This is a genomic window from Paenibacillus jepli (assembly GCF_047238105.1).
Classification (GTDB): Bacteria; Bacillota; Bacilli; order Paenibacillales; family Paenibacillaceae; genus Paenibacillus_D.
Genome location: NZ_JBDFMD010000001.1, coordinates 2,957,672 through 3,073,014, shown reverse-complemented (window position 1 = coordinate 3,073,014; position 115,343 = coordinate 2,957,672). Strand labels below are relative to the sequence as shown.

The 115,343-nt window shown below is 57.6% G+C and carries 84 protein-coding genes (2 of these 84 running past the window's edge); 52 read left to right on the top strand and 32 right to left on the bottom strand.

The window, feature by feature from the left end:
* From ABC336_RS13530 to ABC336_RS13515, 4 genes are all read left to right on the top strand, one after another.
* Window positions 1-1,283: the 3' portion of a glycine betaine uptake BCCT transporter gene (locus ABC336_RS13530; protein ID WP_413239138.1), read on the top strand. The gene continues 274 nt to the left of window position 1, outside the view; only the last 1,283 of its 1,557 coding nucleotides appear in the window; its start codon lies beyond the left edge, outside the window; it ends in the stop codon at window positions 1,281-1,283.
* Window positions 1,284-1,308: 25 nt separating this feature from the next.
* On the top strand, window positions 1,309-1,701 hold the full coding sequence (locus tag ABC336_RS13525; RefSeq protein ID WP_413239137.1) for a hypothetical protein: 393 nt from the start codon (window positions 1,309-1,311) through the stop codon (window positions 1,699-1,701).
* A gap of 287 nt (window positions 1,702-1,988) precedes the next feature.
* Window positions 1,989-2,510 carry a TetR/AcrR family transcriptional regulator gene (locus tag ABC336_RS13520; protein WP_413239136.1) on the top strand — a complete coding sequence of 174 codons (522 nt, stop codon included), beginning with the start codon at window positions 1,989-1,991 and terminating at the stop codon, window positions 2,508-2,510.
* A gap of 100 nt (window positions 2,511-2,610) precedes the next feature.
* Window positions 2,611-3,528 carry a multicopper oxidase family protein gene (locus tag ABC336_RS13515; RefSeq protein ID WP_413239135.1) on the top strand — a complete coding sequence of 306 codons (918 nt, stop codon included), beginning with the start codon at window positions 2,611-2,613 and terminating at the stop codon, window positions 3,526-3,528.
* Window positions 3,529-3,589: 61 nt separating this feature from the next.
* On the opposite strand, the gene ABC336_RS13510 is transcribed toward ABC336_RS13515, so the two are convergent.
* The 3 genes from ABC336_RS13510 to ABC336_RS13500 form a co-directional block, all read right to left on the bottom strand.
* Window positions 3,590-4,345: a LysM peptidoglycan-binding domain-containing protein gene (locus tag ABC336_RS13510; protein WP_413239134.1), complete on the bottom strand. Its 756-nt coding sequence runs from the start codon at window positions 4,343-4,345 to the stop codon at window positions 3,590-3,592.
* Window positions 4,346-4,528: 183 nt separating this feature from the next.
* The gene (locus ABC336_RS13505) at window positions 4,529-6,157 is read right to left on the bottom strand and encodes a response regulator transcription factor (RefSeq protein WP_413239133.1); all 1,629 of its coding nucleotides are present in this window, start codon (window positions 6,155-6,157) and stop codon (window positions 4,529-4,531) included.
* A gap of 54 nt (window positions 6,158-6,211) precedes the next feature.
* Entirely contained in the window at window positions 6,212-8,116 is a 1,905-nt protein-coding gene (locus ABC336_RS13500) for a sensor histidine kinase (RefSeq protein WP_413239132.1), read from the bottom strand.
* Between the two features lie 224 nt (window positions 8,117-8,340).
* On the opposite strand from ABC336_RS13500, the gene ABC336_RS13495 reads away from it, so the two are divergent.
* The 5 genes from ABC336_RS13495 to ABC336_RS13475 all read left to right on the top strand — a co-directional run bounded on the left by ABC336_RS13495 (window position 8,341) and on the right by ABC336_RS13475 (window position 14,573).
* Window positions 8,341-9,144: a carbohydrate ABC transporter permease gene (locus tag ABC336_RS13495; RefSeq protein WP_413242511.1), complete on the top strand. Its 804-nt coding sequence runs from the start codon at window positions 8,341-8,343 to the stop codon at window positions 9,142-9,144.
* Window positions 9,144-9,977, top strand: a complete 834-nt coding sequence (locus ABC336_RS13490; RefSeq protein ID WP_413239131.1) for a carbohydrate ABC transporter permease — start codon at window positions 9,144-9,146, stop codon at window positions 9,975-9,977. The genes ABC336_RS13495 and ABC336_RS13490 overlap by 1 nt, the downstream gene beginning before the upstream one ends.
* A 68-nt stretch (window positions 9,978-10,045) precedes the next feature.
* Complete coding sequence (locus ABC336_RS13485; protein WP_413239130.1) at window positions 10,046-11,347, top strand: ABC transporter substrate-binding protein; 1,302 nt, start codon at window positions 10,046-10,048, stop codon at window positions 11,345-11,347.
* Window positions 11,348-11,521: 174 nt separating this feature from the next.
* Complete coding sequence (locus ABC336_RS13480; RefSeq protein ID WP_413239129.1) at window positions 11,522-13,525, top strand: beta-galactosidase; 2,004 nt, start codon at window positions 11,522-11,524, stop codon at window positions 13,523-13,525.
* Between the two features lie 241 nt (window positions 13,526-13,766).
* Window positions 13,767-14,573 carry a VOC family protein gene (locus tag ABC336_RS13475; RefSeq protein WP_413239128.1) on the top strand — a complete coding sequence of 269 codons (807 nt, stop codon included), beginning with the start codon at window positions 13,767-13,769 and terminating at the stop codon, window positions 14,571-14,573.
* Window positions 14,574-14,579: 6 nt separating this feature from the next.
* Here ABC336_RS13475 and ABC336_RS13470 read toward each other — a convergent pair whose 3' ends face one another.
* On the bottom strand, window positions 14,580-15,461 hold the full coding sequence (locus ABC336_RS13470) for an SDR family oxidoreductase (RefSeq protein ID WP_413239127.1): 882 nt from the start codon (window positions 15,459-15,461) through the stop codon (window positions 14,580-14,582).
* A gap of 202 nt (window positions 15,462-15,663) precedes the next feature.
* Here ABC336_RS13470 and ABC336_RS13465 point away from each other — a divergent pair, with 202 nt between their 5' ends.
* From ABC336_RS13465 to ABC336_RS13400, 14 genes are all read left to right on the top strand, one after another.
* Complete coding sequence (locus ABC336_RS13465) at window positions 15,664-16,299, top strand: TetR/AcrR family transcriptional regulator (RefSeq protein WP_413239126.1); 636 nt, start codon at window positions 15,664-15,666, stop codon at window positions 16,297-16,299.
* Entirely contained in the window at window positions 16,296-16,967 is a 672-nt protein-coding gene (locus tag ABC336_RS13460; protein WP_413239125.1) for an MBL fold metallo-hydrolase, read from the top strand. Before ABC336_RS13465 ends, ABC336_RS13460 begins: the two co-directional genes overlap by 4 nt.
* A gap of 77 nt (window positions 16,968-17,044) precedes the next feature.
* Window positions 17,045-17,911: an AraC family transcriptional regulator gene (locus ABC336_RS13455; protein ID WP_413239124.1), complete on the top strand. Its 867-nt coding sequence runs from the start codon at window positions 17,045-17,047 to the stop codon at window positions 17,909-17,911.
* A 581-nt stretch (window positions 17,912-18,492) separates the two neighbouring features.
* Entirely contained in the window at window positions 18,493-19,413 is a 921-nt protein-coding gene (locus ABC336_RS13450) for an ABC transporter permease (protein WP_413239123.1), read from the top strand.
* A gap of 23 nt (window positions 19,414-19,436) precedes the next feature.
* Window positions 19,437-20,330, top strand: coding sequence for a carbohydrate ABC transporter permease (locus tag ABC336_RS13445; RefSeq protein ID WP_413239122.1), 894 nt, complete (start codon window positions 19,437-19,439; stop codon window positions 20,328-20,330).
* An 82-nt stretch (window positions 20,331-20,412) separates the two neighbouring features.
* A complete protein-coding gene (locus tag ABC336_RS13440; protein WP_413239121.1) occupies window positions 20,413-22,059 on the top strand; it encodes an extracellular solute-binding protein in 1,647 nt (548 codons plus the stop codon).
* 311 nt (window positions 22,060-22,370) lie between these two features.
* Window positions 22,371-23,354 carry an N-acetylglucosamine kinase gene (locus ABC336_RS13435; protein ID WP_413239120.1) on the top strand — a complete coding sequence of 328 codons (984 nt, stop codon included), beginning with the start codon at window positions 22,371-22,373 and terminating at the stop codon, window positions 23,352-23,354.
* Window positions 23,351-24,664: a 6-phospho-beta-glucosidase gene (locus tag ABC336_RS13430; RefSeq protein WP_413239119.1), complete on the top strand. Its 1,314-nt coding sequence runs from the start codon at window positions 23,351-23,353 to the stop codon at window positions 24,662-24,664. Before ABC336_RS13435 ends, ABC336_RS13430 begins: the two co-directional genes overlap by 4 nt.
* 271 nt (window positions 24,665-24,935) lie before the next feature.
* The gene (locus ABC336_RS13425; protein WP_413242510.1) at window positions 24,936-29,711 is read left to right on the top strand and encodes an S-layer homology domain-containing protein; all 4,776 of its coding nucleotides are present in this window, start codon (window positions 24,936-24,938) and stop codon (window positions 29,709-29,711) included.
* A 109-nt stretch (window positions 29,712-29,820) separates the two neighbouring features.
* Window positions 29,821-30,168, top strand: coding sequence for a DUF6597 domain-containing transcriptional factor (locus tag ABC336_RS13420; protein ID WP_413239118.1), 348 nt, complete (start codon window positions 29,821-29,823; stop codon window positions 30,166-30,168).
* 110 nt (window positions 30,169-30,278) lie between these two features.
* Window positions 30,279-30,674 (top strand): VOC family protein, encoded by a 396-nt coding sequence (locus ABC336_RS13415; protein WP_413239117.1) that lies wholly within the window; start codon window positions 30,279-30,281, stop codon window positions 30,672-30,674.
* Between the two features lie 191 nt (window positions 30,675-30,865).
* Complete coding sequence (locus ABC336_RS13410; protein WP_413239116.1) at window positions 30,866-34,135, top strand: S-layer homology domain-containing protein; 3,270 nt, start codon at window positions 30,866-30,868, stop codon at window positions 34,133-34,135.
* A gap of 166 nt (window positions 34,136-34,301) precedes the next feature.
* Window positions 34,302-35,723, top strand: coding sequence for a sodium/glutamate symporter (locus ABC336_RS13405; RefSeq protein ID WP_413239115.1), 1,422 nt, complete (start codon window positions 34,302-34,304; stop codon window positions 35,721-35,723).
* Between the two features lie 82 nt (window positions 35,724-35,805).
* The gene (locus tag ABC336_RS13400) at window positions 35,806-36,516 is read left to right on the top strand and encodes an AAA family ATPase (RefSeq protein ID WP_413239114.1); all 711 of its coding nucleotides are present in this window, start codon (window positions 35,806-35,808) and stop codon (window positions 36,514-36,516) included.
* A 24-nt stretch (window positions 36,517-36,540) separates the two neighbouring features.
* Here ABC336_RS13400 and ABC336_RS13395 read toward each other — a convergent pair whose 3' ends face one another.
* The 6 genes from ABC336_RS13395 to ABC336_RS13370 all read right to left on the bottom strand — a co-directional run bounded on the left by ABC336_RS13395 (window position 36,541) and on the right by ABC336_RS13370 (window position 43,209).
* The gene (locus ABC336_RS13395) at window positions 36,541-36,990 is read right to left on the bottom strand and encodes a DUF1569 domain-containing protein (RefSeq protein WP_413239113.1); all 450 of its coding nucleotides are present in this window, start codon (window positions 36,988-36,990) and stop codon (window positions 36,541-36,543) included.
* Window positions 36,991-37,015: 25 nt separating this feature from the next.
* Window positions 37,016-37,483 carry a MarR family winged helix-turn-helix transcriptional regulator gene (locus ABC336_RS13390; RefSeq protein WP_413239112.1) on the bottom strand — a complete coding sequence of 156 codons (468 nt, stop codon included), beginning with the start codon at window positions 37,481-37,483 and terminating at the stop codon, window positions 37,016-37,018.
* Window positions 37,484-37,845: 362 nt separating this feature from the next.
* Complete coding sequence (locus tag ABC336_RS13385; RefSeq protein WP_413239111.1) at window positions 37,846-38,877, bottom strand: zinc-binding alcohol dehydrogenase family protein; 1,032 nt, start codon at window positions 38,875-38,877, stop codon at window positions 37,846-37,848.
* A 125-nt stretch (window positions 38,878-39,002) separates the two neighbouring features.
* Entirely contained in the window at window positions 39,003-39,995 is a 993-nt protein-coding gene (locus tag ABC336_RS13380) for a LacI family DNA-binding transcriptional regulator (protein ID WP_413239110.1), read from the bottom strand.
* Between the two features lie 168 nt (window positions 39,996-40,163).
* Window positions 40,164-42,230: a beta-galactosidase gene (locus ABC336_RS13375; RefSeq protein WP_413239109.1), complete on the bottom strand. Its 2,067-nt coding sequence runs from the start codon at window positions 42,228-42,230 to the stop codon at window positions 40,164-40,166.
* A gap of 187 nt (window positions 42,231-42,417) precedes the next feature.
* Complete coding sequence (locus tag ABC336_RS13370; RefSeq protein ID WP_413239108.1) at window positions 42,418-43,209, bottom strand: exodeoxyribonuclease III; 792 nt, start codon at window positions 43,207-43,209, stop codon at window positions 42,418-42,420.
* 154 nt (window positions 43,210-43,363) lie between these two features.
* Between ABC336_RS13370 and ABC336_RS13365 the strand changes: the two genes are divergently transcribed.
* Together ABC336_RS13365 and ABC336_RS13360 are read left to right on the top strand one after the other, a co-directional pair.
* Window positions 43,364-45,334 (top strand): PrsW family glutamic-type intramembrane protease, encoded by a 1,971-nt coding sequence (locus tag ABC336_RS13365; RefSeq protein ID WP_413239107.1) that lies wholly within the window; start codon window positions 43,364-43,366, stop codon window positions 45,332-45,334.
* Between the two features lie 70 nt (window positions 45,335-45,404).
* On the top strand, window positions 45,405-46,112 hold the full coding sequence (locus ABC336_RS13360) for a hypothetical protein (protein ID WP_413239106.1): 708 nt from the start codon (window positions 45,405-45,407) through the stop codon (window positions 46,110-46,112).
* Between the two features lie 149 nt (window positions 46,113-46,261).
* Here the strand turns inward: ABC336_RS13360 and ABC336_RS13355 are convergent, their stop codons facing one another.
* Together ABC336_RS13355 and ABC336_RS13350 are read right to left on the bottom strand one after the other, a co-directional pair.
* Window positions 46,262-46,399: a hypothetical protein gene (locus tag ABC336_RS13355; RefSeq protein WP_413239105.1), complete on the bottom strand. Its 138-nt coding sequence runs from the start codon at window positions 46,397-46,399 to the stop codon at window positions 46,262-46,264.
* Between the two features lie 273 nt (window positions 46,400-46,672).
* Window positions 46,673-48,043, bottom strand: a complete 1,371-nt coding sequence (locus ABC336_RS13350) for a dicarboxylate/amino acid:cation symporter (protein WP_413239104.1) — start codon at window positions 48,041-48,043, stop codon at window positions 46,673-46,675.
* Between the two features lie 274 nt (window positions 48,044-48,317).
* On the opposite strand from ABC336_RS13350, the gene ABC336_RS13345 reads away from it, so the two are divergent.
* The 5 genes from ABC336_RS13345 to ABC336_RS13325 all read left to right on the top strand — a co-directional run bounded on the left by ABC336_RS13345 (window position 48,318) and on the right by ABC336_RS13325 (window position 55,213).
* The gene (locus ABC336_RS13345; RefSeq protein ID WP_413239103.1) at window positions 48,318-49,412 is read left to right on the top strand and encodes a GtrA family protein; all 1,095 of its coding nucleotides are present in this window, start codon (window positions 48,318-48,320) and stop codon (window positions 49,410-49,412) included.
* Window positions 49,412-51,694, top strand: coding sequence for a glycosyltransferase family 2 protein (locus ABC336_RS13340; protein WP_413239102.1), 2,283 nt, complete (start codon window positions 49,412-49,414; stop codon window positions 51,692-51,694). Before ABC336_RS13345 ends, ABC336_RS13340 begins: the two co-directional genes overlap by 1 nt.
* A gap of 19 nt (window positions 51,695-51,713) precedes the next feature.
* Window positions 51,714-53,666: a hypothetical protein gene (locus ABC336_RS13335; protein ID WP_413239101.1), complete on the top strand. Its 1,953-nt coding sequence runs from the start codon at window positions 51,714-51,716 to the stop codon at window positions 53,664-53,666.
* 125 nt (window positions 53,667-53,791) lie between these two features.
* Window positions 53,792-54,580, top strand: a complete 789-nt coding sequence (locus ABC336_RS13330) for a VLRF1 family aeRF1-type release factor (protein WP_413239100.1) — start codon at window positions 53,792-53,794, stop codon at window positions 54,578-54,580.
* Window positions 54,581-54,793: 213 nt separating this feature from the next.
* Window positions 54,794-55,213 carry a VOC family protein gene (locus ABC336_RS13325; RefSeq protein WP_413239099.1) on the top strand — a complete coding sequence of 140 codons (420 nt, stop codon included), beginning with the start codon at window positions 54,794-54,796 and terminating at the stop codon, window positions 55,211-55,213.
* Between the two features lie 181 nt (window positions 55,214-55,394).
* On the opposite strand, the gene ABC336_RS13320 is transcribed toward ABC336_RS13325, so the two are convergent.
* Complete coding sequence (locus ABC336_RS13320) at window positions 55,395-56,426, bottom strand: dienelactone hydrolase family protein (protein ID WP_413239098.1); 1,032 nt, start codon at window positions 56,424-56,426, stop codon at window positions 55,395-55,397.
* A gap of 77 nt (window positions 56,427-56,503) precedes the next feature.
* On the bottom strand, window positions 56,504-57,364 hold the full coding sequence (locus ABC336_RS13315) for an AraC family transcriptional regulator (RefSeq protein WP_413239097.1): 861 nt from the start codon (window positions 57,362-57,364) through the stop codon (window positions 56,504-56,506).
* A gap of 144 nt (window positions 57,365-57,508) precedes the next feature.
* Here ABC336_RS13315 and ABC336_RS13310 point away from each other — a divergent pair, with 144 nt between their 5' ends.
* Window positions 57,509-58,000, top strand: a complete 492-nt coding sequence (locus ABC336_RS13310; protein WP_413239096.1) for a MarR family winged helix-turn-helix transcriptional regulator — start codon at window positions 57,509-57,511, stop codon at window positions 57,998-58,000.
* The gene (locus tag ABC336_RS13305; protein ID WP_413239095.1) at window positions 57,990-59,507 is read left to right on the top strand and encodes an MDR family MFS transporter; all 1,518 of its coding nucleotides are present in this window, start codon (window positions 57,990-57,992) and stop codon (window positions 59,505-59,507) included. Before ABC336_RS13310 ends, ABC336_RS13305 begins: the two co-directional genes overlap by 11 nt.
* A gap of 396 nt (window positions 59,508-59,903) precedes the next feature.
* Here ABC336_RS13305 and ABC336_RS13300 read toward each other — a convergent pair whose 3' ends face one another.
* Both ABC336_RS13300 and ABC336_RS13295 read right to left on the bottom strand, forming a co-directional pair.
* A complete protein-coding gene (locus ABC336_RS13300) occupies window positions 59,904-60,740 on the bottom strand; it encodes a hypothetical protein (protein ID WP_413239094.1) in 837 nt (278 codons plus the stop codon).
* A gap of 93 nt (window positions 60,741-60,833) precedes the next feature.
* Window positions 60,834-61,799: a mechanosensitive ion channel family protein gene (locus ABC336_RS13295; RefSeq protein WP_413239093.1), complete on the bottom strand. Its 966-nt coding sequence runs from the start codon at window positions 61,797-61,799 to the stop codon at window positions 60,834-60,836.
* A gap of 192 nt (window positions 61,800-61,991) precedes the next feature.
* On the opposite strand from ABC336_RS13295, the gene ABC336_RS13290 reads away from it, so the two are divergent.
* Both ABC336_RS13290 and ABC336_RS13285 read left to right on the top strand, forming a co-directional pair.
* The gene (locus ABC336_RS13290) at window positions 61,992-63,779 is read left to right on the top strand and encodes an ABC transporter ATP-binding protein (RefSeq protein WP_413239092.1); all 1,788 of its coding nucleotides are present in this window, start codon (window positions 61,992-61,994) and stop codon (window positions 63,777-63,779) included.
* On the top strand, window positions 63,776-65,707 hold the full coding sequence (locus ABC336_RS13285; RefSeq protein ID WP_413239091.1) for an ABC transporter ATP-binding protein: 1,932 nt from the start codon (window positions 63,776-63,778) through the stop codon (window positions 65,705-65,707). The genes ABC336_RS13290 and ABC336_RS13285 overlap by 4 nt, the downstream gene beginning before the upstream one ends.
* 199 nt (window positions 65,708-65,906) lie before the next feature.
* On the opposite strand, the gene ABC336_RS13280 is transcribed toward ABC336_RS13285, so the two are convergent.
* Window positions 65,907-66,218 (bottom strand): Dabb family protein, encoded by a 312-nt coding sequence (locus ABC336_RS13280; RefSeq protein WP_413239090.1) that lies wholly within the window; start codon window positions 66,216-66,218, stop codon window positions 65,907-65,909.
* 64 nt (window positions 66,219-66,282) lie between these two features.
* On the bottom strand, window positions 66,283-67,989 hold the full coding sequence (locus tag ABC336_RS13275) for a DUF4127 family protein (RefSeq protein WP_413239089.1): 1,707 nt from the start codon (window positions 67,987-67,989) through the stop codon (window positions 66,283-66,285).
* A 233-nt stretch (window positions 67,990-68,222) separates the two neighbouring features.
* Here ABC336_RS13275 and ABC336_RS13270 point away from each other — a divergent pair, with 233 nt between their 5' ends.
* The 13 genes from ABC336_RS13270 to ABC336_RS13210 all read left to right on the top strand — a co-directional run bounded on the left by ABC336_RS13270 (window position 68,223) and on the right by ABC336_RS13210 (window position 86,648).
* Complete coding sequence (locus ABC336_RS13270) at window positions 68,223-68,561, top strand: sigma-70 RNA polymerase sigma factor region 4 domain-containing protein (protein WP_413239088.1); 339 nt, start codon at window positions 68,223-68,225, stop codon at window positions 68,559-68,561.
* Window positions 68,507-68,752 carry a helix-turn-helix domain-containing protein gene (locus ABC336_RS13265; RefSeq protein ID WP_413239087.1) on the top strand — a complete coding sequence of 82 codons (246 nt, stop codon included), beginning with the start codon at window positions 68,507-68,509 and terminating at the stop codon, window positions 68,750-68,752. The genes ABC336_RS13270 and ABC336_RS13265 overlap by 55 nt, the downstream gene beginning before the upstream one ends.
* Before the next feature lie 428 nt (window positions 68,753-69,180).
* Window positions 69,181-70,464, top strand: a complete 1,284-nt coding sequence (gene hflX / locus ABC336_RS13260) for a GTPase HflX (protein WP_413239086.1) — start codon at window positions 69,181-69,183, stop codon at window positions 70,462-70,464.
* A gap of 113 nt (window positions 70,465-70,577) precedes the next feature.
* Window positions 70,578-71,606 (top strand): zinc-dependent alcohol dehydrogenase, encoded by a 1,029-nt coding sequence (locus tag ABC336_RS13255; RefSeq protein WP_413239085.1) that lies wholly within the window; start codon window positions 70,578-70,580, stop codon window positions 71,604-71,606.
* Between the two features lie 3 nt (window positions 71,607-71,609).
* A complete protein-coding gene (locus tag ABC336_RS13250; protein ID WP_413239084.1) occupies window positions 71,610-73,085 on the top strand; it encodes a sulfatase-like hydrolase/transferase in 1,476 nt (491 codons plus the stop codon).
* A 147-nt stretch (window positions 73,086-73,232) separates the two neighbouring features.
* Window positions 73,233-74,087, top strand: coding sequence for a helix-turn-helix transcriptional regulator (locus tag ABC336_RS13245; protein WP_413239083.1), 855 nt, complete (start codon window positions 73,233-73,235; stop codon window positions 74,085-74,087).
* The gene (locus ABC336_RS13240; protein WP_413239082.1) at window positions 74,084-76,321 is read left to right on the top strand and encodes a helix-turn-helix domain-containing protein; all 2,238 of its coding nucleotides are present in this window, start codon (window positions 74,084-74,086) and stop codon (window positions 76,319-76,321) included. The genes ABC336_RS13245 and ABC336_RS13240 overlap by 4 nt, the downstream gene beginning before the upstream one ends.
* Before the next feature lie 271 nt (window positions 76,322-76,592).
* A complete protein-coding gene (locus ABC336_RS13235) occupies window positions 76,593-77,447 on the top strand; it encodes an ABC transporter permease (protein ID WP_413242509.1) in 855 nt (284 codons plus the stop codon).
* A gap of 12 nt (window positions 77,448-77,459) precedes the next feature.
* The gene (locus ABC336_RS13230) at window positions 77,460-78,344 is read left to right on the top strand and encodes a carbohydrate ABC transporter permease (protein ID WP_413239081.1); all 885 of its coding nucleotides are present in this window, start codon (window positions 77,460-77,462) and stop codon (window positions 78,342-78,344) included.
* 67 nt (window positions 78,345-78,411) lie between these two features.
* On the top strand, window positions 78,412-80,064 hold the full coding sequence (locus ABC336_RS13225; RefSeq protein WP_413239080.1) for an extracellular solute-binding protein: 1,653 nt from the start codon (window positions 78,412-78,414) through the stop codon (window positions 80,062-80,064).
* 159 nt (window positions 80,065-80,223) lie between these two features.
* Window positions 80,224-83,103, top strand: coding sequence for a polysaccharide lyase 8 family protein (locus tag ABC336_RS13220; RefSeq protein ID WP_413239079.1), 2,880 nt, complete (start codon window positions 80,224-80,226; stop codon window positions 83,101-83,103).
* A 245-nt stretch (window positions 83,104-83,348) separates the two neighbouring features.
* Window positions 83,349-83,792 (top strand): hypothetical protein, encoded by a 444-nt coding sequence (locus ABC336_RS13215; RefSeq protein ID WP_413239078.1) that lies wholly within the window; start codon window positions 83,349-83,351, stop codon window positions 83,790-83,792.
* Between the two features lie 93 nt (window positions 83,793-83,885).
* Window positions 83,886-86,648 carry a TPM domain-containing protein gene (locus tag ABC336_RS13210; RefSeq protein WP_413239077.1) on the top strand — a complete coding sequence of 921 codons (2,763 nt, stop codon included), beginning with the start codon at window positions 83,886-83,888 and terminating at the stop codon, window positions 86,646-86,648.
* 78 nt (window positions 86,649-86,726) lie between these two features.
* On the opposite strand, the gene ABC336_RS13205 is transcribed toward ABC336_RS13210, so the two are convergent.
* Both ABC336_RS13205 and ABC336_RS13200 read right to left on the bottom strand, forming a co-directional pair.
* Complete coding sequence (locus tag ABC336_RS13205; protein WP_413239076.1) at window positions 86,727-87,989, bottom strand: hypothetical protein; 1,263 nt, start codon at window positions 87,987-87,989, stop codon at window positions 86,727-86,729.
* A complete protein-coding gene (locus ABC336_RS13200; protein ID WP_413239075.1) occupies window positions 87,979-88,536 on the bottom strand; it encodes an RNA polymerase sigma factor in 558 nt (185 codons plus the stop codon). Before ABC336_RS13200 ends, ABC336_RS13205 begins: the two co-directional genes overlap by 11 nt.
* A gap of 600 nt (window positions 88,537-89,136) precedes the next feature.
* Between ABC336_RS13200 and ABC336_RS13195 the strand changes: the two genes are divergently transcribed.
* Window positions 89,137-93,456 (top strand): carbohydrate binding domain-containing protein, encoded by a 4,320-nt coding sequence (locus tag ABC336_RS13195; RefSeq protein ID WP_413239074.1) that lies wholly within the window; start codon window positions 89,137-89,139, stop codon window positions 93,454-93,456.
* 151 nt (window positions 93,457-93,607) lie between these two features.
* Here ABC336_RS13195 and ABC336_RS13190 read toward each other — a convergent pair whose 3' ends face one another.
* The 3 genes from ABC336_RS13190 to ABC336_RS13180 all read right to left on the bottom strand — a co-directional run bounded on the left by ABC336_RS13190 (window position 93,608) and on the right by ABC336_RS13180 (window position 97,773).
* Window positions 93,608-94,087: a hypothetical protein gene (locus ABC336_RS13190; protein ID WP_413239073.1), complete on the bottom strand. Its 480-nt coding sequence runs from the start codon at window positions 94,085-94,087 to the stop codon at window positions 93,608-93,610.
* A 220-nt stretch (window positions 94,088-94,307) separates the two neighbouring features.
* On the bottom strand, window positions 94,308-95,921 hold the full coding sequence (locus ABC336_RS13185) for a response regulator (protein WP_413239072.1): 1,614 nt from the start codon (window positions 95,919-95,921) through the stop codon (window positions 94,308-94,310).
* A 100-nt stretch (window positions 95,922-96,021) separates the two neighbouring features.
* The gene (locus tag ABC336_RS13180; RefSeq protein ID WP_413239071.1) at window positions 96,022-97,773 is read right to left on the bottom strand and encodes a histidine kinase; all 1,752 of its coding nucleotides are present in this window, start codon (window positions 97,771-97,773) and stop codon (window positions 96,022-96,024) included.
* 494 nt (window positions 97,774-98,267) lie between these two features.
* Here ABC336_RS13180 and ABC336_RS13175 point away from each other — a divergent pair, with 494 nt between their 5' ends.
* The 3 genes from ABC336_RS13175 (at window position 98,268) to ABC336_RS13165 (ending at window position 101,980) form a co-directional block, all read left to right on the top strand.
* Window positions 98,268-99,122, top strand: a complete 855-nt coding sequence (locus ABC336_RS13175) for an ABC transporter permease (protein ID WP_413242508.1) — start codon at window positions 98,268-98,270, stop codon at window positions 99,120-99,122.
* An 82-nt stretch (window positions 99,123-99,204) separates the two neighbouring features.
* On the top strand, window positions 99,205-100,083 hold the full coding sequence (locus ABC336_RS13170) for a carbohydrate ABC transporter permease (protein WP_413239070.1): 879 nt from the start codon (window positions 99,205-99,207) through the stop codon (window positions 100,081-100,083).
* 136 nt (window positions 100,084-100,219) lie between these two features.
* On the top strand, window positions 100,220-101,980 hold the full coding sequence (locus ABC336_RS13165) for an extracellular solute-binding protein (RefSeq protein WP_413239069.1): 1,761 nt from the start codon (window positions 100,220-100,222) through the stop codon (window positions 101,978-101,980).
* Between the two features lie 60 nt (window positions 101,981-102,040).
* Here the strand turns inward: ABC336_RS13165 and ABC336_RS13160 are convergent, their stop codons facing one another.
* From ABC336_RS13160 to ABC336_RS13125, 8 genes are all read right to left on the bottom strand, one after another.
* Window positions 102,041-103,159: a polysaccharide deacetylase family protein gene (locus ABC336_RS13160; RefSeq protein WP_413239068.1), complete on the bottom strand. Its 1,119-nt coding sequence runs from the start codon at window positions 103,157-103,159 to the stop codon at window positions 102,041-102,043.
* 152 nt (window positions 103,160-103,311) lie between these two features.
* Window positions 103,312-105,552 carry a stalk domain-containing protein gene (locus ABC336_RS13155; RefSeq protein WP_413239067.1) on the bottom strand — a complete coding sequence of 747 codons (2,241 nt, stop codon included), beginning with the start codon at window positions 105,550-105,552 and terminating at the stop codon, window positions 103,312-103,314.
* A gap of 48 nt (window positions 105,553-105,600) precedes the next feature.
* Complete coding sequence (locus ABC336_RS13150) at window positions 105,601-105,945, bottom strand: EamA family transporter (RefSeq protein WP_413239066.1); 345 nt, start codon at window positions 105,943-105,945, stop codon at window positions 105,601-105,603.
* Window positions 105,942-106,316: a DUF2304 domain-containing protein gene (locus ABC336_RS13145; protein WP_413239065.1), complete on the bottom strand. Its 375-nt coding sequence runs from the start codon at window positions 106,314-106,316 to the stop codon at window positions 105,942-105,944. The genes ABC336_RS13150 and ABC336_RS13145 overlap by 4 nt, the downstream gene beginning before the upstream one ends.
* Window positions 106,306-107,028, bottom strand: coding sequence for a glycosyltransferase family 2 protein (locus tag ABC336_RS13140; protein WP_413239064.1), 723 nt, complete (start codon window positions 107,026-107,028; stop codon window positions 106,306-106,308). The genes ABC336_RS13145 and ABC336_RS13140 overlap by 11 nt, the downstream gene beginning before the upstream one ends.
* Window positions 107,021-108,271 carry an ArnT family glycosyltransferase gene (locus ABC336_RS13135; RefSeq protein ID WP_413239063.1) on the bottom strand — a complete coding sequence of 417 codons (1,251 nt, stop codon included), beginning with the start codon at window positions 108,269-108,271 and terminating at the stop codon, window positions 107,021-107,023. The genes ABC336_RS13140 and ABC336_RS13135 overlap by 8 nt, the downstream gene beginning before the upstream one ends.
* 131 nt (window positions 108,272-108,402) lie before the next feature.
* Window positions 108,403-109,626: a sensor histidine kinase gene (locus ABC336_RS13130; RefSeq protein ID WP_413239062.1), complete on the bottom strand. Its 1,224-nt coding sequence runs from the start codon at window positions 109,624-109,626 to the stop codon at window positions 108,403-108,405.
* A 26-nt stretch (window positions 109,627-109,652) separates the two neighbouring features.
* Window positions 109,653-110,354, bottom strand: a complete 702-nt coding sequence (locus ABC336_RS13125) for a response regulator transcription factor (RefSeq protein WP_413239061.1) — start codon at window positions 110,352-110,354, stop codon at window positions 109,653-109,655.
* A 219-nt stretch (window positions 110,355-110,573) separates the two neighbouring features.
* On the opposite strand from ABC336_RS13125, the gene ABC336_RS13120 reads away from it, so the two are divergent.
* Window positions 110,574-113,384: a hypothetical protein gene (locus ABC336_RS13120; RefSeq protein WP_413239060.1), complete on the top strand. Its 2,811-nt coding sequence runs from the start codon at window positions 110,574-110,576 to the stop codon at window positions 113,382-113,384.
* A 379-nt stretch (window positions 113,385-113,763) separates the two neighbouring features.
* Here the strand turns inward: ABC336_RS13120 and ABC336_RS13115 are convergent, their stop codons facing one another.
* Window positions 113,764-115,343, bottom strand: the 3' portion of a protein-coding gene (locus tag ABC336_RS13115; protein WP_413239059.1) for a DEAD/DEAH box helicase. 3,400 nt of this gene lie beyond the right edge of the window; the window shows 1,580 of its 4,980 coding nt (coding positions 3,401-4,980); its start codon lies beyond the right edge, outside the window; the stop codon is at window positions 113,764-113,766.

Sequence of the window (115,343 nt, the reverse complement as noted above, 5' to 3'; positions counted from 1 at the left end):
TGCTGTTTTCGGCCGGAATGGGGATCGGCCTTGTCTTCTACGGTGTCGCCGAGCCGATCTACCACTATATCAAGCCACCGGAGGGGCTGACCGGAGAGACGCCAGCAGCGGCGAGAGCCGCGCTGCGATATTCATTTTTCCATTGGGGGCTGCAGCCTTGGGCGGTTTATACGGTGATCGCGCTTGGTATCGCTTATACCCAGTTCCGCAAGGGCGGTACGGGACTGATCAGCGCCACCTTCCGACCGTTGATCGGCGATAAGGCTGATGGTATGCTGGGCAAAGGAATTGATACCTTGGCGGCAGTAGCTACTGCATTTGGCGTGGCGACTTCGCTTGGTTTGGGAACCTTGCAGATCAACGGGGGGCTGAGCTACGTATTTGGCATTCCGAATACCCCTGTCGTCAATCTAATCATTATTGGCGTAGTCACATTACTGTTTTTAATCTCGACAGCCAGCGGGCTGGACCGCGGCATCCGCTATCTCAGCAACGCGAACCTTAGCGTGGCCGGGCTGCTTGCTTTGTTTGTACTGATCACCGGTCCGACTTTGTTCATTATGGATACCTTAACGACGACGATCGGATCCTATTTGAACAATATCGTGACGATGAGCTTCCTCATGACGCCTTTTACTCAGGGTACGTTCGTCGGAGACTGGACCATATTCTATTGGGCCTGGTGGATTGCCTGGGCGCCGTTCGTCGGCTCGTTCATCGCCCGCGTCTCCAAGGGACGGACGATCCGCGAGTTTGTCACCGGCGTACTGCTCGTGCCGACGGTGCTCAGCATGGTCTGGTTCTCCACCTTCGGCGGCACGGCGCTGCATATGGAGATATTCCAGGACCTGCCGATCGCGGAAGCGGTCGATCAGGACATGACCGCGGCGCTGTTCGTGACACTGGAGCAGCTCCCGTGGGGCGCAGTTATCGGCGTGATCGCGATCCTGCTGATCACGATGTTCTTCATCACCTCCGCCGATTCCGCAACCTTCGTCCTCGGCATGTTGACTTCGCGGGGGACGCAAAATCCGCGAACCTTTATCAAGGTGATCTGGGGCCTGCTGATGTCCGGCATTGCCGGCGCCCTGATCTTTACAGAGACCGGGCTGGGCGGGCTGCAGACGGTATCGCTGGTCATCGCGCTGCCGTTTACGGTTATCCTGCTGATGATGATGTATTCCTTGTACAAAGCGCTCAAGCGCGAGGTGATCGATATCCGGCGCAAGGAACGCAAACGGCTGCAGAAGCTGGAGCGGCTGCTGGAGCGGGAAGAAGATTAGTGGGATGGCAAGGAGGAGGAACGGATTGAGACGAAAGTGGATCGGACTGGCCGCCGGAGCGGTCATCCTGGCCGGGGCGGCGGGTGTCTATCTAACGATTCATCCGCCGGGCGATATCGATATCGAGGGCCGTTGGGTGCTCGCTGAGGGTTCGGAGGACTGCTATGCCGGGTTGCGCTTCATGCGGGGGATGACGCCAGCAGAAGGCGGGGCGTCGACCGAGACGCATGAGGGCAATGTCATCCGGATGGCTTACGGGACCTATGCCAAGAACGGGGCCACGCTTGCCTTGACCATGAGCAACCCGCCTTCCGAGCAGATCGAGATGAGCTTCGCGCGGCAGGACGCCCGCCTGCTGCTGGACTACACGCTTGGCGGCGAGCAGCTCAGCTGTACCTATGTCCTGAAGAAGGGGTAGGCTCCGGTCGGATAAGTGGATGACGCAGACAGGGAGAGCGTCCCGTGCGTGGCCCTCAGAGGTGTTCCGCTTCACGGCAAGGGGGATGGCTGAGCTGCTAGGTATGGCGGAGGGCGCTGGACGGATCTCGCCACGCTCGACTCTAACTGAAGCCCCTTGGACGATGACCAAGGGGCTCGGCCTCGCGTTCATATTGGAATTTGGGAAAATGCACGTCTCCCCTTGCAATGGATATAGATGACGGCTATAATGTAATTGATCAATTACTAACGAGCGGAGGGCTTGCTATGGTCAGATCAAAAGGACCGGATCGCAAGGAAGAGATCCTTGAGGCAGGTCTGGAGGTGTTTGCCGAGCGGGGGTATTACAACACCACGACGGCCCTTATCGCAGAGAAGGCCGGGATTTCCCAGCCTTATGTCTTTCGATTCTTTCCGACGAAGGAGGAGCTGTTCATCGCCGTTTTGAACCGGGCGTTCGACCGGATTCTCCAGACTTTCATGCGTGTCGAGTCGAGTCCAGAGCAGTTGGGCAGCGACCTGGTACAGGTATATGAGGAGTTGTCGCTCCGGCACCCCAACGAAATTGCCCTGCAGGTGATCGGCATCGGCATCACCGAGGAACCGATCCGGACGGCTGCCAAAGAAGGGTTATCCCGCATCCGCACCTATGTCCTGGGAGAGTTCAAAGCAGCGGGCATACCCGACGCGGAGAGAAACGTCACGATGTTTCTCGCGATGGGCATGATGTGCAATATTTCATATTTTCTGGACATGCCGGAGCTCTTTTCATTTAACGAAAATAAGTAACCTTTTCAATGGTTATTTATTTTCAGCAGAAGTAATTGATTAATCACTTTACATTAATTGTTATTGACCAATCAATTAATATGACAAGGTGGTAATACTCATGAACGTGCCCAGTACCGTAAAGAAAAAGTGGAGCAGACGGCAGAAAAGGTGGCTTGCGACCGGCATAATCGTCCTTTTGCCGATCGTTGCATTTTACTTATATGCCGCATATTGGACTTTCCAGGTCAACCAGAACCATAAGCCGGCATCCGTCAATATGGGGGAGATGCATCTGCATGGGGCGCACGCTTCCCATTCTGCCGATATGCATCACGAAGCTGTTGAGGCTGCACACAAGGACAGATCAGGACAGGCGATATCTGCCAGATCCTGTGCCGAGATGAAAGACGATCCAGGGGATGCTGCTGTTCGAGCGTTTGAACTGATGGCCGAAGCGAAGATCATCACGCTGGACGATGGCCGGACCATTGACGCCTATACGTTAAACGGCACAACGCCCGGACCGGAGATCCGGGTGACGGAAGGAGAACTGGTGAGAGTCCATCTGACCAACAAAAATGTGGAAGAGGGTGTAACCCTGCATTGGCATGGAGTGGTGTTACCCTGCTCACAGGATGGCGTGGCGGGCGTAACCCAGGACGCGGTAGGGCCTGGCGACGAGTTCACCTATGAATTTATAGCCAGACATTCCGGCACCTTCTGGTACCACTCTCATCAGCAGACGTCTGTGCAGGCGACCAAAGGCCTGATCGGCCGCTTTATCGTCGAACCGAAGATCAAGCCCTTTGCGTATGACCAGGATATTGCGGTAACGTTGCAACGATTCGGAAATTCAACAATGCTGCTGAACTCAAGCACACAGGAGTTTCAATTCCCTGCCGAGCCGGGGGAATGGGTTCGTTTGCGGATTGTGAATGCCGATAGCTGTACCCAGAACGTAGATTTACATGGAAGCCCGTTTAAGGTCGTCTCCATCGATGGGAGCGATATCCCGGGTCCGTGCCGGATTACATAAAAAGGTACTGCGTCTCCTGCCTTTGCAGGGGTTGCAGTACCTTCTTCATTACCGATGCGATTCATGGGATCCGGATCACTTCACCGACGCGCAGTTGATGGTCCACGGACAGATTGTTGTGCGCAGCAATCCGCTTGGCGCCGCTGTTGTCACCGTAGTACTGGCGGGAGAGGCTGAAGAGCGTCTCGCCTTCACGTACAGTATGGGTCTTGCTCTCGCTGCTGCCGCCCGACGATTCGCCAGTCCCGGTGCCCGGCGTGCCTGCGCTGCCGCCGGCCGGAGCGGGGATTGTCAGGCTGGCTCCGGCCCGGAGGCCGTCCGGGCCGCCCAGGTTGTTGCGGTCGATGATCAGATCGACAAAATCGGGTGAATTGTAGAACATGCGGGAGATGCTGTAGAGCGTGTCCCCCGGCTGGACCAGGTAGGTCGCGGGCAGATCGCCGCGCTCCTCAGAGCTCTCCTCGGTATCTGTGGCTGGCTTCTCCTCCGGGGGAGGACTACGGTCGATGCCCGGCGCGTCGATCTCCTGCAGAGGATCTTCGCCTTCGCGGGGCAGTCCCTCTGCCGGCTGGTCTGAGGGCCATGGGTCTTCGGACGGATCACCCTCGGCACCTTCCGTAGGGTCTCCTCCCGGCGAGCCTTCCGCCAGCTCGGTTTCTTCGTTATTGGCCTGACTCAGAGCAGTCCCTGCTTGCTGCAGATAGATGCTGTATAAGACGGCACAGACGACAAGCAGGAACCCCAGCAGCGACAACAGGACGTAGTACAGCGTCCGGCCGGTTTTCGCCTCTGCGGTGCTTGTTTTGTTCTTGCTCATGTGCGGTCATTCTCCTTTATAAGGTTTGACTTGAGGACGGAGGGGGGGCTTTACTCTTATATTACTACAATTTTCGCGCGGCGAAACGGGAGGGAGGAATGATTTACCTGGTTAATAGGAATCAAATCGGACAAAAAAACGCCGCCTGCGACAAAATCGCGCCGACGTGAATCCTGTCAAGCATCAGCCCCCCAGCTGACTTCGATATGCTTTGGGAGAGAGTCCCTCCTGCTTTTTGAACACCTTGCTGAAATATTTCACGTCGCGATAGCCCACCATCTCGGCGATTCGGGTGACGCTCAGGTTAGGGTTGGACATCAGGCGCTTGGCTTTGTCGATCCGGTAGCCGGTGAGGTAGTCCGAGAAGCCGATGCCGTATTCCTGCTTGAAGCGGCGGGAGACGTATTCGCGGCTGACGTTAAAGGCGGAAGCGATATCCTGCAGGGCGAGCTCTTCCGTATAATGCCCTTCGACAAACGAGAGCATATCTCTCCAGGTCGAGGATGTGTCCCTGGACTGGCGGCTGGTGATCATCTGCGACAGACGCGTCATCCAGGCCTCGGCCCAGTCCCGCCACAGGAAGTGGGAGAAGGTGTAGCAGTCCGCGTCCGGCGCCGGATGCTCCTTGTCCTCGAGCTCAGCCTCCGCCAGCAGGGGCACCGCATGCTCCGCAGCCATTTCTCTCAGCAGGGAGGCCCGGAAGGAGGCCGCTTCAGCTCTCCACTGTGTCAATTGCTCAGGCGTGACGACGCCGGAGCGGGTCAACTCGTCGACCCAGCCTTGAGCCGCTTCCGCCAGCTGGCGGGGGCTGCCGCTCAGCACCGCCACCCGCGTCGCATCCATCATGGCGGAAAATCCGGGCGGTTTGGGCCGCAGGCCGGTCTCCTCTCCGGACAGGTCATGCAGGTATGCTCCGCTCTCCAGGATGTTGCGGCGCCTTAGCGCCCGCAGTGCTTCGCTATACTGGGCGGGCAAGCTGGCCGGCAGCTCGCCGCCGCTGCCGCTGCCAAAGTGCATCCGTCGCTGCAGCGTCAGAAACAGCCCTTCGTTGATGCCCGCGACCAGCGCCTGGACATCCTGCGCCGGATTCCACAGCAGCAGGATCACGCCTCCGGTCGATGCCCAGTAGCTGAAAGCGGTGCCGCGACGGTCCGGCTGAAGAAACTCATTGCAAATATTCGTCAGGACGAAATGAAGCAGATCCGTGTCATTGCCCATTCGCTCCAGCAGCTGCCGATCCCCGGCATCCAGATGCAGCAGCAGCAGCCGTACGTAGGACGCCGTATCCGGGACGACGCCTTCCTGCTTGAGCCGTCGGATCGCCGATTCGGCCCCAGCGGGATCATGGATGAGCGAGGATAACAGCTTCTCGCCATAGATCGGCTTGAATTCGTTGAGCTGGATGCTCTGCCGCTGCTGCTGCGTGCGTTCATGCTCGTCCTCGCGCCAGGACCGGGCCGCCTTGGCGACCGCAGCGTTGATCGTCTCCGGCTCGATCGGCTTGAGGATATAATCGACCCCGCCGTGGCGTACAGTGCTCCGCACAAAATCAAAATCATTATGTCCGCTGACCACAATAAACTTGGTGGCTTCGGCATACTCGCCGATCCAGGCCATCAGCTCCAGGCCGTGACCGTCTTCCATCATCATATCCATAATCACCAGAGCGGGGATGCTCTCTTGGATCAGGGCCATCGCCTCGTGTCCGCTCGCCGCTTCCCTTACTTCCGTGACGCCGTGTGCCTCCCAGTCCACCAGCAGGGTGATGGCACGGCGCACTCTCGCCTCGTCGTCAACGATCAATGCTCTCATCTGTCTCACGCTCCGCTGCTCGTAATATCCGGCATGCTCTACATGCCACACTGCTTAGCCCTGCACAGGCGGCTCTTTGCCAGCCGGGATATGGACGGTGATGCGCACGCCTTGCGGCAGCACATTCTCGACCTTCATATCCGCTTCATCGCCCTTGAACAGCTTGAGCCTCTCCAGCACGTTGGCGAGGCCGATCGAGGACGAGCCCTCCGCCCCGGGACTCTGCGACGGCGACAGACGTTCTGGCGCTTGGGCATCTGTGGCCCGCGTGGACGCATCATCGCCTTCGAGGGTGCCAAGGCTGCCCAGCGACAACCCGGGATCAACGGCCGGCTGCCAGGTATCAGAGGCAATCTGCGCCAGCTCCTCCTGGAGCCTTGCAAGGCGCTCCTCCGGAATGGAGAGGCCGTTGTTCTCTACGGTAACGACCGCGCCGCCGCCTTCTCCCGCCCGGGCCGTGATCCGGATCTGTCCGTTCTTCTCCGTGGATTTGTAGCCGTGCTTGAAGTAATTCTCCAGGATCGGCTGGAGGATCATCTTCGGCATCGTCACATCCCATACGCTGTCATCTCCATCGTAACTGAAGTGAAAGCGACTTTCAAACCGCTCCATCTGCAGGTCGATATAGGCCTGGATATGCTCCATCTCCTCGCGCAGCGTGACGATGCGGTCTTCGTTGTGCATGCTGTAGCGCATCATCTTGGCCAGCGAGGCCAGCAGGGCATAGACCTGCGGCACCTTCAGCTCCAACGCCAGCGTGCCGATAATCTGCAAGGTATTGTTCAGGAAATGCGGATTGATCTGTGCTTGCATCGCACGCAGCTGGTTGGTCTTGCCGGCCAGCTCCAGCTTGTACTCGCGCAAGATCAGATTATTGATCGTATCCATCATGCCGCGGAAGCGGACAGTCAGCGAGCCGATCTCATCGTTGCTGCTGGGCTGGATGTCAACGTCCAGCTTGCCGGCCTGGATCTGGTTCATATACCTCGCCAGCCGCTTGATCGGTGCCGTGATCCGGATGGAGATGATGACGGTGGCGGCGGCGATGATCATCAGGGATACCGCGAGCAAGAGCAGGTTGAGGCCGGCCGCCCGGCTCGCTTCTCTCGTCAGGTAGGAGAGCGGGATCTGCTTGACCAGCGTCCAGCTTGTACTGCGGTCCTGGATCGTCTGATAGACATACACGCTGCCATCATGCTCGAAGTGCCCGGCAGCTGTCTCAGACGCGGCCAGCCGTTCCGTATACCAGGCTTCCTCCAGCGTCTCGCCCAGCCGGTCGGCCTCATCGCTGTAGATCAGCTGGCCGTCTTCGCTGATCAGGTAGATCTTCTCCCGTCCCTGAACATAGAGCTGATCCGCTATATCCGAGAGTGCGGCCATCTCCACGTCGATCGCCAGATAGCCGATGACATCGCTGGAAGGCACGTTCTCGATGCGGCGGTGCAGCGTGAAGACAGGCCGGTCGGGATACCGGATCACTGAGTTGGTAAAGCCGTACAACGTGCTCATATGGCTGGGCTGCACCCATACGCTGGGGCCGGTCTGCAGTACGGTCTCATAAGGCTCCGTATTGTACTGGCGCTGCGGCGTATTGAGCATGACCAGGGTCGCTTTGCGGCTGACATTCTCATAGAGATAGATCTGGAACACATCCGGGAGGGATGATGCGATCGAATAAAGGACGGCGTAGACGCGCGCGCTGCTCTGCGAATCCTCGTAGCCGCCCTGCAGGAGATGAAGCACGGAATAGACGTTGGAGGAGCTGCGGTTCAGATCATCAAGCAGGTTCGTCAGATTCCGTCCGCCCTGGTAGAGCAAGTTGGCATTCTCTGTGGCGACGCGGGTTTTCAGCGATGCCGTAGTATAGGTGTAGGTGATGAACATCGTTGCGATTATCGGGATGACGGTGGCCAGCAGCAGGAAGATGATCAGCTTGGTCCGTATGCTTTTCCATTTCACCTGCCATCCCTCCGATCAATATATTACACCTCATAGTTCACATAAGTCGGTGTTTATTGTACCGCAATCCAGTCATACTAACCATACAATAGTTTATTAGAGGCTTGAACACGTATTTTTACAGAAAGAAAGGGGGCTGTGCCGTGCGCAACAGAAACTTCGCCAAAGAGCTCGGTCTGCAGTCATTTTTTGTAGGACCGGTCCTGATATTCTTTACCTTGATTATGGTGGTTCCGTTTTTTCTGGGCATGTATTATTCCCTTACAGACTGGAATGGCGTTGCCCGGACCGTCAACTGGGTTGGCCTTGCGAATTTCAAAACGATTTTCTCCAACGACCCTGATTTTTGGAAGTCGTTCTCGTTTACCGTTCGGTTCACGGTGCTTGGCGTCATCCTGACCAACGTCGTCGGTTTTGCGCTGGCGTATCTTTTGACCCGGGCGCTCAAGCTGCGCAATCTGATGCGGACGATCTTCTTCATGCCCAACGTCATTGGCGGGTTGCTGCTCGGCTTCATCTTCCAGTTCATCTTCATCAAAGGCTTCGATACGATGTATGACATCACGGGGTGGTCGTTCTTCGGCTTGCCGTGGCTAGGGGACGCGACAACCGGCTTCTGGGGCATCACGATGGTCTTCATCTGGCATCAGGCCGGTTATCTGATGGTCATCTACATCGCTTCCCTGACCAACGTGCCGAGCGAGATACTGGAAGCGGCCGAGATCGATGGCGCGAGCCGCTGGCAGCTGCTGCGCAGCATCATCATCCCGCTGATCATGCCGGCTGTGACGATCTGTCTGTTCCTGGCGATCTCCTGGGCGTTCAAGATCTTCGACCTGAACCTCTCGCTGACCCGGGGCGGTCCGTTCAAATCGACGGAATCGGTGGCCATGAACATCTATAACGAAGCGTTCCAGAACAACCGGTACGGACTGGGTACGGCCAAAGCGATGCTGTTCTTTGTCATCGTAGCCTTCATTACGATCATCCAGGTTCGTCTGACGAAGAAGAGGGAGGTCGAGGCCTGATGAATTCCAAAGCCTATACCGGACGCACGCTGATTACCGAGATTATCATGGTACTGGTTGCGCTGCTGTTCCTCTCGCCGTTCTACTTTCTCTTCGTGAACTCCGTCAAGACGTTCGGCGAGATCATGACGAACTCGGCCACCTGGCCGGCTGTCTTCCAATGGGAGAACTTCAGCAGAGCCTGGTCGCTCACCAACTTTCCGTTAGTGTTCACCAACTCGCTCATTGTTACGATTGTCAGTGTCATTCTGGTGGCCTTGATCAGCGCGATGGGCGCGTACCGGATGGTGCGTCACAATACGCGGTTCAACCGGATCTTCTTCCTGATCCTGATCGCATCGATGGTCGTACCATTCCAGTCGATCATGATGCCGCTGCTGCGCGTAGTCAATGAGCTGGGACTGACCAATACCCGGACCGGTCTGGTGATGACCTATCTCGGACTGGGCGGACCGATGGCGCTCTTCCTCTTCCACGGCTTCGTGAAGTCGATCCCGCTGGAGATCGAAGAGGCGGCGACGGTGGATGGCTGCAACCGGGTCAGCGTGTTCTTCCGGATCGTGCTGCCGATGCTCAAGCCGATGCTGATGACCATCATCGTCCTGAACTGTCTCTGGGTCTGGAATGATTATCTGCTGCCGTCCCTGATCCTGCAGAGTCCGGCGCTGCGGACAATCCCGCTGGCGACCTTCTCCTTCTTCGGAGAATATTCCAAGCAATGGGATCTGGCGCTGCCGATGCTCGTCATGGGCATCGCGCCGATCATCATCTTCTTCCTGTTCCTGCAACGCTACATTGTCGAAGGAATCGCGGCAGGCTCGGTCAAAGGTTAATCCTTTGACCAGCCCTATCGCTTCCCAATATAAAGAACTATACTTTACTAAGTAGGGGGAAACAAAACATGAACAAAAAGTATACGGTTGTCGCATCATCTGTGCTGGCCATGTCTCTGATCCTCGGCGCTTGCGGCGGTGGCGGCAACAACGCAACTGACGGCAATACTGGCGGCGCGAATGGCGGCAACGCCGGCGGCGAGCAGAAGACAGTTACGCTGTTCCAATTCAAGACGGAAATCGTAGAAGGGCTTAACGAGCTGAAAGTCGAATTCGAAAAAGAATATCCGAACATCAAGCTGGATGTGCAGACAGTAGGCGGCGGTGCTGACTACGACGCAGCACTGAAAACCAAATTTGCTTCCGGCGATGCGCCTGATATTTTCTCCAATAACGGCTATGCCAAACTCGACCTGTGGGAAGAGCGCCTGGAAGATCTTTCCGACCAGCCTTGGGTAGCGGATCTGGTGCCATTGGCAGCAGAAGCGATCACGAAGGACGACAAAGTCTATGGCCTGCCGCTTAACCTCGAAGGCTTTGGCTATATCTACAATAAAGATATCTTCGAGCAAGTGGGCATCGAGTCACCGCCAATGACGTACTCCGAGCTGGAATCAGCTGCGCAGAAGATTCAAGAAGCGGGTATCACACCGTTTGCCAACGCTTATCAGGAATGGTGGCTGCTGGGCAGCCAAGGCATCAGCAATGCCTTCGCCAACCAGGACGATACCGATGCATTCATCGCAGGTCTCAATGACGGCAGCGAGTCCATCGCGGGCAACGAGCACTTCGCCAACTGGGCTAAGCTGATGGAGCTGACGCTGGAGTACGGCAACCGCAACCCGCTGACAACTGACTACAATACGGCTGTATCCATGTTTGCTAACGGAGAAGTCGCGATGACGCAGAACGGCAACTGGGCGCAATCGATGATCGACGGCATCACGCCGGACATGAACATCGGCTTCCTGCCGATGGCGCTGAGCGACGATGCCGAGCGCTCTGGCAAGGTTACTATCGGCGTACCGGTGAACCTGGTCGTCAACAATGAATCCGATGCCAAAGAAGAAGCGAAGATCTTCCTCAACTGGCTCGTTACTTCTGAAGTTGGGCAAGAGTACATCGTGAAGAAATTCATGTTCATCCCGCCGCTCACAACGATCGAGTCGACACCGGAGGACATGGGCGCCCTGGCGACTTCGCTGCAGGAGTACATCGACCGTGGCGAGATCTTCGCTCACAATGCCGGTAAATACCCGGACGGCGTAGCGCAGGAGTTCGGCAGCGCGATCCAGGAGTTCTTGGCCGGACGTGTTGACGTTCAGACGTGGAGCCAAAACATGCAAGCCGCTTGGGACAAATTGAAGTAATACCAAGTTATACTGAGTGTTATCCAGTGTTGTTTAGGTGTGGCGTGCGAGCCTCTGGTTCGTATGCTACACTTGGGATTAATAACGATACCTTACGGAACTGCTTCTGTGCTTGGCCCGGCTGGGCGAGGTGCAGAGGCAGTTTTGGCATGGAGCAACAGAAGGAGGTCAAGCATGAGCAAGCAGGCAGAGCAAGTGCAGATCGGTGTGGTCTATTATCCTGAACAATGGGACCGGTCGATGTGGGAGGGCGACTTCTGCCGGATGAGTGAGAGCGGCGTCAAGGTAGTCCGGATGGCGGAGTTCGCCTGGAGCCGCATGGAGCCGGCGCCCGGCATCTATGAGTGGGCGTGGCTCGACGAGGCCGTAGAGCTGTGCGCGCGCTATGGCTTGCAGGTTGTCCTCTGTACGCCCACTGCAACACCGCCGCGCTGGCTGACTGAGCAGCATCCCGATATCCTGCCGATCCGGGCTGACGGCAGTACATATCATGCAGGCGTGCGCGGTCACCGCTGCTACAGCAGCGCATCGATCCGCAGTTATGGACAGCGCATCACGGAGGTGCTGGCGCGACGCTATGCCGGTCACCCTGTCGTCATCGGCTGGCAGACGGACAATGAGTTCGGGATGAATGACTGTCACTGCGATGCGTGCAGCGACGCGTTCCGGGAGTGGGTGCGGGCAAAGTACGGCACGCTTGAAGCGGTGAACCGCGAATGGGGCACGGTCGTCTGGAGCGGGGAATACAGCGAATGGAGCCAGCTGACGACGCCTCATGGCGGCTCACGCTTCAACAACCCTTCCTATCTGCAGGATTTTGCAAGATTTCAATGGGACGCCATCGCCAAGTTTCAGCGGGAGCAAGTAGCGATTCTGCGTCGCGAGTGCCCTGGACACTTCATCACACATAACTTCCATACCTATCCGCAGCGGATGGACCAGTACCGGGTAGCCGAGGATCTCGATCTGGCCGCCTTCGACTATTATCCCAACACTGCGCCGGACAAGCAGTCGACCGGCCCATACAGCGGCGCGTTGTCGCTCGATGTGACCCGGGGGGTCAAGCGGCGCAACTTCTGGATTATGGAGCAGCTGAGCGGCCCGCCGGGGGCTTGGTTTGCTACATGGCGGGCGCCTTACCCGGGCTTTATCCGGGCGTTCGTCTGGCAAGCGATCGCCAAGGGGGCGGATACGGTCGTCCACTTCCGCTGGCGGTCGGCGGCGGTCGGCGCCGAGCAGTTCTGGCATGGCCTGATCGACCCGAGCAACGTGCCGGGCCGTCGCTTCGCCGAGTTCGAGCGGCTGTGCGGCGAGGTGAACCGTCTCTCGGAGCAGCTGCAAGGCACTGAGCCGAAGCATCAGGTGGCGATGCTGTTCTCTCACGAGCAGCTGGAGGCGCTGCGTATCCAGCATCAGGCCGAGGGCATGAGCTATTACGAGAACATCAAGGACTATCACCGCGCGCTCACCAAGCTGGGGATCGGCTGCGACGTCATCGAGTGGACGCAGCCGCTGGACGGCTACCGGATCGTCATCGCGCCGGGCTTCTTCCTGATGGACGAGCAGGTGGCGGCATCGCTGGAACAGTTCGCGAGAGCAGGCGGAACAGTGCTGGTGACGATGCGGGCAGGCGTCAAAGAGATGAACAACCAGCATGTGCAGATGCTGCTCCCGGGCAGACTGGCCGAGCTGACCGGCATCGTAGTGGAAGAGTATGATGCGATCGGCCATGACGTGCATACGATCGTCGATGAGGAAGGGCAGGCTTACAGCTGCTCGCAATGGTGCGATATTCTTCGTCTGGAGGGAGCGGAGGCGATCAGTCGGTACGCCGGCGACTTCTACGACGGGACGCCTGCTGTGACGGTGAATGCCTATGGCGAGGGCCTCGCCTATTATGCAGCTACGCATCCGGATGAAGCTTACTTGCGGTCACTGCTGCTGCGGATCGCGGGCGAGCAAGGCATAGCCAGCTATCCCGATCTGCCGGAGGGCGTACAGGTGGCGGAGCGTACCGGCGAGGGCGGGACGTATCTGTTCGTCATGAACCTGTGCCGCGAGCCGCGCGAGGTGAGACTGCCTGCTGAATATACGAGCGTATTGTACGGTGAACGGCGGGAAGCTGTGTTGCAGCTGGAACCGTACGGGGTGGACATTGTGAAGGTAGAGGGATCGTAATCGGACGGGTGGTCGTGTTGGGGACTGTATACCTTATAAGGGACACAGTCCTTTTTTTGTGGTTCGGATAGTGCTGTGGTTTGGATAGTGCGGTAGAGTGTGAAAAGGTCGAGATTGTGCTATCAATTAATAAGTAGAAGGGAATCACTGGAGAAAGGCGAATATATATTCGTGCATCTATGCGAAGTCAGAGCGCCAGAACGAACTTTATGTACGTTACGAGGAGGAGATTAATTTGGAGATGAAGATGGGCATAATTCCGAACGAGCCTACGCAAAAGGCTGCGCTGGAGAATCGGGTCGCCGGCGTATTCGTCCACGTCAGCGACCTGCGGCGATCAGCGGAGTGGTACAGCCGGCTGCTTGGTCTGCCGGTTCTGGAGGAGCGGTTGAATGGCGGTCCGGTATACTGGCTGGAGCTACCCGGCACACACCTGATCCTGGACAATGACAGTCACAACCGGCAGCAGCCGGACTGGCAGGAGTGGCAGCAGCCGAGATTGATGCTCCCGGCGCGCGGCATCGAACAGGCCGTTCTTCAGCTGCAGGATGCCGGAGCCGAGCTCATTGGCGGGGTGGAAGATCACGGGTCGATGGCTTACTGCAATTTCCGCGACCCGGAAGGCAATGTGCTGATGGCTTGTTGGACGGGTCAACCAAGTGAAGATATGGCGGATGCCAGCGGCGGTCCAATCCGGCCCCGGATCGGCGGTGTATTCCTGGACGTCCGGGACTTGCCAGCGGCAGCACGCTGGTACTGCGGACTGTTCGGATTGCAGCTGACAGAGCCTCCGGCGGGGGAGACGATCTACAGCGTGCCGGTGAGCCGCGGCGCCTCGCTGCTGCTGGACAGCAACCGGCATGTTAACCAAGAGTCGTTCACAGAGCTGTTCTATCTGGAGACGGACGACTTTGAAGCAGCGCTAGCATACGCACGGGAGCTGGGTTGCGAATTGGCAGACGGGCCCAACTTCTTTGACGATTTGTCCGAGTTCGCGCTGCTCGATCCGGACGGCAACCGGATCGTCATCGCCCAGATGAAGGGATGATCCGGGTCAGGACGTCTTCATCGCCAGACCTTCGCGGACCAGCTCCTCAAGCGGCGTAGGCTCGCCGATCAGCTGCTCGAGGTCCAGGCCTGTGCGGGAAGATCCGCCGGAGGCGATGTGCTCATTGATGCCTGAGAGCATCCCGGCCACATCTTCCGGCAGGCCAGCCCGGACGAGCAGGGCCTGATTCTCCTCGTAGGAGATGGGCTCGTAGGCGACAGGCTTGCCGGCTGCGCTCGAGAGGGCTTCCGCCAGCTCGCGGCAGGTCCAGGCCCGGCTGAGCACCAGCTCGTAGGTTTTGTTCTCATGGCCTTCCCCGGTCAGCACCGCCGCTCCTGCACGGGCGAGATCATAGCGGCTCGGCGAGTGGATGGGGCCCTCCCCTGTATTGGACTTGAGTGTGCCGTATTGGGCTGCCGCCTGCAGTGAGCGCGGATCCAGGAAGATATCGGCGTAGAGCGGGTTGCGCAGGAAGGTATGAGGGATACCGGTCGAACGGAGGATGCCTTCCGTCAGCAGATGGGTCGCCGCCAGCGGCAGCTTAGAGTCCTCGGCGAAAGCATAGCCGTAATAGACGATATGGGGGACGCTCGCCTCCCTGGCGGCCATGGCGACATGCGTATGCTGCAGTAGCCGCAGCGTCTCGTCATGCGCATCCGGACTGGGGATGAACAACAGCTTGTCTGCGCCTGCAAATGCAGTTTGCAGCACAAACCGATCGTTATAGTCCCCATAACGCAGCTCCAGTCCGAGCTCTGCAAGGTGGGCGGCTTTCTCCGGGCTGCGCACGATGGCTACGATCTCCTCGGCAGGCACGCCTTGCTTCAGCAGATGTCCGATGACTTTGCTCCCCAACTGGCCGGTAGCGCCGGTGATGATGATTGACATGTTCCTCATCCTTTCATTAGAGAATCATTCCCTTACTACCATAACCCATCTCGGGTTAAGCATACAAGGCGAGTACCGCGCTCGAAGTCCAAGGCACTCACGGGCAGTCCGAAGGGGGTTGAGCCGCTTGACAGGGGTGTAACCGTTGGTTATATTGTAACCGACGGTTACGAAGCTAGGCCGAAGGAGAGGATGGCTGACGATGAATAAGCAGGAGCAGCGCTCGGAGGATACCAAGCAGAGCATCATCCGGGCGGCGGGGGCATTGTTTGACGAGAAGGGCTACGATGCGGTGACGATGCGGCAGATCGCCAAGACGGCGGGCTGCTCGCATACGACCATCTATATTTACTTTCAGGACAAGGAAGCGCTGCTGCAGGCCCTTACTCTGCCGGCTTTGCTGGAGATAAAGTCGAGGGTACAGACGGTCTTGCAGGACGTCCTTCTGTCGGCGACAGAGGCAGTGGATCGGATCAGTATGGAGATGATCCGGTTCTGCCTTTCGCACAGGACAATGTACACGGTGTTCTTCATGGTGAAGGCGGGGCGAGTCGATGAGCAAGAGCCGGCGTCTGCGCTGAACAAGCTGCGCAATGAGCTGTTCGCTCTGCTCTCGGAAGGGCTGAAGCGGTGCTTCGCCGAACCGCCGAGCGGGGAGCGGCTGCTCGCATACAGTCGGATCTATTACTATATGCTCCAGGGGATCGTCGGCACGTATGCCTATTCGGAAGAATCGACGGAGTCGATCATGGACCGCTTGGCTCCCACCTTCGCCGAGGCGACGGAGGTGGTGCTGGCCGGACTGCTGGCGCGCAGCAGCGGGGAGGGAGTCTCATGAAGGCAGAACAGATCTCCGAGCATATCTGGCGCCTGCGCACGTGGGTGTTCATCCCGATCACGGTCTGGGTCGTCGTGGAGCAGCAGGGTGTCGTCCTGATCGATACTGGGATGGCATCGATGGCCAAAGATATCCTGAAGCAGATCCAGGAGCTCAAGAAGGGGCCGCTCCGGCGAATCCTGCTCACCCATGGCCATTCGGACCATGCAGGCGGACTTCGGCGTATTCTTGATTTTTCATCCGTCCCGGTATACGCGCACAAGCGCGAGCTTCGCTATCTGGAGGGCATCCAGCCGTACCCCCGCCGCAGTAAAGCCCAGCAGATGATCGCGCCGGGCATCGTCCAGACGCTGCCGATGGGCGGGATCGGCGAAGAGGGCTCGCTCGGCAGCCTGAGCATGCATTGGACGCCGGGTCATGCACCCGGCCATGTCGCTTACTTCCACGAAGAGGACAGCGTACTGCTGGCCGGGGATCTGTTCACCTCGCGGAGAGGGCAGCTGCGCCGTCCGATGCCGATGTTCACCGCAGACATGGCGGAGGCGGTCGAGAGCGGTGAGGTTGTCAGGCACCTCCGGCCCCGCCGGCTGGAGATCTGCCACGGGGATGAGGTGCTGGATCCGGCCGAGCAGATCGATCAGTATCTAAGCCGCTACGGGGAGAACTGAACTCGCGGACAGCAGGCGCATGGGTTATACTTTGAACAACAAGTGCAATCTACAGGGAGAAAGGACGGGCGGCCAGTATGCGTGCAGAAGATATCCCACGGGAGAAGATTGTCTATGACAAGCAATACCCGATCTACATCGGCGATACCGCTGGCATCTCCAAGCCCTATCAGAAGCTGCATTGGCATGATGCCCTGGAGATCAATCTGATCAAGTCCGGCCAGGGCTACTACAATATCAACGGACGGGTCTATGAGTTCCGCGAGGGCGATATCCTGCTGATCAACTCCAATGATCTGCACTGCGCTTATGAGACAGAGGCTTTGCTGATGCAGGTCATTACCTTCGACTTGTCCTGGCTGCTCGGGATGATGCGCTCCGATCCGCAGATTCTGGCGCCGTTCAAGGAGATGGGGATCCATTTTACGAACCTGCTGGACCGAAGTCATCCCGGTATGGAGCAGCTGCGTTCGCTGCTGGCGCGGATGCAATCGGAGAACAATAACCGCAGTGAATGCTACCGGGTGATGGTGCTTTCCCATCTGGTGGAGTTCCTGGTCTATGTGAACCGGCATTTCCGGCTGCCGCGTGTCGAGGAAGCGTGCGCTTCGCTGGGGTCGGCCCAGCTGCTCAAGATCCGCAAGGTGATCAGCGCGATGGAAGAGGATTGCGCCTCTCCCTGGACGCTGGAGGAACTCGCTGCGCTTGCCTTTCTCAGTCCTTCCCGGTTCAGCGACATCTTCCGTCAGGCCGTGGACATGCCGCCGCTCAGCTACCTGATTGTGCTGCGCATCGAGCGGGCACTGGGGCTGCTGGATACGACGACGATGAAGATCTCCGAGGTGGCGCTGGAGTGCGGGTTCACGAGTCTCTCCAACTTCAACCGCCTGTTCAAGAAGCATCTCGGCGTGACGCCGATGGACTATCGGACGCGGCAGACATAGGGGGGGCATAATGAAATACAACGCCAAAGATATGCTCAACTCCTTCATTCGTGTAGGTAAGACTAAATCAAAAGCTCTTAAATCTAGTTTTACTGAGCGATTCTGCGATACGGAGTCGGAGTATCGATAACGAACTTAAGAATGCTATGGTGCTTTCACATAATCATTTTCATTACTATTCTCAAGAAGTGAGTTTGTATGGCAACCCACGGAAATAGGCTGGCTTTCTTTTCTTATGAAACAAGCTACATAATAATAGGGAATATGATGAATATGAGGCTGTCTGCAAGAGGTAGTGAACCTTGCGGACAGCCTCTTTGTGTGCGTCCCACGGGGTATCATGTACGTAAGAAGAAGCGAATTTAGCTCTAAATTAATGTTAGATATTATTACATAAGTGAAAAATGAAAGGGTTTTATATTTTCGCCAATGTAAAGAAAACATGAAAAACAGTAAGATTGTGTCAGTAATCACTTGGATTCGCGTAGAAAACGCCCAATTTTAGAGTGTAGAATGGAATAAACGCTCACATAAATTCAATGGAATTTCACAAGAGAGAGTCACGACAAAGGGGGATTTATATGCGCACCAAAGGCGGAGGATGGCTGCGGCTGATCCGGCAATGGGATGTTCAATTGATGGTCGTGCCGGCGCTGCTCTTTATCCTGGTCTTCCATTACATTCCGATGTACGGGGTGTTGATGTCCTTTCAGGACTACAGTCTGTTCCGCGGCTTCAGCGGCAGTCCGTGGGTGGGGTTCAAGCATTTCCAGATGTTCTTCGAGTCTCCGGAATTCTGGACGATCATGCGCAACACCCTGGTCATCAGCCTGCTCAAGCTCATCGTCGGCTTCCCGGCGCCGATCATCCTGGCCTTGATGCTCAACGAAGTGAAGCACCGGGCATTCAAGCGGCTCATCCAGACGATCAGCTATCTGCCGCATTTCCTATCCTGGGTCATCGTCTCGGGCTTCGTCATCTCGATGCTGTCCACGGACAACGGCAGTCTCAACATCCTGCTGCAGCAGCTGAATCTGATCGATCAGCCGGTCAACTTCCTGTCGATCCCCGAGTACTTCTGGGCGATCCTCGTCGGCACCGGGCTGTGGAAGGAGATCGGCTTCTCCTCGATCGTCTACCTCGCCGCCATCGCAGGGGTCAATCCCCAGCTGTACGAGGCAGCCGAGATGGACGGCGCGAGCCGGCTGCGGCAGATGTTCTCGATCACGATCCCGTGCATCATGCCGGTCATCATCATCTTCTCGATCCTGGCCATCGGCAATCTGCTCAATGCCGGCTTCGAAGACATCCTGCTGCTGGGGGCCAATCCTGTGCTGAGAGATGTCAGCGACGTCATCGATACGTACGTCTACCGGATCGGAATCCAGAATGCCAGATATTCTTACGCGACGGCAGCTGGCCTGTTCAAGGCCGTGATCAGCGTGGGGCTCTTGGCAGCAGCCAACTACGCCGCGCGCCGGTCAGGCAACAGCTTATGGTAGACATGAAGGGAGGCGGGGCGCGGGTGAGGGTTGGGGCAGGTGACCGGGCGCTTGTAGTCACGATCTATGTCGTGTTGGGAGTACTGGGGTTTACGGCGTTATATCCATTCTGGAACGCGGCGGTAATCTCGTTTAACAGCGGCAGGGATACCGCCCTCGGCGGCATCACCTTCTGGCCGCGGCAGTTCACCCTGGAGAACTATGCGGTCGTCTTCCGGGACGAGCGGCTCATGAACGGCTTCATGATCTCGGTCCTGCGGACGGCGATCGGCACGCTGCTGTCGATCATGGCGACGGCTATCTTCGCTTACGGGATGACCAAGCGCGAGCTGATGGGGCGCAAATATTACATGATCATCTGTATCGTCACGATGTACTTCAGCGGCGGTCTGATCCCGACCTATCTGCTCATCCGCGAGCTGCAGCTGCTGGATACGTTCTGGGTCATGGTCATCCCCGGTCTGATCAGCGTGTGGAATATGATCATCTTCCGGACATTCTTCCAGGGCATCCCCGGCGGGCTGGAGGAGTCGGCGCGGATCGATGGCTGCTCCAACTGGGGCGTGCTCATGCGCATCGTCCTGCCGCTGTCGGGGCCGGTCGTGGCGACGCTCTCGCTGTTCACGGCAGTCTTTCACTGGAACGACTGGTTCGCACCCAGTATCTATATTACCAACGTCGATCTGCTGCCGATCCAGACCAAGCTGCAGCAGATTCTGAACTCCAATATTATGAGCGAGCAGATGTCCCAGCTGGACTCGGCTGCTCAGGGGCGGCTGAGTCAGATGCGCTCCGTTACGAGCAAGTCGCTGTCGATGGCGACGATGATGGTGGCGACCGTGCCGATCCTGTGCGTCTATCCGTTCGTGCAGAAGTATTTTGTCAAGGGCGTGCTGATCGGTTCCCTGAAGGAATAGGGGCGGCTGCACAAGGGAAATCGGGTATGGAGCGCCTGGCGCTTGGACCATAGCATGGCAATCATGAAGGGAGTGGTAAGGAATGAAGACACGCAGCTTGGCGGGGAAATGGTGGATGACGGTACTGATGGTGCCCATCCTGCTGGCCGGTTGTTCGGACAACAGCGGCGGCGCTCCGGCGGAGGGGGCGCAGGACGGCAATAACGGAGAGAGAGAGGTCTCGGCCGTATATGAGCTGGGACAGGAGCCGCTCGAATTCTCCTTCTATGGACACTATGACTGGTACACCATGCCGACCTGGGGCGGCGACCTGTCGACCAAATGGATCCAGGACAACATGAAGGTCAATGTGACGCCGGTCAGCTCGGGCGGCAATGCGAGCCAGAAGCTCAGCACGATGATCGTCTCGTCGTCGCTGCCGGATGTCATCTGGATGGAGCGGGGGCCGGATGTGGAGAAGCTGCGCGCCGAGGGCATGCTCGTGGCCTTCGACGACTACCTGGACAAATATCCGAACCTGAAGGAGTGGGCCGGCGACTCGACACTGGACATGCTGCGCTCCCCCGACGGCAAGCTGTATCAGTTCCCGAACTGGTATACGACGCAGCCCAACGGCAACGCGGGCTACCTGGTCAACAAAAAAATCTATGAAGAGCTCGGTCAGCCGCCGCTGGAGACGACTGACGACCTGTATGAGTATCTCAAGCTGGTCAAAGCAAGCTATCCGAACGTCGTCCCTCTCGAGGTCGGACAGAGCGGTGCGGGGCTGGATATCCTGAGTACGGCGTTCGGAGAAGACCGTCCTTATATCTTCAATACGATGATGGCCGTGCCTGATGGCGACGAGTTCACCTCGATCTTCACCGATCCGGTCTACCGCGAGGCGATGCAGTACAACAGCAAGCTGTACCGTGAAGGCCTGATCACGCAGGATGCGTTCACGCAGAAGCTGGAGCAGGTAGAGCAGAAGGTGCTCAATGGGCAAGTGGCCGTCTATGTCGCCTCCTCGCCGACCGAGTTCGGCGCCATGGGTCACTCGCTCCTGAGTGCGGAGGATCCGGACGCCGGCTACATCATGGTCTGGCCGATCCACAAGCAGGGGCTCGACAAGGACCGGATCTATCCGGGCGACTACAAGCAGCTGGGCTGGAACGTCAGCGTTATTACCAAGTCTGCGGACAATCCGGAAGCCGTCTTCGCCTTCCTGGACTGGCTGACCGGTCCTGAGGGACAGCGCATTATTTTCTGGGGTCCGGAAGGGATCTATTGGGAGGGCACCGACGAAGAGGGCGCGCCGCTGTTCACGGAAGCCTTCACATCCGATCACAAGGGACGCGACGAGCTGATGAATGCCACAGTCAACTTCCAGTGGAACGGCAACACGGTCTACATCGACAACTCCAAGATGAAGTTCGAGTCGACGCTGCCGCCGGAGGACCGGAGCTGGGAGACTTATTGGCAGTCGGAGATTACCTGGAAGACGCAATTCAACACGACTGAGTACGTCAATCTGGATCCTGCCGGCGATTCCAATGAGGGGATCATCTCCCAGAATGTCTTCGAGATCTATGAGAAGGCACGGGCGCAGGCAATACTCAACGCCAAGAGCGACGAGGAGGTCATTGCGATCCTCGACAAAGCGGAGGAAGATGCGCAGAAGGCCAACTATGCGCAGCTGCTGGCTTATAAAACCGAGCGTTGGCAGGAGAACAAGAGCAAGCTTGAGTAGCAGGGTAATGGACGCGGGTGTGCTGGCGGCCAGAGCAGTGGGCCCGGGCTCGCACACCCGGATGACAAGCCTTCCCCGGCGGGGCCGGTGGGGGCTTGTTTTTTTATCACGCCTACCATGTTAGAGCAATCGTCACAAATCGTAAGATTGTGTCAGTTTTCGCGTGGATTCGCGTAGAGCGAAGAGGCCCGGAGGATGTAGAATGACATTGCGTCGGTAAGAGAGCTGTAGTTCGAGTGCTTCGTGGTCAAAAGCGGGCTTTTCGAACAAGCTCTGATAGTACATTTAACTAGCATGGGACGTGATAGAGCGTGACAACTTATTATATGGGCGTAGATGGCGGGGGCAGCAAGACGCTGGCCTATGTCGCGGACGAAACAGGACTGATAGTGGGCATGGGCGCGGCTGGCTGCGGCAATCACCAGCTCGGTCCCGAGCAGGCGCGCGTCAACATCGACGCCGCTGCGCGGGGAGCGCTGCAGACGGCAGGCTTGACGCATGAGGATATCGCCTATGCGCTCTTCGGGCTGGCCGGGGCGGACCGCGAGGCCGACTACCGGATCCTGCGGCCGATGGTCGCATCGCTGGGCTTCGAGCGGCATGGCGTCGTATGCGACACCGATATCGGCCTGCGCGCCGGGACCCGGCAGCCGGACGGGGTCGTGCTGATCTGCGGCAGCGGCACGAACAGCTTCGGCGTCAACCGGGCTGGCGAAGGGTACCAGTGCGGCGGCTTTGGCTACATGTACGGCGACTTTGGGGGCGGCAGCGATCTGGCGATTGAGGTATTCCGCTCCGTTATCCGCGCTTGGGAAGGAAGGGAGCAACCGACGCTGCTGACCGCACCGACGCTGCGGATCCTCGGGTATCCATCGGTGGAGGAGATGTATCACGCCTATCTCGACCACGGCAGGCGGGTGCCTCGCAATCTGGCGCAGGCACTCTTCGAGGTCGAAGCCGAGGATGTGGCAGCCCAGCGGATCCTCCGCCGGCAGGCGAGCGAGCTGGCTTTGGCCGCAGGAGCGGTGATTCGCAAGTTGAACATGGCCGAGGATGCGTTCGACGTGGTGCTGGTAGGCAGCATCCTCACCCGGGGGCGCAGCCCGGTATTGCAGGGGCAGTTGGAGCAGGATCTGGCAGGGCACGCGCCGCGGGCCAAGCTGAAGGTGCTGCATATGGAGCCGGCGGCAGGGGCGTTGCTCATGGCCATGGAACGCGCGGGCGTGTTTGTAGAGACGGGGGTCTATGAGCAACTGGAGCGTCAACTAACAATTAAGGAGGCGACAACGTTATGACACAACCTTTGAAAATCGTCGTCATCGGGGGCGGCTCATCCTATACCCCGGAATTAATTGAAGGCTTAATCAGTCATTATGATAGCTTCCCGGTAGGGCAGCTGGTTCTGGTCGATATCGAGGCGGGACGGGAAAAGCTGGAGACGGTCGGCAAGCTTGCGCAGCGTATGGTCGCGGCGTCCGGGCTGCCGATGTCCGTGGAGCTTACGATGGACCGACGGGGGGCGCTGCCCGGGGCGGACTTCGTGACGACACAGATGCGCGTCGGTCTCTTGGAGGCGCGCGGCTGGGACGAATCGATCCCTCTGAAGTACGGGATGATCGGCCAGGAGACGACCGGAGCAGGCGGCATGCTGAAGGCGCTCCGGACGATCCCGGTGTTGCTGGAGCTATGCCGGGAGATGGAGGAGCTGTGCCCGGAGGCGTGGCTGCTCAACTTTACCAACCCTGCTGGCATGGTGACCGAAGCGATCCAGAAGCACTCGAAGATCCGTTCCGTCGGTCTGTGCAACTCGCCGATCGCGGCTTACAAGTGGCTGTCCAAGTTGTATGAGGTGCCGGAGTCCAGCATCCATTGCGAGTTTGTCGGTCTGAACCATCTGCACTGGATCAGCGACATCCGCGTCGAAGGCGAGTCCAAGCTGCCGGAGCTGCTGGACAACCGCGGCGGTTACTCTGCCGCCAATGTGCCGCAGTTCGCCTGGAATGGGACGCTGCTGCAGGGCCTCGGAGCGATCCCATCCTACTATCTTAAGTACTTCTACCTGCACCGGGAGACGCTGGAAGAGCAGCAGGCCGCTCTGGCCAAGGGCGAGTCCCGTGCACAGACGGTACAGCGGCTGGAGGATGAGCTGTTCGAGCTCTACAAGGATCCGAATCTGAAGGAGAAGCCCAAACAGCTCGAGCAGCGGGGCGGGGCTTTCTACTCGGAGGCGGCGGTGCGTCTGATGCACTCGCTGTACAACGACACCGGCGATATCCAGACGCTCAATGTTGCCAACAACGGCATGTTGGACTTCCTGCCGGACGATGCGAGCATCGAGGTCAATTGCAAGGTTACGTCGCAGGGGCCGATCCCGCAGCGGCCGGCTGTGGTGCCGGAAGCGGTGAAGGGGTTGATCCGCCAGGTCAAGACCTATGAATCGCTGGCCATCGAGGCCGCGGTCACCGGCGACCGCCAGAAGGCGCTGCTGGCGCTGGCGCACCATCCGCTGACGCACTCTGTCGGCGCGGCTGAGCAGATGCTGGATGAGATGCTGGAGCGCAGCAAGGCGTACCTGCCGCAGTTTTTCGCTGCTGCGCAGGCTTGATTGGTCTGTTTTGTGAGTCTTCCCTTGGCCTTTGGGCTGGGGAAGGCTTATTTTTGTTGGGTTAGCATTCACAGCCCCGCGAACCCCGGAACCGCGCCCCCAGCAGTTATGAAAATACTGGTATCTTTATAGTTTACAAGTCTCACAAGCCCGCATACAATTAATAGGAGGAATTGGCGGAACATGGATGAGCTATGGTGACGCTAATCATGGCCGCACGATTCTGAAGAGAGAATATATAGCCCATAGGGCGGGGAGCGAAACTCAGTTGATGAAACAGTGGAAGCAAGTAACGGCCATCATCCTGATGATGGTCATGCTGGTGCCATATATGGCCCATGCGCAAGAACCGGCGGCAGCCGGCGGATTCACAGATATCAGAGGGCATTGGGCAGAAGAAACGATCTTGAAATGGGCCGGGTTCGGCCTGGTCAAAGGCCAGTCGGCTGACCGGTTCAACCCCAATGCGTCGATCACGCGGGCCGAATTGGCGGCGCTGATCAACAATGTGACGGAAGTTGAGGGCGAGGCTGCAATCAGCTTTACGGATGTCGCCCCGGGCACATGGTATTACATAGAGGTATCCAAGGCTGTGGAGGCCGGCTACATGCAAGGCTATGCGGACGGAACCTTCAAGCCGACAGCCCCGATCACCCGCCAGGAGCTGGCGGTGCTCATCACCCGTTTACTGGGGATGGACGAGCAGGAGCCGGACGCTTCGTATGCGGATGTGGCCAATGCCCCGGCGTGGAGCAAGGGCGCGATCGGCGCGGTGATCCAGGCGGGCATCATGAGCGGGACGGCTCCGGGACGCTTCGCTCCGCTGGCTTCTACGACTCGCGCAGAGGCGGTCGTAACGTTGGATCGGATAGCGGAAATGGGGAACTATGTTCCGGGACTCCCGCCACTCACCGTGACGTATGACGAAGCGGGAACGTATGGCGGGACGGAGCAGGAAACGGTAGAAGGCGCAGTTATCATCAGTGCTGCGGATGTCGTCCTGCAGAACACGACGATTGCGGGTGACCTGACGATCACAGCGAGCGTAGGCGAAGGCGATGTCACGTTGCAAGGCGTCGTCGTGCAAGGCCGTACCCTGATCCAGGGCGGCGGCGAGAACAGCATCCGCTTCAAGGACAGCACGCTTGGTCAAGTGGAGGTCAACAAGGCGGGCGGCAAGATCCGCGTCGTCTTCGACGGGACGTCCAAGGCTGATCGGGTACGCCTGCAATCGCCGGCGAAGGTGGAGGCAGCTGAAGGCAGCGGAGTCGGTGAGGTCGAACTGGGCGAGCAGCTGCCATCCGGCAGTGAGATCGCGCTGGACGGCTCCTTTGCGCGTATCGTTGTGAGCTCGGAAGGGTCGAACATCACCGCGGACAACGGCACGATCGGTACATTCCAGGTGAACAAGCAGGCCAAGGGCAGCAAGGTGTCGCTGGGCAAGAACAGTAAGGTGACGCAGCTGACGCTGGACTCGGGCACGTCTGTCACGGGCGACGGAACGGTGGACAAGGCGTCGATTAACGCCGAGGGCACCACGCTGGCGAAGAAGCCTGGTGAGGTTGCAGTGGCCGACGGCATCCAAGCAAGCGTAGGCGGCTCGACGGTAAGCGGCAAGGGCACGACTGCACCTCCAGCAGCAGGCGGCGGGGCAATCGGTGGCGGAGGCGGAGGCTTCCCTAACCCGGGCAATCCGGGAGGTGAACCGGGCACTCCAGGCCCGGAGTATAACGTGACAGCACAGATCTCGGATGTGCAGGGCAAGCGACTCGTTGGCGAACATTACTTTCTTTACTATAGTGAAGAAGATCAGTATATGCACCATGGTTATAGTAAGGATGGAGTTATCAAGCTTAATCTCCCTGAAGGAACATATTGGCTTATTAGTACCTTTACTTCAAATGGTGATTCTATAACAGCGCCGCTATGGTTTCATCACAAGTTCACTGTTTCTGGCCAAAATTCAAAGAGTTATACTTTCCAAGCCAAGGCGCACAATGTAGATGGTATACTCCGGAAATCAGATAACATTAATGAAGCCGATGCGGCTGTAGTTATTACAGAAGAGGGTAGGAATCTCTCGTTCGTTGTGCCTGTGACAGAGGAGGCATTTGGATTATATCTGCCCGATGGGAAGTACTCCGTTACTGAGTATAGTGATCTGAAGAATAAAATGCGATTTCATCAGTCGTTTGCGGTGCAAAACGGTGAAGCCAGTGTGACATTGAACATTCCTTCCTATGCGACGGGTACCGTGAAAGACAAAGCAGGCAATAAATTAAGTGAGGGAACAATTAGTTTATCAACCATGAATAACACATTCACGGGTTATGTACGGGATGGACAAATGCAAGTTAGAGCCAGTAACGGATGGTATCCACATTTAGATATCCAATATCCCGTGGGAGACAAAGGGTACATCCTGCATGAACACCAGCAAAATGTCATTATAAGAAACGGAAAGCTTCAGGAAGAGCTTATTATCCGGGGATATAATTTGAAGGGAACAATTGAAATAGAAGGGATGCAGGCGTCTGATGTGTCACTTTTGTCGCTTTCGTCAACAGAGCTCATGCGAAGTGTGCCTATACATCAAGGCGAGTTCTATGCACAATTGCCGCCAGGCACCTATGAGATTACAGGTTATTATGACCAAAGAGGTGTGAGCCGTACCTTTTCAAAAAGTGTGGTGATTGACCTGGAGGATAAGGTTTTTGAGCTCGATTTAAAGCTCAAACCAACCGATTTTAAGCAGCCAAATGTCAAAGGTAGCATTAGACATGCAGACGGAGCAATTGTTGAGGAGGACGTGCTAAGGATTGTACAGTTCATTGAACCGTATCATGTGGGCATACATGCCTATATTAAAAACGGACGTTTTGACGTTTATTTGGAACCGGGTAGATATAGTGTGGAAGATTGGGATGGCCAGGTTATACGTTACTTTACGATAGGGACAGAGCCAGAGTCAACATTAGATGTAGTTATCCACCCGCCGAACGTAAGGGGTAAAGTGTTTGAGTATGGTGGCGAACCGATATATTCAGGGGGCATTACCCTCCTTTCAGAAGATCAATTAACGTACAATGCGCGCATCAAGAATAGTAAAATTGAACTTTATTTACCCGATGGAACCTATCAGTTATCCTGGGTCTACAGCGGATCTAGAAGTATACTGGCTGAGGGAGAATTGATCGTAAAGAATGGAGTTGCAACCGTTAACCCGCTGCAGCAATGGACGATGCCGAAACCGGAGGATCCCGGTCCAGAGCCAAACGTAACCGTACAGATTTACGAAAATGATGAGCTGCTGTATGGACATTATTACATCTCCATTATTTCCGAGACAACTGGCGGGTCGTATACCGGGCTTGCAATCGATGGACTGATGTCGACCTATCTGCCGGCAGGGAATTACATTGTCCGCAGCGCCAGGAACTACTTCGACGATGAAGTGAAGTGGCTTGCAGCCGAAATATCCGTCCGTGCAGAAGGCGACACAAATCTAGACATTCATATCCCTAGTGCCAATGTAACGGGAGTAGTAGAGGGTATGGAAGAACTCGAGGGCAATTACGAATTAGGCTTTCAAAGCGACGACTTAGCGATGCTATCTTTTATTCCGCTAAAAGGACGGGATTTCAGCGTCTACTTACCAAACGGCACCTATAGTATAGTGCTAAAAAACAAGCAATCCCACGATATCGTGTATTTGGGTACCACGGAGATATCCGGTGAGACAACAGTGGCTGTAACAGTGCCGAGTGCCGCTAGTGGGAATGTGGTATACCAAGGGCAAGAACTGAAGCAGGGCACGCTCTACTACACCACCGCATCTAATCAAACGTTCCATGTTCCCATCCGCGATGGTGAGTTTGAACTTAGAGTACCGGATGGAGAATATAGTCGCATAGAGATTCGTTATGATATACCAATGGCTGATGGCGATTCATTCGCCCTATGGGAGAGTTTCGGAAGTTTGTCTGTTGAGGGTGGAGAGTTTAGCCGTGATCTCCGCTTTACCCTAAAGGGTTTCAATGTCATCGGAACGATCGAACGGGAACAAGGTGACTCCTCCGCCCAAGCTTATGTCCAGGCTAGATCGCTGGATTGGCCGATGAGTGGTGATAATAAAAACTTGCAAGTCATAAATGGACAGTTATACGGTTACTTGCAACCAGGCAGATACGTACTGACGGAGTACTATGTTTATAACACGGGTGAGCGAAGAGAACTTAATCTTCGGTTTGATGTCCTGGACGGAGAGACGACTGAACTGAAGATTCCAGTAAAAGCATCCAATGTGTTCGGCGAACTCCTGCAAGCGGATGGAACGCCAGTGACGCGCGGTTCGCTGCAGATTAGCACCCATCAATCTCCTGAATATCGTATATATAACGCGACCATTGATAATGGTGAATTCGACCTGTACCTTCCAGACGGAGCTTACTTGATTCAAAGCTACATCTCATATGAACCAAGCAGGATGGTGGAGTTGGTCCGGCTTTTTCATGTCATCGATGGGAAAACGGAGTTTTTGAATCTGGCCGATTACGAGCATAATTTCTCTGGGACGATAGAGTCTGCAGAAGTTGGTAATCTCTTACTAATAAATAATGAGAGTATAACCTATCGTGTAACGGTTCGGGATGGAGCGTACAGTATCCATCTTCCGGATGGGACATACAATGTGTTGAGCGCCTATCTGGACGACAAAGTGATTTATATTGGGCAGCAGATAACTGTACTGGACGGAGAAGTTATCACAAATCCATTGGATGCCTTTAGAATTCCATCGTCTACACGTTTATTTATTGATGACAAGGGGAACCAAGCCTACTATCGTCTCTCATTAATTGTAAGAAGTGAACCAGTCGTGATCGGTCATATCGATGTAGTACCGGGTCTGAATGAGAGGTTTTTTGCAGAAGGATCAGGCTCCTACACCATCACAGGCTATGCCAAAGACTATATCAATGTATATCCTCTGGATGTAACACTCCATATTCCTGAAACTGAGACAGTTACCATTGTGCTCCAGGACTGATAAGCCATTAACCACCTCAAGCAGGTGGTTTTTTTTCTGACCAGGCAGTAGACTGAAATCATAAGCAAGCCGCCTGCCATAAGCCTAAGCCAAGAAGGGAGCCGCCCAAATGATCTACCGCATCTACCAGCCCCGATTACCCCGTGTCCGCTCCTGCGTAGAACTGATTTGGTATATCTCCCAGGACGCAAGCGAGGTGGCAAAGGTGGCGCCACGTATGATACCGGACGGGCACTATCATCTGGTCATTGATCTTGGCGATCCTCACAGCTATACAGACAGCAAGGGCCGGGTGGTACGGGCCAGGCGCACCCATATCAACGCCCATCAGGCGGGTTATGTGGATATCGCAAGGTCCGGCCGGGTCGAGATGATGGGTGTGATGTTCCGTCCGCTTGGCTTCGCGGTACTGGTGCAGCAGCCGGTGGACGTCATTGCGGGCGGATGGTCGGGATGACGCCATCAGATTATGTGCGGCAGAGGAACCTGTTGTCGGATTTGTACAATACTAGCGAGAGTGCGGGGGTTACACTGGAAACGAACATATAATAGATAGGAGAGACGAAGATGGCAAAACATATCGGACATATTACGTTGCTGGTGCGAGACTACGATGAGGCAATTGCGTTCTATACGGAGAAGGCGGGATTCGAGCTGCTGGCGGACAATGCATTTGGCGGCGGCATGCGCTGGGTAGCGGTCGCCCCGTCCAAAGACAGTCAGGCGGCCATCGTCTTCGTCAAGGCGGATACACCGGAGAAGGAGGCCCGCGTGGGCAGCCAGGTGGCGGATCATGTCAACCTGGTCATCGAGACGGACGATTGCAGACGCGACTATGAGCAGATGAAAGCCAAAGGCGTTGTTTTCTATGGCGAGCCGAGCGAGGTGCCTTGGGGTGTTGAAGTCGTGTTCGAGGACCTTTATGGAAATCGGCTCGATTTGCTGCAGCATAACGGTTTCTAACGATTTTGCAATTAGGAGAAAAGTCCGGGACTGCCTAAGGAGGCAGTCCTATTTTTTGTGTTTACAAGACTATCGCCGCCGCATACAATTAATAGGAGGAACTGGTTGAACATGGGTGAAGCGGTATGATATACCCGTCCAGACCTGAATTCCAAAAATAAAAAATATGTGGTGCGGGGAGCGGAGCTCAGTTGACGAAGCAGTGGAAGCGATGGACGGCCATCATCCTGATGATGGTCATGCTGGTGCCATACATGGCCCATGCGCAAGAACCGGCGGCAGCCGGCGGATTCACAGATATCAAAGGGCATTGGGCAGAAGAAACGATCTTGAAATGGGCCGGGTTCGGCCTGGTCAAAGGCCAGTCGGCAGACCGGTTCAACCCCAATGCGCCGATCACGCGGGCCGAATTGGCGGCGCTGATCAACAATGTGGCGGAAGTTGAGGGCGAGGCTGCAATCAGCTTTACGGATGTCGCCCCGGGCACATGGTATTACATAGAAGTAGCCAAGGCTATGGAGGCCGGCTACATGCAGGGCTATGCGGACGGAACCTTCAAACCGACAGCCCCGACCACCCGGCAGGAGCTGGCGGTGCTGATCACCCGTTTACTGGGGATGGACGAGCAGGAGCCAGACGCTTCATATGCCGACGTGGCCAATGCCCCGGCGTGGAGCAAGGGCGCGATCGGCACGGTGATCCAGGCGGGCATCATGAGCGGGACGGCACCGGGACGCTTCGCTCCACTATCCTCTACGACCCGCGCGGAGGCGCTCGTAACGTTGGATCGCATAGCGGACATGGGGAACTATGTTCCGGGACTCCCGCCTCTCACTGTGACATATGATGAAGCGGGAACCTATGGAGGTACAGAGCAGGAAACGGTGGAAGGCGCAGTTATCATCAGTGCTGCGGATGTGGTCCTGCGGAATACGACGATTGCAGGTGATCTGACCATCGCAGCGAGCGTAGGCGAAGGCGATGTCACGTTGCAAGGCGTCGTCGTGCAAGGCCGTACCCTGATCCAGGGCGGCGGCGAGAACAGCATCCGCTTCAAGGACAGCACGCTTGGTCAAGTGGAGGTCAACAAGGCGGGCGGCAAGATCCGCGTCGTCTTCGACGAGACGTCCAAGGCTGATCGGGTGCGCCTACAATCGCCGGCGAAGGTGGAGGCAGCTGAAGGCAGCGGAGTCGGTGAGGTCGAACTGGGCGAGCGGCTGTCATCCGGCAGTGAGATCGTGCTGGACGGCTCCTTTGCGCGTATCGTTGTGAGCTCGGAAGGGTCGAACATCACCGCGGACAACGGCACGATCGGTACATTCCAGGTGAACAAGCAGGCCAAGGGCAGCAAGGTGTCGCTGGGCAAGAACAGTAAGGTGACGCAGCTGACGCTGGACTCGGGCACGTCTGTCACGGGCGACGGAACGGTGGACAAGGCGTCGATTAACGCCGAGGGCACCACGCTGGCGAAGAAGCCTGGTGAGGTTGCAGTGGCCGACGGCATCCAAGCAAGCGTAGGCGGCTCGACGGTAAGCGGCAAGGGCACGACTGCACCTCCAGCAGCAGGCGGCGGGGCAATCGGTGGCGGAGGCGGAGGCTTCCCTAACCCGGGTACTCCTGGGGGAGGGGTGTCGGGGCCATTTACTGTAACAGGAGAAGTAATTCAAGAAAACGGCCAGCGCTTAGACGGCTTGTATTACTATTCTATTTATGACCGGAAAAACGATGATTTCATCAGTGGAGAAGTTGCCAACGGTCAGTTCAGATTGTCACTGAGTGAGGGTGAGTATCGTATTGGCGGGGTGTATCAGATTACTCTTGACGGGAGTGTTGTTAATCGTAAGTGGATTGACCACACGTTCCAAGTTTCGTCTACAAGTGTAAAGCAGTTGAGCTTGATTGCCTATGAGCCGAACCTGCACGGTGAAGTGGAGTATCCGAACGATTTGGAAGAAAAAGAGTATTACCTTCTGTTTTTAAGCGATAAAAATAATGCGAGTAGTCCTTCCACACTAATTTATTCAGAAACGACTTCATTCTCGACCTATGTTAAAGATGGAGAGTACAGCATCAGTTTCTATTCCGAGGCGGTTGAAGATTTCCTTCATGTTGGAGACATTACTGTAAAGGGTCAAACCCAAGTTGCGCTTAAAATCCCCGCTATTACGAAAGGCATTGTTATAATGGACGATCAGCCATTAACCGGGGGACATTTGGATTTTATAGATGTTGCTGGATATCAGCGCTCTGTCCCTATCGACGATAATGGTGAATTCCAAGCAAGACTAAGCGATGGAGAGTATACGGATGTAAGAGTACTTTATACAGACGATGCAGGCATGGATAAAGTAATGCATATAGGTGCATTTGTTATTGAAGCGGATGGAAATAGCGGACCAGTAAAGTTTGAATTAAGAAGCTATAGATTACGGGGAACCTTGCTTGATGAGAAAGGTGAAGCTGTGAATGGTACTATTAAACTGACAAGCACGAACTCCTCGCAAATACTAGAGGTGATAAACGGTACATTCAAAAGTGATAGTTTAGAAAATGGGGATTATAGTATCTTGTATTCCGATGCCAAGGGCAATCGATTTCCAATTGAGGGGATTGTCTCCTTAACAGGTGATCATCCACAAACGGTTTCCCTGGTGAAAAAAATCAATGTAAGGGGTACATTTATTAAAGGTGATACACCGCTTGATGGAGTGACTTTCATCATTCAACAGTATCAGGCCCCAGTTTCGCCACCTTTTATCCCAGCTCCGCAGCCAGTGGACGGTGAGGCGAAAGTTTATGTTGAAAAAGGTGCATTTGAGTTTTTTTTACCGCCGAATGAATATGTTATTAAATCTTATCAATCAGGTAATCAAACCATTAATTTGAGAGAACCTCTCCGCTTTACTGTATCGGAAGAACTCTCGGAACTTGCTATTCAACTGCCCGTTCCCAACTTCACAGGTATTCTTTATGATGTAGATGGAATAACACCTCTTGATTCCGGGCTCATCGTAGCCCGTCGATATGACCCTGTCTTCATGCCCTATAGTTCCATTATCGTTAACGGCAAATATGAGCTGGACTTAGCTGATGGCGAATATGAGGTCATGGTCTGGCCGCAAGACAAGTATGTTCATGTTAGTGAGCGATTGAAAATACTTAATGGCCAACCGGATCAGAATCCTTTCGATCAGTGGTCATTGCCACCAGTAGCTAGTCTTAATCTCTCACTTACAGGCGCTGTTGAATCAGAGCACTTCCGTGTCCTGATTGCCATTCCAGAAAATAGAGGGACATCGTATTACGAAGTGAAGAATGGTCAATTAAGTCTCCATATTAAGCCAGGCACTTATACAATTGTGGGGTATGAACTTAATCCGGGGGATGAGCCGGTTAGACTTGCCACTCCAATTCAATTCGAAATTCCCGGCAACACGACAATCGCCATTCCTACATTTTAATTACTTAACAAGCAGCTACAGTGCCGGATTAACTCCTCGTCTGTCACACCGGGAGAGGTTATCCATGGGTAGAATGATCTGTTCTTCTTGTTTACCCCCATTCTCCCGGTGTTAAAAGTGAACAAACCTAATCATTCGCAAAACGAACGAGGAGGGATGTTCGCGTATGTCTCTGGATCAGGTAGGGTTCAGTCTGCTGCTGCTGGGGCTGGGGTTGCTCGTCGGCATGGGGGTCCGGCTGCTCATTAAACCGCTGCAAAAGCTCTATATTCCAACATCGATCATCACAGGCTTGCTTCTGCTGGCACTCGGGGACGAGGTGTTGGGACCTCTTGCCTCGTCCTGGGGCTGGAGCGCACTGGAGGAAGGCTTGTTCCCCGAGCATGTGCTGGAGGTATGGGATGCGCTTCCCGAGCTGCTCATCAGCGTGATCTTTGCCAGCCTGTTTCTGGGCAAGGACATGCCGGGGATCCGCAAGATTTGGAAGATCGCGGGACCGCAGCTGGCCTTTGGCCAGACGGTAGCCTGGGGTCAGTATGTGCTGGGCATTTTGCTCGCGGTTCTCGTGCTGGCGCCGTTCTTTGATATGCCCTACGCCACAGGTGCTCTTATTGAGATCTCTTTTGCTGGCGGACACGGGACAGCCGCAGGGCTATCAGGCACATTTGAGAACATCGAGTTTGAAGAGGGCCTTGATCTGGCGATGGGACTGGCGACGATCAGTATGCTTAGCGGGATCCTGCTATGTATCGCCTTGATCAATTGGGGCAGCCGCAAAAAACAGGCGGAGCATGTGGAGGAGCCGGAAGAACGGACGGATGATGAACTCAAAGGCGTTGTGGACAAGGACGATCAAAAGCCAGCCGGTCGAATCACCACACGGGCAGAAGCGATCGAGCCGTTGACCCTGCATGCCGGGTTTATCGCAGCTGCGATATTGGTCGGCTATGTGCTGCTGGAGGGGTTGATCTGGCTGGAGGGCGTGACCTGGGGTCGTGGGTCGGAGCAGGCATTCATGGAGTATGTACCGCTATTTGTGTTTGCGATGCTGGGCAGCGTATTGATCCAGATCGGACTTAAGTTCACCGGGCATGCGGATCTGATCAATCAGGGACTGATGATGCGCCTGCAAGGATGGGCGCTGGACTTCTTGATCGTCAGTGCGCTGGCAACGCTAGGCTTGTCGGTGATCGGCGAATACCTGGTGCCGTTTCTGCTCATCGCCGCGGTGGGCTTGGGCTGGAGTCTGTTCACGTTCCTGGTGCTGGCCTCGCGGATGATGCCGAAGCATTGGTTCGAACGGGGGATGTCCGATCTGGGGCAGTCGCTGGGGATGACTGCGACAGGCTTGCTGATGCTGCGAATCGTCGACCCGGATAACCGGACGCAGTCGGTGGACAGCTTTGGCTACAAGCAGCTGCTGTTTGAACCGATCCTGGGCGGAGGCTTGTTCACGGCCTTGTCGATGCCGATTATTTTCGAGCTCGGACCTTATCCGGTGCTGGCAGGGACTGCGGTTCTGGCTATAGGCTGGCTGCTGTTCGGTTTGCTGCACTTCGGGCGCAGGCAGGCAGAGGGCGAAGGATAAGCTGTCGTGCCGAGCCTGGTGTAGTGTATGATAAGGGCAGACCACTGGCCGTCTGAGCGAGTGACGACAGGAGGGGCCAACCATGTATTTGAAAAGCGTAGAATTAATGCCCGACTCAGGCGTGTCGCAGTCGTCTTACCCGTTCTCCATCCCGGCGATCCGCAATCTGCCGCGACTGCGGTTCCGATCCCATGTGACGTTTCTGGTCGGGGAGAACGGCTCCGGCAAGTCGACGCTGCTGGAAGGGATCGCCTATCAGTGCGAGTTCAACACGGCTGGCGGCAGCCGCAATAATCTATATGAGGTCGATGCCTCTGAATCGGCACTGGGACCATCGCTGCGGCTGTCCTGGCTGCCGAAGATCACCAACGGTTTCTTCCTGCGGGCGGAGACCTTCTATCAGTTCGCCAGCCACATCGCTGAGCACCCCGAGGGCTTGCACAATTACGGAGGACGTTCGCTGCATGAGCAGTCGCATGGCGAAGCGTTCCTGTCGCTGTTCCAGCATCGGTTCGGCAAGAAGGCGATCTATCTGCTGGACGAGCCCGAGGCGGCGCTGTCGCCTGCCCGGCAGCTGGCTTTGATGCGGGTAATCAAGGATCTGGAGGGGCAAGCCCAATTCATCATCGCGACTCACTCCCCGATCCTGCTCGGTTATCCGGGGGCGCAGATCCTGGACTTCGATAAGCATCCGGTCAGCGAGACGGACTACGAGCAGACCTTGCACTATGTGATCACGCGGCGCTTCCTCGAGAACCGCAAGGCGGTACTGGATGAGCTGTTCAGAGATTGAGGAGGAGAGCCCAGATGAGTAATTCTACACGCCGAATTGCTTCAAGTGATGATCCAAGTGTTTATAAATCCCCATCCCCCATTGCTCAGCTGTTAATCTGCCGAAAAACGGATGGGGGTGGGAGGAGCATTTCTTCGGGCCGTCACTTTGAAAGGTCGCTATTTTTAGCTTCAGCTTCTCCTTCTCTTCCTCGAAATCCCGCTCATCCGAAATAAGGATCGTTGGAATGGTGGACATGTTATGCGGCAATGGTTTGTCATTGTAAAAAGCGGGTTTTGCAAATCCGCCGACCAGCCTCCCCAGCAAGCCTCTGCTCGGAAAGGAATTCCCCATCGGGATGTCTTGAAATGCTGAACAGTGAGCCAGCATCTGAGCAGGCTTCATGCTCCCCCATTGGGGGCTCGTGTGCGGGGTTAGCCGTTCTATGCGACTCAATATTTCCGCTGCATCCGACTTATTATAGAGATTTTTCATGACCGCACTCCATTCTAAAAGTTGATTACTCCTTTTCGTTGAAAAACGTAAGCTCCTTCTCTAAAATTTTCCCGACAATCGCGAGCGCATCTGTAATCGTATCTAACTGCCCGGGATCAAGCTTGCTCATCAGATGCTGGTTCCAATCCGCATACTGGGCATAGATTGCACCGAGCACAGTTTCGCCTTTGGGAGTGATCTCAAGCAGCTTCGTGCGCCGATCGGTCTGGTGGTCCTTGTAGCCGGTTAGGCCTTCACTCGTCAGTACGTCCGCGATGCGCTGCACACTCTGACGTGCAAGTCCCATATCGCGGGCAATGTTTGCCACTGTCTGCGGGGTATGCCCCACTCGGCCGAGCACCTGCCATCTGGCACTGCTTTGATCGATAGCGCGGGTAATGAGGTCCCCGGAACGCATCAACAATCCGTTAATGTGGAAGATTCGCAAGGAAAATCTGCTGAGCGAATCTTCGGGTTTTCGTATAGATTTCATACCTGCATCATATATTTTTGACAGCATACTGTCAAATTTGTTTTTCTGAGTAAACAAAAGAAGACCAGCGACTGCACGCTAGGTCTTCCTTTGTCTGAGTACTATTACATGGCGGCTGGAGCCTATGCAACGCTCCTCGCCGCGGCCTCTCTCGCTCTCCGGACAGTTGATAAAGGCAAAAGTCAGGCTGCCCTCAAAACAAGTCCTGGCGATAAAGAATATAGGGCGCTGTAAGCACCAAAATGGTGCTTACAGCGCTCAAATCCAGGACCCTAATTGCAAAAGCACCTCTGTTGCAATCGGATTATCCGGATTATTCCAATTCCGAGTAGATTAGATATGCTTTTAATCGTGCTTTCCAACTACGAGCCGAAATCCTCCACGACCACTTTGCCGATCGTGCTGCCCGACTCCAGCAGCCGGTGGGCTTCACGAAGGTTGGCGGCGTTGATCGGATGGAGGCGCCGGGTCAAGGTTGTCCGCAGGGTGCCGGCGTCGATCCGCGAGCCGATCTCCTGCAGCAGCCGGTGCTGCTCGATCATATCCGGCGTCTGGTAGCGGGGCCGGGTGAACATCAGCTCCCAGACGAAGGTGGCGCTCTTGTTCATCAGCAGCGTCAGATTGACAGGCTCCTTCATCTCGACGATGGAGACGATCTTGCCCTGCGGGGCGATGGCCTGGACCATGTTGTCCCAATGGGCGGCGGTCGAGTTGCAGCAGAAGATGTAATCGACTTGCGGATGCCCGATCGCCTCGAGCTGCGGCTGGAAATCCTCGTGATGGTTGATCGTATGGGCAGCGCCGTGCTCGCGAGCCCAGTCCGCTGAGGACTGGCGGGAGGCGGTGCCGATGACCGTCAGCCCGGCTTGCTGCGCCAGCTGGCCGGCGATCGAGCCGACGCCGCCGGCGGCGCCGATGATCAGCAGCGTCCGGCCGCGATTGGCCTCGGGATCGGCGGACACCCCCAGCCGATCGTACAACCCCTCCCAGGCAGTAATCGCTGTGAGCGGGAGCGCGGCGGCTTCGGCGAAGTCCAGGGTGCGCGGTTTGGCGCCGACGATACGCTCATCGACGAGCTGGTACTGGCTGTTGCTGCCCGGCCGGACGATGCTGCCCGCGTAGTAGACTTCATCTCCCGGTTTGAACAACGTTACTGCATCGCCTACGGCGGTGACGACCCCAGCTGCATCATAGCCCAGCACGCGGTACTCGTCCTCGACTTTATCCTTGGGCGAGCGTACTTTGGTATCCACCGGATTTACAGATACAGCTTTGATCTGCACCAGCAGATCATGTCCTGCAGGGGATGGGACGGGCAGCTCGATATCGACCAGGCTTTCGGGGTTGTCGATCGGGAGGTAACGCTTCAGGCCGACTGCTTTCATCATCGTCATGCGGATCCACTCCTTCGATTAACTTGCAGGTTTGGTATGGCCTTCATTATACCAGCACCGCACAGCAATGACCAAACACCTGGATGCTATTAACCAGGAGAGCCTCCGGGCCCCTCTGCTGCCCGTTACACCGCGCTTTTGCGGATGATAAGCTCGGCGTTAAGAAAGACGGTCTTGACGAGGGTACGGCTGCCCGAGACCCGCTCCAGCAGCAGCGTCACAGCTGTTCGGCACAGCTCTTCGATATCGATATGGAAGGTGGTGAGCGGCGGCGAGACGTATTTGGCGATGCTGATATTGTTGATGCTGAGCACGCTGACGCGGCCGGGGATGGCGATGCCGCGCTCGTTGAGCGCCTGCAGACAGCCGACGGCAATCGGGTCGGAGGCGACGAAGAAAGCGGTCGGCAGTCGGTCGCCGAGCTTGTCGATGGCGCCCAGCATCAGCTCATAGCCGTCCTCGACGGAGAACTGCGGGCCTGTGAAGATGTGCTCCTCCTCGAGCATCCCCCGGGGCGCGAGACAATCCCGGAAGATCGTCTCGCGCAGATCCTGCCGGACCTCGCGGGTGTCCGGATCGAAGTCGACGCCGCCGACGAATCCGATCTGTGCGTGTCCGCGCTGCAGGAAGAAATCGACGGCCTTGCGCGTGATCCAGATGAGATCGGGCCGCACGGCATCATAGTGGTCGGGATCGGGTGCCGTATCGACGAACACGCCGTGCGGGGTGAGCTCCTGCAGGCGCTTCATCTCTGCTGACGAGAAACGGCCGACAGCGATGAAACCCTGGATATCGGATCGGACGGCTTCGATCCCGTCCGAGAGCTTGTAGCTGCTCAGTTCGATATTATGCAGCTCGGCCTGGTGCTCGATGCCGAGACGGATGGACTTGAAATAGACATCATGCAACTCCTCTTGCTCGGACAACCAATAGAGAAAAGCAATCGGTTTGACGGGAGGCTGCAGCGACTTCTTGCGGTAACCGAGCGCTCCGGCGACCTCATAGATGCGGTCCCGGGTATCCTGGGTGACAGAGAGCGAGGGGTCGTTATTCAGCACCCGGGAGACCGTCGTAATCGATACCCCGGCTTGTTCTGCGATCTGTTTTATCGTTGCCATAGCGAACCCTCCTGCTTGCCGGTCTAGGTTGACAGCGCCGTCTTCTCCATGAGCAGTCAGAGAGTGTGTATACGGTCTGTACGACCTCATCATTTTACACTACTGACCCTTCACAAGAAAAGAGCACCCTGCGGCTATCCGCAGGATGCTGTCCTAGCATCCTCAAGCCTAGGTCTTGAACACCGAGGCGCCGTAGGGGGCCAACAGCAGCTCCCCGCTGACGCGGCTGCCGGTCTCCATGTCCGTCAGTTCGGCACCTTCCGGCAGGCGCACGGACTGCTCCGACCCCGTGAAATTCATGATGAACACATAGGTATGGCTGCCGTCGCCTCGCGTCTGGATCGATACCCCGGCCGCCGCTTCCGCTGCATAACAGGGCTGGAGAGCGAGCTCTTTGATCAGACTTCCGTAAAAGTCGTCGTGGAATCGCTCTTCGTTGCGGGAGGCGAGGTAGTAGCTGTAACCGGAGCCGTACCCGTGGGCTGTAACGGCAGGATGATCCTGATAGAAGTCGGAAGTAAAGCGGGCCAGCGCCTGCGCTCCCTCCAGATGGATCAGCTCGCAGTAGTCGCGTGCGCGATAGCTGACCCCGTCCTCGCCCGCGAGCTCCCGCGTCTCCCCGGGATAGAGGGAGTCGATCTCCTCGGACCAGATGCCCAGCACCTCCCGCAGCGGTCCCGGGACGCCGCCGAGGAATGCCAGATCATGCTCGTCGACGATGCCGGTCGCATAGGTGGCGACGAAGCGTCCGCCTTGACGGACATAGTCCTCGACCCGTTGGCCGAAGCCCTCCCGGAGCATGTACAGCATCGGTGCGATCACAAGCTGGTAAGACTCCAGCGGCTTGTCCGGCGTGATGACGTCGACAGGAATATTGCGCTCCCAGAATACCCGGTAATGCTCCTGGGCGGTACGGACATACTGCTTGCTGTCCAGGCCGAAGCCCTGTGCATCTGCCAGTGCCCAGTCGGTTTCCCAGTCGTACAGGATCGCGACCTTGGCCTCGACCGATGTCCCGGTGACGGGGGCGAGTTGCTCGAGCAGCCTGCCGACCTCGGCGACGTCGCGGAAGACCCGGGTATTGCCGTGACCGACATGGTCGACGACGGCGCCATGGAATTTCTCCGACGCCCCGCGCCCTTTCCGCCACTGGAAATACAGGATCGAGTCGGAGCCGTGGGCGATCGACTGCACCGAGGACAGCTTGTGCATGCCGGCCCGCTTGGCCTTGTTCACCTGATGCCAGTTGACCAGAGACGGGGTGCACTCCATAAGGAGAAACGGGCGTCCGTCCTTCATCGTACGGTACAGGTCATTGACGAAGGCAACGTCCTTAGCAAGCGAAGCCGTGGACTGCCAGTCGTTGTGCCATGCCGGATAAGCATCCCAGCTGACGACATCCACATGCTTGGCAAACACCTCATAGTTGAGCCCGGTGAAGGGCCGCATATCCGGATAGTTGCCCATAAAGTTGGTCGTCACCGGCACTTCGGCCGTCAGCTCCCGCAGCGGCGCGATCTCAGACAGGTAGAAGTCGATGGTCTGATCCGTGACGAAGCGCTTCCAGTCCAGATTGAGACCGTGCACCTGTGTTTCTCCGTGCGGCGCAGGTGATTCGATCTGGCTCCAGCTGCTGAAGCGGTGACTCCAGAATCCGGTCCACCAAGCATGATTGAGCTTGTCCAGGCTGTCCTCATACTTCCTTCTGAGCCACTTGCGGAACGCGTCCTGGCACAGATCGCAGTGGCAGTCGCCGCCGTATTCGTTGGAGATATGCCACAGGGTGAGTGCCGGATGCTTGCCGTAGCGCTCGGCCAGCAGGCGGTTGATCTGCTGGGTCTTCTTCCGGTAGACCGGGGAAGTGAAGCAGTGGTTGTGGCGGAAGCCATGCAGATTGCGTACCCGGTTTGCGCCCACGCGCAGCACTTCCGGATAGCGCTCGCTCAGCCAGGCCGGACGGGCGCCGCTCGGCGTAGCCAGGATGATGCGGCCGCCCCGGGCCGCTGCCCGGTCCATCACTTCATCAAGCCACTCGAACCGGTACACGCCTTCTTCAGGCTCGAGGGCGCTCCAGCCGAAGATGTTGACGGACATCGTGTTGGCATGGGCCTGCTGCATCAGCTTGTCGTCCTCATCCAGGATGCCCGGATAGTCCAGCCACTGATCGGGATTATAGTCCCCGCCGTGCAGCATGCCGGTCATGCCGGGGTGCAGGGGATTCCATCGTTTGCTCATCGTTCACCGTCTCCTTGTACAGATCGTTCTTTCACTTTTATGCCGATACAAGTGAAGGATAGCACCCCTTCAGTAAATTTTCAAATTAAAATTAGTAAAATATTTTACTAAAGCATATAAGAGAGGAGCCGTCCGCTAATCATCGGTTGATGATCACGGGAGGCCCCTTTTACGGTGAAACCGGATGCTATGGCTGCGACTCCCCGCTGCCGGCCGGGTCACCCAGTTCCAGCAGCACGGGACAATGATCGCTGCCCAGCACGTGGCAGTCGATATCCGCGTGCGAGATCAGCGGGGTCAGACGGTCGGAGACGAGGAAATAATCGATCCGCCAGCCGATGTTCCGCTCCCGCACCTTGGGCATGTAGGACCACCAGCTATAGGCGTCCGTGCGGTCCGGATGAAGGTGGCGGAAGCTGTCGACGAAGCCGCTCGCCAGCAGCTCGCTCATCTTGGCGCGCTCCTCCTGGGTGAATCCCGAGTTGCCCTCATTGGACCTGGCGTTCTTGAGATCGATCGCCTGATGGGCGACGTTGAGGTCGCCGCAGACGATGACCGGCTTCAGCCGGTCCAGTGCCGTCAGATAGGTGCGGAAGCGATCCTCCCAGGTGAGCCGGTACGCCAGCCGGGACAGATCGCGCTTGGCATTGGGCGTGTAGACATTGACCAGATAGAAGTCTTCGAACTCCAGCGTGATCACCCGTCCTTCGGGCTCCTCGTCGGTCTCCAGACCGTAGCGGACGGAGAGCGGCTGCAGGCGGGTGAAGACGGCGGTGCCGGAGTAGCCTTTTTTCTCTGCATAATTCCAGTACTGCGCATAGTCATCCCCGCAGGCCATGGCGATCTGGCCCTCCTGCAGCTTGGTCTCCTGCACGCAGAAGATATCGGCGTCCATTGCTTCGAAGTAGGCGTTGAACCCTTTATTGACGCAGGCCCGCAGGCCGTTGACGTTCCATGATACCAGCTTTAACTTCTTCATTAGAGTAGCAGTGCTCCTTTCCGGCTTTGCTTCATCTCACATCCATCAAGTGTACCATATCATCGGGGAGAGGGGCGTGCGCCTTTTCAAATCGGCGGCATTCGGTTAATGATGGGTAAAGTTTTGCTATTTTTACATAGAGGGAGTTGGCTGCATGCCGGAGTCTTTGCTGCGTTTGCGCAACGGGATTCGGGAACATACGGAAGCCCTGCATCGCGGATGCAAGCGTCTGCTTGCCCGTTATCCGCTACTTATCTCGCTGTATGGTGTGATGGCCTGGGCAGCAATCATTGCCTTTGCGGTCAGCTTGTTCTTCATGGAGGAGTCACGCACGCTGCTCCTGCAGTTCGCCTGGAGTTTCTATGTGCTGCTCCAATTCTGGTTCATCTGCCGGAGCAAGACGATTACGTGGAAGCAATACAGTCTATTCTTTGCCATCGGGGCCTACGGCGTCATCCCGCTTACGAACGGGTTTGTATCCCTGGTGCATGCCGTCTTTGGCGGCCAGACGTCGGACACGTGGAGCGTCGCCGTGCTGACCCCGGTGGCGGAGGAGGTATTCAAGCTGCTGCCGCTTCTGCTGTTCCTCCTGTTCTCCCGGCGCGCCACTTCACTTGGCTTAAGCGACTACGCGCTGATCGGCGCAGCCACCGGCGCCGGATTTCAGTTCATGGAGGAGATTACGCGGCGTTGGATTACCGGGTTTATGCCGTATGGGTTAACGCTGTTCGACGGGCAGGTGATCCATTGGGAATGGAACTCGCTGTTCCCGGGTTATTTTGAATTGCGGATCTTCTCGCAGCTGACCTCGGCCAGCCATGTGGTCCTGACCGCTCTGGCGGCGCTGGGCATCGGGATCGGCATCCGGATCAGCCGCAAGCTCGGCCGCTGGGCGTATAGCGTCCCGGCCTTGCTGCTGGCGCTTGGCATTTGGGACCACGCCCTCTGGAACGGTCAGCGAGACTTCCCCGGGTGGATGCAATCGATCCACGAAACGATCGGCAATGGCTACCTGAGCAAGCCTCTGTTCGTCACGCTGCTGCTGGGCGCCATCGTCTTCGATTACTGGCACTTGAATACCGTAGGCGATAAGCTGCACCGACTGCGAGGCGAACCGGTACTCAATCCCTTCACGGAGGCTTACGGACTGCTCCGGGCGCTCTTCCGCGAACGATACAACTTCGGTACGCTGCTGGCCTTCTACCGGGAGCGCCGGGAGCTTGGCTTCACGCTGCTCTATGGCAACGCTGAGGCACGGGAGCGTACAGAGACGCTGCGGGCAAGTCTGGCCCGGCATTATATCCCGCTGACCGCCGTCATCGGTGCCCTGCTGCTGATGATCGTGTCGCTCGGATGGGGCAGCGCATTCGCCATGCCCGATGCTTGCTTTGCTTGCCTGTTCGACAGACTCGAATCGTGGTGGGAGCGGCGGTCGTTGGTTGAACAGGCTGCTTTGATCGCCGGGTTCTTCGTGCTCAGTGTGCCGTTCATGAGTGTATGGGCAGCTGTAGGGGTGGCTACCACCGGTGCGGCAGTCGCGGCGAGCGGCAGCCAGATCGGCGATATCCTCCGGGATCCGCGCAAGCTGCTGTCGCCGGAGTACGCGGCGGCTGCCGTGATCGGTCTCGGCTTAAGCCGGCTGCCCGGCGGCGGGACGATCGCCAGACGGGTGCTGCCGTCTGCAGGCGGGCTCAAGCGTTATGAGCTTACAACGGCCGCCGGTCTCAAGTACCGGATCAGCCTTGGGGCGCAGGGCGAGCTCCGCTCGGTATTCGCCAAGATCGAGCCGCATCATATCGGGACCGGCACAGCGACCAACAGATCTTCGAGAGCCTTCGTACGCAGGCTGGGACGGCAGACGGATGACGCCGGCCACGGGATTGGCAACAATCTTGGCGGACCCGGCGGCGCCCGCTCGGGCAACCTGTTCCCGCAGACACCAAGCGTCAATCGCGGCGCCTTCCAACAGTTCGAGCAGCAGATCGTGCGTGCGGTGAACAGCGGCAAGGAGGTATACGTGCGGGTGGTGCCGAATTATCCAGCAGGCGCTACCCGGCCGGACTCTATTCGTTATATTGTAAGGATCGACGGCCAGACGATTACCCGGGTATTCCCCAATCCTTAAGGCCGGGCTATCCACACTTAATCACACACCGCTGCGAGCGGCATCATACCATCGAAGAGGAGGGCGAGGCATGGCCTCAGGTTATGTGCTGAGAAACAACGGGCAGGCGGGAGAGCAGCGGGAGAGCGATCTCAGTTTTGTCGGCGGTTGTCCGCGTATACCGGCATCGGCGGAGCCGCCGGCGTGCGGTCTGTGCGGCGCGCCGATGACATTTTTCTTCCAGGTGGCCTTCCCCAGGGATCATGTCTGGTCGGGGCTGACAGTGGCTGTATTCGCTTGTACCGCTTGCGCAGACGAATCGCTGCTGATCCCTGAGATGCTGCCGGGGCAGCTGCACGGGGCCGATATCCCGGAGGGCTTTCTGGTGGCGTATCAACGAAATTTCCGGTTCTTGGTCTTCCCGACAGAGGAAGGACGGCTGCGGCAGGATATCCCCGCGCGCCTCGTGTTCCGCCCTTGGACGCTCGAGCCGGCCGCCGGGATGCGCGGGACTATGGCGAGCAAAGCGGGCGGCGACCCGGACTGGCTGCTGGACGATGAATCGCCGAGGAGCTACGCCAAGTCCGTGGTCATGGTGTTCCTGATGCAGCTGGAGGAGGGGTTGACTTTCGAGAAGCTCCCCGCCGCTCCGCCGCAGATCATCCTGGGCCTCACCGGCGAGCCTGAACCGTCGCCCGACCCTTATTACCAGCTGTTCCTCGGCAACGCGCTGTATCTGTTCGGTACCAAGCGCGGGGAGGGCGTCGAGCCGCTGGTATATGCATTGACGCAGGTGTAGCAGGTGAGGCAAGACGGGCCAACCGCATGAGTGCGATTGGCCTGTCTTGTTTAGAGGCGAAGGGTACGCATGAACATACAAAAAAACAGGCCAGCCGCCCCTCGCAAGGGTGGCCCGGCCTGTTTCCGTATATGGCGGTGCCTCGGGAATCACAGGAATGGAGGCGTATGCTCCGAGATTTCCTTCACCGTCTTGTAGATCAGGTAGGGCAGCATGCCGATGCCGAACGCCCCAAACCCTAATCCTTTCAGAAATGCGCGCCAGTTGGACTTGGTCTCTTGTGTCATAACCCATCGTCTCCTCTCAGTGTCATCACTTTCATGCGGGTCCGCATCGTGACAGCATAGGCAGCATGACCAGCTGCTCTATGTTGAGAGATGGTGAAGATCCGTAGAGTAAAAGTAAGAATGTGATAATTATATGAATTTTCAGAAAACTTGTCAATGATAAATTGCACCCTGGCCTGGCTGGCCCTGTCACCGCACCGTCACATCCGAGCCGCAGCCAGGGGGAACAGAAAAACGCGCCCTGCCGAAGGCAGAACGCGTGGGACAAGCAGCTTAGGTAGGGCTAATGACGAGCTCTTCCTCATCCTTGTCGCTGTTGAAGGCATCGCGGTCAAACTCGCCCTCGGACTTGGCGACGAGCAGCGAGGTTACGGTCGTGCCAGTAGCGTTAACCGCTGTACGGCCCATATCGATGAGCGCTTCGACGCCGGCGACGATCGCCATCCCTTCCAGCGGCAGGCCCAGAGCGGTCAGGACGACCGTGGTGCTGATCGTCGCCGGACCGGGCACGCCGGCCACGCCGATCGAGGAGATGATGCTCACGAGCACCAGGATGACATAGTCGGTGAAGCCGAGCGACACATTGAATACCTCAGCGGTAAACACTGCGACGATGGCCGGCCAGATGCCGCCGCAGCCGTTGAAGTTCATGGAAGCGCCAAGCGGAGCGATGAAGCTGGCGATCCGCGGCGAGACATGGAGCCGCTTGGTGATGACCTCCAGATTGACCGGCAGGGTGGCGTAGCTGCTGCGTGTCGTGAAGGCGACGACCAGCATCGGATAGATTTTCTTGAAGAAGCGGATCGGGTTCACCTTGGCGACGAGCAGGACCAAGCCGCCGAAGACCAAGACGAAATGCAGGATCAGCGCCACATAGGAAGTGACGATGACGCTGCCGAGCTCCTGCAAGGTCTCCCAGCCGTAGCGGGAGGCGATACCGGCGATCAGGGCGAATACCCCGTAAGGTGTCAGGCGGATCACGAACTTCACGACTTGATGCAGCACCTGCGTCAGCGAAGCGATGAACTCGCGGACCGGTTGGACGGCCTTCGCATCCTTGGAGCCGACCTTGATGATCGCGACAGCCAGGAAGACGGCGAAGATCAGCAGCGGCACCACTTTGCCCTGGGCTGCTTCGTTGAACGGGTTGGATGGCACCAGGTCCAGGATGACCTGCGAGAATGTCGGGATCTCACGTGCCTGGAAGCCTTCCGGCACCTGCTGGTCGATCCCCGAGCCGGGATTGAAGAGCAGGGCGATGAACAGGCCGATCAGCGAGGCGACGCCTGTGGTGCCCAGGAACCACGCGAAGGTCTTGAAGCCGATCTTGCGCAGATATTCCAGATTGGTCAGGGAAGAAATACTATTCAATACAAGTACGAAGACCAGCGGGATAACCAGCATGCGGATAAGACTGACATAGATACTGCCGAAAGTGCTGATGCCCTGTACTTCGACCTCAACGTTCTGAATGACGATGCCGACGAGCAGGCCCAGGCCCAGACCGATCATGACCCGGGAGCCAAAGCTGACCCGGCGCCGGGCCAGGTAGAACAATAATGCAAAGACAACGATGGAGATCGTAAAACTTAGCCAATTGGTTTCGATGGCCAGCAATAAGCTGTTTCCTGACGGTTGATCCATTTCTCTTTCTCCTTTACCAAAGTAATTTCATAGGAATAGTAAGATAACTTTATACAGATTTACATGCGATGTCAATAATTTGTTTTGAAGTCTTGTTCAGTATTTGTATAGATAAATTTGATACCATGGAACCGTCAGACTTGGTTAGGAAGGAAAAAGGAACGATTCAATATATATAGTTCTATGGAACTTAATGGGGAATGGTTTTGCTATACGATATGTGACGCAGGTGCTATAATTCATGTCATAATATGTTGAATTGAGGTTTATGAGGATGATTGTGGAGAAGAGAGAAAAAGGGACTTTCATCCTTATTCCATCACTGGAACCTGATGAAAGATTGCTTGCATATGTGCAGGAATTACATGGATATGGGTTGACGAATGTTGTCATTGTTGACGATGGCTCCGGTGAGGCATACCAGCCTATATTTTCGAAGCTCAGCGAATCCGGCTGCGTGGTGCTGCATCATGCTGTGAATCAGGGAAAGGGCGAGGCCCTTAAAACCGGCTTCCAATTCATCGAACGCAGCTATGCCGACATTTCCTGCATCGTTACTGCGGACTCGGACGGACAACACGCAGCTGTCGATGTGTGCCGGTTAGCCGAAGAAGCTGGGCGGCATCCCGATGCGCTTGTGCTGGGGGTGAGGAATTTCAGTGAGGGGGGCATCCCGCCCAAGTCACTGCTGGGCAATCGGGTGACCTCTTTAATCTTTGCCATGCTGTATGGCAAGCGTTTATCCGATACGCAGACGGGGTTGCGAGCCTTCAGTCCCAAGCTGCTTGCTTTTATGCAGGGGATCCGCGGCTCTCGCTTCGAATATGAGCTTCAGATGCTGATTTCGTGCATGCAGTCCGGCATATCCATCCATACCACTCCTATCCAAGTCATCTATGAAAATGGCAATGCCGGGACGCATTTTAAAGCCGTTCGTGACAGTGCTCGGATCATGCGTGTCATGTTCTCCAGCTTTGTGCGCTTCATCTCCTCCTCCGTTGCGAGCAGCGCTGTCGACTTGGGCATTGCTTGGCTTTTGTTGGATCTGCTCCGGCCAGTTCTTGAACAGCAGGATTATACAAGGATTTTGTTGGCGACAGTCATTGCCAGAGTGATTTCGATTGGTGTCAATTACGCATTGAACCGGAACTTTGTCTTTCGAATGATGGATAATCGTGGTAGTTTGTGGCGCTATCTTACGTTATGCGCATGGGTGATCCTGCTGTCCAGCACCGGAGTCTATCTGCTCCACACGATTTTGATGATTGACGACAAGCTGGCTAAGCTGATCTGTGATACGCTGCTGTTTCTCTTAAGCTACCATATGCAGCGGCGATGGGTTTTTGCAGTAAGGAGGCGGCATTTGTAATGGATACCAACAACAAACGACAACATGTGTTATTCGTTACCACGATGATCCTGATGACGATCTATTTGTTGTGGCGCATGTTCTTTACGCTGCCGCTGGATCAGGGGTTCTGGAGCATGGTGTTCGGCATCCTGCTGATTACGGCGGAAACCTTGACGGTTCTGACCACCTTCGAGCTGTTTGTTCAGAAGATGAATAAGAATCGTACGCAGCTTGACTTGCCCGATATTCCGACAGAGCATTATCCGCATGTGGATGTGTTCATCGCCACGCACAACGAGCCGGTCGACCTGCTATACAAAACCGTTAACGCCTGCACGTATATGGACTATCCGGACAAGAGCAAGGTGCATATCTATTTGTGCGACGATGGAAGACGACCAGAGGTCCAAGCGCTTGCCGAAGCGTTCGGAATCGGTTATCTAGGCGCTCCCGACAATCAGCATGCCAAGTCGGGCAATTTAAATTATGCGCTGAGCCAGACCGACTCCCCGCTGATTGCGACCTTTGATGCCGATATGATCCCGCAGCATACGTTTCTCATGAAGACGGTCCCGTACTTCCTGCTGGATCGTTTCATTAGCGACAAGGGAAAGTGGCGGCTGCGCAGGGACGAAGAAATCGATCCTGCGTTCAAGCTGGGACTGGTACAGACGCCTCAGAGCTTCTACAATCCGGACTTGTTCCAGTTTAATCTCTATGCCGAGCGGGGAATCCCTAACGAACAAGACTTTTTCTCCCGAGAGGTCAACATCCTGCGTAATACGACCAATGCCGTCGCGTACACCGGGAGCAATACGGTTATCTCCCGTCGCGCCATGGAAGACATCGGCGGTTTTCCGTTATATACCATTACGGAGGATTTTGAGACCAGCATTCGTATGCAGCAAGCCGGTTATATAACGTATGCTACGCAGGAGGTGCAGGCTGCAGGGCTGACGACAACGACTGTTGAGAGCATGATCAAACAGCGGATACGCTGGGCCAGAGGCATTCTTCAAAGCCTGTATAACACGAAGGCGATCATATCCAAGAAACTGCCCCTTCAGACGAATATTACGTACTTAAGCAGCTATTTGTATTGGTGGTCATTTTTTAACCGGTTTATTTTTATCATGGCTCCCATCATGTTTGCTTTATTCGACTTTCAAATAGTAAGTACCGGCTTTTGGGAGATTCTCATCTTCTGGCTTCCAGCGTATTTCTGCTATAGCGTGTCAATGAGATATTTATCCAGCAACATCCGCAATCAACGTTGGAGTCAAGTGATCGATACCATATTTATGCCCTACCTGATTGTGCCGGTTCTCATGGAGTCGCTGGGCATCCGGGAAAGGAAATTCAAGGTAACCAACAAGAAGAGGGGCGGCGGTCCGGGGTGGGTCAAGTCAGTGCTGTATGCACTCCCGCATCTTGTCCTGCTCGGTCTGTCTGTTGCCGCGATTATCCGTTTTACCAGCGGTAAATACGGTATGGCTCTTTTTTTCAGCAGTATTATCGTCTTTTGGTTGGTGCATAACCTGGTTGCATTATGTTACGCCATCTTCTTCATGATCGGCCGCCGCGCCTATCGCGAGACGGAGCGGATCGAGGCCAATGAAGCGGTCATGATTTATGATAAGGCCGGGAGCTTGAGCTATGAAGCGCGAACCGTTGATGTGTCGGAGCATGGCATTGCGTTATTTGTGCAGCAGCCGATTTATTTAACCCCCCAGACTGCGATCTCTCTGGTCGTCACGACCGATCGATATGAAGCGCATCTGGAAGCAACCATTGTTTATGTCAAGAAAAATGGTGAGGGTTGGCGCTATTCGGCAGCGGTAACCCCGGTCAGCGAGGACGACAAGCGCCAATACATGCAGATCATCTATGATCGGAACCATTCATTGCCCAAGCAGCTGAATCTTTGGGATACGGCGTATGATGATATGATCCGCAATGTAAAGCGGCGGATTGTTCAGCCTGTGACAGACAAGCGGAAGATGCCGCGGGTTTCACTTCAGTGTCCGGTAACCTTCACCAACGGCAGCAGTTGCATGTTGCGCAGCTTCAATTACCTCTACTTTTCCGCTTCGGACCTCCACGGCGAGTTGCAGGAAGGCGACGTAGTGACTTTTTATACGACCAGTCATATCGAAGTCGCGCTGCGACATGCGGGCAAAAAGCTAGCCAAAGGAAAAGAAATCTTGTTTTCGCTTGAGAACCTGCACGATATTGCGGACCGAGGTCTGCTGGATCAATTGCTGCATGATTTAAAACAATCCCATTCCGAGATCGCGTAGGGGAGTAGGAGAGATAGTGATGTCGGTTATGCTGCATCTTGCGATGGGAGTCGTTCTAGCCCTCTCGTTCCTTGGTTACATGCTTGTTGTTCGAAGGACGCTTGCACTGCAATGGGAGTTTATTCCGGTCACGGTGTTCTCGTCTGTTGCTTGCATCGTTTTTTTGGGGGGACTCGCGGGACTGCTCTATCCGGTGACGCTTATTGTATTGGGACTCGGGTTGTTTGCCGCTGCGGTCTGCTTGGTACTGTGGCTGCTTCGCCGCCCCCCCATTCGCCTGTCGTTTTCAATCTTTCAGCTGACATTCCTGGCGGGCAGCCTCGTCTTTCTGCTGCCTTTGTTTCAGAATCATTTGACCCATTATGATAACTTCTCGCATTGGGCCATTGTGCTGAAGGTGATGATGAGTACGGATGCTTTTCCAACGCCTGATGCGGCGCTGATCGATTTTAAGAACTATCCGCTCGGTGTTTCGGCTTTCATTTATTTTGTGAGTCGCTTGACCGGCTATTCACAGGCGGTGATGGTGTTTGCGCAAGGCTTGCTCATCTTCTCCTGTTTCTATGCGATGTTTGGCGTGGTCCAAGAGAAGAAGCGGTTTCTGTTGTATGCCTTTCTCGGTCTGGGTCTTGCATCGCTTTCGTTCTTTAATCTGACGATCCGGATTTCTAATTTGTTGGTGGACTTCTTGCTCCCGATCTACACGCTAGCGATGTTTGCAGCGGTGTACCGGTATCGCCACGAGATCGGCCGAGCCTGCTTTATCGTTCTCCCGCTAGCCGGGTTACTGATGGTGATGAAGAGCACGGGCCTTATTTTTGCGGGTGTCGGGTTCATGTTTTTAATTTATACTGCACTGATGCACCGTCTTAAGCCGTACTGGAGAAGTCTGTCGGCAGTGACCGTGACGATCGTCGCGGCGTTCCTCCCTTACTTGGGCTGGAGTTGGCGGATGTCTACGGTATTCGCGGGTGTGGAGAACAAATTTGACGTCTCGGCTGTCGAGCTGCAAGGCATGTCGATTGATAAGACGCCGGCACAGATGCAAGAAATCATCCATCTGTTTGTGAGTTCCAGTATAGATCTAACGACACGTCCGACGCTGGGGATCGTGGGTTTCCACCTGCTCGCTATCGCGGCGTCCGTCTATGCAGCTGTGGTGCTGAAGAAGAAATGGAACCTGTGGAAGGCGCTGCTGGCGCTGGATCTCGTGCTCCTGCTGTATTATGGGGGTATCCTGGCCATGTATCTGTACTCCATGCCGCTGGATGAGGCGCTTTGGCTGGCTGGTTTTGAAAGGTACGCATCGAGTATTGTAGTGTTGTTTGCCGGCGGGCTGGTTCTGTGTGCTGCAGTAGATGTGGAGCGTTCCTTTCATCTTAAAGTGAGCGAAGTTCCCGCTTATCGCGCGTTTAAGAGTGTGGCTACGAAGGGCTACTATCAAAAAGGCATCATCTTTTGCTTGGCGGTAGCTGTGACTTTGCTGCTCTCGGAGTATAACGGCATCCGGGCTATCGCTCAAACGTACGACGACACGCTGCCCGCCAAAGTTCGTGCGGTGACCGGAGATCGCTGGTACCCTGAAGGAGTAGAGGATGAGCGCCGGTATCTGTTCTATGCCTCGGACCGGGACGGCCAAGTGACAAACTATTACATGCAGTATGTGGGAAGATATTTCTTATATGCGCCTAACGTCGATGGTATCGTGCTGTTCTATGAGGACAATATGAATAATCTTTTGAGCGGCTACGATTATTTAGTTGTGGTGGAGAACGATTGCGATGCAAAGCGTCTGGTGAAGAAACATTATAATATTGACCTTGCGGAAGGGATCTACAAGATCCAACTTTCCGGGGAGCAGGAGGTTGAGCTTGTCCCCCAGCAGGCCGCCGAAAAGGCGCTTGTCGGAGGTGGCTGCTACGAGGAGTGGGGAAAACGTTTGGGTCCGTTTCATTTTACGCCGCCAAGCTGATCAGTAACCGGGACTTCCTGTTTATGTCGCATGAGCGGCTGGACAGGAAGTCCTGTTTTCATGAATCATTGATTAAGCGTTTACGGCGCCGGGTAATGGTAGGGGCAAAGGAGGTAGATCAAACGATGAAATTTCAAGAAAACTTGTCGCGTTTGAAAGAGCGAACATTCTCCCCCGAGCACAACATTCTGACCGTCTACTTAAATACCGAGCCCGAACGGAAACAGCAAACATCGTGGAAGCTGCACCTGAAAAACGGCATGAACCGCTTGACGGAGTATGCCAAAGCCGAAGGCTCCAAAGAGCAGGAGAAACAGCTGAGCAAGCTGCACAAATTGCTGGAGTCCACCATAGAAAACCACCGCGGCGATCTCAAACGGGGTATCGTCCTCGTCGTGTGCCCCGAAGAAGGTGTCCTGTTCCTGGAGAAGCTCCAGGTCCCTGCGCCGAACGCCTTCTACTGGCAAAGCCAGCCGGAGCTGACGGAGCTCGAAGCACTGTTCAATCAGTATCCCGCAGCAGGCATCGTCCTGGTCGGCAGCGACAGCGTCACAGTAGTCGACACAATGCTGGGCGAGGTTGAGCGCGAGTGGAACTACGAGTGGGACAGCGACAGCGAGGACTGGAAGCAGTATCAAGGTGTCGCCGCCACCAGCCGCACGGCTTCAAGCGCCTCCCATAAGGAACTGTTCGACAAACGGGTGGGCGCCAACCGGCAGCGCTGGCTCAAGCGTCTCAGCCCGATCCTGGAGCGGCACAAGAAGCGCAACAGCTGGCAGGAGATCGTCCTGGCGGGCGAGTCCCTCCTGACGTCCGAGCTGGCCAAGGAGCTCAATGGCAACAAGCCGCGCATCCTCTCCAAGAACCTCAATGGCATGACCACCAATCAGGTGCTGCAGGAAGTGTACACATAACGCAGCTTTCCGTTTCTTCGCATCCCTCTCCCGCTTGGCGGGAAGAGGGATGTTTTGCGCGGGGCGGAGGGAGAATGACATAACGAGTGTGCGGGTATGGCAGCGGACAGCTGATGGGCCTATTATCAGCACATTTCATTCTGCGGCAAGTTGTTTTATACTGAGCTAGTACGTACTTCTACTTATCTACTTTACGAAGGCGGTGTTCAACAGGTGGCGAACAACAGCATTCTCAGCGGCGGCGGATTCCATCACGTGGCGATCCGGGTAGCTGATTTCGAAGCTTCGATTCGTTTTTATGAGGCGCTCGGTTTCAAAGAAAAGATCCGGTGGGGCGAAGGGGACAAGCGGGGCATCCTGCTTGATTCAGGAGACGGCAACTACATGGAGATCTTCGCTGGCGGAACCAAGGAAGCCAAGCCGGAAGGCTCGTTCCTCCACGTCGCGTTCCGTACGGACGATATCGATGCGGCGATCGAAGTCGCGAGGGCAGCGGGGGCCGAGGTGACGGAGGAGCCTAAGGATCTGATCATCTGTCCGGACCCGCGAACGCCGGTGCGGATCGCTTTCTTCAAGGGACCGGACGGCGAGCTCATCGAGCTGTTCCAGAGCACAGGAGAAAACCCGCTGTAACCTCAAGACGCCCCCACCCGATCAGATCGCGGTGGGGGCGTTTGGCGTAGGGGACAGGTTAGTTGGAGGCTTGCCTGCCGCCGACAGCCCCTAAGCGGGATAGTTACGGGATGGTAGTCCAATCAACATTGGAGCGAAGCTGCAAGTAAAGTTTCTTTCCTTAGGGCGCTCGCCGTTGGCCCTAGCGGGCCAGCTGCCTCTCCAGCCACGCATAGGCGGGCTCGCCGTGAATCTCGTGGCCGCCTTCGAAGAAGTCGGCGGCCGGCGGCGTCTCGGCGCCAGCAGCGGCATAGATGCGCTCCAGTTGGTGCAGCGCCTTGCGCGCGGCAGCGGCCGGAAAGAGCTGGTCGCGGCAGCCGACCTCCAGGAACAGCGGGCGCGGGGCGATGAGGCCGAGCAGATCGGGCATCTCCGCGAGCTGGAGGACGCCGGGTATGTAGTTGTCCAGGCAGTGCTGCCGGGAGAGGATGCTGTCCTCGAACGTGCTGGTATAGCCGCTGATGACGCAGCAGCGGAGCCGTTCGTCGAGCGCTGCCGTGAAGCCGCAGACGAGGCCGCCGCCGGAGATGCCCATCGTCCCGATCCGCCCAGCATCGACGTCATCCCGCGAGAGGAGATAATCGACGACCCGCTTCATCTCGTGGATGCGCCAGCCGGCCATCGTCTGGCCGAGCAGCAGGAGCTGCGCCGACAGTCGGAAGCAGGAGCTGCGGCCCGTCTCGGCAGCGCGGTCCTCAGCCAGCCGCCGGTCGCCGAAGCCCAGCAGCTCGGGAGCGGCCACCAGGAACCCCCGCCGGGCCAGCGCGGCCCCGAAGTCCTTGTGCAAGCCGGGGTCGCCCGTGCGCTCGCTGCCGTCTGGCAGGAGGCCGACGATCTCGCGGCTGCCGTAACCGTGCCCATGCACGGCCAGGACCGCGGGCAGGGGCGTACGCAGCGGACGCTCCGGGGTCAGTACATATACAGCCATCCGGACGCCGGAGCGGGTCGTCAGCTCGATCCGCTCCCGCACGTAGCCGTCGCATGACTGCCGCTCCAGTAGCCGGGGAGCCAGTGCCGCTTCTTCCTGGGGCTGCTCGCCGAGCAGCGCCGCGAAGCGCTCACGCAGCTCCTCCTGCCAGGCTGGCCAAGGCTTTTCCGGATCAAATGCCATCGCTCTCGGGCTGGTTGCCGTCAAATGGTTCATATAATCTTCCACCGAGCCGATCCCTCTCATCGTATGCCTCCTTTAGTCTGGTCAACAGCCCTTGGGATGCCAGCCGTCAAAGAAAGGCATCCCCCGATACCTTGCGTTTAAGTGCCGTGCAGGACGTCCACGGCCGACTTGCGGTGGTCGCGCGGCGAGGCGCCCATCACCTTCTTGAACATCCGCGAGAACAGCAGCTGGTCAGGGTAGCCTACCGATTGGGCGATCTCACCGATCGATAGTGTTGTGTTCTTCATGAGCTCAGCCGCACGCTCCATCCGGTAACGGATGAGATAATTTTGCGGCGTGACGCCGACGATCTCTTTGAACAGCTTGGACATATATTTGCGGTTCAGATTGAGTTCGCGTGCGAGGTCTTCGATATTGATGCTATGGGAATAGTTCGTTTCGATGAAATTCACGGCCTGGTAGATATAATGTTCCTTGACATTGGCGGCATATTCTTCAGGCGTCTTGGCGCCGACGTGATCGATGATGATGCCGAGAAATGCATATAGCGCGCTGAGCAGCTTCATATCGCGGCTGTGCTCGTAGCGGCTGGCCTCCAGCATGTTCGCAAAACAGCTGCGGATCTGTACGTCGGCATCGCCGGCGCAATGGAAGACGGGCTGGCTGCGCGACAGTCCGGCTCGTTTGAGATACGTCTGCGCATGCATCCCGCTGAAGGCAACCCACGAGTAAGACCAGGGGTCGTCCCCATCGGCCTTATAGGTGCAAGGCGTATCGGGACAGATCAGGAAGCCGTCGCCTGGGCTGATCGTATACTCCTTGCCGTCGCAGAGGAAGGTGCCTTTGCCGGAGCTTACATAATGGATTTTATAGTGATCCTTGACGCCCGGGCCCCAGCTGTGACCGGGGGGGCAGTTCTCCGCTCCGCAGTAGTACAGCTTCAAGTCCATATTGATTGCCCGGGGCAGGAATTGAAAGGTAAAGGGTTCGTTGACCATTATCGTGCTCCTCCGATCCGCCCTTCGGCGGGGATAGTCCCAGTATAGCACAGCCGCAGCCGGGGCTGCGTATTGACAGATTCGAAATGAAGCTCTATATTGATAGTCAACAACTTGACTAATTAATGTGGAGCGGGGTAGGACATGGACAGATATAGCGAAGACCGCAGGGAGATTATCCTGCAGATCTACCGGGCCTCGCTGCTGCTGGACAAGGTGGGCCGCGAGCTGGTGTCTCCTTATGGCCTGACGAGCAAGCAGCAGTGGTTCATTCTGCGGACATTATATGATGAGGGGGACCAGACGCTCAGAGACCTCACTCGCAACATGCTGGTCTCCAAGCAGAATATGACCGGCATGATCCAGAGGCTGCGGCAGGGCGGTCATGTGGCGACGGCCGAGGACGCGACGGATAAGCGCGTCACCCGGGTCTCGATTACGGACAAGGGCAGGGCGGTGTACGACATGCTGCTGCGCAGCAGTCGCGAGCGCAACCGGGATACGTTTGAGCATTTTGAACCGGCCGAGCTTCAGGAGCTGCTGCGGTTAATGAACAAGCTTGTAGGGACGCTTGTGGACAAGCACGACATACCATTATCAAAGAGAGAAGAGGCACGCGACAATCATGGTCATTAATCAGGCGCATACGAAATGGATTGTACTGGGGCTCCTGCTGGGCCTGTTCATGGCGGCGCTCGACCAGACCATCGTCTCGACGGCGATGCCGACGATCGTCGGCGAGTTCGGGGCGTATGAGCAGCTCGTCTGGGTGTTCTCGGCCTATATGATCGCCAGCGTCATCGCTACGCCGATCTTCGGCAAGCTATCCGACATGTACGGGCGCCGGCGGTTTTTCCTGCTGGGGCTGGCGATCTTCCTGCTCGGCTCGATCCTGTGCGGCATGGCCGGCAGCATGACCGAGCTTATCCTGTTCCGGGCCTTGCAGGGGCTGGGCGGCGGGGCGATTATGCCGCTGTGCTTTGCCGTCATCTTCGACATCTTCCCGCCGGAGAAGCGGGGCAAGGTGAATGGCCTCTTCGGCGCCGTGTTCGGGATGTCCAGCGTCTTCGGGCCGCTCGTCGGCGCTTATTTTACGGACTATATCAATTGGCGTTGGATCTTTTATATCAATGTGCCGATCGGCATCATCTCCGTGACGCTGCTCGTCCTCTTCTTCCGCGAAGTGGGCGAGAAGCGCAAGCAGACGATTGACTGGGCAGGCGCGGTGCTGCTGACGGCGACGATCCTCAGCCTGATGTTCGCCCTGGAGATGGGCGGCCGGCAGTTTGACTGGGATTCCTGGCAGATCCTCGGTCTGTTCGGCGCTTCCGCAGCAGGTCTGCTGCTGTTGCTGCTGGTGGAGAGCCGGGTGGCCAACCCGATCATCTCGCTGCACCTGTTCCGCAACCGGGTGTTCGCAGCCAGTCAGTTCTCCAGCTTCCTCTATGGGGCGGTCATGATCGCGGGCGCGACCTACATCCCGATCTTCGTCACTGGCGTCTACGGCGGCTCGGCGAGCGCGGCCGGTCAGACACTGACCCCGATGATGCTTGGCGTCGTCGCATCCAGCATGCTCGGGGGACGGTTCGTCGGCAAGTTCACCTACCGTACCATCATGCTCGTCTCCGTGACGATCCTGCTCATCTCCCTGGCTCTGCTCGGCACGATCAGTATCGATACGGAGCGCTGGGTAGTGACGCTATACATGGTGTGCGTGGGACTGGGGATCGGCGTCTCGTTCGTCGTCTTTAACCTTGCTACTCTGCACGGGGTAAGTCCGCAGTTCAAGGGAGCGGCGACCTCGATGATCGTCTTCTTCCGGACGATCGGCTCGGCGCTGGGCGTGACCGTGTTCGGCGTGATCCAGGTCGCCCGTTATCGGGACAACATCGCCAGCGTCCTCCAGGATCCGGCGCAGCAGGCGCAGTTCAGCGATCCGCAGGCACTGCTCCAGAGCGAGGTGCGCGCAGCGCTGCCGCCAGAGCTGCAGCGGCAGCTGGTGACGGGCCTGGCCGATTCGGTCGCTCATGTGTTCCAGTGGTCCATCGGCCTGGCGGCACTCGCCCTGCTGCTGATCCTTATGCTGGGCAGGGCCAACGTCGAACCGCTCTCGGGCGAGCGGCCGTCGCCCAGCTTCGAGTAGCTCTCATGCGTATAGATCAGCACAAAACCTGCTCACGCAGATTGCCTTGGCGTGCAGACCCAATAGCCGCTAGCGGGACGACCTCCGGCAGCCGGCAGGAACCAACGGATCAAACCAACCATTCGGACGGATCCAACTTTCACCCCTGATTGGGGAGCGCGGCATCTAACCCAGCCGGGAGCACAACTAATCCACAAGAATTTCCTAAACGACAAAAACCCCGTACCGCTGTTGTGGCGCAGCAGTACGGGTTTTTTTGATTTATAAGAGTTTATAAGTTTCACACATATATCAGCTTATAAAGGTTCGACGCTGCAAGCGTTGTAATTGCTTGCAGCGTCGAACCAATCTCCGGAATGAAACTAGCGACGCCGCCAAAGGACGGCGACAGCCGTTTCACCTTGAATAATAATCTTTATTTTCGGAATGAAAACCGGCGGCCCGCTGAGCTGCAACGCACTTTTTGTTCCTTAGAGCGCCGGAACCGGCGGCCCGCTGAGCTGCAACGCACTTTTTGTTCCTTAGAGCGCCGGAACCGGCGGCCCACTGAGCTGCAACGCACTTTTTGTTCCTTAGAGCGCCGGAACCGGCGGCCCGCTGAGCTGCAACGCACTTTTTGTTCCTTAGAGCGCCGAAACCGGCGGCCCGCTGAGCTGCAACGCACTTTTTGTTCCTTAGAGCGCCGGAACCGGCGGCCCACTGAGCTGCAACGCACTTTTTGTTCCTTAGAGCGCCGGAACCGGCGGCCCGCTGAGCTGCAACGCACTTTTTGTTCCTTAGAGCGCCGAAACCGGCGGCCCGCTGAGCTGCAACGCACTTTTTGTTCCTTAGAGCGCCGGAACCGGCGGCCCGCTGAGCTGCAACGCACTTTTTGTTCCTTAGAGCGCCGGAACCGGCGGCCCACTGAGCTGCAACGCACTTTTTGTTCCTTAGAGCGCCGAAACCGGCGGCCCACTGAGCTGCAACGCACTTTTTGTTCCTTAGAGCGCCGGAACCGGCGGCCCACTGAGCTGCAACGCACTTTTTGTTCCTTAGAGCGCCGGAACCGGCGGCCCGCTGAGCTGCAACGCACTTTTTGTTCCTTAGAGCGCCGAAACCGGCGGCCCGCTGAGCTGCAACGCACTTTTTGTTCCTTAGAGCGCCGGAACCGGCGGCCCGCTGAGCTGCAACGCACTTTTTGTTCCTTAGAGCGCCGGAACCGGCGGCCCGCTGAGCTGCAACGCCCCTTCCCATAAGCTTGCATTCAGGAGAGCAAAGTTACTTCCAGTCCTTTAAGGACGCGCCAGGCGTTTTTCTCTTAAATAAAGCGTGGCTGTCAGCAGGAGCTTAACCCATCGGTACATCGCGGCTTTCCATACGCTCGATGCGGCGCGGGTAGGCGATGTTGACACCGTGATGGCGCAGCTCATCCAGCAGCAGCTTGCGCATGACATTGCAGGCCGTCCAGTAGTGGTCATCCTTGACCAGACAGGTCACAGCATATTTGGCGCCGAGCGCATTGTTCTCGACGTCGGTGATGCCATACAGCATCGGCGGTTCGATGACCTTGCCTTTGTCATCCAGCATGAAGATATGGGGCATCTCGCCGACCATTTGCTCGGAGACGGCACGCACGGCTTTTTCGATCTCGGCATGATCGGCCTCGTAGGGCACAGTGACGTTGACGATCGCCCGCATCCGCTCGCGGTTGAAGTTCTGACTGAGATAGATGGCAGAGTTCTGAATGACGACCACATGCTGCGCCCAGGTACGGATCTTGGTCGCGCGCAGGCCGACATCGACGACCGTGCCATTGATTTCTCCATTATTGATGGAGACATAATCGCCTACGGAGAACTGGTCCTCGAAGATGATGAAGAACCCGGTGATGAAGTCTTTGACCAGCGTCTGCGCTCCGAAGCCGATAGCCAGGCCCAGTACCCCGGCACTGGCGATGATCGGGCCGACCTGGATACTCAGGTTGCTGAGCACCATCAAGATAGCGATGATGAACAGCACATAGCGGCTGAAGGAGAGCAGCAGCGATTCAAGGGTGTCCCGCTGCTTGGGCGGCAGCTTGGCGAGCCGGAACACGCGCAGGATGACGGCGCGGCGCAGCTTCAAGGCCACCCAGGTCAGAGCGATGATTATCAGGATCACGATGGAGCGGCTGGCCAGGAATTGGCCGGCATCGACCCAGAAATCCCAGTTCAAAAAATCGAGACTGAAAAACTGGTTGACGATTTCGTCATCCAACCCGGGCGGACTTTCCTCTTCGTTGCCCGATGGAGGGGGAGTGATGGGTAGTTCCATAGGAGCCTCCTTTTTTATATAGTGCTCTGCGAGCGTATCCCCCCATTCTAACAAAGTTCGCTGGACGGGGCACCTTTTGAACCGACATTTCCTACGAATAGCCAACAAAAATGGTCGGTTTGGCTTATAGTTGAGGCATGGCGCGAGCGGCGGACATCGATTAAAATAGGAAGACCGCCCGTTAGCGGCTACATGATTGGAAAGAAGGGAAGACACGTGCGTAAGAAGCCGCGACTGCAAACCTCGCTTAGACAATATTACGACCTGTTGCACCGCTATCTGCTGCCCCAGCGGCGGACGCTGATCGGGCTTGCCGCGCTGCTCCTCACCTCGATCGCACTGCAATTGGTCAATCCGCAGATCATCCGGTATTTTATCGATCACGCGCAGGGCAGCGGTCCGATGGAACAGCTGATCTATGCGGCGTTGGTGTTCATCGGGTTCTCGCTGTTTAACCAGATCATCTCGGTGATCGCGACCTATGTCAGCGAGAATGTCGGCTGGCGGACGACCAACACGATGCGCAGCGACCTGGCCTCGCACTGCCTTAGTCTGGATATGTCCTTCCACAAGAAGCATACGTCAGGGTCGATTATCGAGCGGGTGGACGGCGATGTGAATGCGCTTGCGAACTTTTTCTCCAGTTTCATCATTCATCTTGCCGGCAACCTGCTGCTGATGATCGGCATCATCGTGCTGCTATTTAGGGAAAACTGGCTGATCGGCCTGGGCATGACGGTATTTGTCGCCGGGGCGCTTTATCTGATCCAGTGGATCCGCAAGTTCGCGGTACCGGTCTGGAAGCAATGGCGGGAGGTCAATGCGGAGATGTACGGCTTCCTGGGCGAGCAGCTGGAAGGGACGGAGGATATCCGCGCCAACGGGGCGGCAGGCTTCGTCATGACCCGGTTCTTCCGTCTGATCCGCCGGATGCTGCCGATCCGGGTGCGGGCGTTTTTGGGCTTCGCCGCGATGTGGTGCACGACGATTATCGTCTTTGCGCTCGGCAATGCGATGGCGTTCGGAATCAGCGCTTATCTGTTCACCGGCGGCTCGATCTCGATCGGCACCGTCTATCTGATCTTCCACTATACCGAGCTGCTGGCCAAGCCGATCGAGAAGATCCGGACCCAATTCGAGGATCTGCAGAAGGCGGATGCCAGCATCATACGCATCCGCGAGCTGTTCGAGACGAAGCCGCGGATCATAGACGGACCGGGGATGCGGCTGCCCGAGGGCCCGTTGTCGCTGGAGTTCCGCGAGGTCGGTTTCAGCTACGAGGAGGACAAGCGTACACTGGAGCAGCTCAGCTTCCGGCTGGAGAAGGGTGAAGTGCTCGGTCTGCTTGGGAGGACGGGCAGCGGCAAGTCGACGATCGCCCGACTGCTGATGCGGTTCTACGATCCCCAGGAGGGGGAGATCCGGCTGGGCGGCGTCGATATCCGCCAGTGCAAGCTGAGCGAGCTGCGCAAGAAGGTGGCGCTGGTGACGCAGAATATCGAGATCGTCCAGGGCAATGTGCGGGACAATCTGACCTTCTACGACCGCTCCATCCCGGATGAACAGATGGTAGAGGTGCTTCGGGAGCTGGGACTGGGCCGCTGGTACGACTCGATGCCGGCGGGGCTCGATACGCCGCTGGATTCCGGCGGCGGCAGCCTCTCGGCGGGTGAAGCGCAGCTGCTGGCGTTCGCCCGGGTGTTCCTGACCGAGCCTGGCCTCGTCATCCTCGATGAGGCGTCCTCGCGGCTCGATCCCTACACCGAGCACTATATCGAACGCGCGGTGAGCCGCCTGCTGGAGGAGCGTACGTGCATCATGATCGCCCACCGCCTCCAGACTGTGCACCGCGCTGACCGCATCCTCATCATCGAGGACGGCCGGCTGCTCGAGACCGGCGCGCGGCGCGCGCTCGCAGCAGATGCAGACTCCCGGTTCAGCAGGATGCTGGCCACGGGGATGGAGGAGGTGCTGGCATGAAGACATCGACCTTTATGTGGCGGTTGATCCGTTATGAACCCGTTCGTTACTCGGTCAATGCGGTGATGTGGACGCTGATCGCGCTGGCGCCGATCGTGCCTGGCCTGCTCACCAAGCAGTTCTTCGATGTGCTGGAAGACAGCACTGCGCTTGGATTCGGTATCTGGGGATTGATCGTCCTGCTGGTAGGGGCCGCCCTGGTACGGGTGACACTGATCGTCCTCGGCTTCATCACGGATGTGCATTACCGGTTCCGGATGGGCATGCTGCTGCGCCGCAATGTGCTGGAGCATATCCTCAAGGAGCCGGGAGCGCGGGCGATCCCGGTCTCCCCCGGCGAGGCGATCAGTCACTTCCGCGACGATGTCGATCAGACCGAGGAGGCTGTGAGCTGGTCGGTGGATGTCATCGGCATGCTGGTATTTGCAGCCGTCTCTGCCTATATCCTGCTGCGGATCGATGCCCAGATGACGCTGCTGGTGTTCCTGCCGCTCGTCGTCGTCGTCACCGTCGCCCAGCTGGCTACATCAAGGCTGCAGCGCTACCGGGCGGCGAGCCGGGAAGCCACCGCGCAGGTGACCGGAGCGATCAGCGAGATGTTCGGCAATGTGCAGGCGATCCAGGTCGCCGGCGCCGAGCAGCGGGTCGTCGAGCGGTTCAGGCAGCTGAGCGACAAGCGCCGCAAGACGATGCTCAAGGATCGGCTGATGACCGAGTCGCTGGATTCCGTCTTCTCCAACACCGTGCATCTGGGTACCGGCCTGATCCTGCTGCTCGCCGGCTACAAGATGCGGGACGGCAGCTTTACGATCGGGGACTTTGCCCTGTTCGTCTATTATCTTAACTTCGTGACACACTTCATTACCAATGTAGGCAAATTCCTCACGTACTTCAAGCAGATGGAAGTGGCCCTCCGGCGGCTCGCCGCGCTGCTGCAAGGCGCTTCGGCCAAGGTGCTCACCCAGTTCAAGCCGTTGTACCTAGGCAAGCGGGAAGCACAGCCGCCGCAGGGGAGCGGCGCCGTGCCGGCCGAAGCGGTACGTCAAGTGCCGGCCGGGCAGCGGAAGACAGGCAACGACCTCACTGTCGAGCAGAAGGAGCAGGATGTGTACGCCGCCGGTCGCATCTTGGGAGGACAGGGGCCAGAGCTCGCGGGAAGCGGTCAGCTGCAGGAGGGAAGCGGTGCGGGACGATTGGAGCGTCTGACGGCGACGGGGCTGAGCTACAGCTACCCGGAGACGGGCCGGGGGATCGCAGGCGTCAGCCTGGAGCTGGAACGCGGGTCCTTCACCGTCGTCACCGGCATGGTCGGCGCGGGCAAGACGACGCTGGTGCGGGCGGTGCTCGGACTGCTGCCGCTGGACGCGGGGGAGATCCGCTGGAACGGGACCCGGGTCGAGGATCCCGGCAGCTTCTTCATGCCGCCGCGCAGCGCCTATGCCTCGCAGGTGCCGCGGCTTTACAGCGATACGCTGCTGAACAATATTATGCTGGGCGAGCAGGAGCGGGGCGGCAATCTCCGGCAGGCGATCCATACGGCCGTGCTGGAGCGGGATATCGATCAGCTGGAGCACGGGCTGCAGACGACGATCGGGCCGCGCGGCGTCAAGCTCTCCGGTGGCCAGGCGCAGCGTACGGCAGCGGCACGGATGCTCGCCCGGCCGGCTGAGCTGTACGTCTTCGACGATGTCTCTAGCGCGCTGGATGTCGAGACGGAGCGGCAGCTGTGGGAGCGGCTCTTCACGGAACGGCAGGGTGCGACGTGCCTCGTCGTCTCCCACCGCCGGGTTGCGCTCGCCCATGCCAGCCAGATCATCGTTATGAAGGATGGCGTCATCGAAGCGCAGGGCACAGCGGAGACGCTCCTGCGGGAGAGCGCGCTGTTCCGCCAGATCTGGCAGGGGGATGCCGGCGAGAGTGGAGATTGATATGAATAGAGATCGGAGCGGGCGAATAGAGGAAGAAGTGCGCTGCCAGCTCCTTGGTCGTCCGTACGCAGCATACCATGCTACCCCGGCGCTAGCTTATTCATAATGTAAGGTGTTGCATAATCTCATAAACAAGCACAAAAACCGTCAGGCCCCGCCTGACGGTTTCTTGCGCATGCGCCGCGCTCACCCGAGACTGCTAGCGCTGTTGAAAGTCGATCTCCAGGAAGCGCTCCACCTCGGTGAGCCAGCGTTCCTGGACGAACGCCGTGTGCTGCGGGTGGGCGTTATAGGCATCGTAGTCCTCCTGGGTGGCGAACTCCATGGAGAACCCGTAATCGTAGTCGTTCTTCGGGCTGACCTGGTCGAAGACCTTGAAGTTCCGGACGACCGGGATCGAGGTCAGGATGGACTGACCGTCGTTCAGAAAGGCAGTCTCCTCTGCGGAGCCCTTGGCGTGCTTCAGACAAAAGATGACCATGTGTTGGATAGCGATAGTTCTCTCCTCCATTCTTAACGTTAGTGTTGCTCAGCACTATTGTATAGAACTGGAGAGAGCCTGTCATCCCTCAACCTTATGCGTCACTCGGACATGCGGCGAGCGTGACGACCGGGTCCAGATCAATCTCGAACGCCCGGCCCCAGGTGAACGCCGGATTGTCAACGGGGAGTACCGCGTCTGCGTATGCAGAGAGGAACCAGCGGTCTCCGCAGATCTGCCGGATATTACGGGCCGGGTCTTCGCCGCCGGCCAGGAACGCCGTCTGCCCGCGCAGCGTATCCGTATGCTCCTGCATCAGCTCGCGGAGCAGGACGGTGAGCGCTTCATAGTCGGCCTCGGTATTGAACAGCCGCATATGCTGATCGGCCGTCACATTGGTATAAGGCGTGCGGCTGCGGGACATCTGGCGGATCTCGGCGATCGCGACGGCTTTGTAATAATAGTCCTTCAGGAAACGCTTGAACAGCAAGGAACCGTGGGCGTCTACAGCAGCATCAAGCGCCGCTTGGCTGCTTAACCCTGTCAGACCGGCGTACCGCGCCTCTCCCATACCTAGCGCGATGCCGATCTTGTTGCCGGCGGTATTCCAGGCGCTGTAGCCGAGCAGTCGTCCGGTCCACGGATTGGCGAGCAGGGCGGCTGTCACCTCCGGATGCGCGACGAAGCCGGTAAAATCGATAACCACCGTCGCTTGCTGCGCCGCTCCGTTAGCCTCCAGTCGCTCCACTGCGGCAGCGGTCTGGTCCACGGCAGTGATGGCGATGACGTCGATATCTGGGGCTTCACCCTCCCCCGCAGTCCGGCCGCCGATCATATCGACATGCCGAAGCAGGTTGTCGTGTACGCTCATATACTCGTACGGATTGATCAGCTCGGAGCCATGCGGTCCATAGTAAGTTACGCTGTAAGAGGTGCGGTTATCGCCGCCCAGCAGCCGCGCGGCCATCCGTGCCATCAGCGAATGGCCGAGCCCATCCGCATCGGGCAGGATGATGGCGCGCTCGGGATTCTGCCCCTCCTGCCCACCCAGACAAGCATCGATCCGTCCGTGGGCCCAGGCGATCTCGTTGGCCTGGGCACCCTCGGTGTAGGCGTCGTCGACGCCGACCGCCAGGAAGTCGATGTCGCCCTGCGCGGCCAGCTCCTCCAGTACATACCTTGTCGTCCGCAGCTTATGACGGCGGGTCCGGTAATACGCCTCCTTGTCGAAATGCACTGTCTCTCCGAACGTCGTCCCGTCCGGGCGCAAGTCGTACCCTGCCAGGATCTCCTCGAACGCTGAGGCGGGCTGGCGCGGCTGGCTCATCAGCTGCCGCGATTCCTCATAGGCTTCGAAGGTCAGGCCGCCCGCAAAGGTCGTCGTCGCCAGCCGCATGATCGTATCATGCACGAAGACGGGCTTGCCGGGATGGGCGCGCTTGATCCGTCGGATCACATCCAGCAGATGACGCGTCTCGCGGCCGTGGTCGGTTTCTTCCTCCTGCAGGTTGCGGCTTCCGATCAGACCGCCGTAGACGAGCATGTCGATGGAGATTACAAAGCCGTCCACACGCGCGGCGTGCATCTGGATGAAACGGCGGATCTTGTCGGGCTTGCCGTATATCGGGTCGCTGGTGCCAGTGACCAGTGTGCCTTCCGTATAGACCCGGGTGTCCAACTCGTTGGCGGTATCTTCAGCCGGCGGCACGATGACGTCGAGACCGGCGGTGCGGCCGAGCGCGATCACATCGGCAAGGTTGGCGGGGCGGTCGTCCAGCGGCACATACAATACTTTTTTCATTATTTATTCCTCCTCAAAAGTTTTGCGAAGCAAAACTCGCTTCGTAAGCATGGGTTCATTTGGCTTTCACTTACTAGGTAAACCAACGCGGCTTTTTACAACCGCAGAGAATATTTTTTTGCCATGCATGGGACTAATGGGGCTTTGCTTGTCATTGTCTGTTCGTGCTATAATGACTCAAAACAGAACACTTGTTCCCTTATTTGGGGACGAACAGGAAAGGAGTGTGTGCTGTGCATACGCCGAACGACTACGCGACCGGGTTGAAGCGGCTGGCTTGGCGGCTGCAGTACCAGGAGAGGCGGCGTACCGGCAGAGAGTACAGTTTCTATGAAGAAATGAAGCAGCCGGCATACCGGATGGAGGAAGAGACGGTGACGAGACTTGAACTGGAGGAACTGGTAGCCGGATTGCCCGGAGCTGCCGGCAGAGAGGTCATCATGGGTTTATACTTCAGGGACCGCACCGAGAAGCAGCTGGCCCTGGAGATGAATATGTCACAGCAGGCGGTGAACAAATGGAAGCGGAACATGCTGAAACAGCTCTCACAGAAGATGAATTCGCTGACCTAAGGAACAGAGCCGCTGCCGGCGACCAGGAGGCAGTGCTTGTCATCCTGCAGCATTTCGAGCCGTTCATGCGCCAGTACTGTACCTGGATCGGCATGCCCCGCGAGGACGCGATGCAGAGCATGAGGCTGGCGGTGCTGGAGTGGCTCCGGGACCAGCGTCCAGACCAGTATCGGCGCCCAGACCAGTTGTAAGTTTGCGGAAGCTGTGGTAGACTAACATCACTTTACATGAACGGAGGGTTACGTGTGATAGACTTCATCCGCATGAGATCTTTGAGCGCAGCGCTGTAATGTGTGCCCAAGGCTCTGCCTGTGTGCAGAGGACTCAGGATAGGTCTGTCCATTTCCGGTGTGGGGGAAGCCAAGACGATTCAGTCATCCGACTGATCGCAGGCACGCTCTTACAGCCGGGGACACGTAACCGCATAGGTCATCTGGCTATCGACCCGTTTGTGCCAGCTTCGTCATCCTCTACGCACCTATGCGCTTAGAGGTGATGTTGTGCACAGCGCGGGGAATCTCCGTGATTTTCGTGCGGCAGCCGTTACCTAATATCCATTGTCCTCCAAGCACAGGCGATCGCCTGTGTTTTTATTTATTTTCTGAGAGGATGATGATCGATGAGAGAACGAATACAAGCATTTATACTGGCTGTCGAACTGCCGGAACGACCAGGCTTTGCAAGTGAGATCGAAGAGCTGCGAGGTCTCGCGGAGGCCTGTCATATCGAGATTGCCGAGGTGTGGACGCAAAAGCTAGAACGCCCGCACCGGACGCACTACCTGGGGGCAGGCAAACTCCAGGAAGTCGCTGCGGCGCTGACAGCTGCAGGAGATGAGGGGACAGTGATTGCCAATGATGAGCTGACGCCTTCCCAGATCCGGACGCTGGAGGCGGAGCTGGACTGCCGGGTGCTGGATCGGACGATGCTCATCCTGGAGCTGTTCGCCCTGCGCGCCCGTACACGGGAGGCCCAGCTGCAGGTGCGGATCGCCGAGCTGCAGTACCGGCTGCCGCGGCTGGCCGGGATGCGCGACTCGCTCGGGCGCCAGGGCGGCGGCAACGGACTGATCAACCGGGGATCCGGGGAGACCAAGCTGGAGCTGGACCGCCGCAAGATCCTGACGCAGATCGACAGCATGCAGAGCGAGCTGGAGAAGCTCGTGCACCGGCGTCAGGTCCAGCGCAAGCAGCGGCAGAAGCGCGGTGTTCCCGTAGTCGCCCTCGTAGGCTACACCAATGCTGGCAAGTCCAGCCTGCTCAACGCGCTCCTGAGCGAGTATGAACCGGCATCCGAGAAGCAGGTGATGGCCAAGGATATGCTGTTCGCCACACTCGAGACGTCGGTCAGGCGGATCGAGCTGCCGGACCGCCAGCACTTCCTGGTCACGGACACGGTCGGCTTCGTCAGCAGGCTGCCTCATCATCTGGTCAAAGCGTTCCGTTCGACCCTGGAAGAGCTGACCGAGGCCGATCTGCTGATCCACGTCGTCGATTGCGCCAACCCCGAGCATGAGCAGCAGATCGACGTGACCAAGGAGACTCTGCGCGAGCTGGGGGCGGATCACATCCCGGTCGTCTATGCGTACAACAAGGCCGACCAGACCGGTACGGACTACCCGCTGATCGAGGACGATATCCTCTATCTGTCCGCCAGAGCAGGCAAGGGGATCCGGGAGCTGGTCCAGATGATCCGCGAGCGGGTGCTGGAGCCGTATATGGCCTGCGAGATTACGATTCCCTTCGAGGAAGGCAGTCTTGTCTCCTATTTTAATGAGCATGCGCTGGTCCATGAGACCCGGTATGAACCCGAGGGTACGCGCCTGAAGCTGTCGTGCTCAGCTGCGGACTATGTGCGTTACCGGGAGCGCTTTGCTGTACATGATGCTGCCCATCAAGACTAGTATGGCTTGCCAATGATCATAAGATTGGTTAAAAAGCGCTTTCTTTACGCCATTGTATCCGTACCCTCGATGGCCTACACTCAGATCAATCCCTATGAAAAGAGTGTGAGACTATGGTCAGAAAAATGTCAGTCCCGCCCATGGAGCTGGTGGATCGCGAGGGCCCGGATACGCAGCTGTGCGCAGTGCTGAACACGATCGGTCATATCGAGGTCGCGCGGGCGCTCATCCCCGAGCCGAAGGCGGATGAGGTCCGGGTCCGGATCAAGTGGGTCGGTATATGCGGCAGTGATGTCGAGGTATATAGAGGGGCGCGTTCGCCGGAGTTCATCAGCTATCCGACACGGCTCGGGCATGAGGTGGCGGGCGTGATCGACAAGGTAGGCAGCGGAGTAATCGGAGTCAAGGCAGGCGACCATGTCGCGCTGCGGTATGTCTGGGGGGCGTTTGCCGAATATGTGTGCTGCACGCCCTTCTCTCTGAAGGTGCTCCCGAAGGAGCTGCCGCTGATCGAGGGCTCCCTGATCGAGGTGCTGCCAGGCATCCTTCATGCGGCAGAGCTGGCGGAGATTGCTCCCAACAAGAACGTGCTCATCACCGGGCAGGGGGTCAGCGGACTGGTGATGACCCAGGTGATCAGCCTCTTCAGCCCGCGCAACCTGGTCGTTACCGATTTATTCGACGAGAAGCTGGCACTGGCCCGCAAGTATGGCGCCACGCACACGTACAAGCTGCCGGACCCCCATGCACGGACGATGGATCAGGTCAGAGAGGATTTCCCGGATGGCTTTGATGTCGTAATCCCCTGTCTGCTGGAGGGAGCGGGGATGGTCGACGCGATCGATGCCGCAGCACAGAACGGGCGGATCGTCATGTACGGCTGTATAGGCACATGTCATGAGCCGGTTGATTTCTTCAAGGTGCACAAGAAGCGGCTGGATATCTTCTCGACGGAGCCCAAGCGGGATATCGACAACCGGCGTTTCTTCGATGAGGGCCTGCGGCTGGTCATGGACGGGCTGGTCAATACGAAGGAAATGATCACGCATGTCGTGCCGCTCTCCGAGGTGGACCGCGCCTTTGGTCTGCGCAATGAGCATTCGGGAAGCACGATTCATGTCATGATCGACTGCGAGGTGTAGCGCTTGAGTAAACCGCATGTCATCATTATTATGGCGGATCAGCTGCGCTACGACGCGATCGGCCCTCATACGCCCCATATAGCCAGCCTGCTTCAGGAAAGTGTAGTGTTCGATCGGGCCTACTGCGCCTCGCCTTTATGCGTACCAGCCAGAGGCGCGTTCTTCACCGGGAGATATCCCAATGAAACCGGCTGCCTGATTAATCCGTGGGAGGCGCAGGAGCGCAACCACGGTTATGTGCGGAGCGGAACCGCACATCTCTACGGACGCATGGAGGAGGAATGGGACAGCTGGCATACCGGCAAGCAGCATTTTCTCCATGAAGACGCGCCGGACAAGATGCCGGACGCCCGCACGAAGTGGCTGTCCATGGAAGGCAGCTATGAGGCATACCTGAAGCAGGCGGGCAAGCGCAAGCCGGGCGGGGAGCGCTTCAAAGGCATCGTCCCGGAGATGGCCTTCGGTCATACGACGCGCGCCAAGAAATATTCGATCCCGATGACCGGCGTGTATGAAGAGGGCTTCCCGTATTTCTTCGACGGCTATATTGCAGACTGCAGCATGCGGGCGCTGCGGGAGCGGGATCCGAGCAAGCCATTTCTGCTGCAGGCGATGTTCCTCGCGCCGCACCCGCCGCTGGACGTCCCGGAGCCGTGGTACTCCAGGGTAAGCGCATGCGAGCTGCCCGATAATGTCGGCGTGTGGTCGGAGCATCAATCGCCCCTGCAGCTGTATAACTTGACTGGCGCGGTCGGCACGCGGTACACGCGGGAGGATTGGGCCAAGATATGGCCTGTCTATCTTGGCCTCGTCTCTCTGCTTGACGATTGTGTCGGCATGCTGATCGACGAACTGAAGCGCCAGGGCATATATGAGGAGACGATGATCCTGTTCACCAGCGATCATGGCGAGATGCTCGGATCCCACTGCCTATGGCAGAAGATGTGCATGTACGAGGAGTCGGTGCGGATCCCGCTCAGTCTAAAATTCCCTAGCTCCATGGAGATTGATCCGCATCACATCACTGCGCCTGTCAGCAGCATTGACGTATTTCCGACGCTTTGCGAAGCCCTGGAGCTGGAAGCGCCAGCAGGCCTGTCCGGCAGCTCGCTCATGCCCCTCATTCGGGGAGAAACGTCCCCGTCACAAAACATCTTTATACAGTACGACGGCAATGGGGCGCGCGGTAATTTTGGACGGTGTGTGGTCAACGAGTCCTACAAATTGATCGTCGATCTGTTCAAAGATGAGCTGTATCTCGAGCTCTATGCCGTGGGGGAAGATCCACAGGAGAAGCGCAATCTGATCTTTGACCCGGACATGGAGCAAGAGGCGGAGCGCCTGCTGACGGCGCTCCGCGCGCATATGCGCAGCACGGGCGATCTGCTCAGCTTGCCGGATGATGCGTACAGCGCCTTTGTGCGCCGCTACGCTTCGTTTGCCGGGGACGGCACGGGTCTGGATTCGGTAACTCCATAAGCATCTGCAGGCGGCCAAGCGGATCTTGCCGAATAGGCGTTGACGCTCACGGGACGACATGCTATGTTCTACCTATGGCAATTACTCACATAAACTGGTGAGGTCATCCAACTGGCGGATGTCATGTCACCGAAGGGAGCAGACGTCATGTGGAGAGACAGTCAGCTGCAGCTGCTGTGGACGGCACGGGTCGATTACGCATCAGGCAGCCGTGTAGAGAGCCATGTCCATGAGGATCATTCACAGTTATTGGTGGCGATCTCCGGGGCAGGCACTGTGGACATCGGCGGCGTCTCCCATGAGCTGAAGGCTGATCATGCATACTTGTTCCTGACAGGCGTCCCGCACCGTTTCCATTTCACTCAGGAGACGGTCACCATCGATTTCAAGTTCCGGCTGCTGGACCAAGAGATTGCGCATGCGCTTCATTCCATCTCGCCATGCCAATGCTGCTCCAACTCGGAGGTGCTTGAGCTGCAGCAGTGGCATCAGCTGTCGAGGACGCATCTGAAGTCCTCGCCGTCCTATCCGCTGATTCGTATCGAAGCGGGGCTCAAGAGTACCTTGGCCTCGCTTTTTCTGCTGCAATCTGAGCCAGAGGAACAGCCGGCGTCCGCTTTTCCGATCGATCACGACGACCCGATGGCGATGTATATCAAAGCGCATTTGGCCGAGCGGATTACCTTGGAGCAGCTATCCAGACAATTCGGATTTCATCCGACCTATCTCATCCGGATTTTCAGCCAGCAGACGGGCATGACGCCCATTCAGTACCTGCAGGAGGTTCGTCTTGAGCAAGCAAGGCGCTATCTGGAGTTTACGAGGATGCCGATTGCCGAGGTAGCCGAGCGGGTGGGGTGGACCTTGCCGTATTTTTCAAAGCTGATCAAAAAAAAGTTTGGCCTTCCTCCGTTGCAGTACAGGGAGTCGCTTACCAATGAAGTGGGCGAGGATATCGTGCTGGAGAGCGATTTTTCGAATGAATGGAGGATTAGGTCATGACGAGGCAATGGTTCAATCGGCTGCTGCTATCGTATTTGCCGATGTTCTTTGTCTTTGCTTCCTTCCTGATCCTGATCACCTTCCTGTTGATCAATCAGTACAGTCAGGCGGAGACAAGGAAGGCCAGCGAGGTCTATGTCCGCCATGTGCTGCAGATGATTGATTCCACGTTGAAGCCGCTCGACCAGATGATCGTGAACGGGCTGCAGAGCGACGAGAAGCTGCTCGACTACTTCAAGTTCCCGGCAGGCAACGAATATCTTGTGGAGTTCGAAGCGTCCAACCGGTTGAAGGAATTGGCCCAGACATCGGCGCTGATCGATTCGATCTACCTCTACCGGTATGATGACCGTCATGTGCTGACGCATAACTTCAAGGTGCCGCTTGACCAATTCGGGGATGACGCCTTTGTGGAGACCGTGGCGGGCGAGGGCTACCGGCCCTCAGGCTGGACCGAACGCAGAGCGTATAAGAAGTTCAAGGATCAGGAGGCGGCCACAGAGGTAACCTCGCTAGTGCGTCGGGTGCCGCTGCTGTCCGGGGAGCAGGGCTTGCTCGTGCTGAATGTAAGGCTGGACGGCCTCCGCCGGTATGTGGAAGATATGTCGGAGGCGCCGCTGAGCTATCTCTATATGCTGGACCAATCGGGAGCCATGATGCTTCAGGCCGGGGGACAATACGAGCCGCCGCCCGACAGCAGCATGGAGCTTGCGATGGCGGAGTCGGCCTATACCGGATGGGCGATCCACAGCGGGATTCGAAACAAGCCGTTTTTCGATTTTGTATCCATCTTTTCTTATGCGTGGATTGTGGCGCAGTTGGGGATTGTTATCCTGGGCATAGGCTGGATTATTTACGTCACCCGTCGCAATTACAAGCCCATCGAATTGATTATGAGCAGTATCCACCATTATTTCGAAAAGAAAAGCCACTTATTCGTTCATCGCGGCAAGCTGGACGAGTTTTCCTTTATTGAGACCGCTCTCAAAAAAATAATGGAACAGAGCGGCGAGGAATCCGACTACCAAGGGGAGCATCTGCGGATGAAAAGGCGGCAGTGGCTGCAGGAGCTGGCGGACGGCAGAGAATGGACGGAGCCCGGGCCGCAAGAGGATCTTGATGCGATGGGGAGCGGGATCTTCTTCATCATCGAGTTGGATCAGATCAGCTTGTTCAAGGAACGCTACAGCCGCAGTGATCAGAATCTGCTCAAGTACGTGCTGCGCAATGTCGTACAGGAAAGCGCGGAGCTCCAGCAGCGGGAGATATGGGCAGAATGGACAGGAGATAGCCGGCTGTCGGTCCTCTATCATCTGGAGGTGACGGACGCCGAGACATCCGCCGAGCTGCTCTCGTTCTGCGAGCCGATCCGCCAGTGGGTCGAGCAGCATCTCGATATGACCATTACGATCGGTATCGGGAGCCCCGCACTGACGCCCTCGGGCCTGAAGCAATCGTATGCGGAGGCGGTCGAAGCGCTCAAGCTCAAGCTGATCCAGGGCAGCAATCGGACCCTTGTATTCGAACGAGCCGAAGGCAAGCTTCTCGATAAGGAAGCGGTACAAGGCTTGTCGGCCATCCATGCGATCGCCCAGTGCTTCCGGGCCGGTGACAAGCTATGGCGGGATAAACTCGAGCGGCTGTTCATTGATCTGAAGAACGGCGAGTTCTCCTATGAGGAGATCCATCACGTGATCCATTACCTGATCTATCATCTGCATGGAGAGATGAGCGGGCTGCCGGAGGATTACCGCGCGTTGTGGAAAAAAGAGATCTTCCCGCGTCTGAAAGAAGGCGTAGAAGCATCAGATACGCTTGATCTGCTGCAGGCGAGCCTGCTGCATCAGTTATCGCTGATGGCGGATCATCTGCAGGAGCTCCGGCAGCGCAGCAGCCATACAAGCCTGATCCAGGAGATCCAGCGGTATATTGATGAGCATTACTATAATGCGGAGCTGTCGCTTGCGTTTTTGAGCGCCACCTTCGGCATCAACTCCAATTATCTGAGCCGGTTGTTTAAAGAAAGCACCGGGCACAATTTCGTGGATTACCTGATCCAGGTGCGAATGGAGCATGCCAAGAGACTGCTGGCGGAGAAGGCCGATTCCGTTCAGCAGATCGCCGAGCAGGTAGGCTACACGCATGCCGTGTCCTTTATCCGCATCTTCAAGCGGACGGTCGGCGTGACCCCTGGCGATTATCGCAAGAAGCACAGTTTGACAGACGCGATTTAGGGCTGCTTGTGCGGCTTCGAAAATTGTATATCCCGTCATAAACAGTTTATCGACGGCCCTGAACCCCGTACTTTCCTATAAGCTGCGGGGCTCTTTGTGTATCCGTTTACAATCCGGTTTATTATGATCATTCATGTCTATTGATGGGCGTGAGGGGGAGACGTTACGATGAGGACACAAGTCGGATAGGAAAGGAAGTGAACAAGCGGGGATGACTTCAACCCACCGGAGACGAGTCAGACGATTTCAGGAGAACATACCTTTGATTCTCATGTTTTTACCCGTTGCCGTTTTTTTTCTGGTCTTCAAGTATGCGCCGATGGCCGGCGTGATGATCGCGTTTAAGGAATACAATTTTATCGATGGTGTGTGGGGCAGCCCCTGGGCGGGCTTGGCGAACTTTGAGCTGCTCTTCAGCCAGCCTTCCACGCTTAACATTATTCGCAACACCTTTTTGCTCAGTGTGCTGGAGCTTATCGTCATGGTCCCGTTTCCGATCATGCTGGCGATCCTGTTGTATGAAGCCAAGCAGATGTTGTTCCGCAAAACCGTGCAGACGCTGGCGTTCATCCCTCATTTTCTCTCCTGGGTCATCGTAGGCGGGATCACGGTGAACATCTTTGCCCAGGAATCAGGCGTCGTCAACAAGCTGATGCACATGCTGACCGGAGAAACGTTCGCTTTTTTGTACCATCCGGTCTCGTGGGTATCCATCTTCCTGGCATCGGGTGTATGGAAGGAAGCCGGTTACGCGGCGATCATCTATCTGGCGGCCTTGACCGTCATCGACCCGTCCCTCTATGAAGCGGCAAGTCTGGATGGGGCAGGCAAGCTGAAGCGGATCTGGCATGTGACGCTGCCCGGGATCTTGCCGACGATCTTCGTCATGCTGATCATCAGCATGGGACGGATAATGGAGGTCGGGTTCGATAAAGTGTATATGCTGCAAAATGATGTGGTATCCTCCATTTCCGAAGTGATCAGCACGTATATTTACAAGGTGGGCCTGCAAGGCGGTTATTTTAGCCTGTCCGCCGCCATGGGACTTTTCGAGTCAGTGGTGGCGCTGATCCTGGTGCTGGGCTCGAACTGGCTGGCCCGCCGATTTGACCAGGGATTGTGGTAAGGGGGAGAGAGCATGAGAGAATCATGGGGGGACAAAACCTTCAACATTGTCAATTATATCCTGCTGACCATTGGCGGTCTGCTGTGTCTGCTGCCCCTGATGCATATTATTGCCATATCGCTAAGCGACTCTTTTACGGCTATGTCCGGGGTAGTCGGCATCTGGCCGCAGCACGTTTCTTTTCAAGCTTATAAGCTGCTGTTTACCGGCACGAATATGGCTGGAGCGTTATGGAACAGCATCATTATTACAGTAGTGGGTGTAACGTCCAGCATGATCTTCACCATCATGGCTGCTTATCCGCTATCACGGAAGATCTTCTATGCCCGCCGCTTCTTCACACTGGCGATCGTATTCACGATGCTGTTCGGCGGCGGTGCCGGCGGCATTATCCCTACCTATCTGGTCGTCAAGTCGCTGGGCCTGGTGAACACCTATGGCGCGCTGTGGCTGCCGAGTCTGGTCATTGTGTTCAATCTGCTCATCCTGCGAACCTTCTTCGTCAACATCTCGGAGGAACTGGTGGAGGCCGCCAAGATTGACGGCTGCAGCGAGGGCGGGATCTTGCTGCGGGTCATGCTGCCGCTGTCGACAGCTGTACTGGCCACGCTGGCTCTATTCTACGGCGTGCATAACTGGAACTACTTTTTGCAGGTGTTGATCTACATCAATGATGCAGACAAATACAATCTGACGGTGCTCGTACAGAATATGATCCAGAGCGCCACGATGATGAATGAATTGCAAACCTTGCTGCCGGAAGAGACAAGAAATATGACGCCGGTTACGATCCGGTCCGCAGGCATCGTGGTGCTCCTGCTGCCGATGGTGATGGTGTATCCGTTCATCCAGCGTTTCTTCGTCAAGGGTGTCATGCTGGGGGCCGTGAAGGGATAGCGCACGACAAGGCTGTGCTCCGGCCGGGACGGAAGACAATATGAATATGACAAAAAAGGGTGAGGACATGAAGAAGAACAAAATGGCAGTGCCGCTGCTCCTGGTGATGATGCTGCTGATAAGCGCGTGCTCGGGCTCGGGCTCGAATAATCCGGGCAATGCGAAGAACAACGAACCTGACAAGGCTCCGACTGCCGTCGAAACAGGCGGAGAACCGAAGGAGAAGCCGACGATCACCGTCTCTGTCTATGACGATGGCAGCATACCTGCTGAAGAGGGCACGATGGAGGATAACCGCTGGACGGAGTGGATCAACGAGCACAGTCCCGTTCAGGTGAAATTCATCTCGATTCCGAGATGGGAGTCCCAGAGCAAATTCAATACCTTGTTCGCATCGGGGTCAGCGCCTGATCTGATCCTGGAATATGATAACGCTTTCCTTAATCAGCTGTATGCCCAGAAGCTGATCATGCCGCTGGATGATCTGATCGAGGAACACAGCACAGTATACAAACAGCTGCTGGAGGAGAATCCGCTGCTGAGGAACTCGGGACTCAAAGAAGACGGGAAGCTGTATCAGTTTGGCCGGTTGCTGCCCATCCACCCGACGCAGACGCTGCTGATTCGGACGGACTGGCTGGAGGCTGTCCATATGGAGGTTCCGCAGACAACCGAGGAGTTGTTCGAGGTGGCCAAGGCGTTCGCTGAGATGGATCCGGATGGCAACGGCCAGCGGGATACGTACGGCATCGCTTTTGCCAACGTCCCTTCCGGGGAGCGGGCATTGGCCTTCCGGGCGATGTTCCAGGATGCCGACTGGTATATCAATGAGCAGGATGAGATGGTCCGGGCCTGGGATCAGAAGGCGGCCTATACCGCTTTTGTGAAGAGGCTGTTCGATCACAACGTCATCGACAAGGACTTCCTCACCGACAAGAGCGGGGAGAAGGCGGAGCAGGATTGGATGAACGGCAAGGCAGGCATGATCAACCTCAAGCACTGGGAGGATAAGTTCCACACAGGGCTGTTAACCAACCAGCCCGAGGCCAAGGTGGCCAGCATTCCCCTGCCTGAGTCGGAGTTCGGCAAGTTCAACCCCCGTACGGTGCCGCTTCTCCAGATGACCGGTGTCATCAACGCCGGAGCCAAAAATCCGGAAGCGGTCATGCAATTTGTCGATTTCATGGCCTCCGAGGAGGCGATCAAGGTTGTCTCTTACGGTCTGGAGGGTCGTCATTACACGACTGGCGCCGATGGGTGTCCGGCCTACGACAGCGAGTTCGACAAGGAACGGGTGTATCTGCAATACTACCAGATGCTGGCGCAGCGCGTCATATTGGGCAAATGCGTGCTTCCCACCCAGAATTACGTCCATTCCGAAGAAGCGCCCAAGCAGGACTGGTACCAGATTATTATGAAAAATTACGACCATTATCTAAACCGGGAGAGGCCGATGGCGGATATTTTCCATCCTGCTGCGGCGCCCGCACTGCCGAAGGATCTGCAGATTATAAGCGCCGAGGAACCGGCGATCTGGGCCAAAGCTATCGTCAGCGGCAGCGCCTATTCGATCGAGCAGGCTCTGGCGGACGCCCAGGCGCATTGGCAGCGGGCAGGCGGCGAGAAGCTCGAAGCCTTTTATAAGGATTGGTATGCCAACAATAAGAGCACGGCCGTACTATCCAGCAACTTTTATGATTATGTCGTCGATCCCGAGTAGGTCGTCACAACCAGAGCGGACATGAGATGAACATGTCCGTTTTGCTTGATCACGTTGCGACGAGCCATCATGGCGGCCATAGCGGGCCGCCCAGTGGCAGCCTGAGAGGATGAGAGGAGAAGGCTTGCAGGGATCTCAAAATGATGAGGAGGCGCAAGGATGAAGCGATTCACAAGCAAGTCTACAGTGATTCTGTTGATCATTGCCATGCTCACCTTCACGACCGGCCTGACCGAAACAGCTACCGTGAATGCGGCAGATGAATATGATGAGATGAGAACGAAGTGGAAGCTGATGATTACAGGCGGGACAAGCTACAATACCTCGGACCCGGATATCGCCCCCAAGATTGCAGCCATCACTTCCGCCGCCCAAGCCAGCTGGACAGCTATGAATGCCAGCAAATACTGGAATGATCTGGCCAGCAGCTCCGACTCTTCCCAGATCAAGGATGCCTTTACCCGTCTGTATGGCATGGCGCTTGCACACAGCACGTACGGCTCTACCTTATACGGCAGCACAAGCCTCAAGAATGATATTGTGACTGGTCTTAACTGGTACTACAGCAACCGCTACAACGAGGGGGCGACCGCCTACGACAATTGGGCGGACTGGGAATTGCATTCCCCCCGGGTCATCCTGGACACCCTGGCGCTGCTCTATGACGAGATTCCGTCCGCTACCCGCACGAATCTGCTGGCCGCTGTCGACCACTTCGTCCCCGTACCGACAAGAAGCGGCTCCAACCGGATCGTCAGCGCCTGGATCGTGATGGGCAGCGGTGTCATCGGCAAGTCGGGCTCGAAGATCACCGCAGGACGGAACGGTCTGGCTCCCGAGTTTGATTATGTCACGAGCAGCTCAGGCTACTACCGGGACGGGTCTTACATCTTCCACAGCCGCCATCCGTACAACGGCGGCTACGGCGTAACCTCGATTGACGAGATGAGCAAAGCGTTGTACCTGCTCAGCGGTACGTCTTACTGGTCGGGTCTGGACCCCGATTATACAAATGTGTTCCAGTGGATCTACGATGCCTACGAGCCTCTTATCTTCAAGGGGGAGATGCCCGACATGGTCAGAGGAAGGAACAATACTCGACCTCAGACGGCCTACGCCCACGAACGGGGCCATGCGGTGATGACCGCTATGATCCGTCTGGCCGACCTGGGCACCTCCGAGAGCCCGCGTTTGCGCAGCCTGGTGAAGTATCTGATTCAATCGGACACGGTGCTGAGCTACTATACATCGGCAGATATCAACTTTGTTGTCAAAGGCAAAGCGATTGTGGCAGATCCGGGCATTGTCTCACGCGGTCATCTGTCCCTGACGAAGGTGTATGCCAATATGGCGAGACTGACCTCGATGCGGCCTGATTATATGTTTGGCGTCAGCGCCTCTTCGAGCCGTGTATACAACTACCAGGGATTCGCAGAGAACAAGAAAGGCTGGTATACCGGGGACGGCATGACCTATCTGTACAGGACGGGTGAGAATCAGTATGGGGATGCATTCTGGGCGACCGTCGATCCGTACCGGCTGCCGGGGACGACGGTGGACCGGTTTACCCGGGCGAACTCGGATGGCAGCGACTATCTCAGCAGCAAAAACTGGGTAGGCGGTACAGCTGTCCATGGGAAGTATGCCGCCTTCGGGATGGAGCTGGATGCCTGGAACAGTACGCTCACAGCGAAAAAGTCATGGTTTACCTTTGACGATGAGATCGTCGCGCTGGGGTCAGGCATCACCAATTCAGACAGCCGGACCATCGAGACGACGATTGAGAACCGGAAGATCAATACCTCCGGCAACAATGCGCTGAAGGTCAATGGCTCGGCCAAGTCGACCTCGCTGGGCTGGTCGGAGACGATGACAGGCGTGAACTGGATACATCTTGCGGGGACGGGAGGCTATTATTTCCCGACTGCGCAGACAGTGAAGGGACTGAGAGAGGCACGGACAGGCAATTTCAATGCGGTCAACTCGACATACGGGACATCCACCAATCATACGCGTAATTATATGACCCTTTGGTTTGATCATGGGATCAACCCGACCAATAATACCTATGCTTATGTGCTGTTGCCGGGCATGAGCGAGAGTCAGACGAGCGCTTATGCATCAGCCCCAGCCGTTACCGTATTGGAAAATTCAGCGGCGGCACAAGGGGTGAAGCATAACAGTCTGCTGGTCACGGCGGTGAATTTCTGGCAGGATGGCAGCAAGACCGTCGGGGAGGTTACGAGCAACAAGAAAGCGGCGGTGGCGATGCAAGAGGTCGCGGACACGAGCTTGCGTGTATCGGTTGCCGATCCTACCCATGCGAATACCGGGACGATTGCTCTGGAGATCGCCAAGAGCGCGACAGGCGTGGTCAGCTCAGATCCGGGGGTGACCGTCACGCAATTGAGCCCGACGATCAAGCTTACGGTTAACGTCAATGCCGCAAGAGGCAAAAGCTTTGCAGCAGAATTCGAACTGGCGGGCTCCGGGGGACCTGGTGGACCTTTCATTACGGAGGATTTTGCATCGGGAGCAGGCAACTTCACGGTCATCCATGGCGGAACCTGGGCGGTGAGCGGAGGCAAGTACCGTCTGACGGCAGCAGCATCGCAACTGCCGCACGGCAACCTGTCGATCCACAACACACCGGTCACGGCGAGCGCCTACACGGTCACGGCTGATGCGGCCAATACCGGCTCCTCCAACGGCTTCCGCGATGTCTCACTCGTTTTCAATTACACGGATGAAAACAATTACTATTATGTCAGTTACAGCGAAGAGGGGGCGCCCAACATCCAGACGAACGGGATCTTCAAGTATGTCAACGGGGTGCTGACCGAGCTGGCGAATATTACGGCAACGACCTCGGCAGGCACAACTCATGCGCTGAAGGTGGAACGAGACGGATCCGTCATTCGCGCATATCTGGACAATACGCTGGTCGCGACTGCCACGGACTCGACCTTTGGCAGCGGCCGGGTCGGCTTCGGCTCCCGCAACGATAATGCCGAATTTGACAATCTTATCGTGCAATAGCGCTAGAACTCCCCTGCAAACGAGGAGACCCCTGAAAAAGTCCTGACTGAATCGAAGAAGGTACTGCACCCGAAATAATAAAGGGAGCAGTACCTTTTTAACATACAAGACTCTCATGCTGCTTGCGCGGCACCACCTGATATCGGACTGGAAACTGTGCCTAACGAGCATAAAACCAGCACATAACGGATCGTGTCGCTGGTGGAGCTGCTGTAAGGGAAGAATTGTTCGTTAGAGCGTTCGTCGTGGCTGGTGGAGCTGCTGTAAGGGAAGAAAGGTTCGTTAGAGCGGTCGTCGTGGCTGGTGGAGCTGCTGTAAGGGAGAAAAGGTTCGTTAGAGCGTGCGGCGAGGCTGGAGGCGCTGTAAGGGAGAAAAGGTTCGTTGGAGCGTGCGGCGAGGCTGGTGGAGGCGCTGTAAGGGAGAAAAGGTTCGTTGGAGCGTGCGGCGAGGCTGGTGGAGGCGCTGTAAGGGAGAAAAGGTTCGTTGGAGCGTGCGGCGAGGCTGGTGGAGGCGCTGTAAGGGAGAAAAGGTTCGTTGGAGCGTACGGCGTGGCTGGTGGAGCTGCTGTAAGGGAGAAATTGTTCGTTAGAGCGTTCGTCGTGGCTGGTGGAGGCGCTGTAAGGGAGAAATTGTTCGTTAGAGCGGTCGTGCCCTTTTTTTGTTCAGTGCATATTACTCGGATGAAATAAGTTCCAAAAAAGTAAAGCCAAACTCTTAAACTGACGATATAATTATAGTAAAGAAGAACTAGATAGAGCGGTCAGGGAAAGGACAGATGAGACTTGAAAACATTGCGGGTGGGGTTGGCAGTATGGGTGCTGTGCGCATTCTTGCTGGGGATAGGCAGGCTGGATGTGGCGGTGGCCTCCGGGCTCCCGGACAATCTGGGACCGCTGCAGGACCGCGCCGGCTTCTTTACCGCTGAGCAGAAGGCGGAGATCAAGCAGGAGATTGCCGATATGCAGCATCTTGGGGTCTATGTGCTGACGGTGGCCAGCTTGAACGGACGCGACGTTGCCGACTATGCGACCTCCATATATGATCATTGGGGGTTGTCGGCACGGGATGTGCTCCTCCTGATCTCGGAACAGGAGCGCCGGATTGAATTGAATTTCAACAACCCGGCTTTGCACGAAGCCATCGACACCGCGATTGCGGAGAGAGTAATCTTGGAGACCAGCGAAACGGGGCTGACGGGATTGCTGAACGCGACCTTTATCCCTCATGCGAGGGAAGGGGATTTTCAACAGGCGATTCAGCAGACGATTCAAGTGCTGGATCAGATCGGCGAGCGTATAGCGCCGGAGGCACCTGCCGTCCAGACGGAAGAAGTAGCAAGCGGACCGGCCGCTCCGCCTGTACAGGAAAAAAAGCCATCCGAGCCCTTCAACTGGGGACCGTTCAAGTCGTTCATGGGCAAAGTGTTCACCGTGCTGTGGAACATCGTGCTGTGGACGGCAATCGCGATCGTCGTCATCGCGCTGATCCGGCGTTGCTTCAAAGGGCTGTCGCTCTTCAAGAAGATTGCTTCGGCCCGCAAGGAAAGCGGCAATTACATGGTCGAGATCAGCCGGGCTCTGGAACGGCTCTCTCCGCTGGCGGAGATGAGTCAGGGGCGTACTTCGCGGGTAGCCAAGGAGCTGGAGCGCAATCTGACCGATATGCTCGTTGTGGCCGAGAATGCCAGCAGGGAGGACCATGGGGCGCTGCACATCCTGCAGTTGACGAAGCTGAAGGACCTGTTGTCCCGGGTGACGCATGAGGTAGAAACACTGAAAAAGTATGGCGAGACGGCGCTTCCTTCCGCCCACGATCTGGCGGATCTGGAACAGGAGGTGCCCCGGACCATCGAGCGTCTGCGGGGAGAGCTGCAGAATGGCCGGGCGGTATACGAAGAGCTGGCCGCCCAGCTCGCAGGGCCGATTGAGCCGCTGCTCCGTGATATGAGGGAGTTGGAAGAGCTGCTGGGCAAGGCACAAGAGCAGGCGGTCTTCGATGTGATCGAGGCGCGCGAATGGACCGGCCGGGCGGAGCGTCAGATGGCAGCCCTGGGGTCTAACCTGCAGGAGCTGCTGGAGCATGCCCGCCATCATCAGACCTATCCCGAGAGAGAGCGTGAGGCCAGGCAATATGTGAAGCACGTCATCGAAGAGCACAACTTATACACACGGGAGCAGGAGATCTACCGGATCATCGACGAAAGCCGTGCGCAAGTGCCGATGTTGCAGGAGGCGCTCCGGCGGGCCGAGACGATACGGGCGCGCTCCGCATGGCAGCGGATTGAGCAGCAGCTGTCCCAAGCCAGAGACAGGGCGAACCAACTGGCTGAGTTCCAGCGGAGCAACAATGAAAAAACTGCCGTTCTCGAGGAGACGCTGCAGGGGCTGGAGCTGCTTGCAAGTCGTCTGGAGCAGGAGTTCTTCCGTCTCTCCAATGACTTCAAAAAAACGCTCTGGAGCTCGCTGGAACAAAAGTTCCACGGTCTCCAGCGCGAGCTGGCAACCGCCCATGCAGAGATGGAGAAGGCAAAAGAGCGTCAGACCCGCCAGCAATTCGGCAAGGCCAAAGAGATCCTGGACGATCTGGCCGTAGGCGCCAAGAAGCTAAGCAAGGAGTTGACCGCCTGCGAGAACGGGATCATCAAGCTGGACATGGACAGGAAAACATGCGTGGAGCAATTCGCATCCGATAGGGAGATCTATGAAGAACTGCTCTCGGAGATCGAATCATCAGACGTGATCATCCTGCCCGAGGCGGGAATGGAGGAGGACTTTCGCCTGACCGAGGAGGTAGCGCAGCGCTTCCGGGAGGCGGAGAGCGGCTGGCCCTGCGATCTGCATCATCTGCAGAAGCAAGCTGCCCTGCACCGAGAGGCGATTGCCCAGACCCGGGAGAAGTTCGAGACTATCCAGCATAAGAAAGAGCTGGCCACGACGACGCTCGACCGTTATTCGGTACTCTTCTACCGCATCGTGGATCAGACGACCGGCATCTTCTACAAAATGGGCCGCAAGCGCGAATTCCGGAAGCTGCACGACGAGATCTACGAGCTGATCGAGAGCGGCCATTACGACGATGCGCTGGAGGAGTGCGGGTACCTGAAAGCGTTCATTGATCCCGTAGCCGGCAGAGCCGAGATGGCCAACCGGAAGCGGCAATATGAGCAAGAGCAGCGGCAGATCCGCTCGGAAGCCAGAGCCCGTGCCCGCGCCGAAGCGGAAGCGAGGGAAGCTGCGAGGGTCGTTCACCACCATCATCATCACAACAAGCCAAGCTCATCCAGCAGCGGGTCGTTCCTGGATTTTCTGAGCAGCGGTTCTTCAAGCGCGGGCTCAAGTTCCAGCAGAAGCAGTTCGAGCTCTTCGTCCCGTTCGTCTTCGCATTCATCGGGAGGGTCTTCTTGGAGCTCGTCATCTTCGCCTTCCAGCGGCGGCTCCTCCTGGAGCGATTCTTCCAGCCGGTCGTCCGGCGGTTCTTCGTTTGGCGGCTCTTCGACCGGCGGCGGAAACAGCAAGGGCCAGTCCTCTGGCGGTTCTAACTGGTAAGTCATGCCGTCCCGGCTAGACCACAAGCAGCCCCTTCACCTATCCAGGCGAAGGGGCTGCTATTTTTACCGCTTGAATCTAAGGATTGAGGTAATCCCGGGTCAGCTTCTTCCAGCGTTCAGGCGAGCCCTCAGCGGCGGCCCACTGCACCATGACGATGGACTCGCCGGACTGGAAGTCCAGAGACAGTGCAGGCTGGTTGCCCAGCCTTGTACTATTCAGGTAGAAGACGATGCCTTCCTCCTTGACGATGGCTACAAGATCTTTATTGGGGGAGGAGTAGGCATCCAGCGCCTCGGGCTCCCGCTGCCAGATCTCTTCCCAAGCCACGCTCAGCTTGTCGTGCGAGACGACTTCGCGCGGCAGCGGCTGCAGCAGATCCCTCATCTCATAGGCGGTATGGTCGCTGTTGTACTCCACCTGCTGGGCTGTCCAGCGGCCTGGCTTGCGGACGATCGTCCAGTTGCTCGGCGCCTCCGGGTCTTCCAGCTCCGTCTCGGCCGTCGCTTCGGCAGTTCCGGGGAAGATCTCGCCAAGCGGGACATGCGTCTCCAGCAGCGGCTGGGTGCCTGCGGACCGGTTGCCGGAGAGCTGGTCGATATGCTTGACCCAATGCAGCCGCATCGGATCGGAGCTATCCTCCGTCATCGCCTCCTGTTCGATGGCGACGTCGCGGTTCCCCGCAAACAGCAGTTTCTCCGAGACGATAACGGGCTCGCTGCCGCTCTGATCCGCTGTCTCCGCTTCTGCTGTATCCTCCTCATCCTTGCCGGCCAGGGGCCCCGCGTCCGGCCGTCTGGCCGGGCCCGCGGAGAGGATCTGCACTTCTTTGCCGAGGTTTTTCTCCACGACCGGCTCGATCATCCAGAAATCCTGGTTGTACGGCATCAGGATGCCTTCGCCTTGCGAAGCCTCGACGATCTTGCCGTCCTCCGGCGCGACCAGGATCGTCCGATAGTCGCTGTAGGCATGGCTGGCTTCGGTAGCGGGGTGATCCGTCCGCAGGCCGATCAGCACTGCTGTCTGCAGCAGCGGCTCTTCAAAGTTGCTCTCGGTTGAGGAGTCCATAGCGGCCTGATTGGCCGAATCGGACGACCCTGTCTTCTGCAGCAGCTCGGCAGGAGTGCCCATATGGCCGCTGAACAGGATGATGGCGAAGACCGCTACCATAGCCAGCGCCCCGCCGGCCCAGGCGAACGGGAACCGGTTCTGACGCTGAGGCCTGGCTGATTGGGATGCGGCTTTGAGTATTTTTTTCTGCAGGGCAGGTTGGAAGCTTCTTCCGCGCAAGGGACCCTCGCTCAGCTCTTGCCGCAAATCCTCGTAATCGCTAGGATCCATTGTTTTGTCGCTCCTTTATCTTGGATAGTTTCAATCGCGCGTGGTGCAGTCTGGACTTGATGGTGCCCTCGCTGACATCCAGAATCTTGGCGATCTCTTTCATCGATAGCTGATAATGTGCAAACAGAATAATGGCTTCACGGTACTTGACCGGCAGTTGCAATACCATATCCCACATGTTGTTCACAGTTGCCGCTTGCACAACCTCCTGTTCAGCGGACTGGCTTCCCCCTTCAGAGGAGAAATAATCCACGAGTGTAATCTTGCGAAAGTAGGCGGAGCGGCGATAATCGAGAACCGTATTGCGGGTAATCGTCAGCAGCCAGGTCTTGAGAGAAGATTCGCTTCGGAATGTAAACAAGCTCCGGTACACCTTGAGGAAGACATCCTGGGAGATGTCGTCTGCAAGCTCCGGCTTGCGGGTCATACTGTAAGCATAGTTCCAGACATCTTTGCCGTAGGAGGTCATCAATTCGTTCAGAATTGCCTGTTTATCCTCGCTGTCGGTCAATGTCTTCAAGTAATCAAACTTTGCATCGGAGTTCAAAACCGCCACCTCTATCTGTATCGACGTATGAAAGGTCAATCGAGTTCAAAAATTTAAAGAAAAGCTAAAGTTTTTCTTAAGATTCCTTGAGAAAGTGCCATAACGAAGAAGCTAAGTTATAAATAGCCAAAAAACCGTCGGCGGGCAGGGCAAAAACGCTGCATACCCCTGGCTTCCACCTGCGGCAACCGGTCGGCTTTCCTTCATAATCCCTATCATTATAACATGCTGGATGGGCAAGACCATAACTGGTAACAAGAAGTTTACATTTGGCAGAAACGAAGCAACAGAAGGGTATGAATGTGAAGTTATTGGCTCTACAAAAATATGCGGCGAAGGTCAATACTCAAAGTAAGTGTTCAAAAAGGTCGGTGTTCAGCACCGAGAAGGTTGAGGGCGGGAGGAAATGAGGAGCAGCGTAGGTAAACCTACGTGAGCACCGGAAGTTCCGACTGCACTCAAGATTCGATGTCGAATTACTTCCTGAGTCACTTCGTGATCAACAGCGGACTTTTTGAACAACCTCTCAAAGAGAGGCATCTAAGGGGGAACTTATGTGAATAAACAGCTCGCCAATGAAGAGGAGGAGGGAAGGGAAGAATGATCAAACGATGGTTAAGCATTATCCTCGCAGCCGTCTTGCTCGTATCCGGCAGCCTGCCGACTGGCTACGCGGCGGCGGAGTCAATGCAGGTGCCGGGAGATTGGCAAGACCACTGGGCTCAAGGAGAAATCGGCCGCTGGCTCAGCGACGGCTTGCTGGAAGGCTACCCGGACGGCAGCTTCCGTCCGCAGCAGCCGCTGACGCGGGCAGAGTTTGCGGTCATCCTGACGCGGCTGTTCGGACTGCGTGCAACAGAGGAGAGTGGCAGCTTCAGCGACATCAAGTCTGGAGCGTGGCATGCGGGCGCAGTCGGGGCTTTGACCCGTGCCGGCTTCGCGGACGGCTATCCCGACGGCAGCTTTCGGCCGTCGCAGCAGGTGAACCGGCAGGAGGCTGCCGTCCTGCTGCATCGCGCCTTCCGCTTGCAGGAGGAAGCAGAGGCAGCCGCACAGACGCAGCCGTACGCAGATCAGGCGGAGATCGGCAGCTTTGCGGCGGTAGCTGTACACGAGCTGGGAGCCAGAGGGATCCTGCTCGGCTACCCGGACGGCAGCTTCCGCCCGCAGCAGCCCCTGACCCGAGCAGGCGCAGCTGCGATGCTGCACCGGCTGACGGGAGCATGGCTGCATGTATCGGGTGCGGCGGCTGAGGGTAAGCTACAAGGGCATGTCCTGGCGGCCGCTGCGAATATCCGGCTGCAGGACGCGGATGTTGCAGGCAATGTGTATGCCACGGAGGGCTCGGCAGGCGGCAGTCTAAGCATGGATCGCACAACCGTTGAAGGATTCGTCCATCTGCAGGGCGCATCAGATGTCAGCTTGAACGATACAACGGCGTCATCGGTATTGATCCACGCGTCCGGAACGGCAGTAGCGGCCACCGGGACGACCGCAGTAAGCCAGCTCCGCTTTGCTACCGGCGGTTCATGGGATCAGAGCGCGGCCAGCCCGGGCGCTGCGCACGTCGGGATCGAGACCGCAGAGAGCGTACGCTTGACGGGTACATTTGAAAGCGTGACCATATCGGCCGCGTCAGATGTGACGATCGAGGGCGAGGCCGCTGCGATCGAGCTGCGCAGCACGGGTGTCCGCATCAACGGTGAGGAAGTGGAGAACGGCAAGACGTATCGTCTATCGGGAGGCCAATTGACCGAGGCGGGCGCTGCCCCGCCGCCGGAAGCCGGTTCCGGCAGCGGCGCACCGGTCATTTATTGGCCGAATCCGAACCCCAATCCGAATCCCGGACCGGATCCGGACCTATGGACGCTCGTCTGGTCAGACGAGTTCGAAGGCACTGGCGGGCAGTTGAACGAACAGGGCGTCGATCTCGACAAATGGGGCTTCCAGAACGGTACGGGCTCGCAATATGGGCTGGACGGCTGGGGCAACAACGAGCAGCAGTACTATACTGAGGACAATGTCAGCGTGGAGAACGGCCGGCTCGTCATCGAAGCCCGGAATGACGGGCGGGGCGGCAAGCCGTATACGTCGGGCCGCTTGTACACGGCGCCTACCTTTGCCAAAGCCTACGGCAAGTTCGAAGCGCGCATCAAGATGCCGACGGGCCAAGGCTTCTGGCCGGCCTTCTGGATGATGCCGCAGGACAGCGAATACGGCGTATGGGCGTCCTCCGGCGAGATCGACATCATGGAGGCGAGAGGCCGTCTGCCGGATCATATCGGCGGCACGATTCATTACGGCGCGCCGTGGCCGGGGAATAAATATATGGGCAGGGAATACCATTTTCCGGCAGGTCAGTCGATCGCCGATTACCATACGTACTCTCTGGAATGGGAGCCCGGCGAGCTCCGCTGGTATGTGGACGGACAGCTGTACTCCACGATCAATAACTGGGACAGCCAGGGCCAAGGCCAGCCTGCCCGCTATGCCTATCCAGCTCCTTTCGACAAGCCATTCTACATGATCCTGAATCTGGCGGTCGGCGGCACCTATGACGGCAACCGCGAGCCGGAGCCGTCGATGTTCCCGGCACAGATGGAAGTGGACTATGTGCGCGTCTACGAGTTAACCGGCCGTCCGTATCGCGTGGCGACCGAGCCTGTCGTCGAGAAAGAGGAGCTGCCGCCCGGCGCCAAGCTGCCGATAGACGGCAATTATATCTATGACGCCGCTTATGAACGACCGTTCACGGTTGTGACCAGAGACAGCGATGCGCTGCACCCTCAGGACTGGAACTTCGTCGCGCTGGATACGTTCGGCGGACGGGGCAGTGTGGCGATCGAAGAAACCGGGGGGACACGCTTCGCCAGGTTCGATATCGACGAGGGCGGCTCACAGGTGCACTCGGTGCAGTGGATCCAGCATCTGACGCTGGCCAAGGGGAGATACTACCGGGTTACCTATGATGCCAAAGCCGCGGCTGACCGGCCGATGACCGTCAAGCTGGGCGGCGGCGCGGAGCGTGGCTACGCCGCTTACTCAGACAGCAAGACCGTCCGACTGGGCGAGGAGGTGCGATCGCATAGCTTTGCCTTCCAGATGCTCGCGGACTCCGACGCCAGAGCCCGGCTGGAGTTCAACATGGGAACGAACGGCAACGCCGTGTGGATCGGCAATGTCCGGGTCGAGGAGATCGACGGCATCCCGCTCGAGGAAGATGGCGAGAAGACGCCGCTTGAGGACGGCAATCACGTCTACAACGGTTCCTTCAACCTCGGGTACATGCACCGGATGACTTACTGGCACTTCGAGGTGCAGGCTGATGCTGCGGCGAATGCCGCTGTAGACAGCACCTTCAACCGGCTGCGGGTATCCGTGACAGACGGCGGAGCCGCACCTGCCTCCGTCGCTTTGTTGCAGCGGGGCATCGAGCTGCTGCAGAGCGATGACTATACGCTGAGCTTCCAGGCCAAGGCGGGTGCCGACCGGACGATCCAGGCCGCGCTGGTCAGCGAGGATGGAACACGCGTATACATGACTGAGGACATCTTGCTGGACGGCGAACTGGACACCCATGAGGTCAGCTTCACCATGGCGGCAGGCGTCACCGACCGCCGGGCCGTGCTGCGCTTTCACCTTGGCGGCGGCACTGGACAGGTCGAGCTGGGCAACGTGAGGCTGGTACGCACGAGCGATCGCAATATCGACTACACCGGGGTTGAGCTGTTCCCGCTGCGCAACGGGGCATTCGCTGCAGGCCTTGCAGCGTGGGAGCCTTTCACGGAGGGCGCAGCGGCGAGCTTCGGGGCAACAGCAGGTGAAGCCGAGATTGACATAACGTCCAGGGGACCTAATCCCTGGAGCATCATGTTGACCCAGGGCGGTCTCAAGCTGAGCAAAGGCTTCGAGTACCGGCTCGCCTTTGATGTACGCTCGACGACAGCCCGGGAGATCGAAGCCGTAGTGGAGAATGCCTCGTATACCCGGCACTTCCAAACTTACGGCATCGCGGTCTCGCCGGAGAGCAGACGCTATGAATATACCTTCAAGATGACAACGGATGAAACGGCCGCTCTCAAGTTCCTGCTGGGCAATACAACCGGCAGTCCGGCGGACGCCCACACGGTATATATCGATAATGTGGTGCTGGAGCTGAAGGATCCGCCGGTCAAGCGGCCGCCGGAGCTGCAGGCGGCTGCTGGGCTGCAGACCGGAGAGGCTGCCGCGCTGCAGTATGTGGATGATGAAGTGTGGCGCGGGGCCGTGCAGCAAGTCAAGGTGGACGGACAGCCGGTTGATCCGGAGAGCTACACGCTGGAGCCCGGCCGCTTGACGCTGAGCCCGTCGCTGTTCCCGCTGGCGATGAGCTACATGATATCTGTAGAAGCGGAGGGCTACGCCCCAGCTGCCGTCAGACAGCCCTACTATGCGGCGGATGGCAATCTGGTGATGAACGGCAGCTTTACCGCCGGCACGGCAAACTGGGAATACTGGGTCGGTGAGGGCGGCGTGTCCGAATGGGCAGTTGCGCAGGAGGAAGCTGCGATAACCGTCACGCATCACGGCGGCATGCACCCGGAGTGGGGCGTACCGCTCAGCTGGTCGATCCAGCTCGCCCAGGGCGGCATCCAGCTGGCTGCTGGACGCACCTACGAGCTGAGCTTCCGGGCACGTTCGACGCTCGAGCGGCCGATCGAGATCGAGCTGAACGGGCTTCCCGGCAACCCTAAGCACGTAGTGCAGTTGGGTACCGATTCTGCCATTCTCAAGCAGACGATCACGACGACCGGCGCCGCGCAGCTAAGGTTGTTGTTCCTGCTGGGCAACGTCGTGCAGGACGGCCGGCAGACGCCGGATGCGCCGCACACCGTCTATCTTGACGATATCGGTATACGTGAAGTGACCGCACAGCCATAGGTATAGTGGAACAAGCAGCCCCCTGGACGATGTCCGGTTCGCTTGCACCTAAAACAAACGGCGCAGGACTTACCCTGCGCCGTTTAGATTGTTTTTTATCTGAACTAAACTTAATGACCTTGTTGATGCTGGCTCTCTTTTTATCTATTATTTATGTTTGGCCTTCCATCACTTTTCTAAATTGTTCTACTGTATAATCGCCTTGAATCCCTTCTACACGGACTTCCAGTTTGTCGTTATTATATTCTACTTGGGAAAGACCGTCAGAAACGACATACTGCCCAATTTGTTCTCGATAGCTTAAAAATAATAGATACTTTTGACCTGGTTGTACATGACGAGTGGTTTGATAAAGCTCTATAACAGAGTCGGGCGCTTCCCCGTAAAAGGTTTCTTCAATGTGTAATTCTGCTATTTGAGGTTCTTTTCCTTTGGTGACTGAATCAACGAGAGCTAGTACGATTAAGTCTGTCTTTCCATTCAACATTTGCTCAATTGAATAAAGTGGCCAATCTCCTTGTGCTTCGGGCTGTTGTACTCCAGGTGTATTGGAAAGAGGGGCATTTCCTGAGCAACTTGTAAGCAACAGGCCAACTACTGCCACCATCAATATCCATATTCCCTTTCTCATCGATTCAACTCCCTTCTCCACCTTAAACGAAACCATTTGGGAAAATGTTGCAGACGGCAAACAAGTCTAATGTAACATTAAGGCTTAAAGTTACGGCCATCATTTTTTTCATAGAATTGGAATGATGTTGGGTGTATAAGAATAATAAGCAGTTCCGACCTAGCGGAACTGCTTATTATTCTCTGAATGACACTCACCCAGTAATCTTAACATTTAACCGCTATTTCAGCTTCTCCCGGTACTCCTGCGGCGTCAGGCCGTATTTTTCCTTGAATACTTTGATGAAATAGCTCGTCTTCAAATAGCCCAGTCCGGCAGCGATCTCGTAGATTTTCTGGTGCGAGGACGTCAGCTGTCGGGCCGCCTGCTCCATTTTGAGCCGGAACAGATAGTCGCTGATGCCCTCGCCGGTCTCCAGCTTGTAGATCTTGGAGAGGTAGGACGGGTTGAGATAGACATGGGCGGCGATCGACTGGAGCGAGGCCTCGCCCAGATGATCCTGGATATAACGCTGGGCCAGGCGGATCGTCGCCGACCGGGAATCCTGCGACTCCAGCTCGACCGCTTGACGGAACTTGGCGACGACGGCCCGCGTCCAGTCCCGGAGCTGCACGATCGTGTGGAACTGGGGACTGCCGAGCAGCTGCTGATAGTCCTCTCCCAGGATCTCGCTCAGCCAGCGCTTGCTCTTGTGCACCGAACGGCTCAGTGCGCTGGCGATCGTAAAGTAGGTCTCCAGAATATGCTCATGCGAGCGGCCAGCGTCTTTCTCGAGCTCGTCGAACACGGCAGTCAGTTTGCTCTCCAGCAGCTCCCACTGACCGGCCTCCAGGAGATGTGTCAAGGTCGGCGGATCGTGCAGCTGGGCGAGCGAGCCGGCCTGACCGGGCTTGTACGCCTCACCCAGGAACAGCAGCAGCTCCCGCTCCCGGCCGATATGCTGGCGGAACTGGATGACCGAATTGCTGTGGACCTGGGCTATATCCTGGGCGAGCACACCCCAGTTGCTCATCAAGATCGAGACGGTCCCTTTCAAATACAGCTTGATGGCATGCTGGAGCTGCGCCGCCATCAGCTCCGCTTGTTCGGTGCGCGGGGGCCCGGTCTCCAGCGGCTTTTGCGTGACGACCGCCACCAGATAATTGAACTCGTCTCTCGTCCGCCACAGGTGATAGTGCTCCGCAAAGATCTCTTCGGCTATATTGGAGACGGCAAATTCCATCAGCGACATGTCCTGGCTGCCGTACCGGTCCAGCCCTTCTTCCAGCCGCAGCAGCATCAGGCGGAACGGCTGATCCGGTCGCAGCGGCAGCTCCAGCATCGCCAGCCGGGCGGCGAGCTCGTCCTCGGGGATGCGGTGTCCCTGCAGCAGTTCGCAGAGCAGCGCATCCTGCAGGACCGGCAGGTTGAGCTGCACCGAATGCAAGGCATTCTGGTAAGAGCTGATATCGCTCCACTGCTCCTCCAGCGCCTGCACGGCCTTGGCGGTCGCCTGCAGCACTTCGTCATCGCCAGCCGGCTTGAGCAGGTAGTCGATCGCTTGGTGCTGCAGCGCCTGCTTGGCGTAGTCGAAGTCGTCGTAGCCGGTGAGCAGGATGCATTTGATGTGCTTCCAGGACGCCCGCAGCTGCTCCAGCAGTTCGAGGCCGGACATCCCCGGCATCCGGATGTCGGTGATGACGATATCGACGGGCCGGGAGGCGACGAGCTCGAGCGCTTCCCTGGCCGAGTAGGCTTGCAGGACCGTGCCGACCCCGACGCTGCTCCAAGGCAGCATCGTGGCCAGGTCCTCGACCAGATCAGGCTGGTCATCGACGATTAACAATGTGTGCATCAGTAGGGCCTTCCTTTCGAGTAGAGAGTGTAATCGAATGCCACATGCGCCGCAGCGAGGCGGTGCTCCGCCGGACCATGGCTCGCCATACCGTTGGACCTCATCCCGCCTGCCCCCGTCCCGGCCCCGCGTCATCTACCGGCCAGCGGATCTGGACCGTCAGGCCGCCCTCCTCCCCGGGCAGAAAGGACAGCGCGGCGTCCTCGCCGAATTGCAGCGCCAGCCGCTGCCGGATGTTCCAGAGCGCGCAGCCGGTCTGCTCGTTGGGCGGCTGCGTCAGCTCCAGCCGGAGCCGCGAGAGCTGCTCCTCGGTCATGCCGACGCCATTGTCCATGACCTGCAGCAGATAGAAGCCGTCCTGCTGCTCCCCCGTAATCTCCAGTCTGCCATCGCTCTCCAGCCGCTCCAGTCCGTGGAGGATCGCATTCTCGGCGAGCGGCTGCAACAGCAGCCGGGGGACTTCCAGATCCAGCATCGCCTCCGGGATGCGGATGCTGTAGGTCAGATGCGGCAGCTGCATGCTCTGGATCTCCAAGTAGCTCTCGATGAGCTGGATCTCCTCACGCAGGGTGGCTGCGGACTTCTCCACGCGGGTCGTGTAGCGGTAATATTTACTCAGATGCATGGCCAGCTCCATAACCGAGTCCCGCTTTCCCAGGCGCGTCATGCTGCGGATCAGCGCGAAGCAGTTGTACAGGAAATGCGGGTTGATCTGCGACTGCAGCTGCTTCAGATTGGCTTCGCGGGTGCGGATCTGCTCGGCATAGACATTGTGGATGAGCTGGTTGATGTCCTCAGCCATCGCGTTGAAGCGCTCGAAGAGAAAAGCAAACTCGTTCTGCGGCTTAGCCTTGATCCGGACCGAGTAATCGCCGGCCCGCAGCTTCTGCACCCCGCGGATGAGCTGATGGATCGGGCGCTGGACGTTGCGGTAGAGCAAGTAGCTGGCGAGGATGCCCATCACCAGCAGCAGCGCCACCGAGCCGTAGAACAGATTGCGCGACTGGGTGATCGGCTGCAGCATCTCCTGAAGCGGTACGTAGTCGACCAGATACCAGTCGAGCGACGCGATCGGCATGACATGGACGAGGTACTCCTTGTCAGCAAGCATCACCCGGCTGCGGTCGAAGGTGCCGGGCTCAAGCCCGGTCATCTGCACCGACAGCTCTTTCATCATCTCCGTATCGGCGGTACGGTTCATGATCATGCCGTCTTCCGGACTGTACAGGAACGGGTCCCCTTTGCCGCCCAGCTTGAAGCTGTCGAGCTCCTTGACCAGGTATTCCCGGGGGAACGACACCTCGACGATGATGCCGGCTGCCTGCGGATTGGCGATCAGGCTCGCGGGCTTGACGATGTGCCGCACGAACCGCTGCTGGGGGTGCTTGTCGATCGTCATCTCCTTGTACTTCCAGGACGGGGTGAGGATCCGCCGCAGCTCCTCCAGGTCAAATACGCTCCGGGGGTTTGTCGAGACAATCTCTCCGAGCTCGGGAGCCATGATGCTGTACTGGGTGTCCCAACGCTCAGCAACGTTGAGCAGCCGCAGCCGCTCGAGGATACGCGATTTCTCTTCGTTGCGTTCATAGGCATTGTCCTCCAGATGGATATGCTGCAAGCCCTGGATATGGATGTCCTCGCTCAAGAGAAAGGCCATGGTGGACAGATTTTCGATGCTGGAGTTGAATTCTTGCGCCAGATAGGCCATGTCCTTGTGCTTCAACGCCTGAATCTCCTTCTCCAGCACGGAAACGCTTACACGGTTGGAGAGGCTGTACAACAGCAGGATCGGGATCAAGAGCAATATGATCATAATTATAATTTTGGCAAAAATATTCATCCGCATCAGCATCCCGCCGTGCCCCCTTCTTCACTAGCTGCCGCAAGCCGCGCGATCGATCAACAAAATGGCATCGTTCCAAAAAAACAGGTCTGTGAGCGCGAAAATCCCATTGATACAATTAATATACAGAATGCAGAGTAAAGTCAACGTAAAAGTACGTGTTCAAAACGTACGGTGTTCAGCACCGAGAAGGCCCTCCGGCAGGAGGAACTGAGGAGCGGAGCGTAGTTAAGGCTACGTGAGCACCGGAAGTTTCGCATGCATTCAAGATTCGATGTCGAATCCGCTTCCTAGAGTTACTTCGTGATCAACAGCGGACTATTGAACTACTTCTAAAAGGAGCCGGTAGAATGGAACACCCTATCAACCCCGCGCCGCCGGCGCAAGCCGGCCGTGCCGCAGCGGATGCAGCTGTCACGGCAACACCGAGCCCAGGCCCGCCGGCCCGACGTGCCGCACGCAGACAACGCGAACGCTGGAGCCTCACCTGGCCGCTGCATCTGATGCTGCTGCCCGCCGTCCTGGTGACGATCGTCTTTGCCTACGTGCCGATGGGCGGACTAGTGATGGCCTTCCAGGATTTCAAGCCGTATGACGGCATCTTCGGCTCGCCATTCGTCGGCCTGGAGCATTTCCGCTTCATGTTCGAGTACCCCGACAGCAAGCAGGTTATCCTGAACACGCTGATCATCGCCGGTCTCAAGATCGTCTTCGGTCTGCTGGTGCCGTTCGGGTTTGCGATTCTGCTCAATGAGATTCGCATGATCCTCTACAAGCGGGTCGTGCAGACGCTCGTCTATCTGCCGCATTTCATCTCATGGGTCATCCTCGGCGCGATCCTCACCGACATGCTCTCCAGCGAAGGCATCGTCAACCGGACGCTGTCGGCGCTAGGTCTGGACCCGGTATTCTGGCTCGGCGACGGCAACTGGTTCCGCTTCACCGTCGTCGTCAGCGACATCTGGCAGAACTTCGGGTTCAATACGATCGTCTTCCTGGCGGCGCTGGCCGGCGTCAACCCTTCCCTCTACGAGGCAGCAGAGGTCGATGGAGCGAACCGGTGGCGGCAGACACTGCACATCACCATGCCGGCCATGATCCCGATCGCCGTTGTCGTCGGCACCCTGTCGCTGGGCAATATTCTCAATGCGGGCTTCGACCAGATCTTCAATCTGTACAACCCGCTGGTCTACGACAAGGGCGACATCATCGACACGTTCGTCTACCGGACCGCGATCCTGAACGGCCAGTACAGCTTTGGTACGGCGGTGGGGATGTTCAAATCGGTCGTCGGGCTGGTCTTGATCGTCATCTCATACCGGCTGGCGGCCCGGTATGCCGGGTATCGGATATTCTGATGCGGGACCCCCGCAAAGTACTTGTGTACGCTTCGAAGCCAACCCCCCACTTTGTGGGGTTATCTTACAGGGAGGGAAGCAGATGTATTACAAATCGTCAGGCTACAAAGTATTCAGCGTCTTCAACTACCTGCTGCTGACCCTGATCTGTCTCTCATGCATCCTGCCGCTGATCCATATCCTGGCTGTCAGCTTCAGCGGCAGCGCACCGGCCAACGCCAATCTGGTCGGCCTGCTGCCGATCGACTTCAACACAGAAGCCTACGCCAAGACGCTCAACAACAGCAATTTCCACCGTGCGCTGCTGGTCGGCGTGCAGCGGACGGTGCTGGGGACGCTTATCGGCATGGGACTGATCGTACTGGCAGCCTACGCCATCTCCAAGGATGCGCACGGCTTCCGCAGCCGCACGCTGTACACCTGGTTTTTTCTGTTCACGATGCTCTTCAGCGGCGGGATCGTGCCGAGCTATATGCTGATCCGCAACCTGGATCTGATGAACACGATGTGGGCGCTCGTACTGCCGGTAGCGGTCAATGTGTTCAACATGGTACTCATGATGAACTTCTTCCGTGCCGTGCCGCGCGAGCTGGAGGAGGCGGCGCTGATGGACGGCGCGGGTCATTTCCGGACGCTGTGGAGCGTCTACCTGCCGATATCGCTGCCGGCGCTGGCGACGATCTCGCTGTTCACGATGGTGTTTCACTGGAACTCCTGGTTCGATGGCCTGCTCTACATGACAGATTACCGCAACTATCCGCTGTCGACCTTCCTGCAGACGGTGATCGTCCAGCAGGACTTCAACCAGATCAACGTCGATGTCAACGAGATGAAGAGCCTGTCGCAGCGCACCGTCAAATCGGCGCAGATCTTTATCGGCACGCTGCCGATTCTGCTGGTCTACCCGTTTTTGCAGAAATACTTTGTAAAGGGCATCATCCTCGGGGCGGTCAAGGAATAGGCATCCTGATCGAAAAAAAGGCATAGAGCCAAACAAGCGGGTATGTCGCAGACGCGGGATTTGGCGTTATAGTGAATTCATAAGTCAAAGCTTAAATATGGCATTGAAAGAAAATCATGGGATGGGGGATACAAGAATGAAACGATGGTTGGCAGTTATGCTGGTACTGGTGCTGATCTTCATCGCTGCGTGCAGCAACGGCGGAGATACCGGCGGGACGGAAGGCGGCACGGGCACCGGTCAGGGCCAGGGGACCCAGACAGAGGGTCAGGGCAACAATCAAGGCGAGGCAGGGGACAAAGGCTTCGTGGATGGCAAGTACGATCCGCCGATCACAATCTCGACTGTCGTGGGGCTGGATCAGAACGCGGCAGTGTTCAAGAAAGGCGAGAGTATGGAGGACAACGTCCATACCCGTCTCGTGAAGGAGCGGCTCGGCATCGACCTCAAGTACGACTGGGTCGTCACCAACACCAATGATGCCTACAAAACCAAGCTGCGCCTGATGCTCTCCTCCGGCGAGAAGATGCCGGACGTCGTCCGCTACCGCGGCGACATGGAGACGGTCAATCTGCTGCTGGATTCCGGCCAGTTCATGGCGGTCGACGAGCTGATCGAGCAATATGCGGGCGAGCAGTACAAGGAAGGGCTGGAGCTCGATCCGACGATCTGGTACCCGATCACCCGGGACGGCAAGAAGATGGCGCTGCCGATCCTCGACTATGCCTACAACGGCAACCAGACGCTGTTTATCCGCGAAGACTGGCTGCAGAAGCTGAACCTTGAGGCGCCGACGACACTTGACGAGCTCGAGGTCGTGATGGATGCCTTCGTCAACCAGGATCCGGACGGCAACGGCAAGAAGGATACGCTGGGTCTGGCGACCGGCTTTAAAAACGGCTTCAGCACCTGGATGACGGATATCGGCTTTGTATTTGGCGCTTACGGCATCATCCCTGGCAGCTGGAACCCAGGTGAGGATGGTACACTCGTGAACGGCTCGGTCGATCCCAAAGCGAAGGAAGCGCTGCTGCGGCTGCGGGATTGGATGGCGAAGGGATATATCTCCCAGGACAGCGCGCTCAAGGACGAAGTCGGCGGTTCGGAGTTCTTCACCAAGGGGCAGGCCGGCATCATCGTCGGTCCCAACTGGATCCCGGCCTGGCCGTTGCCCGACCTGGAAGCCAATGTACCGGGTGCGGAGTACAAAGCGTATCCGCTGCCGACGGGGCCTTCGGGCGTGGCCGGTGCTGCGGGCAACAATCCGCCGGTGAACGGCTATCTGTTCATCAACAAAAACGCCGCGCATCCGGAAGCGGTGCTGCATTACTACAATTTCTTCTTCGACAACCTGGCCAATCCGGAGCCGGACAGCGAGTTCGCACTGGGCTTCGCCGAAGGCTACGATTATGCCGTGGCACCGGACGGCACGGTCATCCGCGACAACAACACGGCGAAGGAGCATCCCGATCTGTTCCCGGATGTCGATCTGAACAACTCGTTGCCCAACCCGTTCTTCTATACGCTGACTTATGAAGGAGCGCGGATCCCGACGCTGTATGCGGACAGTATGGTGAAGGCGGCTGAGGGCGGTGAGCTGACGACGCCGTACGAGCAGATGGAGGTCGGCGGCCGCAAGCAGGAGAACATCCATGCGATGAAGGTCATCATGGACCAGCAGGATGTCTACCACAAAAATTACTATATGGGCCCGCTGACGGAGACGATGCAGAGCAAAAACGAGCTGCTGAACAAACTGGTCAACGAAGCCTACAACAAGATTATATATAGTCAGTCTCCGCCGGAGGAGTTCGAAAAAATGACCGACAGCTGGCGGAAATCGGGCGGCGACAAAATCACCGAAGAGGTCAACGCCTGGTACGACGAAGTAAAATAGAGCGAAGTAAATAAAATCCCCCTGCCGGCATCGAGCCGGCAGGGGGATGTTTGCTATGAGCTATGAACGGGATAATTCCGGCATCGGGACTAGGGTGTAGCCTTCCTCTTGCAAATACTCAATCACTGCCGGGAGCGCGTCGATCGTGTTCTGCAGATTGCCCTTGCGGCCGCCAAAGCTGTGCATCAGGATGATGCCGCCGGGCTTGACCGTATCCTTGACGATCTGCAGGATCTCCTCCGGCGCCGTGCCCGCCCAGTCGCGGGTGTCGACGGTCCAGCCGACCAGCTCGCGTCCCGTCTCCTGGAGCACGGCCCGGAGCGGATCGGAGACGGCGCCGTATGGAGCCCGGAAGTATCGGCTGGACTCGCCGAGCACCTCCTGGATAAGCGCGTCGCCTTTCTCGATCTCGTCCAGCAGCGCCGGGCCTTCCAGCTTGGTCAGATTGGCGTGGCCGTAGGTGTGGCTGCCGATGGTATGGCCTTCGTCATGTATCTGCTTCAGGACGTCCGGGTACTTCTCGATCTGGGTGCCGACGACGAAGAACGACGCTTGCACGCCATACTGCTGCAAAATCTCCAGCACTTGCGGCGTATAGCGCGTATCCGGTCCGTCGTCGAAGGTCAGCGCCACCTGCTTGCTGCCCGATGCTGCCGGTTCGCCGGAAGGCGCCTGGGCTTCAGGATCTGCCGGCTCTCCCGCCGGCGGGTCGGAGGAGTCCTCCTGACCTGCTGGCGGAGCTGGTGGAGCGGCGCTCTCCGAATCGTCAGGGGCTGCAGTACTGCCGCCGCCCTCGCCTGCCGGATTGGCTGCCGCGTCACCTGCGCCTTCAGAATCCGGGTTGTCTTCCGGCCTGTCTTCCGGTTCCGTGGACGCTCCGCCTGCTCCGCCGCTGCCGGAGGGAGGGGCTGCCGGCGCGAGCTCGTCGCCGGTGCTGGCAGCCTCACCCGCTGGAGATGCTCCTGCAGCAGGTTGCTGCTGCGCGCCTGCGGTCAGCACGGCGCCGGCCAGAGAGGCCTGATCGCTGGCGGATGTCCGCTCGGCGAGCGCCGAGAACGCCTCCCAGGGAAGGATCAGACTGAGCAGATAGCAGGCGCCGACGATCGCCAGAGCCCATAGCAAGGTTTGGAACACGCGGGGGACAATGATACGTCTTGCCTGGACCAGCTTCGCGATCAATTTACTCGCCTCTTCCTCTGGATGCTGTCGAACGCTGTCAGCGCTCTTCTACATAATCAGACGATTGAAGCGCGAAAAATGTTCAATGAAAATGCGATTTCTAGTGCATACGCAAAAAGTCCGGTTTTCAGCCTCCCTTGATCAAAAGCGGACTAGCTTCGTTCTTCGGGCATCGGCAGGAAGAGCAGGGTGAAAGGCAGATTACTGCCCGCCGAGGGGCTGATCCAGATATCGACAGCCTCCGCCCGATCGCCGGTACGGTAGAGCACACTCGCTTCGCGGGTAGCGCTGCTCATGCCCAGATGGGAGAAGCCGACGACTTCGCCGTTGACCCGGGCAGAGCCGACATACAGGCCGCCGCGCGGGTTGAAGGCAATCACGGTATGCGGCTCGACGCGGTTCAGCCGGAGCTTGTACATGACGCCATAGTTGCCCGAATTGACGGTGGAGCTGCCCATGATGCCGTCCGTACCACGCTGGAAAGGATCCGTCGTATTATCTGTCAGCGGCAGCCGGAGCGGCCGTCCTCCGATGGGCTCATCGTAGCGGAATACCCGGTTGGCCTCTGCGAAGGTGCCGCGAATGATCGATTCCTTCGGGTCGAGCCGGGGCAGGCTGCCCAGGGCATCCAGGGGCTCCCGGTCTTCGGCGATCAGCAGCGACGAATATCTGATCGGGCCGTTCGCCGACACAGAGCCTGTGAAGGTGACGATGTCGCCCGGCGACAGCGCTTTGGCCTGCGTCAGACTGTCAAAGAGCAGCACGCGCTCCCCGGGGGCCAGACGGATCGTCCCGGTGCCGCCGGCCGCTTCAGAGGCCAGATAGCGGCCCAGCGACATCCGTCCGGCAATCTCGGCGTACGGCGTCGGGCCGGCCAGCCCTTCGCCGGTCAGCCGCAGCACAGCCGTCTCCGGACCGGTATTCTCCGCGACCAGATAGAGCTTGGCCCGCTTGTCCATCCGGTTCTTGTGGTGGAGCAGGAAGCGGGCTTCGCCCCGGATGACATCCTCGTACAGTACACCGTCCTCGAAGACGGACTCCGGTCCGCTGCTGCGGAATAGCGTCTGGGACTCTGTCGTATAGCGATAGGGGAGCGCCTCTATCTGCAGTACCGCCAGATTGTCGATCGGCATGTTGCTGCCAGCCGGCGTGTGCCGCAGAGCGAATTCCTCCTGCGTATACAGCATCTCCTCCGTGATGCGGATGACCTTGCTGAACGTGGAGGAAGCGCCGCGGGTGTCGGTGACGACGAGTGTCACGGTCTGCAGGCCCGGCTCAAAAAACGCCGGCTTGTTGTTGTCCCACTTGCGTTCGACGACCACCCCTTGCTCATCCGTGCTCCGGTCGGTGTACCGGACCAGCTCGCCCATCCGGTAGACCTCCTTATCCGTGCTGAACTGGGCGACCGGCGGCACATACGGAGCCTCCACCTCGATGGTAACGGTGTACGGATCGCTCCAGGTCCCCGCAGCATCTTGCACATAGTAGCTGATCGTATATGTACCCGGCACGTCGTAGCTGGGCTGCCAGCCTTCCCATCGTTCGTCCACGATGGCCAGCCCTTGCGGGGAGGTGGCCGAGGGGGTGTAAGTAATCTGCTGACCAGGTGCGATCTTGCGGGCCGACACCTCGAAGGAGGCGACCGGCTTGTCCGCCAGCTGCAGCAGGATCGTCTTGCCTTCTACCGCATAGCGCAGGCCAAGCGCCGAGGTGAGCGAAGTGAGCGGCACCATCAGGTGATTGCGGTCGGCATAGACAGTGCCCCGCATCGTCCGGATCGCCCCATCGACGCTGTAGCTTGCACTGTCTGTACGGTAGCGCAGCTCTCGGCCGCTAACTCGCACGACAGTCTCGCCAGTGCCGGCATCGTAGGCGACCGTACCGCCGAGCCGCTCGGTCAAGAAGCGGATGCCGACGTAGGAGACGCCCTCACGCACGGTTGTTGGTCGGGGCGACGTGTAAGTGCGGCCATGCTGCTGTGCCTGGTCGCTGTTCATGGTCAGGATGAGCCGGGAATCCGGAGTTTGAGCGGAGCCGGAGGACGAGCTGTTCGGTACTCCGGAGGGCTCCGCAGTTTGCGACGCGACCGTTTCGTCGCCTGCGGCTTCGGGAGAAGCGTCCTCTAGGACTGGAGGGGTATGGTCCGCAGCCGTGCCGGACGCGCCGGCAACCAGGTCGGGGGAATCATCGGCTGCGGTATCTGCTCCTGCCCCATTTGCCGCAGAGGAGGGCGTCATAGATGTGCCGTCGGTTTGTTTGGAGCCGCCGCTGCGGTCCATCTGTGACGAGGGGACATCCAAATCGGGCTGTGGCGCGGCATAAGCGCTGCCGGGCGGTGCCCACACCGTGGCAGCTATCAGTGCCGCTAAGGCAGTTTTGTACATGTTGTTCATGAGAGTAGTTACCTCCTGTTGTTGCGAATAGGATAAAGGCTGCCCCGGCTATTTCCAGCTGACGACGAGAACGCCGGCGAGGATGAGCCCGGTGCCGAACCAGCGGTTGGCCGGGATCGCTTCGCCGAGCAGCTGCCAAGCGACGAACAGACCGATGACATAGGCGAGACTCTGCAGCGGATAGGCGCTGCTGAGCGGCAAGCGAGACAGCACAGCCAGCCAGAGCAGGGTCGCCAGTCCGTAGCAGCCGATCCCGAGCAGGATGAGCGGCGAGAGGGCGACCTGGGGCAGATTGTGCCAGCCCAGCCCGCCGGCTTGCGTGAGGCCGAGCTTCCATACGTACTGGCCGGCGACGAGCAGCAATATATTGAGCAGCAGCATCAGATACGTCATGGCTGTTGATCACCAGTGCGCAGGTGCGCTTCCAACTGGCCGTTCTTCTGCTCCTGCAGCGCCAGCGCCTGGGTGAGTACGATGATCCGGCGGGTGAGGGCGGAGACAGCCATCGTCAGATGCAGCATGATGCAGAGCACCGACATCAGGCCCAGCAGGTAGAGCAGCGACGGCGCATAATCGACGCCGAGCCGGTCCGCCAGCAGATCGAGGAGCCCGGGGAAGAGCGACAGCGACATCATGACCAGGCTGAGGATGAGCCAGAGCAGGGCGTATTGCTCCCGCAGCTTGCGGCTGCGGATCAGATAGAGGATGACGCCGAGGAAGCCGGCGCTGATCAGGAAGCTGAGCAGGTACAGATCACCCTTCATAGCGCACCCACCATTTCTCCTTGCGAGTCCGGGCGATCAGGACAGCCAGGATGACCTTGATCATGTAGTAGACCGACTTGCCGGGGGAGATGCTGGACGTGCCGGCGACCCGTGCTTTCATGACGACCGGCACCTCATGGAACGTATAGCCGCAGTTGTCCAGCTGGACCAGCGCCTCCACTTCGGGATAGTCGGTCGGATAGTCGGCGGCGAACAGCCGCAGCGCCCGCTCGCCGCAGATCCGGAAGCCCGAGGTGGGATCGGTGACGCGTCGGCTCAGCAGCCGCGTCAGCAGACGGGCCAGCACTTCGATCCCCAGCCGCCGCAGGAACGTCGATTGAAAGCCCAGCTTCTCCACGAAGCGCGAGCCGACGACCATGTCGCAGCCGGAGGTCTGCAGGGCCTCCAGCATCGCCGCAAAGTCGGCGGGATCATGCTGGCCGTCGCCGTCCATCTGCGCGGCATAGCGATACCCATGGCGGGCAGCGTACTGGTAGCCTGTCTGGACGGCGCCGCCAATGCCTAGATTGCAGGGCAGGTGCAGGACGAAGGCGCCGCTCGATGCTGCCTGCTCGCCGGTAGCATCGGTCGATCCGTCATTGACGACGAGGATGTCGGCGTGCGGGATCTGGCGGCGGATGTTCTCGACGACGCTGCGGATGCCTTCAGCCTCGTTGTAGGCAGGTACAATAATTAGAATCGCGTTACGCATGGCTTTCAGCCTCCTTTACAGTGATCGTGTCTTGACTTGGCATGCGCTGCCGCCATCTCTGCCAAACCGCGACTGCCAGCATGCTGCCAAGGATGATGAGCAGCGGCATCGCCGTGAAGTTGTAGCGGTACTCCGGGACGAAGGCGAGCCGCGTTACGGAGATCGTCCCCAGCAGCACCACGAGCAGCATGGCTGGCTGCCGCCAGCGGCGCAGCATCAGCAGCGCGGAGAGCGCGCCGGCGAAGACGATCGCCAAGTGGACCGGCTGCCGCAGCGGGATGACCGGATAGAGCGGCGAGTGGCCGGAACCGAAGAACATCCTGCCGTAGGTGAATTTGAGTTTGCCGATGGTGTACCACTTCACATATGTCCAGGTGTGCTCGGTAAAGCCGATCCGCAGCCGCTCCTTGGCGACCTCCATCTGCGTCTTCCCCCGCCGGTCCACCAGACCGTCCTCGTAGTTTTTGCCCGGGTAGGTGCCGGCGGCAAAGGGATTGACCTGGGTGGAGGCCACGACGAACTCGCCGAGTGTGGCGACATTGCGGATCACCCAGGGCGAGAGCACCAGCGCGGCGCCCAGCAGAGCGATGAGGCCTGTCCGTGCAGTCTGCAGCATGCGGCCGCTGCGGATGAGCAGCAGCGCATAGCTGGCGCCGAGCAGCACCAAGAATTCGGGGCGGACCAGCACGGTCAGGCCCATCGCAGCCCCTGCGAGCGCATGGATGGTCCAGCGCTGCCTCTCAAAGGCGAGTAGTTGCAGCCAGATGTACAGCAACAGCAGCATGGCGGCAAGGGGCTCGGTCAGAATCGCGCCATTGGCCCATATAAATGGCGGATAGACGGCCATCGCAGCTGCAGTGAGCAGTCCGGCGTGACGTCCCGCCAGCCGGGCGGCAATGGCCCAGCCGAGTCCGATCGAGATCAGGCTGAAACCGACCTGGAGGATGCGGATAAGGGCAAAAGGCTCATAGGCCGTGTATTCGGCCAGTATGTAGACGGCCGCCATGAACAGCGGGTAGCCCGGCGTGACCTGGGCATTGGGCTCGGTGCTTTTGTAAGCGTAGATGCCTTCCTCCAGCAGCTGCCGGACCATCGCGTCATAGTGGATGGTGTCATGCGACACCTGGTGTGAGGTGGAGAATAGAAAATCAAACCGCAGAATGGCTGCAGCGGCTAAGATCACCAGCAGGGTGATGGCCGTTGTTTTGTTCAATCGGGAATACCGTATACGCAATGAAACCATGGGGGAGCTCCTCTCTGTCTGCTCTCTGTCTGTTGCTCGGGGGCTCACGGCCACTTGTCCGAGCGTGTACAGAAAGTATAGAAGAGGAAGCTTAAGGGGGCGGTGCAGGAATGCTTAACATTCTCTTAAGTTCAGCTTAGCATTTTCGGGGCGAGGGGAAAGCGGGATTCGAAGGCGGTTTTCTTGGTGCTGCTGGTCGCTGACACCTTGCCGCCATGCACCTCGACGATGCTCTTGACGATGGCCAGGCCCAGGCCCGTACCGCCGCTCGTGCGGGAGAGGTCGCCGCGGTAGAAGCGGTCGAAGATGAAGGGCAGATCCCGGCCGGGGATCGGGTTGCCATAGTTGATAATCTGCACGATCGCCTCTTCATGGGTCTCTTCGACGACGATATCGACATAGCGGCCTTCACTGCCATAGTTGATGGCATTGGCGATCAGATTCTCAAAGCTGCGTACGAGCAGATTGCCATCCGCCATGATGATGGCTTCACCACCCGCTTGGATCCGGCACGACATGCCTGCTCTGTCCAGGTGAGGGACGAACTCTTCGGCGAGCTGACGGAGAAAGGATACCAGATCGATGCGCTCCAGCTCCAGCGGCAGACCGTTGTTGATGCGGGTATACTCGAACAGGTCGTCGATGAGCGTCTTCAGCTTCCGGGACTTCTCGTAGGCAATCGTGACATAATGCCGCAGCTCCACCTCATCGCGATAGCGGTCGTTCTCGATGACCTCCAGGAAGCCGAGGATGGAGGTGAGCGGCGTCCGCAGATCGTGGGAGACGCCGGTGATCAGGTCGTTTTTGGTCTTCTCGGCCGTACGCTCCTCTTCGATGGAACGATAGAGCTGGTCGGCCATCTCGTTGATGTTCTCGGCCACCCTGGACAGCTCGCCGTAGGCCGGATCGACGGCGATCCGGTGGTCGAAGCGGCCGCCGGCGATCAGGCGCAGACCGTCTGAGATCTCCTCCAGATAATCGCTGAGCCGGGCAGACATAGCGCGGATACTGGCGGCTGTCTGGCCGAGTTCATCTCTGGAGCTCGTCAGCTCGCCGGGCTGCAGCTGCCCGCTGCCGATCCGGCGGACCGCCTTCTCCAGCTCCCGCAGGCGGCCGATCGTGCGATTGCTGAACAGGAAGAACAGCACGAGGAACAGCACAGGACCGACATAATAGACCAGTTGGGAGCCGACTTCGTTTTTGAGATTAGCGAACGGCGTGCGGAACGGCTGGAACTCGATCAGGAAGTTGAAGATGAGGTTGCCCATATAGAGCGTCGCTGCAGTGACACCGGCGCTAGCTGCGACGTAGAAAAGAAATTTCCATCTTATCGTATAGAGCCAATCTTGGAACATCGGGGGCTCAGGCCTCCTTTCTCGAGTCAGGATGGGTCGATCTTGTAGCCGATTCCCCAGACGGTCTTGATGTAATGCGGCTTTTGGGGATCGCGCTCGATCTTCTCGCGCAGTTTGCGGATATGCACCATGACGGTATTTTTGGACTCCATAAACGGTTCGTTCCATACGTCCTGATAGATCTTGTCCATGCTGAGCACGATGCCGCGGTTGATGCCCAGCAGCTTCAAGATGGCAAATTCGCGGGGCGTCAGCTTGACCTCCTGCCCATCCACCGTGACGGTATGCGTGGCGACATTGATCGTCATGTCGTCGATCTCGATGACGCTGGCATCGGCAGGGCGACGGTTATTAAACGATTTGTAGCGCCGCAGATGGGACTTCACGCGGGCCATCAGCTCCAGCGGATTGAACGGCTTGGTGACGTAGTCGTCGGCGCCGATGCTCAGCCCCGAGATTTTATCGATGTCCTGGCTTTTGGCGGAGAGGAAGATGATCGGCACCTCGCTGTGCTCGCGGATTTTAATGCACGTCTCCATGCCGTCCATCTCCGGCATCATGATGTCCATGATGATCAGGTCGACTTCTTGAAGCTTGAGCTGCTCCAGCGCTTCTCTTCCATTAGAGGCCTTGAGCAGCTGGTAGCCTTCATTATTAAAGTAGATTTCCATAAGTTTTATGATTTCCTTCTCGTCGTCGACGAGCAGGATCGTTCCCCGGTCTGCCATGCGCTATCGTACCTCCTGCAAACTTGTGACCAAAAAGATAGATGTAAGGCCAATATAGCATATTCCGCGCGGGGCAGGTGCTTAAGATCTTCTTAACAATTTTTGCTGTCCTCTCGGCGTTCCAATCTTGGCAGGGGGAGTTTAGAAATTGATAGATATATTTACCGGTTCTGTGATAAAATTTTCCTATAAAATGCATCTAAGAAAAGGGTGGATCATGTGCGGAAAATAGTAAGTATGCTGCTATGTCTGGCATTGCTGGCAGGGATCCTGCCGGTATACGCTGCGCAGGCCAGCGAGCCGGGGACAGGCGTGCCCGGACTCAAGCAGGTGCAGGTACTCAATAGTTGCGAGATTATGTTGGTGTTTGACAGGGGCATCACGTATAACGGAGGAGATGGGGGCTACCCGGGAGAGCTGCCTTGCTCACCGTCTGCGGAGGAGAGCGAATCCCCGGAAGGGATTACGGTTGCCGTACCCGGCGGGGATGCGCTTGATCTCGCGACCGTCGTTAATTGGGGAGACAGCTTGCTGCTCGTGCTGGACCAGCCGTTGGCTGACCAGGACCTGCTCGACATCACCATCCTACCGGGTGTGATTACATTCGAGGAAAGTGACGAGACGTTCGAGCTGACCGCATACCGGGTCATGACGCCGCTGGGTACGCTCGGCTTGATGACTCAGCTTGACCCGCAGCGCACAGGTTTCCACGTCGGCCATGCCGTCCAGTATATGCGCGGCCCGGGGGCTGGATCCGTAGCTGGAGCGGCGGGACTGGACCATCAGGACGCCAGCTTCCTGCTGTCTCTCGTCGAGGTGGGGCCAGTCGACCGGGAGGAGCTGGGCGCGTGGATCGAGCGGGCGCAGGGGGCGCTGGCGAGCGGGGATGGGTACCCGGAAGAGGCGCGGGGGCAGTTGGAGACGGAGCTGACTCTGGCAGACCAGGCGTATGACGCTGCAGTCGTCACGCATCGGGAGATAAGGAACCGGACAGTGGCACTGGAGCGGGCCGTGGCTGCGTTTGTGAGCAGCTATGAGGAGCCGGAGCAGGAATTTGGCGCGGAGATTGCCAGTTTTAATTTAGATGGTCCGATTTATGGATTTAATATTGCATTCAACAAACCGGTTGCGGCAAATTCACAAGAGCTCGCCGACGGAGTCATTGATCGCGTAGAGCTTTTCTATGGCGACGAAGAAGAGCCCGTTACCCACTTCGGTGCAGATTGGGAACAATCATGGATCCACATTGGCAGTGTTCTGAGACTGCATCTTGATGGAGGTTTTCCTTCGATGGTCTGGGTGGATGAAGGACCTCCGATGGAATTGGATCGGGTCAAAGTGTACTTCGTAGAGGGCCAGCCTGTATCTGTGTCGGGAGCCGTCTACCCGGCGGGTGTCCCGGTGGTTGGTCACTATGGATCTTGGTGGCCGGAGGAGCCGGAAGTGCCATTGTACGTCATCGCGGGGGCGCCTACCTATATAGACTCCATGATGCACTCGTTCAGAGTGGAGTTCTCCGAGCCGCTTGGCTCAATTGGCGATCTGGTAAGCCATGTCAGGGTGTATTATGACATTGAAGTGTACGACACGTATGAAGGGGAGCAGCTGGCGTTCAGCGATTTTGAGGATGCGCCGGATCAGCGGTTTGAGATCTCTCTGCTGAGCGAGTCCCTTCCCGACCTGACGGAGGTTAGGGAGGTTCGCGTTTACTTCTCGGATGAAGTGCAAACCGAGGACGGGAGAGGATTTAGCGAAGAATATGCGATCTTCCGCCCGGTAGACATCGAGCTGTATCCGGAAGAATACGAGCAAATGGGCGCAGTCTACGTGCCGGAATATACGATGGGGTGGGACCTGCTGCGCTTCCTCAGTCTGCATGGTTATGAAGGTCTGGAGATTAGAAATGGAGCTGCCGGTGTCCCACCTCCAACTATTATTTCGTCCGGCATGACGCTGTGGGATTACGAAAAGCCGGTACTGGATATCCGGGTCCATCGGCTCTACCAAGGTAGTGAGCCGCCGGCAGCCAGCTTCCGGAACACGGATGGCATCGACCGGATCAAGCAGGCGTACGATTGGCAATACTACGACCGCCGGGACGGCGGCCACTTCTGGGATGAGTGGGAAGCTCTAGCCCTCGTTGCCGATGAGGCGGCATTCCGCAGCGCCATAGAAGATGAGGAGGTGGAGCGGGTACTGCTGCTGGACGATTTGGACCTCGCCGCCAGCTTCACATTCCCGAATCGGGACCTGTGGCTGGGCGGGGAGGGAAGACTGCTGACGATTCCCGGCATTGAGAATTATCTGTCGTCGTCGCATTCGGTGGATTCAGCGCTCACTGTCATCGACACCAGTCTGGAGGCGCCGCCGGAGGTGGCGTATCTGCCGGAGTTTGCGGTGCTGTATGAGAACTGGAGTATCCAGATTGGATTTGATGAGCCTCTCACAGGTGTACAGCAATCGACATGGCTGCCGCAGATCGAGGATGCATTTATCGCCGGGTTTCAGCTGCAGCAGCAAGGTGACATCACAGTGAGCATGTACCAAGGGAATGACAGCATCGTAACGATAACTAACATTAGTGGCCGTACGCTGGACTTCTCGGCAGCGAAGATTTATCTGCGCAGCGAAAGTCAACATCCTTTTGTTCGGCAAGTAAAAATATTCGATCCTAATCCGCTGCATGCAGTACTCAGCTTGAGTGAGGAAGCGGAGCAGGGCACGACTCGGCTGGAGATCGCCTTCAATCAGCAGCTGAGCGGGCCCACGTTAGACCTTGAGCCGGAGGCCCTTATCCGGGAGCTGAGCTATTGGGACGACGCCCAGATCTTCCTGCAGGATCGGATTACGGATGCCGAATGGACGCTGGAAGCCGATAGGTCGGTGCTTGCACTGACGATTGGAGACTACGAATACGACTCCGCAGGGCAGCATAATCTGATGATTCAATTCCAGGATGGCGCCATTCGCAATATCGAGGGCGACACCCTGCGTCCGGGCCGCTGGTTCTCTCTGTTACCAACATCTTAATAACGGCAAGACAAAGACCATCTTCCTGTTGGAGATGGTCTTTGTCTTGTCCAAGCACGATGCCGATTTTATACTTCTGCGACTGATGGAATTATTAAGATGCGCGCTACATCATCGGGTCCCAGCTTTGTCTGCATGCGCTTCGCTCATCGCCCAGCCCGTGCAGCAGAGGACACAGCAGCAGTTATTTCGAACCTTGGCGTGTTTCTTGCTGCGTTTGCGGACAGAGGATACGCTATTGGCCATGAAATAGCGGATAACGGCCAAGAAATTAGCATTTAACGGATCGTGTGTCCGTCAACCCAACTTCCAACTAGGAGTTGTCTGAGATAGGCGCTATCCTGTCCGCTTGCGCCTGGCAGGCTGGCGGCAAAGCACCTTACCGCAGCTGGCTCGGCCACAGGACGAGACTTTTGCCATCGCGCTCGGCGCCCAGGGCGAGCAGGAGCTCGGCGCCTGCGCTGCCCGCGATCGGCCCGCCGTTCCAGAGCTCAACCTTCACCTTGCTCAGCGGCTGCTGCTGGAGGATCGCGCGGAACAGCTGGACCAGGTCCTCTCGAGAGAGTTCCGGCAGCTCGGCGGCTGGCTGCTGTTTAGCGCGGGGGCGAGCAGGGTGACTTGCCGGCGCATTCACGGGGCTGCTCTGACTGCCAGGGCTCTGTGCCGCCTGGCTATCCTCCAGGCCGCGGGCACGAATGGCCGCTGCCTTACTCGAAGCTCCGTTCCTTCTCTGGCTCGCAGATTGTCTCGCACCACTCGCATCCGCGCTCGGATCCCCGCGTCCATCCCCATTCACACCCCCGCTCTTTCCGGTCGCTTTCTCGCCTGCACCTGTGTCAGCCCGCACCTCTGCGTCTTCACGTTCACCTGCACGGGCACCTTCACCACCCTCGTCTGCTGTGGCTGTGCCGGGCTCCCGCAGCCGGATCCGCCGGCCGTTGTTCTCGACCCAGGCGATCCACCGCTCCCCCTTGAGCACCAAGTAGTTGCCGCTCTTGCGAGCGTAGCTGACTCCCCGCTCGGCAGGCCAATCTGCGATCAGGCCGAACGGATTGGCGGGGTCCACGGCGGAGAGGACGATGAGCTCGTCATCCTGCTGCTGCAGGGGGCGGCGTATCGCCGCCATCAGCTCCCGGGTCGTGAACTGCATCGCCTGCTTGTCGCGGATGAACAGGCCGCGGGAGACCGCGCCCCACTCCTCGAGCTGCCGCATGACCGGGAGCAGGCGATCCCAATCGAAGGGCGATACGCTGCTCACGAGCTCCCGGGTCAGGATGCCGTGACTCTGCAGGAGATGATGCACCCACTGCAGCGCGGCGCCCTGCAGGCTATCTGTCCGGCGCTCGCCGGCAGCACCCCGGAGTCCATCCGCCCTATGCTTGTTGGGGACCACGCCCCGGAGGCTATCCGCCAGCTGCCCATTGGAGACGGCACCCCGGAGTCCATCAGCCGGATGACCGCCTGCGGCCTCACCGCCAAGGCCACCCGTCATCAGGCTGCGGAGGGACGGTGCGTCTGACCCTGGGGGATCCGGCTGCCCATCCCGTTCCGCCGGCTGCTCGTCCGCCTCGTCCTCCGACCACTCATCCTCCAGCAGCGAGCCGGTCCAATACCACCGGCCTTGTCCCGTCCCTTGCTTGCCCAGCCCCTTGGAGCGTCTGCCGCCGTGCAGCCGAAGCGGGGCGAACTGGTCATTGGCGACGTGCCCTTCCCAGACGAGCTCCAGCAGCTGCTCCAGGAGCTCTGACGGCGGCAGGCCGAATTCCCGGGACAGCCGGGTGATGAAGCTGGCTCCGAGACGGCGAACGCTAGCCAACAGCTCGGGATGCTTGCTGCTCTCCGGCGCGGGCAGCTGCTTCAGGTAGGGACCGTACAGTGCTTTGGCCTCGGCCAGGAAGAAGGCGACTTTGCCTTCCTTCTCATCCCCCTCCCGTCGGCCGATCCAGATGATCTCGCCGG

Bases quoted from the DNA above. Each gene is read 5' to 3' on its own strand.
- ABC336_RS13510 (WP_413239134.1), bottom strand. From the start codon at position 4,345: ATGAGCAAGAACAAAACAAGCACCGCAGAGGCGAAAACCGGCCGGACG.
- ABC336_RS13185 (WP_413239072.1), bottom strand. From the start codon at position 95,921: ATGCACACATTGTTAATCGTCGATGACCAGCCTGATCTGGTCGAGGAC.
- ABC336_RS13425 (WP_413242510.1), top strand. From the start codon at position 24,936: ATGAAACAGTGGAAGCAAGTAACGGCCATCATCCTGATGATGGTCATG.
- ABC336_RS13505 (WP_413239133.1), bottom strand. From the start codon at position 6,157: ATGAGAGCATTGATCGTTGACGACGAGGCGAGAGTGCGCCGTGCCATC.
- ABC336_RS13295 (WP_413239093.1), bottom strand. From the start codon at position 61,799: ATGGAACTACCCATCACTCCCCCTCCATCGGGCAACGAAGAGGAAAGT.
- ABC336_RS13150 (WP_413239066.1), bottom strand. From the start codon at position 105,945: ATGACGTATCTGATGCTGCTGCTCAATATATTGCTGCTCGTCGCCGGC.
- ABC336_RS13460 (WP_413239125.1), top strand. From the start codon at position 16,296: ATGAAGGCAGAACAGATCTCCGAGCATATCTGGCGCCTGCGCACGTGG.
- ABC336_RS13395 (WP_413239113.1), bottom strand. From the start codon at position 36,990: ATGAAAAATCTCTATAATAAGTCGGATGCAGCGGAAATATTGAGTCGC.
- ABC336_RS13180 (WP_413239071.1), bottom strand. From the start codon at position 97,773: ATGCTGATGCGGATGAATATTTTTGCCAAAATTATAATTATGATCATA.
- ABC336_RS13195 (WP_413239074.1), top strand. From the start codon at position 89,137: ATGATCAAACGATGGTTAAGCATTATCCTCGCAGCCGTCTTGCTCGTA.
- ABC336_RS13380 (WP_413239110.1), bottom strand. From the start codon at position 39,995: ATGGCAACGATAAAACAGATCGCAGAACAAGCCGGGGTATCGATTACG.
- ABC336_RS13470 (WP_413239127.1), bottom strand. From the start codon at position 15,461: ATGTCAATCATCATCACCGGCGCTACCGGCCAGTTGGGGAGCAAAGTC.
- ABC336_RS13350 (WP_413239104.1), bottom strand. From the start codon at position 48,043: ATGGATCAACCGTCAGGAAACAGCTTATTGCTGGCCATCGAAACCAAT.
- ABC336_RS13330 (WP_413239100.1), top strand. From the start codon at position 53,792: ATGAAATTTCAAGAAAACTTGTCGCGTTTGAAAGAGCGAACATTCTCC.
- ABC336_RS13375 (WP_413239109.1), bottom strand. From the start codon at position 42,230: ATGAGCAAACGATGGAATCCCCTGCACCCCGGCATGACCGGCATGCTG.
- ABC336_RS13165 (WP_413239069.1), top strand. From the start codon at position 100,220: ATGAAACGATGGTTGGCAGTTATGCTGGTACTGGTGCTGATCTTCATC.
- ABC336_RS13125 (WP_413239061.1), bottom strand. From the start codon at position 110,354: ATGGCAGACCGGGGAACGATCCTGCTCGTCGACGACGAGAAGGAAATC.
- ABC336_RS13135 (WP_413239063.1), bottom strand. From the start codon at position 108,271: ATGGTTTCATTGCGTATACGGTATTCCCGATTGAACAAAACAACGGCC.
- ABC336_RS13430 (WP_413239119.1), top strand. From the start codon at position 23,351: ATGACACAACCTTTGAAAATCGTCGTCATCGGGGGCGGCTCATCCTAT.
- ABC336_RS13130 (WP_413239062.1), bottom strand. From the start codon at position 109,626: ATGTTCCAAGATTGGCTCTATACGATAAGATGGAAATTTCTTTTCTAC.
- ABC336_RS13450 (WP_413239123.1), top strand. From the start codon at position 18,493: ATGCGCACCAAAGGCGGAGGATGGCTGCGGCTGATCCGGCAATGGGAT.
- ABC336_RS13245 (WP_413239083.1), top strand. From the start codon at position 73,233: ATGTGGAGAGACAGTCAGCTGCAGCTGCTGTGGACGGCACGGGTCGAT.
- ABC336_RS13480 (WP_413239129.1), top strand. From the start codon at position 11,522: ATGAGCAAGCAGGCAGAGCAAGTGCAGATCGGTGTGGTCTATTATCCT.
- ABC336_RS13205 (WP_413239076.1), bottom strand. From the start codon at position 87,989: ATGGATCCTAGCGATTACGAGGATTTGCGGCAAGAGCTGAGCGAGGGT.
- ABC336_RS13415 (WP_413239117.1), top strand. From the start codon at position 30,279: ATGGCAAAACATATCGGACATATTACGTTGCTGGTGCGAGACTACGAT.
- ABC336_RS13465 (WP_413239126.1), top strand. From the start codon at position 15,664: ATGAATAAGCAGGAGCAGCGCTCGGAGGATACCAAGCAGAGCATCATC.
- ABC336_RS13490 (WP_413239131.1), top strand. From the start codon at position 9,144: ATGAATTCCAAAGCCTATACCGGACGCACGCTGATTACCGAGATTATC.
- ABC336_RS13220 (WP_413239079.1), top strand. From the start codon at position 80,224: ATGAAGCGATTCACAAGCAAGTCTACAGTGATTCTGTTGATCATTGCC.
- ABC336_RS13370 (WP_413239108.1), bottom strand. From the start codon at position 43,209: ATGAAGAAGTTAAAGCTGGTATCATGGAACGTCAACGGCCTGCGGGCC.
- ABC336_RS13275 (WP_413239089.1), bottom strand. From the start codon at position 67,989: ATGAAAAAAGTATTGTATGTGCCGCTGGACGACCGCCCCGCCAACCTT.
- ABC336_RS13320 (WP_413239098.1), bottom strand. From the start codon at position 56,426: ATGAGAGGGATCGGCTCGGTGGAAGATTATATGAACCATTTGACGGCA.
- ABC336_RS13300 (WP_413239094.1), bottom strand. From the start codon at position 60,740: ATGGGAAGGGGCGTTGCAGCTCAGCGGGCCGCCGGTTCCGGCGCTCTA.
- ABC336_RS13515 (WP_413239135.1), top strand. From the start codon at position 2,611: ATGAACGTGCCCAGTACCGTAAAGAAAAAGTGGAGCAGACGGCAGAAA.
- ABC336_RS13340 (WP_413239102.1), top strand. From the start codon at position 49,412: ATGGATACCAACAACAAACGACAACATGTGTTATTCGTTACCACGATG.
- ABC336_RS13310 (WP_413239096.1), top strand. From the start codon at position 57,509: ATGGACAGATATAGCGAAGACCGCAGGGAGATTATCCTGCAGATCTAC.
- ABC336_RS13485 (WP_413239130.1), top strand. From the start codon at position 10,046: ATGAACAAAAAGTATACGGTTGTCGCATCATCTGTGCTGGCCATGTCT.
- ABC336_RS13280 (WP_413239090.1), bottom strand. From the start codon at position 66,218: ATGGAGGAGAGAACTATCGCTATCCAACACATGGTCATCTTTTGTCTG.
- ABC336_RS13145 (WP_413239065.1), bottom strand. From the start codon at position 106,316: ATGAAGGGTGATCTGTACCTGCTCAGCTTCCTGATCAGCGCCGGCTTC.
- ABC336_RS13420 (WP_413239118.1), top strand. From the start codon at position 29,821: ATGATCTACCGCATCTACCAGCCCCGATTACCCCGTGTCCGCTCCTGC.
- ABC336_RS13405 (WP_413239115.1), top strand. From the start codon at position 34,302: ATGTCTCTGGATCAGGTAGGGTTCAGTCTGCTGCTGCTGGGGCTGGGG.
- ABC336_RS13155 (WP_413239067.1), bottom strand. From the start codon at position 105,552: ATGAACAACATGTACAAAACTGCCTTAGCGGCACTGATAGCTGCCACG.
- hflX (WP_413239086.1), top strand. From the start codon at position 69,181: ATGAGAGAACGAATACAAGCATTTATACTGGCTGTCGAACTGCCGGAA.
- ABC336_RS13360 (WP_413239106.1), top strand. From the start codon at position 45,405: ATGGCCTCAGGTTATGTGCTGAGAAACAACGGGCAGGCGGGAGAGCAG.
- ABC336_RS13495 (WP_413242511.1), top strand. From the start codon at position 8,341: ATGGTGGTTCCGTTTTTTCTGGGCATGTATTATTCCCTTACAGACTGG.
- ABC336_RS13140 (WP_413239064.1), bottom strand. From the start codon at position 107,028: ATGCGTAACGCGATTCTAATTATTGTACCTGCCTACAACGAGGCTGAA.
- ABC336_RS13225 (WP_413239080.1), top strand. From the start codon at position 78,412: ATGAAGAAGAACAAAATGGCAGTGCCGCTGCTCCTGGTGATGATGCTG.
- ABC336_RS13170 (WP_413239070.1), top strand. From the start codon at position 99,205: ATGTATTACAAATCGTCAGGCTACAAAGTATTCAGCGTCTTCAACTAC.
- ABC336_RS13265 (WP_413239087.1), top strand. From the start codon at position 68,507: ATGGAAGCGGAACATGCTGAAACAGCTCTCACAGAAGATGAATTCGCT.
- ABC336_RS13440 (WP_413239121.1), top strand. From the start codon at position 20,413: ATGAAGACACGCAGCTTGGCGGGGAAATGGTGGATGACGGTACTGATG.
- ABC336_RS13455 (WP_413239124.1), top strand. From the start codon at position 17,045: ATGCGTGCAGAAGATATCCCACGGGAGAAGATTGTCTATGACAAGCAA.
- ABC336_RS13475 (WP_413239128.1), top strand. From the start codon at position 13,767: ATGAAGATGGGCATAATTCCGAACGAGCCTACGCAAAAGGCTGCGCTG.
- ABC336_RS13285 (WP_413239091.1), top strand. From the start codon at position 63,776: ATGAAGACATCGACCTTTATGTGGCGGTTGATCCGTTATGAACCCGTT.
- ABC336_RS13400 (WP_413239114.1), top strand. From the start codon at position 35,806: ATGTATTTGAAAAGCGTAGAATTAATGCCCGACTCAGGCGTGTCGCAG.
- ABC336_RS13190 (WP_413239073.1), bottom strand. From the start codon at position 94,087: ATGAGAAAGGGAATATGGATATTGATGGTGGCAGTAGTTGGCCTGTTG.
- ABC336_RS13240 (WP_413239082.1), top strand. From the start codon at position 74,084: ATGACGAGGCAATGGTTCAATCGGCTGCTGCTATCGTATTTGCCGATG.
- ABC336_RS13255 (WP_413239085.1), top strand. From the start codon at position 70,578: ATGGTCAGAAAAATGTCAGTCCCGCCCATGGAGCTGGTGGATCGCGAG.
- ABC336_RS13315 (WP_413239097.1), bottom strand. From the start codon at position 57,364: ATGGTCAACGAACCCTTTACCTTTCAATTCCTGCCCCGGGCAATCAAT.
- ABC336_RS13365 (WP_413239107.1), top strand. From the start codon at position 43,364: ATGCCGGAGTCTTTGCTGCGTTTGCGCAACGGGATTCGGGAACATACG.
- ABC336_RS13235 (WP_413242509.1), top strand. From the start codon at position 76,593: ATGTTTTTACCCGTTGCCGTTTTTTTTCTGGTCTTCAAGTATGCGCCG.
- ABC336_RS13175 (WP_413242508.1), top strand. From the start codon at position 98,268: ATGCTGCTGCCCGCCGTCCTGGTGACGATCGTCTTTGCCTACGTGCCG.
- ABC336_RS13520 (WP_413239136.1), top strand. From the start codon at position 1,989: ATGGTCAGATCAAAAGGACCGGATCGCAAGGAAGAGATCCTTGAGGCA.
- ABC336_RS13230 (WP_413239081.1), top strand. From the start codon at position 77,460: ATGAGAGAATCATGGGGGGACAAAACCTTCAACATTGTCAATTATATC.
- ABC336_RS13305 (WP_413239095.1), top strand. From the start codon at position 57,990: ATGGTCATTAATCAGGCGCATACGAAATGGATTGTACTGGGGCTCCTG.
- ABC336_RS13355 (WP_413239105.1), bottom strand. From the start codon at position 46,399: ATGACACAAGAGACCAAGTCCAACTGGCGCGCATTTCTGAAAGGATTA.
- ABC336_RS13390 (WP_413239112.1), bottom strand. From the start codon at position 37,483: ATGAAATCTATACGAAAACCCGAAGATTCGCTCAGCAGATTTTCCTTG.
- ABC336_RS13385 (WP_413239111.1), bottom strand. From the start codon at position 38,877: ATGACGATGATGAAAGCAGTCGGCCTGAAGCGTTACCTCCCGATCGAC.
- ABC336_RS13335 (WP_413239101.1), top strand. From the start codon at position 51,714: ATGTCGGTTATGCTGCATCTTGCGATGGGAGTCGTTCTAGCCCTCTCG.
- ABC336_RS13345 (WP_413239103.1), top strand. From the start codon at position 48,318: ATGATTGTGGAGAAGAGAGAAAAAGGGACTTTCATCCTTATTCCATCA.
- ABC336_RS13290 (WP_413239092.1), top strand. From the start codon at position 61,992: ATGATTGGAAAGAAGGGAAGACACGTGCGTAAGAAGCCGCGACTGCAA.